Origin of the sequence: Neorhizobium sp. DAR64872/K0K18, assembly GCF_050500175.1 — a bacterium.
Taxonomy (GTDB): Bacteria; Pseudomonadota; Alphaproteobacteria; order Rhizobiales; family Rhizobiaceae; genus Neorhizobium; species Neorhizobium soli.
Genome location: NZ_CP191448.1, coordinates 57672 through 172007, shown reverse-complemented (window position 1 = coordinate 172007; position 114336 = coordinate 57672). Strand labels below are relative to the sequence as shown.

At 56.8% G+C, this 114336-nt stretch carries 110 protein-coding genes and 2 pseudogenes (2 of these 112 running past the window's edge); 53 read left to right on the top strand and 59 right to left on the bottom strand.

Annotation, left to right across the window (positions count from 1 at the left end; genetic code table 11):
- Positions 1-690, top strand: the 3' portion of a protein-coding gene (locus ACQY1P_RS23900; RefSeq protein ID WP_430256851.1) for an AAA family ATPase. It extends 315 nt beyond the left edge of the window; the window shows 690 of its 1005 coding nt (coding positions 316-1005); the start codon falls outside the window, past its left edge; it ends in the stop codon at positions 688-690.
- 143 nt (positions 691-833) lie between these two features.
- Complete coding sequence (locus tag ACQY1P_RS23895) at positions 834-3173, top strand: S8 family peptidase (RefSeq protein WP_430256849.1); 2340 nt, start codon at positions 834-836, stop codon at positions 3171-3173.
- A 72-nt stretch (positions 3174-3245) separates the two neighbouring features.
- Here the strand turns inward: ACQY1P_RS23895 and ACQY1P_RS23890 are convergent, their stop codons facing one another.
- Together ACQY1P_RS23890 and ACQY1P_RS23885 are read right to left on the bottom strand one after the other, a co-directional pair.
- Positions 3246-3446, bottom strand: coding sequence for a hypothetical protein (locus ACQY1P_RS23890; protein ID WP_430256848.1), 201 nt, complete (start codon positions 3444-3446; stop codon positions 3246-3248).
- Positions 3446-3601 (bottom strand): hypothetical protein, encoded by a 156-nt coding sequence (locus ACQY1P_RS23885; protein ID WP_430256846.1) that lies wholly within the window; start codon positions 3599-3601, stop codon positions 3446-3448. The genes ACQY1P_RS23890 and ACQY1P_RS23885 overlap by 1 nt, the downstream gene beginning before the upstream one ends.
- A gap of 51 nt (positions 3602-3652) precedes the next feature.
- Here ACQY1P_RS23885 and ACQY1P_RS23880 point away from each other — a divergent pair, with 51 nt between their 5' ends.
- Together ACQY1P_RS23880 and ACQY1P_RS23875 are read left to right on the top strand one after the other, a co-directional pair.
- Positions 3653-4453 carry a hypothetical protein gene (locus tag ACQY1P_RS23880; protein ID WP_430256845.1) on the top strand — a complete coding sequence of 267 codons (801 nt, stop codon included), beginning with the start codon at positions 3653-3655 and terminating at the stop codon, positions 4451-4453.
- Positions 4454-4525: 72 nt separating this feature from the next.
- Positions 4526-4804 (top strand): hypothetical protein, encoded by a 279-nt coding sequence (locus ACQY1P_RS23875; protein WP_430256844.1) that lies wholly within the window; start codon positions 4526-4528, stop codon positions 4802-4804.
- Positions 4805-5048: 244 nt separating this feature from the next.
- On the opposite strand, the gene ACQY1P_RS23870 is transcribed toward ACQY1P_RS23875, so the two are convergent.
- From ACQY1P_RS23870 to ACQY1P_RS23855, 4 genes and pseudogenes are all read right to left on the bottom strand, one after another.
- Positions 5049-5570, bottom strand: coding sequence for a hypothetical protein (locus ACQY1P_RS23870; RefSeq protein ID WP_430256842.1), 522 nt, complete (start codon positions 5568-5570; stop codon positions 5049-5051).
- Between the two features lie 125 nt (positions 5571-5695).
- Positions 5696-6628, bottom strand: coding sequence for a DUF4238 domain-containing protein (locus tag ACQY1P_RS23865; RefSeq protein ID WP_430256841.1), 933 nt, complete (start codon positions 6626-6628; stop codon positions 5696-5698).
- A gap of 559 nt (positions 6629-7187) precedes the next feature.
- Entirely contained in the window at positions 7188-7847 is a 660-nt protein-coding gene (locus ACQY1P_RS23860) for a DUF4145 domain-containing protein (protein ID WP_430256840.1), read from the bottom strand.
- Positions 7848-8112: 265 nt separating this feature from the next.
- Positions 8113-8346: pseudogene (locus tag ACQY1P_RS23855) on the bottom strand (RHE_PE00001 family protein); the annotation flags it as partial.
- A gap of 178 nt (positions 8347-8524) precedes the next feature.
- Between ACQY1P_RS23855 and ACQY1P_RS23850 the strand changes: the two are divergent.
- The 4 genes from ACQY1P_RS23850 to ACQY1P_RS23835 all read left to right on the top strand — a co-directional run bounded on the left by ACQY1P_RS23850 (position 8525) and on the right by ACQY1P_RS23835 (position 11095).
- Positions 8525-8764 carry a type II toxin-antitoxin system Phd/YefM family antitoxin gene (locus ACQY1P_RS23850; protein ID WP_430256839.1) on the top strand — a complete coding sequence of 80 codons (240 nt, stop codon included), beginning with the start codon at positions 8525-8527 and terminating at the stop codon, positions 8762-8764.
- The gene (locus ACQY1P_RS23845) at positions 8764-9180 is read left to right on the top strand and encodes a type II toxin-antitoxin system VapC family toxin (RefSeq protein WP_430256837.1); all 417 of its coding nucleotides are present in this window, start codon (positions 8764-8766) and stop codon (positions 9178-9180) included. Before ACQY1P_RS23850 ends, ACQY1P_RS23845 begins: the two co-directional genes overlap by 1 nt.
- Entirely contained in the window at positions 9170-10318 is a 1149-nt protein-coding gene (locus ACQY1P_RS23840; protein WP_430256836.1) for a tyrosine-type recombinase/integrase, read from the top strand. The genes ACQY1P_RS23845 and ACQY1P_RS23840 overlap by 11 nt, the downstream gene beginning before the upstream one ends.
- Before the next feature lie 444 nt (positions 10319-10762).
- On the top strand, positions 10763-11095 hold the full coding sequence (locus tag ACQY1P_RS23835) for a hypothetical protein (protein ID WP_430256835.1): 333 nt from the start codon (positions 10763-10765) through the stop codon (positions 11093-11095).
- 603 nt (positions 11096-11698) lie between these two features.
- Here ACQY1P_RS23835 and ACQY1P_RS23830 read toward each other — a convergent pair.
- Together ACQY1P_RS23830 and ACQY1P_RS23825 are read right to left on the bottom strand one after the other, a co-directional pair.
- Positions 11699-12508 (bottom strand): AraC family transcriptional regulator, encoded by an 810-nt coding sequence (locus ACQY1P_RS23830; RefSeq protein WP_430256833.1) that lies wholly within the window; start codon positions 12506-12508, stop codon positions 11699-11701.
- Positions 12509-12712: 204 nt separating this feature from the next.
- Positions 12713-13612 (bottom strand): SDR family NAD(P)-dependent oxidoreductase, encoded by a 900-nt coding sequence (locus ACQY1P_RS23825; RefSeq protein WP_430256832.1) that lies wholly within the window; start codon positions 13610-13612, stop codon positions 12713-12715.
- Between the two features lie 98 nt (positions 13613-13710).
- Between ACQY1P_RS23825 and ACQY1P_RS23820 the strand changes: the two genes are divergently transcribed.
- Both ACQY1P_RS23820 and ACQY1P_RS23815 read left to right on the top strand, forming a co-directional pair.
- Entirely contained in the window at positions 13711-14385 is a 675-nt protein-coding gene (locus tag ACQY1P_RS23820) for a TetR/AcrR family transcriptional regulator (protein WP_430256831.1), read from the top strand.
- 387 nt (positions 14386-14772) lie between these two features.
- Positions 14773-15495: a response regulator transcription factor gene (locus tag ACQY1P_RS23815; RefSeq protein WP_430256830.1), complete on the top strand. Its 723-nt coding sequence runs from the start codon at positions 14773-14775 to the stop codon at positions 15493-15495.
- A 293-nt stretch (positions 15496-15788) separates the two neighbouring features.
- Here ACQY1P_RS23815 and ACQY1P_RS23810 read toward each other — a convergent pair whose 3' ends face one another.
- Together ACQY1P_RS23810 and ACQY1P_RS23805 are read right to left on the bottom strand one after the other, a co-directional pair.
- The gene (locus ACQY1P_RS23810; RefSeq protein WP_430256829.1) at positions 15789-16532 is read right to left on the bottom strand and encodes an alpha/beta fold hydrolase; all 744 of its coding nucleotides are present in this window, start codon (positions 16530-16532) and stop codon (positions 15789-15791) included.
- Positions 16533-16592: 60 nt separating this feature from the next.
- Entirely contained in the window at positions 16593-17336 is a 744-nt protein-coding gene (locus tag ACQY1P_RS23805; protein WP_430257001.1) for an SDR family NAD(P)-dependent oxidoreductase, read from the bottom strand.
- 81 nt (positions 17337-17417) lie between these two features.
- Here ACQY1P_RS23805 and ACQY1P_RS23800 point away from each other — a divergent pair, with 81 nt between their 5' ends.
- The gene (locus ACQY1P_RS23800; protein WP_430256827.1) at positions 17418-17969 is read left to right on the top strand and encodes a TetR/AcrR family transcriptional regulator; all 552 of its coding nucleotides are present in this window, start codon (positions 17418-17420) and stop codon (positions 17967-17969) included.
- Between the two features lie 18 nt (positions 17970-17987).
- Here the strand turns inward: ACQY1P_RS23800 and ACQY1P_RS23795 are convergent, their stop codons facing one another.
- Both ACQY1P_RS23795 and ACQY1P_RS23790 read right to left on the bottom strand, forming a co-directional pair.
- Positions 17988-18800: a phosphatase PAP2 family protein gene (locus tag ACQY1P_RS23795; protein ID WP_430256826.1), complete on the bottom strand. Its 813-nt coding sequence runs from the start codon at positions 18798-18800 to the stop codon at positions 17988-17990.
- A gap of 820 nt (positions 18801-19620) precedes the next feature.
- Positions 19621-20562 carry an alpha/beta hydrolase family protein gene (locus tag ACQY1P_RS23790; protein ID WP_430256825.1) on the bottom strand — a complete coding sequence of 314 codons (942 nt, stop codon included), beginning with the start codon at positions 20560-20562 and terminating at the stop codon, positions 19621-19623.
- A gap of 99 nt (positions 20563-20661) precedes the next feature.
- On the opposite strand from ACQY1P_RS23790, the gene ACQY1P_RS23785 reads away from it, so the two are divergent.
- Positions 20662-21027, top strand: coding sequence for a winged helix-turn-helix transcriptional regulator (locus ACQY1P_RS23785; RefSeq protein WP_430256824.1), 366 nt, complete (start codon positions 20662-20664; stop codon positions 21025-21027).
- A gap of 52 nt (positions 21028-21079) precedes the next feature.
- On the opposite strand, the gene ACQY1P_RS23780 is transcribed toward ACQY1P_RS23785, so the two are convergent.
- Positions 21080-22399, bottom strand: a complete 1320-nt coding sequence (locus ACQY1P_RS23780; RefSeq protein WP_430256823.1) for an ATP-binding protein — start codon at positions 22397-22399, stop codon at positions 21080-21082.
- Between the two features lie 292 nt (positions 22400-22691).
- Here ACQY1P_RS23780 and ACQY1P_RS23775 point away from each other — a divergent pair, with 292 nt between their 5' ends.
- Positions 22692-23501 (top strand): MipA/OmpV family protein, encoded by an 810-nt coding sequence (locus tag ACQY1P_RS23775; RefSeq protein WP_430256821.1) that lies wholly within the window; start codon positions 22692-22694, stop codon positions 23499-23501.
- Between the two features lie 205 nt (positions 23502-23706).
- Positions 23707-24360 (top strand): DUF2306 domain-containing protein, encoded by a 654-nt coding sequence (locus ACQY1P_RS23770; protein WP_430256820.1) that lies wholly within the window; start codon positions 23707-23709, stop codon positions 24358-24360.
- Here ACQY1P_RS23770 and ACQY1P_RS23765 read toward each other — a convergent pair.
- Together ACQY1P_RS23765 and ACQY1P_RS23760 are read right to left on the bottom strand one after the other, a co-directional pair.
- Positions 24357-25553: an FAD-dependent oxidoreductase gene (locus ACQY1P_RS23765; protein WP_430256819.1), complete on the bottom strand. Its 1197-nt coding sequence runs from the start codon at positions 25551-25553 to the stop codon at positions 24357-24359. The two genes, ACQY1P_RS23770 and ACQY1P_RS23765, sit on opposite strands and share 4 nt — an antisense overlap.
- A gap of 291 nt (positions 25554-25844) precedes the next feature.
- The gene (locus tag ACQY1P_RS23760; RefSeq protein WP_430256818.1) at positions 25845-26294 is read right to left on the bottom strand and encodes an Rrf2 family transcriptional regulator; all 450 of its coding nucleotides are present in this window, start codon (positions 26292-26294) and stop codon (positions 25845-25847) included.
- Positions 26295-26470: 176 nt separating this feature from the next.
- Between ACQY1P_RS23760 and ACQY1P_RS23755 the strand changes: the two genes are divergently transcribed.
- Positions 26471-27136 carry a class I SAM-dependent methyltransferase gene (locus tag ACQY1P_RS23755; RefSeq protein ID WP_430256816.1) on the top strand — a complete coding sequence of 222 codons (666 nt, stop codon included), beginning with the start codon at positions 26471-26473 and terminating at the stop codon, positions 27134-27136.
- Positions 27137-27843: 707 nt separating this feature from the next.
- Here ACQY1P_RS23755 and ACQY1P_RS23750 read toward each other — a convergent pair.
- Genes ACQY1P_RS23750 through ACQY1P_RS23730 form a run of 5 tightly spaced genes read right to left on the bottom strand, consistent with a single transcriptional unit; the run spans position 27844 to position 30671 of the window.
- Complete coding sequence (locus ACQY1P_RS23750; RefSeq protein ID WP_430256814.1) at positions 27844-28422, bottom strand: hypothetical protein; 579 nt, start codon at positions 28420-28422, stop codon at positions 27844-27846.
- A 22-nt stretch (positions 28423-28444) separates the two neighbouring features.
- Positions 28445-28825 (bottom strand): hypothetical protein, encoded by a 381-nt coding sequence (locus tag ACQY1P_RS23745; RefSeq protein ID WP_012653028.1) that lies wholly within the window; start codon positions 28823-28825, stop codon positions 28445-28447.
- Positions 28826-29530, bottom strand: coding sequence for a thermonuclease family protein (locus tag ACQY1P_RS23740; protein WP_430256812.1), 705 nt, complete (start codon positions 29528-29530; stop codon positions 28826-28828).
- Positions 29527-30066: a thermonuclease family protein gene (locus ACQY1P_RS23735; protein WP_071207519.1), complete on the bottom strand. Its 540-nt coding sequence runs from the start codon at positions 30064-30066 to the stop codon at positions 29527-29529. The genes ACQY1P_RS23740 and ACQY1P_RS23735 overlap by 4 nt, the downstream gene beginning before the upstream one ends.
- Positions 30063-30671: a hypothetical protein gene (locus tag ACQY1P_RS23730; RefSeq protein ID WP_430256811.1), complete on the bottom strand. Its 609-nt coding sequence runs from the start codon at positions 30669-30671 to the stop codon at positions 30063-30065. The genes ACQY1P_RS23735 and ACQY1P_RS23730 overlap by 4 nt, the downstream gene beginning before the upstream one ends.
- A 381-nt stretch (positions 30672-31052) precedes the next feature.
- Between ACQY1P_RS23730 and ACQY1P_RS23725 the strand changes: the two genes are divergently transcribed.
- Genes ACQY1P_RS23725 through ACQY1P_RS23665 form a run of 13 tightly spaced genes read left to right on the top strand, consistent with a single transcriptional unit; the run spans position 31053 to position 43832 of the window.
- Entirely contained in the window at positions 31053-31796 is a 744-nt protein-coding gene (locus tag ACQY1P_RS23725) for a lytic transglycosylase domain-containing protein (protein WP_430256810.1), read from the top strand.
- 12 nt (positions 31797-31808) lie between these two features.
- Positions 31809-32159 (top strand): TrbC/VirB2 family protein, encoded by a 351-nt coding sequence (locus tag ACQY1P_RS23720; RefSeq protein ID WP_153516901.1) that lies wholly within the window; start codon positions 31809-31811, stop codon positions 32157-32159.
- A 1-nt stretch (position 32160) separates the two neighbouring features.
- Positions 32161-32460, top strand: coding sequence for a type IV secretion system protein VirB3 (locus ACQY1P_RS23715; protein ID WP_080517092.1), 300 nt, complete (start codon positions 32161-32163; stop codon positions 32458-32460).
- 2 nt (positions 32461-32462) lie between these two features.
- Positions 32463-34922: a VirB4 family type IV secretion/conjugal transfer ATPase gene (locus ACQY1P_RS23710; protein ID WP_430256809.1), complete on the top strand. Its 2460-nt coding sequence runs from the start codon at positions 32463-32465 to the stop codon at positions 34920-34922.
- Positions 34919-36007, top strand: a complete 1089-nt coding sequence (locus ACQY1P_RS23705) for a lytic transglycosylase domain-containing protein (RefSeq protein WP_430256808.1) — start codon at positions 34919-34921, stop codon at positions 36005-36007. The genes ACQY1P_RS23710 and ACQY1P_RS23705 overlap by 4 nt, the downstream gene beginning before the upstream one ends.
- Before the next feature lie 12 nt (positions 36008-36019).
- Positions 36020-36718 carry a type IV secretion system protein gene (locus ACQY1P_RS23700; protein ID WP_012653020.1) on the top strand — a complete coding sequence of 233 codons (699 nt, stop codon included), beginning with the start codon at positions 36020-36022 and terminating at the stop codon, positions 36716-36718.
- Positions 36711-36938 (top strand): hypothetical protein, encoded by a 228-nt coding sequence (locus ACQY1P_RS23695; RefSeq protein ID WP_012653019.1) that lies wholly within the window; start codon positions 36711-36713, stop codon positions 36936-36938. Before ACQY1P_RS23700 ends, ACQY1P_RS23695 begins: the two co-directional genes overlap by 8 nt.
- A gap of 12 nt (positions 36939-36950) precedes the next feature.
- A complete protein-coding gene (locus tag ACQY1P_RS23690) occupies positions 36951-37979 on the top strand; it encodes a type IV secretion system protein (RefSeq protein WP_045232527.1) in 1029 nt (342 codons plus the stop codon).
- Between the two features lie 35 nt (positions 37980-38014).
- A complete protein-coding gene (locus ACQY1P_RS23685; RefSeq protein ID WP_012653017.1) occupies positions 38015-38707 on the top strand; it encodes a virB8 family protein in 693 nt (230 codons plus the stop codon).
- Positions 38704-39513: a TrbG/VirB9 family P-type conjugative transfer protein gene (locus ACQY1P_RS23680; protein ID WP_430256807.1), complete on the top strand. Its 810-nt coding sequence runs from the start codon at positions 38704-38706 to the stop codon at positions 39511-39513. Before ACQY1P_RS23685 ends, ACQY1P_RS23680 begins: the two co-directional genes overlap by 4 nt.
- The gene (gene virB10, locus ACQY1P_RS23675) at positions 39513-40730 is read left to right on the top strand and encodes a type IV secretion system protein VirB10 (protein WP_430256806.1); all 1218 of its coding nucleotides are present in this window, start codon (positions 39513-39515) and stop codon (positions 40728-40730) included. Before ACQY1P_RS23680 ends, virB10 begins: the two co-directional genes overlap by 1 nt.
- Complete coding sequence (gene virB11 / locus ACQY1P_RS23670) at positions 40711-41733, top strand: P-type DNA transfer ATPase VirB11 (protein ID WP_430256805.1); 1023 nt, start codon at positions 40711-40713, stop codon at positions 41731-41733. Before virB10 ends, virB11 begins: the two co-directional genes overlap by 20 nt.
- A complete protein-coding gene (locus tag ACQY1P_RS23665) occupies positions 41730-43832 on the top strand; it encodes a type IV secretory system conjugative DNA transfer family protein (protein WP_430256804.1) in 2103 nt (700 codons plus the stop codon). Before virB11 ends, ACQY1P_RS23665 begins: the two co-directional genes overlap by 4 nt.
- Before the next feature lie 272 nt (positions 43833-44104).
- Here the strand turns inward: ACQY1P_RS23665 and ACQY1P_RS23660 are convergent, their stop codons facing one another.
- Together ACQY1P_RS23660 and ACQY1P_RS23655 are read right to left on the bottom strand one after the other, a co-directional pair.
- On the bottom strand, positions 44105-46627 hold the full coding sequence (locus tag ACQY1P_RS23660) for a conjugal transfer protein TraA (protein ID WP_430256803.1): 2523 nt from the start codon (positions 46625-46627) through the stop codon (positions 44105-44107).
- Entirely contained in the window at positions 46628-47029 is a 402-nt protein-coding gene (locus tag ACQY1P_RS23655) for a plasmid mobilization protein (RefSeq protein WP_233741792.1), read from the bottom strand.
- Positions 47030-47730: 701 nt separating this feature from the next.
- On the opposite strand from ACQY1P_RS23655, the gene ACQY1P_RS23650 reads away from it, so the two are divergent.
- The 3 genes from ACQY1P_RS23650 (at position 47731) to ACQY1P_RS23640 (ending at position 49997) form a co-directional block, all read left to right on the top strand.
- Entirely contained in the window at positions 47731-48432 is a 702-nt protein-coding gene (locus ACQY1P_RS23650) for a ParA family protein (RefSeq protein ID WP_233741793.1), read from the top strand.
- Positions 48433-48436: 4 nt separating this feature from the next.
- On the top strand, positions 48437-48901 hold the full coding sequence (locus ACQY1P_RS23645) for a hypothetical protein (RefSeq protein ID WP_430256802.1): 465 nt from the start codon (positions 48437-48439) through the stop codon (positions 48899-48901).
- A gap of 613 nt (positions 48902-49514) precedes the next feature.
- Positions 49515-49997, top strand: a complete 483-nt coding sequence (locus ACQY1P_RS23640; protein WP_430256801.1) for a helix-turn-helix transcriptional regulator — start codon at positions 49515-49517, stop codon at positions 49995-49997.
- Between the two features lie 127 nt (positions 49998-50124).
- On the opposite strand, the gene repC (ACQY1P_RS23635) is transcribed toward ACQY1P_RS23640, so the two are convergent.
- The 9 genes from repC (ACQY1P_RS23635) to repC (ACQY1P_RS23595) all read right to left on the bottom strand — a co-directional run bounded on the left by repC (ACQY1P_RS23635) (position 50125) and on the right by repC (ACQY1P_RS23595) (position 59118).
- A complete protein-coding gene (gene repC / locus ACQY1P_RS23635; RefSeq protein WP_430256800.1) occupies positions 50125-51339 on the bottom strand; it encodes a plasmid replication protein RepC in 1215 nt (404 codons plus the stop codon).
- 197 nt (positions 51340-51536) lie between these two features.
- Complete coding sequence (gene repB / locus ACQY1P_RS23630; protein WP_430256799.1) at positions 51537-52538, bottom strand: plasmid partitioning protein RepB; 1002 nt, start codon at positions 52536-52538, stop codon at positions 51537-51539.
- Positions 52535-53752, bottom strand: a complete 1218-nt coding sequence (repA, locus tag ACQY1P_RS23625) for a plasmid partitioning protein RepA (RefSeq protein WP_430256798.1) — start codon at positions 53750-53752, stop codon at positions 52535-52537. Before repA ends, repB begins: the two co-directional genes overlap by 4 nt.
- Positions 53753-54032: 280 nt before the next feature.
- Positions 54033-54911: an ArdC family protein gene (locus tag ACQY1P_RS23620; RefSeq protein ID WP_430256796.1), complete on the bottom strand. Its 879-nt coding sequence runs from the start codon at positions 54909-54911 to the stop codon at positions 54033-54035.
- Positions 54912-55139: 228 nt separating this feature from the next.
- A complete protein-coding gene (locus ACQY1P_RS23615) occupies positions 55140-56204 on the bottom strand; it encodes a Fic/DOC family protein (RefSeq protein WP_430256795.1) in 1065 nt (354 codons plus the stop codon).
- Positions 56205-56273: 69 nt separating this feature from the next.
- Positions 56274-56480 carry a hypothetical protein gene (locus tag ACQY1P_RS23610; RefSeq protein ID WP_430256793.1) on the bottom strand — a complete coding sequence of 69 codons (207 nt, stop codon included), beginning with the start codon at positions 56478-56480 and terminating at the stop codon, positions 56274-56276.
- A gap of 119 nt (positions 56481-56599) precedes the next feature.
- Complete coding sequence (locus tag ACQY1P_RS23605) at positions 56600-56935, bottom strand: DUF736 family protein (RefSeq protein WP_012653081.1); 336 nt, start codon at positions 56933-56935, stop codon at positions 56600-56602.
- Between the two features lie 423 nt (positions 56936-57358).
- Entirely contained in the window at positions 57359-57841 is a 483-nt protein-coding gene (locus ACQY1P_RS23600) for a thermonuclease family protein (protein ID WP_430256792.1), read from the bottom strand.
- Positions 57838-59118, bottom strand: coding sequence for a plasmid replication protein RepC (gene repC / locus ACQY1P_RS23595; RefSeq protein ID WP_430256790.1), 1281 nt, complete (start codon positions 59116-59118; stop codon positions 57838-57840). The genes ACQY1P_RS23600 and repC (ACQY1P_RS23595) overlap by 4 nt, the downstream gene beginning before the upstream one ends.
- A gap of 519 nt (positions 59119-59637) precedes the next feature.
- Here repC (ACQY1P_RS23595) and ACQY1P_RS23590 point away from each other — a divergent pair.
- A complete protein-coding gene (locus tag ACQY1P_RS23590) occupies positions 59638-60024 on the top strand; it encodes a hypothetical protein (protein ID WP_430256788.1) in 387 nt (128 codons plus the stop codon).
- Here the strand turns inward: ACQY1P_RS23590 and ACQY1P_RS23585 are convergent.
- From ACQY1P_RS23585 to ACQY1P_RS23565, 5 genes are all read right to left on the bottom strand, one after another.
- Complete coding sequence (locus ACQY1P_RS23585; RefSeq protein ID WP_430256786.1) at positions 59986-61923, bottom strand: ParB/RepB/Spo0J family partition protein; 1938 nt, start codon at positions 61921-61923, stop codon at positions 59986-59988. The two genes, ACQY1P_RS23590 and ACQY1P_RS23585, sit on opposite strands and share 39 nt — an antisense overlap.
- 668 nt (positions 61924-62591) lie before the next feature.
- The gene (locus tag ACQY1P_RS23580; protein WP_430256785.1) at positions 62592-62801 is read right to left on the bottom strand and encodes a hypothetical protein; all 210 of its coding nucleotides are present in this window, start codon (positions 62799-62801) and stop codon (positions 62592-62594) included.
- A 450-nt stretch (positions 62802-63251) separates the two neighbouring features.
- Positions 63252-63449: a hypothetical protein gene (locus ACQY1P_RS23575; RefSeq protein WP_045232508.1), complete on the bottom strand. Its 198-nt coding sequence runs from the start codon at positions 63447-63449 to the stop codon at positions 63252-63254.
- A gap of 482 nt (positions 63450-63931) precedes the next feature.
- A complete protein-coding gene (locus ACQY1P_RS23570; RefSeq protein WP_430256991.1) occupies positions 63932-64933 on the bottom strand; it encodes an alpha/beta fold hydrolase in 1002 nt (333 codons plus the stop codon).
- Positions 64923-66512, bottom strand: a complete 1590-nt coding sequence (locus ACQY1P_RS23565; protein ID WP_430256989.1) for an RcgA family putative transporter — start codon at positions 66510-66512, stop codon at positions 64923-64925. Before ACQY1P_RS23565 ends, ACQY1P_RS23570 begins: the two co-directional genes overlap by 11 nt.
- 123 nt (positions 66513-66635) lie before the next feature.
- Here ACQY1P_RS23565 and ACQY1P_RS23560 point away from each other — a divergent pair, with 123 nt between their 5' ends.
- The gene (locus ACQY1P_RS23560) at positions 66636-66956 is read left to right on the top strand and encodes a hypothetical protein (RefSeq protein WP_430256988.1); all 321 of its coding nucleotides are present in this window, start codon (positions 66636-66638) and stop codon (positions 66954-66956) included.
- A gap of 24 nt (positions 66957-66980) precedes the next feature.
- Here ACQY1P_RS23560 and ACQY1P_RS23555 read toward each other — a convergent pair whose 3' ends face one another.
- The 8 genes from ACQY1P_RS23555 to ACQY1P_RS23520 all read right to left on the bottom strand — a co-directional run bounded on the left by ACQY1P_RS23555 (position 66981) and on the right by ACQY1P_RS23520 (position 75470).
- Complete coding sequence (locus ACQY1P_RS23555) at positions 66981-67280, bottom strand: hypothetical protein (RefSeq protein ID WP_430256987.1); 300 nt, start codon at positions 67278-67280, stop codon at positions 66981-66983.
- Between the two features lie 27 nt (positions 67281-67307).
- A complete protein-coding gene (locus ACQY1P_RS23550; protein WP_430256986.1) occupies positions 67308-67742 on the bottom strand; it encodes a type II toxin-antitoxin system VapC family toxin in 435 nt (144 codons plus the stop codon).
- Positions 67742-67981, bottom strand: a complete 240-nt coding sequence (locus tag ACQY1P_RS23545) for a type II toxin-antitoxin system VapB family antitoxin (protein ID WP_012653071.1) — start codon at positions 67979-67981, stop codon at positions 67742-67744. Before ACQY1P_RS23545 ends, ACQY1P_RS23550 begins: the two co-directional genes overlap by 1 nt.
- A gap of 1635 nt (positions 67982-69616) precedes the next feature.
- Entirely contained in the window at positions 69617-70321 is a 705-nt protein-coding gene (locus tag ACQY1P_RS23540) for an SOS response-associated peptidase (RefSeq protein ID WP_430256985.1), read from the bottom strand.
- Positions 70322-70490: 169 nt separating this feature from the next.
- Positions 70491-72977 carry an HWE histidine kinase domain-containing protein gene (locus ACQY1P_RS23535; protein ID WP_430256984.1) on the bottom strand — a complete coding sequence of 829 codons (2487 nt, stop codon included), beginning with the start codon at positions 72975-72977 and terminating at the stop codon, positions 70491-70493.
- Between the two features lie 439 nt (positions 72978-73416).
- Positions 73417-73740 (bottom strand): hypothetical protein, encoded by a 324-nt coding sequence (locus ACQY1P_RS23530; protein ID WP_430256983.1) that lies wholly within the window; start codon positions 73738-73740, stop codon positions 73417-73419.
- 1 nt (position 73741) lies between these two features.
- Positions 73742-74554, bottom strand: coding sequence for a Ku protein (locus ACQY1P_RS23525; RefSeq protein WP_430256982.1), 813 nt, complete (start codon positions 74552-74554; stop codon positions 73742-73744).
- A 10-nt stretch (positions 74555-74564) separates the two neighbouring features.
- Positions 74565-75470 (bottom strand): Ku protein, encoded by a 906-nt coding sequence (locus ACQY1P_RS23520; RefSeq protein WP_430256981.1) that lies wholly within the window; start codon positions 75468-75470, stop codon positions 74565-74567.
- 580 nt (positions 75471-76050) lie between these two features.
- On the opposite strand from ACQY1P_RS23520, the gene ACQY1P_RS23515 reads away from it, so the two are divergent.
- From ACQY1P_RS23515 to ACQY1P_RS23495, 5 genes are all read left to right on the top strand, one after another.
- The gene (locus ACQY1P_RS23515; RefSeq protein ID WP_430256980.1) at positions 76051-76254 is read left to right on the top strand and encodes a DUF3606 domain-containing protein; all 204 of its coding nucleotides are present in this window, start codon (positions 76051-76053) and stop codon (positions 76252-76254) included.
- Positions 76241-76753, top strand: coding sequence for a ferritin-like domain-containing protein (locus tag ACQY1P_RS23510; RefSeq protein ID WP_430256979.1), 513 nt, complete (start codon positions 76241-76243; stop codon positions 76751-76753). Before ACQY1P_RS23515 ends, ACQY1P_RS23510 begins: the two co-directional genes overlap by 14 nt.
- A gap of 680 nt (positions 76754-77433) precedes the next feature.
- On the top strand, positions 77434-77670 hold the full coding sequence (locus tag ACQY1P_RS23505) for a DUF6894 family protein (RefSeq protein WP_430256977.1): 237 nt from the start codon (positions 77434-77436) through the stop codon (positions 77668-77670).
- A 1194-nt stretch (positions 77671-78864) separates the two neighbouring features.
- Positions 78865-79722 carry a manganese catalase family protein gene (locus ACQY1P_RS23500; protein ID WP_430256976.1) on the top strand — a complete coding sequence of 286 codons (858 nt, stop codon included), beginning with the start codon at positions 78865-78867 and terminating at the stop codon, positions 79720-79722.
- A 655-nt stretch (positions 79723-80377) separates the two neighbouring features.
- On the top strand, positions 80378-80638 hold the full coding sequence (locus ACQY1P_RS23495) for a DUF982 domain-containing protein (RefSeq protein ID WP_430257000.1): 261 nt from the start codon (positions 80378-80380) through the stop codon (positions 80636-80638).
- A gap of 95 nt (positions 80639-80733) precedes the next feature.
- Here ACQY1P_RS23495 and rpsU read toward each other — a convergent pair whose 3' ends face one another.
- Together rpsU and ACQY1P_RS23485 are read right to left on the bottom strand one after the other, a co-directional pair.
- Entirely contained in the window at positions 80734-80991 is a 258-nt protein-coding gene (gene rpsU / locus ACQY1P_RS23490) for a 30S ribosomal protein S21 (RefSeq protein ID WP_430256999.1), read from the bottom strand.
- Positions 80992-81144: 153 nt separating this feature from the next.
- Positions 81145-81834: a Crp/Fnr family transcriptional regulator gene (locus tag ACQY1P_RS23485; protein WP_430256975.1), complete on the bottom strand. Its 690-nt coding sequence runs from the start codon at positions 81832-81834 to the stop codon at positions 81145-81147.
- Positions 81835-81996: 162 nt separating this feature from the next.
- Here ACQY1P_RS23485 and ACQY1P_RS23480 point away from each other — a divergent pair, with 162 nt between their 5' ends.
- Complete coding sequence (locus ACQY1P_RS23480; RefSeq protein ID WP_430256973.1) at positions 81997-82107, top strand: DUF6894 family protein; 111 nt, start codon at positions 81997-81999, stop codon at positions 82105-82107.
- 158 nt (positions 82108-82265) lie between these two features.
- Here the strand turns inward: ACQY1P_RS23480 and ACQY1P_RS23475 are convergent, their stop codons facing one another.
- Complete coding sequence (locus tag ACQY1P_RS23475; protein WP_430256972.1) at positions 82266-82763, bottom strand: bifunctional diaminohydroxyphosphoribosylaminopyrimidine deaminase/5-amino-6-(5-phosphoribosylamino)uracil reductase RibD; 498 nt, start codon at positions 82761-82763, stop codon at positions 82266-82268.
- A gap of 428 nt (positions 82764-83191) precedes the next feature.
- Here ACQY1P_RS23475 and ACQY1P_RS23470 point away from each other — a divergent pair, with 428 nt between their 5' ends.
- Positions 83192-84466: a diguanylate cyclase domain-containing protein gene (locus ACQY1P_RS23470; protein WP_430256971.1), complete on the top strand. Its 1275-nt coding sequence runs from the start codon at positions 83192-83194 to the stop codon at positions 84464-84466.
- Positions 84467-85871: 1405 nt separating this feature from the next.
- On the opposite strand, the gene ACQY1P_RS23465 is transcribed toward ACQY1P_RS23470, so the two are convergent.
- From ACQY1P_RS23465 to ACQY1P_RS23455, 3 genes are all read right to left on the bottom strand, one after another.
- The gene (locus ACQY1P_RS23465; protein ID WP_430256970.1) at positions 85872-86705 is read right to left on the bottom strand and encodes a PhzF family phenazine biosynthesis protein; all 834 of its coding nucleotides are present in this window, start codon (positions 86703-86705) and stop codon (positions 85872-85874) included.
- 497 nt (positions 86706-87202) lie between these two features.
- Positions 87203-87499: a hypothetical protein gene (locus tag ACQY1P_RS23460; RefSeq protein ID WP_430256969.1), complete on the bottom strand. Its 297-nt coding sequence runs from the start codon at positions 87497-87499 to the stop codon at positions 87203-87205.
- Positions 87500-87807: 308 nt separating this feature from the next.
- Positions 87808-88305: a ferritin-like domain-containing protein gene (locus tag ACQY1P_RS23455; protein WP_430256967.1), complete on the bottom strand. Its 498-nt coding sequence runs from the start codon at positions 88303-88305 to the stop codon at positions 87808-87810.
- 399 nt (positions 88306-88704) lie between these two features.
- Between ACQY1P_RS23455 and ACQY1P_RS23450 the strand changes: the two are divergent.
- From ACQY1P_RS23450 to ACQY1P_RS23410, 9 genes and pseudogenes are all read left to right on the top strand, one after another.
- Positions 88705-88830: pseudogene (locus tag ACQY1P_RS23450) on the top strand (NADP-dependent oxidoreductase); the annotation flags it as partial.
- 1149 nt (positions 88831-89979) lie between these two features.
- Positions 89980-92382, top strand: a complete 2403-nt coding sequence (locus tag ACQY1P_RS23445) for an FdhF/YdeP family oxidoreductase (RefSeq protein WP_430256966.1) — start codon at positions 89980-89982, stop codon at positions 92380-92382.
- Positions 92383-92409: 27 nt separating this feature from the next.
- Positions 92410-93003 carry a c-type cytochrome gene (locus ACQY1P_RS23440; protein ID WP_430256965.1) on the top strand — a complete coding sequence of 198 codons (594 nt, stop codon included), beginning with the start codon at positions 92410-92412 and terminating at the stop codon, positions 93001-93003.
- Positions 93004-93008: 5 nt separating this feature from the next.
- The gene (gene coxB / locus ACQY1P_RS23435; protein WP_430256997.1) at positions 93009-93989 is read left to right on the top strand and encodes a cytochrome c oxidase subunit II; all 981 of its coding nucleotides are present in this window, start codon (positions 93009-93011) and stop codon (positions 93987-93989) included.
- On the top strand, positions 93986-95899 hold the full coding sequence (gene ctaD, locus ACQY1P_RS23430; RefSeq protein WP_430256963.1) for a cytochrome c oxidase subunit I: 1914 nt from the start codon (positions 93986-93988) through the stop codon (positions 95897-95899). The genes coxB and ctaD overlap by 4 nt, the downstream gene beginning before the upstream one ends.
- Positions 95896-96498, top strand: coding sequence for a cytochrome c oxidase subunit 3 (locus ACQY1P_RS23425; RefSeq protein ID WP_430256962.1), 603 nt, complete (start codon positions 95896-95898; stop codon positions 96496-96498). Before ctaD ends, ACQY1P_RS23425 begins: the two co-directional genes overlap by 4 nt.
- A complete protein-coding gene (locus ACQY1P_RS23420; RefSeq protein ID WP_430256960.1) occupies positions 96495-96806 on the top strand; it encodes a hypothetical protein in 312 nt (103 codons plus the stop codon). The genes ACQY1P_RS23425 and ACQY1P_RS23420 overlap by 4 nt, the downstream gene beginning before the upstream one ends.
- Positions 96794-97672, top strand: coding sequence for a cytochrome c oxidase assembly protein (locus ACQY1P_RS23415; RefSeq protein WP_430256958.1), 879 nt, complete (start codon positions 96794-96796; stop codon positions 97670-97672). Before ACQY1P_RS23420 ends, ACQY1P_RS23415 begins: the two co-directional genes overlap by 13 nt.
- Entirely contained in the window at positions 97662-98072 is a 411-nt protein-coding gene (locus tag ACQY1P_RS23410; protein ID WP_430256956.1) for a c-type cytochrome, read from the top strand. Before ACQY1P_RS23415 ends, ACQY1P_RS23410 begins: the two co-directional genes overlap by 11 nt.
- Here the strand turns inward: ACQY1P_RS23410 and ACQY1P_RS23405 are convergent, their stop codons facing one another.
- From ACQY1P_RS23405 to ACQY1P_RS23365, 9 genes are all read right to left on the bottom strand, one after another.
- Positions 98073-98936, bottom strand: a complete 864-nt coding sequence (locus tag ACQY1P_RS23405; protein WP_430256996.1) for a c-type cytochrome — start codon at positions 98934-98936, stop codon at positions 98073-98075.
- 1108 nt (positions 98937-100044) lie between these two features.
- On the bottom strand, positions 100045-100290 hold the full coding sequence (locus tag ACQY1P_RS23400; RefSeq protein ID WP_430256955.1) for a hypothetical protein: 246 nt from the start codon (positions 100288-100290) through the stop codon (positions 100045-100047).
- A gap of 341 nt (positions 100291-100631) precedes the next feature.
- Entirely contained in the window at positions 100632-101615 is a 984-nt protein-coding gene (locus ACQY1P_RS23395; protein WP_430256954.1) for a TIGR03885 family FMN-dependent LLM class oxidoreductase, read from the bottom strand.
- The gene (locus tag ACQY1P_RS23390) at positions 101612-102514 is read right to left on the bottom strand and encodes an SMP-30/gluconolactonase/LRE family protein (RefSeq protein ID WP_430256953.1); all 903 of its coding nucleotides are present in this window, start codon (positions 102512-102514) and stop codon (positions 101612-101614) included. Before ACQY1P_RS23390 ends, ACQY1P_RS23395 begins: the two co-directional genes overlap by 4 nt.
- Positions 102515-103181: 667 nt before the next feature.
- Positions 103182-105251 (bottom strand): response regulator, encoded by a 2070-nt coding sequence (locus ACQY1P_RS23385; protein ID WP_430256952.1) that lies wholly within the window; start codon positions 105249-105251, stop codon positions 103182-103184.
- Between the two features lie 131 nt (positions 105252-105382).
- On the bottom strand, positions 105383-106537 hold the full coding sequence (locus ACQY1P_RS23380; RefSeq protein ID WP_430256951.1) for a hybrid sensor histidine kinase/response regulator: 1155 nt from the start codon (positions 106535-106537) through the stop codon (positions 105383-105385).
- A complete protein-coding gene (locus ACQY1P_RS23375; RefSeq protein WP_430256950.1) occupies positions 106537-107106 on the bottom strand; it encodes a chemotaxis protein CheB in 570 nt (189 codons plus the stop codon). Before ACQY1P_RS23375 ends, ACQY1P_RS23380 begins: the two co-directional genes overlap by 1 nt.
- Positions 107103-107936 carry a CheR family methyltransferase gene (locus tag ACQY1P_RS23370; protein ID WP_430256949.1) on the bottom strand — a complete coding sequence of 278 codons (834 nt, stop codon included), beginning with the start codon at positions 107934-107936 and terminating at the stop codon, positions 107103-107105. Before ACQY1P_RS23370 ends, ACQY1P_RS23375 begins: the two co-directional genes overlap by 4 nt.
- The gene (locus ACQY1P_RS23365; protein WP_430256947.1) at positions 107933-111370 is read right to left on the bottom strand and encodes a response regulator; all 3438 of its coding nucleotides are present in this window, start codon (positions 111368-111370) and stop codon (positions 107933-107935) included. The genes ACQY1P_RS23370 and ACQY1P_RS23365 overlap by 4 nt, the downstream gene beginning before the upstream one ends.
- A 280-nt stretch (positions 111371-111650) precedes the next feature.
- Between ACQY1P_RS23365 and ACQY1P_RS23360 the strand changes: the two genes are divergently transcribed.
- The 4 genes from ACQY1P_RS23360 to ACQY1P_RS23345 form a co-directional block, all read left to right on the top strand.
- Positions 111651-112025 (top strand): YsnF/AvaK domain-containing protein, encoded by a 375-nt coding sequence (locus tag ACQY1P_RS23360; RefSeq protein ID WP_430256946.1) that lies wholly within the window; start codon positions 111651-111653, stop codon positions 112023-112025.
- A 16-nt stretch (positions 112026-112041) separates the two neighbouring features.
- Entirely contained in the window at positions 112042-112911 is an 870-nt protein-coding gene (locus ACQY1P_RS23355) for a YsnF/AvaK domain-containing protein (protein ID WP_430256945.1), read from the top strand.
- Between the two features lie 71 nt (positions 112912-112982).
- Entirely contained in the window at positions 112983-113477 is a 495-nt protein-coding gene (locus ACQY1P_RS23350) for a ferritin-like domain-containing protein (protein WP_430256944.1), read from the top strand.
- 390 nt (positions 113478-113867) lie between these two features.
- Positions 113868-114336: the 5' portion of a PhnA-like protein gene (locus tag ACQY1P_RS23345; RefSeq protein ID WP_430256943.1), read on the top strand. Its footprint extends 437 nt past the window's final position; the window shows 469 of its 906 coding nt (coding positions 1-469); the start codon lies at positions 113868-113870; its stop codon lies beyond the right edge, outside the window.

The following is a 114336-nucleotide window of genomic DNA, read 5'->3' as shown; positions in this document are numbered from 1 at the left end:
CAGCGGAAGCGCGACTGGCTGCGGGAACACGGTCGCACGCCCAATCGTAGGGTCCTTTTTGTGGGACCGCCCGGGTCGGGCAAGACGATGTCTGCCGAAGCGATCGCCGGCGAACTCAAGCTTCCCTTCTATGTGATCCGGCTGGAAGGCTTGATCACTCGCTATATGGGCGAAACGGCTGCGAAACTTAGACTGGTTTTCGATGAGACGGCGCGGCGTCGCGGGGTTTATCTATTCGACGAATTCGATGCCGTCGGCGCCAATAGAACCTCGACAAACGATGTCGCCGAGATGCGACGCGTCCTCAACTCCTTTCTGCAGTTCATGGAAGAAGGCAACTCGACCGACAGCCTTATCGTCTGCTCGACCAACCATCCGTCGCTTCTCGACCGAGCACTGCTGCGACGCTACGACTTGGTCCTTGAATTCGAGGCGCCGACCGCTGATCAGATCAAACGGATCATTGTCAACAACCTCAAACCGATGTCGTCGGCCCGGCTGGGCTGGTCGAAGATCATCAAGGCGGCCGAAGGGCTCAGCCAGTCCGAAATCGTGCGAGCGACCGATGATGCGGTCAAGACGGCGATCCTCGACGAACGAATGGCGGTCACCACAGATGATGTCCTGCAGCGATTGAATCAGCGGCGCGGCATGCGCGAGGCATTCCTCGACAAAAGGCGCGCTGATTAAACATGGCTGGCCGATTCACTCTTCCTCATATCGACGTTTCGGCCCTTCAATCGTCAAGTCCCTACAGTGGTACCGGCAGCGGCGGGTCCAGCATCCCGCGGATCCGAGCCGAGCACGGCAGGAAGCTCTCCAACGAGTTGAACGTGGCGCTTGCCGCTATCACCCAACTGCGAGGAGCCGACCCACGGCTGGAGCCTGCCGAAGGCGGCTTTATTGAGGTCGAGCTTAGACGCGGCGCGAGCGCTGACACCGTCGAATGGAAGAAAAGGGGCATACGGCCTGGTGCGACCAAAGACCAGGATGATGTCCGCACGGTGGCCCTCTATGTGCCGGACAGCTCGCAGGAGGCATTGCGGCAGATTCTCGACGACTACCTGAACGGTCCACTGTCGGAGAAGGGAAATCCACCGCATTCGGGGCGGATCGAAAAGATCGAGGAAATCAGAAGAGCCCGGCTTGAGGTCTTCTGGACGGACGATCCGGCGGCTCTGCCTGGTGATCCGCAGCATCTCATGTGGTGGGCGATATGGGCGCATCGCGAGCACGAACCGGCTGTTGAAACCGTATGCGAACGGCTTGGCCTTCGAGCAGCTTCCAGCGATCGCCGCCTTTATTTTCCGGAAGCAGTCGTCATTCCAGTTCTCGCCCGTCGTGCTGCGATCGAGCTTATGACATTCGCGACTGGGGTCGTCAGCGAACTCCGGCGCGCAAGCGATACGCCTGTCTTTTTTCTGGAGGATGTCCAGGACAGCCAGAACGAGTGGATCGACGATCTAGCCGAGCGAATCGTCTGGCCTGGCAACGAGGTACCCGCCGTCTGCATCCTTGACACCGGTGTCAACCGCGGCCACGCGCTGATCGAACCTGCTCTTGGGGCAACCGACCAGCACGCGATCGACCCGGACTGGGGCGTCGACGATCACCACAGCCACGGTAGCGCAATGGCAGGGCTTGCCCTGCATGGTGATCTGACCGCGGCGCTGTCGGACCGGTCCGTACGCCAGCTCGGACATCGCCTGGAATCGGTGAAACTCCTGCCGCCCGCCGGCGCCGACCCGAATGACCCGCAGTCCTACGGTATCATCACCCAGACGGGCGTGTCGCTGGTGGAAATAGCAGCGCCCGAGCGAAGTCGCGTCTTCTGCATGGCCGTGACCAACGAAAACGTTTCAGGCGCGCATCCCTCGACCTGGAGCGCTGCGATCGATCAGGCGGCAGCCGGCGCCATGAATGCGGATGACGAGACCGCGCCCAAGCGGATGTTCGTCATTTCGGCAGGAAATGTGCCCTCCGAGATCGAATTCGCAAGGCTCCCTCAAACCGACGATTTTCCCGCGGAGGATCCGTGCCAGGCCTGGAACGCTCTGACCGTTGGTGGTTACACCGACCTCACCGCGATTGCCGATAAGGGTTATGAAACCTGGTCGAGCTTCGCTGCAGCCGGCGAACTCAGCCCCCATAGCCGCACAAGCGTGAACTGGGGACATTCCCGTGCGCCAATCAAGCCGGAAGTGGTCTTCGAAGCAGGCAATCGGGCGGTCAGCCCGGCAAAGCGTGAGGTGCTGACACTCGATTCCCTGTCGTTGTTGACGACGTCTTCCACGCTCGGCGTTGACGCCTTGACCGCCTTCCAGGCAACGAGTGCAGCAACGGCACAAGCGGCACGGATGGTCGCTCGCCTGACCGCCGACAATCCGGGCTATTGGCCGGAAACGGTCAGAGCTCTTGTCGTGCATAGCGCCGAATGGACGGGCCCGATGCTGGCGCAGTTGAACAGTCCGGTCGGAAAGAAGGATCGGTATCCTCTGGTCCGCCGCTTCGGTTACGGTGTACCCGATTTCGATCGGGCATCGGCCTCGGCCAGGGACCATCTGGCGCTGATTGCCCAGGCCGACATGCAGCCCTTCAGGCTGAAGGGTAAACGGGAATTCAACGAGTGCCACTATTACCGGCTTCCTCTTCCGGCCGCGGTCCTCGAGCAGTTGCAGAACACCATCGTCGAGTTGAAGGTCACGCTGTCCTATTTCATCGAGCCCAATCCGGGCTTCTCGGCGAATGTCGATCCCCAGCGCTATCAGTCCTTCGGCCTGCGTTTCGACCTGCAGCGACGCGGCGAGCTGCCGGCATTGTTCAAGCGGCGCGTGAATGCGGCGGAACGGGAAGACGGAGTAAGGCCCCCGCCGCATCCGGACGACGCTAGATGGATTTTCGGGCCGGGAAGCATCTCATCAGGCTCTCTACATTGCGACGTCTGGACAGGTCCTGCGGTCGAACTGCTCAGTCGAGATTTGCTCTGCGTGAAGCCCGTCGTCGGCTGGTGGCGCAACCGTGCGTCGAAAGAGATCGTCAACCGCAAGACCCGCTACGCGCTGGTCTTGTCCTTGAAGGCGCCGGGCGTCGATGTTGACCTCTATAGCGGTGTCGTGGCCACGAAGACACGCATTGAAAACGAGATCTCTGCCGAAAACGAAATCGAGATTTGACATCTCTCCAGGACGCCGCGAAGCGGGGCGATTTTGGTAAGGCGGACCGCTTATCAGACAGTGCGGCATCGCTTACCCAGTAAGATGCCGCGTTGACCTGCGGCCCCACCAAGCTTCGGCAAACAGCGTGCCCTCTTTTACGGCTCCCGAAAACACGGGCTCACGCTTCTTAAGCGCATCAAACAAATCGGTGCTCATGGCGCGAGCGGGAGGATAAGCCAACGCGACCTTCACCTCAGCATCAGAGCCGCCATCCCCATAGATGGTGTGCATTACGCTCGCCAATTCTCGATAAGATCGGAAAGAACGGCTGCTAGACGCCCAACGGCGTTTTCTTCAGCGGCGGCGATCTCATTACTCACATCACCACGATGGCTCAAACCTGAGAACTTGGCAATCAGCCTGTGCTTACGATTGACGCGGAACATTCACTCCGACAACTATCTGGTGAATCACTAGTCTGAACCGGTGCCTTCTCCATGTTTCGTTTTCTCAAGCGGCTGGCCATTAAATACGCCATGCGCAAACCTGCCCCTGACCGGATACCGCTATCCGACATGGAGCGAGTACGTCAGCGTGACTACTTCGTGGTTACGTTTGGCCCGGAAGGCGACCGCCAAAGGTTCCTAGTGCGACAGGTCTTACCCGAGGGCTTCAGCGGCCTTTGGTTTCTGGGGGAAACCTCGAACAGCGAAGAGCGCACCATTCCGAACTCGGACCTGGACAACTATGAGGTTCTGATAACGCATTACTTCGGCGAACTCGAAATCCGATACTCGCGCGCGTCGGAATTCATCCTTAAGCATTTCTTTCGGTACGAGTACCTACCCTACGCAAGGGAGCGGCTGGGTCGCTACTTCTTCAACCGGCGCACCCTTGACGAAAAGCGACGCATCCATGTCTTGCGGATGATGCTCGACAGCCACTTGAGCGATAACCCTCTCCGCTCAGTGATGGACATTATGTCGGAGCTGTACGGCCCGCGATGGAGCCACCATCCTCAGCAGCTTCAACTCTATCGCTACTACGAGCTGATGGTGAACTCCTTCATTGAGGCTGCCGAGCTTACGCGCACCCAACAGAACGGCATCGAGATTGCGCCTCAAGCCATCAATACCTTGGACGCCTACAATGAAGAGGAGCGCCGTCATGGCGGGACAATGTCTATTCAGCGCTGGATGCTCATCGTGACTGCGATGGTTGGGATAGCGACAGCGATACAAGCCTACGGCGTGCTGTTCCCGCCGGCCCCGGAAGCCGTGATTTCTCCACTGGATTAAGAGATCCCGCCTCTCGAACATCAAGCGGCGTTCCTATATTGTTCAGGGGTTGATTCAAGATCGGGAGCCAGCATGACCGAGCGCCTCTATGTCGTTACCGCTGAATTCGTGAACGTCGAACAAGACGGGCAAGACCCGCAAGACGGCAGCCCACTGCAAAAGGCCTACACGACCCGCGAAACGTGGGCATTTCCCGCCTCCACTCCTATCGGGGAAATCATGGATGCGGTGAACGAAGTCAGCTACGCCAGCATCTCAGTTGCCATTACGGAGGACCGAGTTTCCGCGAAAAAGATCCGGGAAAAAAAGAGCGCCGCGTCCCGCGCCAAGAATCCTGAATCCGACCACTAGTGCTCCGCCTTCGCGCGCATCAAGTCCCTTCCGCCCGCAATCGGTTCCCCGCAAAGGGGCTTGACACTTACCACCCGCTGTCGCCAAGAGGCAGGGTTGCATGGGGTAACCTCTGTCCTATTTCAGAAGGGGTCTTGGCCTGCCTTCACCTTGGCGATGATCTGGCCGCCGCATTCATGTCCCTATTCCTCCGCGACCGCACACGCCATCGCGGCGATGCGTTCAAAGTGGGCTTTTGAGGACTTCACCCCCAGATCTTGACGCGTCTCCCGGAGGCGTCAACACGCTTCCGCGTCCATGGATAGACCGGCACAGGCTTCGGCTTCTCCAGCTTCGCTAGCGTCAGCCACCTCCAGCGCGGCAGCACCTTCGAGTAGTCCTTTAGCCCTTGGTTGAGGTTATCGAGACCTCGTACAAAGACATACAGCGAGCCGCCCAACTGTGCGAGCGTGCTGATGAGATCCTGATGCGCGCCCGACTTAGGCAACTGAACGAAAATGGTGAAGTAGATGAAAATCAGCGCGAAGATCAGCTCAAGCCCGCCGTAGAACGCGCGTGCGACTTCCCGCAGAAACCAGAACACGAACCCCGCAAGGATCGTGGTGAGGAAGAAGCTGAAGGCGAACGCTTCTCGCCCGTGAAAGGACCAGCCCAATTTCTCCTCCCCAATACGGATGATGGTCGATACCGCCAACATCAACACTGGAACCGAGAGCAAGGTGTTAAACCACCGGCGTTGCCCCTTGCTCAAATCGCTTCTCTTCATGCCCTGCCCCTAACGCAATACCCGAGGCACGCATAACGTGAGCCGGTGTAAAATGCCTTAGTTTTGCAGGTCAATTCTTCCGCATATTGCATTGAACGGACAGGCATTCGCGCTTTTCGGGCAATCTACCCCCGGATCTTGAGGGGTACCAGTTGGCCGTCGATAACCAGCATGTTGCGCGAGAGGGGCGACATATAGTCCCGCCTTCCCATCCGCCGCTTCACGGTGCGGGTCTCCTCCTCATCGAACGCATAAACCGAACGCCTCCCCTGCCCGATGACGGCATCATTGATGTCACGCATCAGTCGGCTCAGCGGAATCCTCTGGAGGCCATGTCCGATATTGTGGTTCATGAACGCCACGAATACGAGGCTAGGGCTGATCGGCAACGCAAAGTGACCGTTCGGCCTACCCAGCCCGTTGGACATGATGAGCGGGTGGTCAGAGGTGAGCATCTTGCGCGGCTTGCTGGACGTATCGAGCAACCACCAGTCGGCGCCCCTCATCGTCCGCAAGACGTTTTGGTTCTGGATGAGCTTCGTGATCATGATGACCGCCTGCCGTTCTGGCAGGGTCGGGCTCAGTTCAAGCATATATTCTTCGAGGGTAGCTGGCCAATTGTGTTTGCGCAGCTCGTCGTACTTGCTCTGAAACTCCGGGTCAGGCGCAAGGAAATCAGATCGCACCTTCCGCTTGAATGCCTGAACAGATTCCGGCGTCCGTATGATGAGCGACAGCAAGAACCGCGCCCATCCGTGGCGGATCTCCGGGTCCACGGGGATGTTCCCGGCAAGCAGCATGTCCCGTGCGGTCGCAGCATGCTTGTCCACCGCTCCCATGAAGATGCGCTCGACGTTCTGCTGGGTTTCCTTTGTGGCGCCTGGCACGCGGTAAAGGTTCTCAACGAACCCGGTTTCCATCTTGCCCCGCCGTTTGATCTCCAGCCGGCGGAATTGCTCGTGAGGATATTTCAGCCGCCTGAACTCCGTCAGCTTGTTATCGGTTTCCCGGTTGACCCATGGCTCAAGGTAAAACTGTGGAATGTAGTGGTGTTTCAAGGGCGCCTCCCGACGCCACCTTTGTACCACCTGTTCCAGTTCACGCCCTTCCCCCGGTCGCGCGGATCGAACCATTCTCCACCAAATTCTGCGACAAATGCCTCAGCATGCGGCTTCGTGGCGAAGCAATGCACGTCATAGTGCTGGTCTTCGTGAAATACGCTGTGGCCGCGAGGGCAGTGTAGGAGCTTCTGCGCAAATGTCCGCAGCGCCTCAGCTTGCTTGCCCACGTAAAGATCCCCACGAATAGCCACCTGATGAGGCCATTCCGCGTCTATCTGAGTTGCTGTGAGTTCGCCTCTTCGTCGTGACATGGTGATCATGTTCACTTTCTGTTCGGCGGAGTCAAGCAGCCTCCGTAGCGGAAGGTCGCCTGCGGAAGTTGTCAGAAGTCTTCAACATTCGTGGGCTGGCTAATGGATAGGATGAGGGCTGCGACTGCTGCAATAAACTTGGAAATCATCACCTTAAACCCTCGCCCCCTTTAGGAACGTGAGATGCATCGTCAATACTTTGACGAGTTGAACTAAGGCGATATTGCCGCCGTAACAGATCTGTTTTATCGCCCGACCCAGTTGGACAAGTCAACTGTCGCCGGTTTTCCTCTACGGGCGACTATCTCCTTTGCTTTTGCCGCTAGCCGCTCTCGCCGTGCATCCACAAGTTCGATCATGGCATCCTCCAACAGCTCAAAGCAGTCTAGGATGTCTTCAAAGGTGCCGGCTCCCTCGTGGCTTCCGAGGTTTCCGACGTGCCGAAGTGCCGTCAGCGCATCCTCATGTCCTGGCCATGCTGTTGCCAGGAGGTTGATACGGTCAGAAAGATCAAGGCGGGCATTCTTCCGACGCCCCTTTTCGCCCGTACGAGCAATCCCTAGCTGGTCTAGCAGGTGTTCGACCACAATTCTCAGCCCGTTCGCGCACGACCCGTAATCGACCCAGAACAGCTCGTACGCTTTGATAAGGTGCCTTGCGCTTTGGTCGTTAAGCTTGTCCGGAGTGCTGATCATGTGGGGGGCGGGCCTCACCGACCGCAGGTGGTATGAATAATTCTCGAAGCTCTCTGGCTCACCACCATCCGGCCACTCGACATGCTCGTGCATCGAATAGGTGCCGGCGACGGTGACAATTTCCCCACAGAACCGAAAGTCACACTTCAGGAGGCATACGAAGCGCCCTTCCGAGAATTCCCCCTGAAGGCCCTGTTCCTCCATATCCATTGCGACGTGCGTAGGCTCCTCGCGGAGAATGTCACCCTTACGCCTTAGCTTGCCCTTTTCACAACGGGGCAGGTGAATTGATACATGGAGCCGTATGACTTCCGTCAGATTTTGCGTTCCACCGCCCCTCCGAATCAACGAACTGTCTTAGCCCATCAAAGTATTCACGCGCTGCTTTCCGCAATAGGTCGTCGTCGCCGGAATAATCAGCGATCAGGCGCGCTTCGTTTTCCGGGTCTACCACCATATCGCCCTTCCTGAAGCGCTTGGTATCGCGCAAGGCGTCGTGGAGGATGAGGTCTTCGAGATGGACGAGTTCGCCGCCGACCCAAAGGGGGAAACACGCTTCGGCCAAGTTTTGGCGATCGAGGAAGCCGGAGCAAACCGGCGATCGAGCAATGCGCTCGTCGAGACGGGTGAGCGCGACACCGGCGTCGAAAGCCGGCAGCATCAGGGCTGATATGCTGATTTTCGCGAGATCGTAAGCCATTGAAATCATGGTAAACGCTTTCCTAAACGAAACTCATCTCAATATTACGGTTCGTCACATAGTATGATTTTCGATTGATGTGATAACCATCGATAAGTACCTCTTATCGAGGGTTAGCAGACCAGCCGGTTGACCAACTTTGACGGGGCGCCTATTATGCTTGCATAAGCAACATATCGAGACCGCGATGACGACGACCGTGAAAATATCCGAAGCAAAGACGCATCTCTCTGACTTGCTCGCCCGCGTCGAGGCCGGCGAGGATTTTGTCATCGCTCGCGGCAACGATCCCATCGCGCACGTCACCCGTATGCGCAAGGAAAACGATCTGCAGTTGCTACTCACCGAAGTCCGCGCCGCGCGGCTGAAGGCAGCAGCATCGACGCATGACGAGATCCTTTCCTGGCGCGACGAAGGCCGACGCTGATGGCGTTCGTTCTCGATGCGTCGATGGCGGCCGCATGGCTGCTTCCGGAAGAGTATTCTGAAGCGGCAGAAGCCGTGCTCTCTAAGATCGATGCGCCCTGCCCTGTCCCGTCGCTGTTCTTCTTCGAGATCCGCAACATTCTTGCCATGTCCGAACGTCGCGGTCGGATCGGTGCTGGCGGGGCCTTGATCAACATGGAGCGCGTGCGCCGGTTGCCGCTTGACGATGCCGGTATTGGCGGAGATGGTTATGTGCTGCTTCTGTCTGCAAACCATACTCTGAGCGCATATGACGCAGCCTATCTTGCGCTCGCCATCAATCGCAACATTTCTCTTGCCACGCTCGATCGCAAGTTGGCCTCTGCCGCTCGCAAGGAGGGCGTGACTGTTCTCGGTCCATTTGCCCATGGCGACTAGTCGCCCTCACGGCGACGCCGTTGATCGCCGCGCCCACGAACTCGATACGATCGCCGCCGTGCTGCCTCTGGAGCGGCGCGATGAACTTGCCGAGCTGCTCACCGATCATGATGTTGCAACGCTACGCCATCTGGTCAACGAGGGCATGGGCGAAAATACCCTTCGAGCCCTTACGTCTGATCTTGCCTATCTGCAGGCCTGGTCGCTGGCAGCGATTTGCAAATCTCTGCCCTGGCCGGCGCCCGAAGCCCTGCTCCTGAAATTCGTCGCTCATCATCTGTGGGACCCGCAGAAGCGCGAAACCGATCCGGATCACGGGATGCCGGCAGAGGTGGAGCAAAACCTCCGGAGCCAAGGCTTTCTAAAGTCGGCAGGCCCGCATGCACCTGATACCGTGCGCCGGCGCCTCGCCACGTGGTCGACGCTCACGAAGTGGCGCGGGCTAACCGGCGTCTTCGCCTCCCCTGCCCTCAAGTCCGCGATACGGCTCGCTGTGCGGGCGACGCCCCGACAACGTCGTCGAAAGAGCAACAAGGCTGTCACCGGCGATATCGTTGGCAAGATGCTGGCAACCTGTAGCACCGAGAGCTTGCGCGACATCCGTGATCGGGCAATCTTGATGGTCGCTTTCGCCTCAGGCGGTCGGCGCCGAAGCGAGATTGCCGCCATGCGCGTCGAACAGTTGACCATCGAGCCATCGATCGACGTTACCGATGGCTCTCCCCTCCCCTCGCTTTCGATCCATCTCGGCCGCACGAAGACATCTGGCGCCGATCATGATGAGGTCGTTTATCTCACCGGCCGACCCGTCAATGCGCTGAATGCCTGGCTTGCTGCAGCCAGGATCGACAAGGGCAGCATATTCCGAAAGGTCGATCGCTGGGGCAATCTCTCCAAACGGCCGCTCGAGCCCAGCGCGGTCAATGCGATCGTCAAGCAGCGGGCGGAAATGGCCGGGCTCGAGCCTGCGGAGTTTTCCGCCCACGGCCTAAGGTCGGGATATCTGACCGAGGCCGCCAATCGCGGCATTCCGCTGCCTGAAGCGATGGAGCAGTCGCAACATCGATCTGTCCAGCAGGCATCCAGTTATTACAATAATGCCACACGGCGAAGTGGCCGGGCAGCAAGGTTGTTGTGAGCCTCAGAAAATAGTGACGCCCGCACCAGTCCGTCACTTATACGCTCGTATTTGTTACAGTCATTGATGCCGCGAGGAAAAACCAATAGCGCGTCAAATAACCCGTGTTATTTTCTACGTAATGTAAACCTACCGCCATTTAGATTTAATGACAATGTAGCTCACTGAGAAGGGAGAAAGGCGCGCTGCCCTCTCTCCCCCACAAGCACTAAACCGGTCTCCCCATGCTTCAGCCTGCGGCTTGCAGCACCGGTCCGATTTTATACAAAAATCCGACGCCGCCCTTCGGGTGGGTGATCCCCCTCCGGTTTAGCGCTTGTCCCCCTCTCTCCAGCTGTTCCGCACGAGCTCGGGAGCAGGACCAGGTCCTGCCCTCCCTTCGATTTGGGAGGTCAAACGGCATCGGCCAGTTTTGTGGATAGGGGTGAGATGATGAAGCAGGGAATGGAAGACGGTTCGCTCTTCGAGAAGATGGAGCGCCACATCGAGGCTCAGAGGGCGACGGCGAAGACGGTAAGAGAGTGGGACGAGAAGCGAGCAGTCGAGCGCGTAAGCCCTGTGATTTATGCCGGGGCCTTGGCTGCTGCATCGAAGGAAGACGAGGCAGCACGACTATCGCTCGTCATGCACAGGCCAGCCGACCGAAACGAATCCGACCGCAAACTCGAATATCTAGCTGCCTATGTCCTGACAACGCGGGCAGCATTGGATCTGAAAGAGATGCGAATTATCGAAGCCATAGCGGACGATCTTGAGAGGGCCGAAATAGCATCCTAGGCTAGTATGTAGTAAGACAGTCCAATAAATGATCTGTCGGGCTGTCCTCGTGCCTTGGTAATCTCCCAAGAGCAGACCTACGTGAAAGCTTGCGCCAAGGCAGGTCCATGTTGCCGAGATTGGAAAGTATCCTCTTGGTCAGTGTGGCTACAGATTGGTTCGCGTTGTTGGGCTCGACGTTGCGCAGTAGAAGCGTCGATTAACAAGGTCCTCATTGCGTCCGGCGAAATTCCATCGGCGCCCATCATTAGCCGAATCAAAGGATCGGCAAGAACTTCTCTGATGGTCATTTCCGTGCAGCACATTAGTTTTTCCTGTTGGTCCGGATGGCGCTCGGCTGGCTTTCGCAGGCCAGTCTAGTTGCTGATTGCAGAGGCTCGCACCCCACTAGACCCGCGTATAGGAGAGCCCAAAGTCTAGGGTCTAAGATCTCAGTTGGCTTCTGCACTACACTGATACAGGTCCGAGAGAGAGATGGCTGCTACCTCTAATATGCCTTTAGAGGTGCATCACCGGGATGTCGTTGCATTGCGATGTATTACGGATGGTTCAGGCGTACGTCACCGCCGCTCGTTGGTGAAGGCAATATGCTGGCCCGGATGGTCAATGCTGTCGAAAACGCTCAAGCATGTAGCGCCCAGGGGGAGCACCGAGCGCCTTGCGAAACATAGTGACGAAGCTCGGCACATTTTCGTAACCAAGATCCATCGAAACCTGCTGGATCGAGGCGCCGGCGGCGAGCCATTTTACAGCCAGGACAACAGCCAACTGCTGTCGCCATTTCCCGAAGCTCATACCCGTCTCGCGGCGGATGACACGCTCCACTGTCCTTGTGCTCATAGCGGACCTATCGGCCCATTCGGTCAATGTGCCTCGTTTGGAAGGTGAAGCCATCATGGAAGCGATCATTCGTCGTAGGCGTTCATCCGATGGCATCGGCAGATGAAGATCCTCCGCCCTCGCAGTCGCCAACTCGTCAAGTAGGACCGCCACAAGTCGTGAGGTCGCACCGTGCTCCTCATAGAGAAGGGGAAAGTTCGCTGCACGGATCAAAAGCTCACGCAAAAGGGGGGTGACTGATATCACCGCACAGCGAGAAGGAAATTCCGCGCCGCCTTCGGCCGAGAAGAACGCGCCGTATCCTTCAAGTGCCCCGGTCACGGTTATGCTGTGAAGCGTGCCGCCAGGTATCCAGATCGCACTACGTGGGGGAACGATCCAAAGCCCCCCGTTCATTTCACAGCTCAGGGCTCCGCGTTGGACGAAGAGTAGCTGACTTTTCTGGTGGGAATGGTCTGCAACCTCGAAGTCGCCAAAGGTCTCGCTCGCAATCCCGTAGATCACCAAGGGACGAGGCACGTTGTCTGGCTCTACCCAGTCTGAGGCTTCTGACTCATCGTTCAGGATAGGCAAATTATGCGCTCCAGAGGTCGGCGAATTTGCGCAAGATACGTTCAATCATGCGCAATGACGACAGGTCCCTCTTACGTGTTTCAAGCCGACCAGTCGAGTTCTGGGTTCTGTTGGGCAAGAAGTGGATGACTCTCTTCGTGGAGGGGCTTCGATTGCGAACCTAGGCCTGCCTAAGTCGCCGATAAAGCAGGCATGTGACCCAGCCTAGACAGAGAATGTCACGCCGGTAAGTTCTTCTGAAATCGCCCAGAGGCGTTTCTGGGTCACTAGGTCATGAGAATCGCGGCTTGAGCTGACAAGCTTCGGAAAACCCCGAATCTCACCCAAGCCGCCCGGGCCGTAATACTGGCCTCCGGCAACCGACGGGTCCGTGGCGGCTCGCAAAGTGGGCAGCGCGCCCATTTCCGCTTTCTGTGTCAGCAAGGGCGCGAGCCATTTGACCGGATGTCTGAGTGCTGCAGGCAGATTGCGAACCAGCTCCGTATTTGAGACGCCCGGATGGGCGGCGACCGCAACCGTTGTTCCAGACGCGGCAAGACGCCGCTGAAGTTCGTAGGTGAACATAAGATTGGCAAGCTTCGACTGCCCATAAGCGGCCATTCGGCTGTACGACCGTTCAAACTGTAAATCATCGAAGTGGATGGCCGCCTGAATGCGGTGACCGGTGCTGCTCACGGTAACCACGCGGGAGCCTGGAACCGGCAGGAGGCATTCTAGAAGCAGCCCTGTAAATGCAAAATGACCTAGGTGATTAGTGCCGAACTGGAGTTCGAAGCCATCCGCGGTTGTTTGCTTCGGCGTGTACATCACGCCAGCATTGTTGACCAGAAGGTCAATGCGCGGATGTGCGGAACGCAGATCCGCGGCGGCTGCTCGTATCGAGACCAGCGAGGAAAGGTCAAGGGCTTGTACGTGCAAGTTGCCGGTCATACGCCGAGCTGCTTGTCTGCCCTTTTCAACATCTCGCACGGCTAGGATGACCGTCGCCCCACGTGCAGCAAGTACTCTTGCAGTCTCGAAACCGAGACCAGCGTTTCCCCCGGTCACCACCGCTATTCGGCCTTGTTGCTCAGGAACGTCCTGTTCATTCCAATTGCCAACCATCTCGCTCTCCTTTATAAACCACCGGTCTGTTATTTGCTGTAAATAACGAACCACCGGTCTGATGTCAACAGACCGCCGGTCTTTAATGGAGGTTGACATTGGCATTTCAGCGGGCTCGTAGCGAAGAACAACGGGAAGTCCGGCGCAGAGCGATCCTGGACACGGCTTCGACCATGCTCGAAGAGATGCCAGTATTGGAGGTCGGGCTCAATGAGCTCAGCAGGCGAGTAGGGTTGGCAAAATCAAACGTCCTCAGGTATTTTGAGTCGCGCGAAGCCGTTTTTCTTGAACTTTTAGACAAGTTTCTAGGACACTGGCTTTCCGAGCTTCGTGAAGCGTTGGCTATCGGCGTGAGTTTGGACGCGTCGACTGACACACGGGCCAATCAGTTATCAGAAGTCCTGAGCCAGTCGCTGGCTGAGCGAGTGGTGCTTTGTGACCTCTTCGGCGCCCAGGGCAGTGTCCTTGAGCACAACGTCTCGCTAGAAGTCGTCAAACGGCACAAGCGAGCTGCGTTAGTCAGGCTCGAAGAGATGACTGCGCTTATGCGTTACCACCTGCCTGAGCTCGAACAAAAAGAGGCGCAATTGTTCTGCCTGATGAGCCTCGTCTCGGCCGGAGCACTTTCGTCCTATAGTCGTCCGCCCCCCAGCCTTCTAGCGGCATACGAAGATGAGCCGGCGCTGGGTGCGCTTCGGCTTGCACCACAAGAAGCCCTGCGTCTTTCCTTCGTTTCGACCCTCTTGGGAGTGCTGCCTCGAAAACGGGAATAGCTCAGGTTCAAATAGAGAGCTTGATGCTATCACAAGCTGTGGCGATGGTTCTCCCTAACACGAAGGCGTTTGATCGCGTACGAAGTCTGCCTGCGGATGAACCTAAAAGTGGCACTCCGGAGACTTAAGATTTTCGCGCTGGACAAGCCCTCAACTGGGAACACTGATCAGACGTGATGTGCTCAATGTTGCTGCCGAAACAACCACGTCGATGTTTCGCAACAAACCGCAACATTTCTTAATAACGCACCAAATGCGGGCGTGAGATAGCTCGTTGATAAGTTTAAGGAAATCGGACTATCTTCAATAAGTAGCAAGCGGCATTGGGCAGTTTTTTGAAATGTAACCCAGCTGCTCAAGCACGCCTAACCTACGGGGATCCATAAGATGCAGCCAATCACCGAAAGCCCAAAGATCTTGATCGTCGAAGACGATCCAGAAATCGGGAAGCTGCTCGCTCAGGCCATCCAGGACAACGGCATGGTTGTTACTGTTGCGGAAGATGGCAAGGTTATGCAGTCGTTGTTGCGCACCAATACATACGACCTCATCGTGCTCGACATCATGTTGCCGGGCGAGGACGGGCTGAGTATCTGCAGACGGATACGCTCCGAAAAAACCATACCCATCATCCTGATAACAGCTCTTGGTGAGGAGGTTGACCGCATTGTCGGGCTTGAGGTGGGAGCCGACGATTATATCACCAAGCCCTTCAGTCCAAGAGAGGTCATTGCCCGCATACGAAGCCTGCTCAGGCGGGCATCCTACGGAATGGTGACGAACTCCAGTCAGCGAAAACTACGTTTCGACGGCTGGCAGATAGATCCCGTGCGTCGTCAGCTTCATGACCCACGCAATGTTCGGGTCGCGCTCACAACAACCGAGTTCGACCTTCTCCTGGCGTTTTGTCGTAACACAGGACGGATCATCACGCGCGAGGAGCTATTATCTCTAACCCATTCAGGGCTTGCCGGCCCAATTGAACGCAGTGTCGACGTTCATATTAGCAGGCTGCGACAGAAAATTGAGGCGGATCCAAAGGAGCCTGCCTTACTGCAGACAGTTAGGCTTGGTGGTTACACGTTCACGGCGCAGGTGGAAGAAGTCTAACCCGAGATCGTGAAAAGAGGGACAAAATCCATAGTAATTAATGTTTCGTTGTGCCGTCACCAAATGCGTCAGGCCGCGTCGAAAGCGATGGCTGCCTTTGACGGAACAATGCGCGAAGAAACGCCACCGTGTCGCGCAAAACAGTCGGTGGTTTAACGAATGAACAAACTAAACCGGACATCTGACGCTGGCCGCCAAGTGGGCCAGTATCAGTGAACCGGAACCTCATTCCAGAGGTTCAGAGCCGGCTCACAGTCGCGGAAACATTCTAGACACGATCGTCTCGCCTTGCGTCAATTCGCCGAACTGACAGCCTGAAGAATGACATCGGCAGTCTCCTGCGGGTGCGACATGTAGACCATGTGACTTGCCTCGATTTCGGTGATCTTTGTTCCTGAGCGCTGGTACATCCACCGCAGAAACTCGGGTGTGAGGACCCTGTCTCCAGTCGTTACAATGCCGTACGACTGCTTGGCATGCCAGGCAGCATTCTGAAATTTAATCTGGAACGTATCAACCCGCATTGGCTTGGCCGACGCAGCCATGAAGTCGGTGACGTCGCGCGGAAGGTCTCCTCCAAGAATTTCATGATAGGTCGCCGGGTTCGGCACAAACCTCTTGTCGCCAACCATCTTCATGTCGATGCCCATGGGAAAACGGCTGCTGATCTCAGCTAGGCTTTCTCCTTTATCGGGCTGGAGGGCAGCGACGTATACCAACGCTTTGACGTTGGTTTCCATGCCCGCTTCGGTGATGACAGCACCACCGTAGCTGTGGCCGACCAGAACAGTTGGGCCGCCCTGTACAGAAACAGCCAGTTTCGTGGCAGCGATGTCATCTTCAAGGCTGGTATGGGGCAATTCCACGACGGTGACCGCTAACCCTTTAGCCCGTAGAATGTCATGGACACCTTTCCACCCAGAGCCGTCCGTGGTTCCGCCATGCACTAGGACGACATTGGTAGGCCCATCGGCACTGGCAGGTCCGCAGATTGCCAGGGCCAACAGGGCGCTGGCGAGAAGTCTGGTGATCGTCATTCTATTACCTTTCAACTATCTCTGATGCGCGTCGGGGGACGCTCGATTTTCTGTTCAAGGTCAGACGGCCGCGACACCGCCATCCACAAACAGCTCATGGCCCGCCACGAAGCTGCTTTCATCCGACGCCAGGAAAAGCACGGCACGCGCGACCTCTTCGAGGCGCCCTAAGCGACCAAGCGGAACCCCCTTGATCACCTCTTCTTCAGTACCCGGTGAATTGTCGAAGAAACTCCGCATCAGGCGTGTCTCGGTGCCGCCGGGCGAGACGACGTTCACACGGATGCCTCGTTCTTTCAGATCGTTGGTCCAGCTTCGGGCGAAGGAGCGGACGGCTGCCTTGCTGGCATTGTAGAGCGATTGGTGCGGATATGCCTTGGAACCTGCAATCGAGCCATTGAGGACGATCACGCCCCCGTCCGACATCAGCGGCAGTGCTTTTTGCACGGTGAAGAGCAAGCCTTTGACGTTAAGGCCGAACGTAGAATCGAAATGGGCCTCTTCGATAGCTTCCAGCGGAACGGGCTCATGCATGCCGGCATTGGCGAACACGACGTCGACCCTTCCGTGGTCGGTCTTGACGCGCTCGTAGAGCCGCGAAAGGTCAGAAAGGTTCGTCACATCGCCCTGCACCCCGATCGCGCCGTGACCGATTTGGCTGACGGCTTCATCAAGCAACGCCTGCCGCCTTCCCGTGATGTACACGAGGGCTCCTTCCTCAGCGAAGTGGGCTGCGGACGCCAATCCTATGCCGTCACTACCGCCCGTAATCAACACGACCTTGTTTTCAAATCGTCTTGCCATCATATTGCCTTTCAACAAGTGGAGGATTCCACCACTTATCATATGGAGGCATCCTCCACTTGGCAATATGGAGATGATAAAATGAGTGAGCCTGGCCTACGCGTCGATGCGGAACTCAACCGCCAACGCATTCTCATAGCAGCCGAGGAACTGTTCCTCGAACAAGGTGCAGGCGTGGCGCTGGAGGAAGTGGCCAAGCGAGCAAAGGTAGGGATTGGCACACTCTATCGCCGTTTCCCGACGCGAGAGGCGCTTTTAGCGGCGACTAGTAACGAGCGGTTCACTTCCGTCGCGGAGACAAGCCGCGCACGCGATGCCGACCACGATCCCGGAGACGCGATTCGCCGGTTTCTTGAGGACCTCGCGATGAACACGAGCGTCTATCAAAGCCTTGCTGCTTCACTGGGGACTGTCATCCAGCACGGGACACCCGGCTGCACTGCGATTACCGAGGAGGGGCAACGACTGCTTCGGCGCACGCAGGAAAACGGTATCATTCGTAGAGACGCGAGCTTCGACGACATCATCTGTGTGGTGAGTGCGATAGCTATAGCGGTTGAGAAGGACGACGCGCCGATGTCCCGTATTGTTCATCTGGTCGACCTACTCCTCAATGGCATGCGTCTGCGCTGACCGTCTGTCATTCGCATTTTAGGATCGTAGAAAGGATGGATATGCACGGAGCTTTCTACGGCCGCGCACCGTCCCATCGTTGGACGCATGCTGCCAGGAAAGCCGGTTCGGAGCGATGACTTGTGCAGTTTCTGCAACGCGATCGAGCAAAAGCTTCGACAGCAACATGATTGAGACGACAATCAGCGCCGACAAGACAATGTCGGAAAGGAAGTGCGCGCCAAAGGCGACACGGTTTAGCGATATTGCTGCAGCCAGAATGCTGATGGATACCCCCACGACGACGCGAATTGCTTGCGTCGTTTTCGGCAGAATGAACATGACAGATAACATCGCGGCAGCACCTGCAGCCTCCCCAGACGTGAACGAGCAATTGGACGCGCAGGCTTCGGACATCTCCCACACCTTTGTGAAGACTGACGTACCGCCAAACTCCTCGATACTGCGTGGTCGTGCTCTCCCGAATGTTTCTTTTAGCGTCGCATTTACAACAGCCCAGGTGCCGATCCCGTAGGTAAGGATCGGGACCAGCGCATCTGACTTGCTGACCCGCAGACGCCTTCTAAGCTTTTCGACCGACAGCAGAACCAGCGACATGAGCAGGATAATACCGCCTATCCAGTCGTTCAGGGCCCGTAAAAGCTGAAGGCTGGAAAAGTGGGCCATCGGGAAACTCCTGCCATGATAGAACAGCCTGGAGAACTTTACGTCAATTTCGGGCATCGCGAGGAAAAGCACACTGCTTAAGCCCAGAGCGGTAACGGTCCCCGCCAGAAGGTAGCCGTTGAATTTCGACGCTTTAGCGTTGCTTCTGCTGGTGAGATAGACCATCGGTGACTGCTCCAATTTTAGAGCAGCCTAGATCCTTGCCGAACCTCGGTGTTTTTCGTCGTGTTGCAAAAGATTATAGTCGATGTCTCGCCGTTAACACGTTGCTCCACAGCGCTTATCGTAAGCAGGGCGAGCCACGGCACCTGAGTTCCCAGTGCGCCCGCGCAATCTCGACGCCGCAACAAATCGACATAAAATCCAACAAACAAGGAGGCGTTTGTTGGTTAACCTCGCCGTGAATGAAAACGAGGTACGGTGTGGAACAGATCTCTCAGCCAAACATCCTGATTTTCCTGCCCCAATCCGCGACGCAATGGATCACGAGCGTGTTGGATAAGAGCGGATACCGTTCTGCCGGGGTGTCATCGATACTCGAGCTTCACGAGGCGCTTCTTACGGATCAGTTCAATCTCGTCGTGACGACCCGCCCTGAATTGATCTGGTCCGTAGAATTAAAGCTCTACCCGTGGTCAACCTCGAGATTTTTTTTCATGCCACTGAACGTGGGCAAGCTTCGAAAGCCAAGCAGTTCGATACACAGGCATTCCAACGGCGGATAAAGGCACTCACCGAAAGCAGACATATCGAGCGCCGCTCGACTAACCAGTATGGGCAACCTCCGATGCAACGAGAAGGTTGGTATGGCTGCCTCAAAAGGCTGGCTTTCGTGCGGTTGCGGAAGCCCGCGTCGTCTTGATGACCTCCCCCAGTTGCATGCTAGAGCTGCTAAAGAGCCGGCCGCGCCGCGCAACCTGCTACTTCAAACAACGGCCAACACAGATGTAAGCCCCGAATTGCAACTCACTGACGAGGGGGCAAACTACTTATCGTTTTTGTTCTCGATTTTGCCGAGGGCCTCTTCATCATTGCTGAGTTCCAGGCACGCCGAATGCCAAATCTTCTCGTCCCCTAGCAGCTCGCGCTTTAGATAGGCAGTCGTCATTTTCTGCACTAGCGAAACTCGTGCAGGGTTCTCGTCCGTGGTCTCTGCCGCACCATATCCGGAGATCCCTCCCAACATGTGCTCGCCACCACAGAGCGTCAGCAGAGACTTCTGACCCGGACTGAGGTCGTAGGGATCACGAAACCAGCCTGGCCCGCGGTTTGTAAGGGGGGATTTGTCCTCATCTCCGACAACCACAAGGGCTGGTTTGGTCATGTGGTCAAAGCCCGAGTTAAGGTAAGGCGTTATCTTCTGACCAAGATCACTGAGGTCTGCCCCACCTTTTCCTCCTGAGGCAAGCAGAACACCCGCTTTGATCCGATCGTCAGCGAGATCAAGACCTGGCCCTCCATCGGCGATCATTCGGGCTCCTAGTAACATGCTGGTGGTTTGCCCCCCAAAAGAATGGCCAGCAGCTGCCACATTAGACTGATCGACACGCCCTTTGAGCCCTGGGACCAATTCCACCACCGTCTGTAAGCTGTCGAGCGTAACCCGAAGATCTTCAACGCGAATGCGCCAAATTGATTTGTACCGCGGGTCGTCCTCGCGTAGCGCTACACGTCTGGAATCGAGGAAGGTTGGCTGTATGACAACGAAGCCGTTCGCGGCCCAGTGTTCTGCAAGGGGCGCGTAAGCGTCCATAGACGAACCAAATCCGTGTGAAAAAACTATGCAGGGCAGATCAGTCCCCTGAAGGGGTGATGTTACGCGGAGTTGCAATTCCTCGCCTCGACCGGGCGCTGAAAGCCTTACGGACCGGACCGATTGCACCATAACAGCGCTGTCCATATTGGCATCTCGATAGTTCTCCGTCATGGTTTTCTCCCGACGTAGTTAGTCTGTGAATTCAGCTCAACGCACGATCTATGCGCGCTGGCAATTTGACAAGAAGGCACTTTTTAGGAGCTTAGTCATATGGATCTGACCGAATTTTCCGATTGTGGCGGTGTGGGCGAGGTTTTAGGTCAGATTGGAGACAGATGGACAGTGATGATCGTCGTCGCTCTCATCGACCATCCGCGCAGGTTCAACGAATTGAAGCGAAGCGTTCTCGGGATCTCACAGCAGATGTTAGCGCGCACGCTTAGGGCCCTGGAGCGCGATGGGCTCATCGTGAGGACCGTCGCGAATTCCTCGCCCCCGCAAGTGGAGTATGCCCTTTCCTCAACCGGAAGGTCACTATCGACGGTTGTAGGAGGTTTAGCGGAGTGGGCCATCGTCCATCGGACTGCGATAGCCACCAGTCGCCAGTCCTACGATCGCACCGACATTCCAAAATAGCTAGATGTGACAATTCTCGCGTCGGTCGTGGCTTTCGCTGTCGGCTCATGCGTCAGATGGCCAGAATCAATTTCGCCAACAATCCGTTTGGGTGACGGGCGTGCAACTCGAACCGCCCGCCGTGAGCTTGCACAATTTCCTGGACGATTGATAGGCCAAGCCCAAAACCATGGTCGGCCCCACCGCGCGCGGTATCCAGCTTGTAAAACGGCTCCATCACCCGTTGACGGTCCCCCTCAGGTATTCCAGGCCCGTCATCCGCGACCTCGATGACTGCTGATCCATCCTGAAGCGACAAAGAGATTATGACGTGTGTGCCGAATTTGGTGGCATTCTCGCAAAGGTTTGTGACAGCCCGTGTTATGGCGAGCGGCCTGAACGTCAGCACCAGGTGGTCAGGCCCCTCATAGCTTACCATGTGACCCGTGTCCTCGAAGTCATCACAGATCGTCTTAACGACCGATGCTAGATCGACACGCTCAGCCTCTTCAGTCTGATGACTGTCCCTCAGGTAGCTTAAGCTCACTTTCAGTAGCTTGTCGATGCGTTCAATATCAACCAGAAGAGCCTGCCGGACTTCCGTCTCTGCGACGCGATCGGCCCGAAGCCGAAGACGGGTCAAAGGCGTACGAAGATCATGGCTGATACCACGAAGCATAGCTGTGCGTGCGTTGACCATGCTTGAGATACGCGTCTGCATCGCGTTCAACGCCCGTCCAAGCGCCATGATCTCGATACTGCCCTGCTCAGGAAATACCATTGGACCGGACGAGATGTCCGCATTCATTGCAGCTGCTGCAATCCGCCGCAATGGTCTCGTGATTGTCCAGATCGCAAATCCGGTCATAATGACAATCAGCGTCACCAGCGCCACCAGGTAGTTCGAACCAAACGTGATCGCGTCACTTCTCGTCGCCGAAACAGGAAGCTCCTTGATGACAATAAATTCGCTGTTTCCGATCCTCGCGGATACAACCCGGTTGCCGTCAAGAAAGGTCTTCCACCCTCCAAACGGAACCGTGCTGCCGTCGGGTGGGAAGAGCCAGTCTGCCAGTCGCTCGATGTACGGCTCGTCCGGTGACGACCTCGTAAAGCTCTCAGCCAACGCAATCGGTTGACGGGAGAGAGCCCCGTCTGTCCGGTTTGCGATTGCGACAATCGTCTCCTGCTCAGCGGGCGACGCTGCGGATAGCAGTGAAGCGATCGCAGAGATCCTTTCGGAAACCTCCTCCAAATCCACCGACGCCTGGTCAGTTCGAACCCATTGTTCGAGTTTGGCGCTACCGACGACACCGATCATCAGGCAGAGCACGATGATCAAGGTGATCTGCCAGTGGATCATGAACAGAAACTGCGGCAATCGTATCTTCATCGGGTCCTCGGCTTACCGTCTTTTGAAAGAGCTGTAACAGCTTTGGCTTTTTCTACTGATGTATTGAGCAACAGGGCGAATATTATTTTTTGTTACGATGCAGCAGCGCCAGCGAGTCCGCGCAGCTTTCGAGCAGGATCACCGTCTTAACAAACCGCAACAAAAGGTAACACCGCAACGGTTCCAAGGATGACATTCTTGAGCCACGGGGAATGGACGCGGTGCTCCCGAACCTAGCGCCGCAATGGTTGGAGTTTTTATGTCTCGTTATAAGTTGATGGATCGTCGTCTAATGACGAGCATATTTGGCGCTGCTCTCTCGGTTGCCTGTACAGTTTCGATCGCAGCAGCTGCAGACGCCGTCGAGCAGGCTCCCGAACCTCAGTTTGACGCCACTCGGTTCGACGCACAGCCCAAAGAACGCAGTTGGACCTTGATCCTGGGGGCCGGCGGAATTTACGAACCAACCTACGAAGGTGGCGATGATTTCGAGGTTACCCCAGTGCCGTTCGTTGTCTTCACCTATGGTGACTGGCTCGCAATCGACCCTCGCGGCGTCACGGTCACCCCATTCGAAAAGAACGGGTTCTCGGTCTCGGGCAAAGTTGGTTACGAAACGGGACGCGACGAGGACGACGACGATCGTCTTCAGGGTCTGGGTGACATCGACTTCGCTGCGACGGTTGGCGCAAAGGTCGCCTACGAGTGGCAGGGCCTCGAAGTTTATGCCGCCGTCGATCAGACCATTGACGGAAGCGAGAGCCTGCTTGGAACCTTTGGTGTCGAATACACAGCACCTGTCACCGAACGCTTTTTCGTTGGGGCTGAGGCGAAAGCCACCGTCGCAAACGACAAGCATATGAAAGCCTATTTCGGCGTCAATTCGCAGCAGGCGGCCGCATCAGGGCTCTCCGAGTACAAGGCTGAGGCCGGCTTGAAGAGGGTCGATGTCTCCGTCAATGCAACCTATGCGCTGACGCAAAACTGGTTGGTTCGAGGCGAAGCAGGCGTTGGCTTTCTGACCGGGGACGCAGCAGACAGCCCTATCGTCAAGGAAAAGACGCAGCCCTCTGCTTCGCTCTTCGTTGGTTACAAGTTCTGATTATCGCAGAACAAAGCCGCGAAGCGTCCATGGGGGCGCGGTTCCAGTCCCCGTCTCCATGGCGCAATCGCACGCTACGAAGTGGCCGAGCTTTTCCAGCATAATTCTGCTTGTTCGCTTCATACGGCTTCCAGCTTGAGAGCAGGTTGGAAGAAGCCGTAGCTGGCAGGCGATCACTTTGAATTCCAACACAAGGACTTCGGCGATGTTGATCCGGAATTTTGGCAGACCTATCCTGATGTGGGTCTTCTGCCCGCTTGTGGCCCTCGTGTCGTTTCGGTTCCTGTTCGGCGGCGTTGCCGAAACAATGCCGGATTTTCTCTATCACGCGGAGCTGCGGCCACTTGCCTTCTATTCCCACATCGTCGTCGCCTCGATAGCACTGCTGCTCGTGCCGTTTCAGCTATGGCCCGGCATGAGAAGCCGACGTATAAAGCTTCACCGTGTACTCGGTCGGGTCTACGGCTTTTCCATCCTTGTTGGCGGAATTAGCGGATTCTGGCTTGCCGTAACGACCACGTCGGGCATTGCTGCCTCTTGGGGGTTTGGCCTTCTCGCCATCGTCTGGATGGGCGCAACGGCTGTTGGAATCGGGTCTGCGATAAGGGGAAATATTGGCGCTCACCAGCGCTGGATGATCCGGTCAGCAGCGTTGACCATGGCGGCAGTCACTTTGAGGATCTATCTCGTTATCGGCATGGTAACCGGCTTCCCCTACGAATATATCGTCGGTCTGCTGGCCTGGATATGCTGGGTGCCGAACCTGATCATCGCTGAACTCATCATCCGTAAGCCGGCGTTCGCCACACGCATCCCGCTGACCGCCAACCAGATGCGCCGGGAGCCGCACGTTCTTTAAAAGTGGTAGTCTTTTAGGGCGAACGGTACAATCAGTTGATCAAAGTCGGGAAAATCAACGAGAATCGAACTGTCAGTTTTGGAGGAATGCTCACTTTCATTGCTTTCCATGTCGTCGTTGGACATCTCGAATGCGAGGTCGAGGTTGCGGTTGACGTAAGCCCTCACCTCATTCTCATAGCTCCGGATGCCGTCAACTAGTGATAACCGGTGCGCTGCCAGCTCTCCTGCAAGCACATGCGCGCAGACCATTGCGATACTCGTTCCTTGACCTGATGCAGGCGTGACACTGTAGCCGGCATCTCCTACCAGCACGACACGCTCGAGAGACCAACTTTCCATGCGGACCTGGCTTGCACTGTAGAAGTAGAAGTCCTCCGCATCCTTCATGTGATGAACTAAGCGTGGAAACTCCCAACCCGCACCTTCATAATGCTTCTCGATCAGTTGTTTTTGGGACCCGACGTCACGGATTTCATCATCGATCGCTGTCTTCGAGCTGAAACCTAGATATGCTCGCGCGGGGTCGGTTTTATCCATTCCAAGGACCAAGCCATTAAAGGGACCGTCTTGGCAGAGTACCTGCCAGTGATCCAGCCCAAGGAAATTGGGCACCGAAAACACGCCGATATGCGTTCCCATGTAACGCAAGAAATGTTGATCTGGGCCGAAAGCTATCCTACGAACGCTCGAACGAAGGCCGTCTGCACCAATGACGACGTCGAAACGTTCTGGTACAGAGCTCGCGAATATGACCTCGACGCCATTTTCTGTTGTAAGGATTGACATGAGGTGATCGCCATAGCGCATCGTGACGCGGCGGCCGAGAGCCGCTAGTAGGATCCCGCAAAGATCATCGCGTAATACCTCCAGGTCCGAGCTGTCCAGCCTTCCCCCCGTCAAGGTGCGCTCAGTGCTGTTGTACAACTCTTCGCCCTGGCCGTTGACGACAGAAACACCATTTAGTCTCGTCTTGCGTGCATTGAGCGCTTCGAGGATGCCCATCCGCTCTGCTACTTCCAACGCGGGACCGCGAATATCGAGCGCTTGCCCGCCAAGGCGTGGTTTGTTTGCACGCTCGACGACAGTAACATTGAATCCGTACCGATCGAGCCAGTAAGCTGTTGTGAGGCCAGCGATACCAGCGCCAACGACAAGAATATTACCGAACGTTCCGGGTGTCGACTGCGTCATTGTCGTGTCCTGTTGACTCCAGACGGCAGGATATCGAGCGCCCGCAGAAGAACATTACGCAACCCGGACATTTCGTTTCGACAATTGGCCAATCTATAGTCTTGAGCTGCCGGTTATCGCAGTCCTAGGGTTCCAACTAATTAGCTGAGGCAATCCATCCCGTTAATGGGAATACCGCCTAAGCAACCCGACCCTATCGGACCGCCCACGGGTATAAGGACTTGCTGCTCCACTCCATTGACACGATCCACGAGACGATCTCAGCGGTATATTTAGCTCCTCTTACAACAGTTACGTGCTGCATCGTCGATCGCCTTCTTGCTCGCTGATTTCGGGAAAACCGCTGGGAATATCAGCGAGCGTCACACCTGCAAACCTTTTGTGCAACAGCTCCTCTGCTTCATTGAAGGCGTCCGTCAGCGTCCCGTTGACGGCTTGCTCGATCAGACAACCTGGCATGTCATTTGCGGGTCCAACCGCAAAAATGGACGGTTCTCCGACCGCCCGATAGATATCGAGAAGCGTCAGTTTCTCGAGAGGACGCGCCAGCGTCCAGCCGCCACCATGTCCTTTTACTGAGCTGACATAACCTTCGTCGCGCAGTCCCGCCATGGTGCGCCGGATGACGACAGGATTGGCGTCGAGCATCTGAGCGATCATCTCGGATGTCATCGCTCCTTCATGTCGCCCTATATGGATCAACACATGCAGCATGCGCGATAGCCGACTGTCCTGCCTCATCCCCTGCTCCCTCTCGTGCTTTCCCCACTGACACTTTCATGATCGTCATTCACGATACAATCGAAGTGCCATGAGTCGCGACCCATCTTATCACGACACTTATGGTGTTGCGAGATGTAGGAGAATGTTCATGAGCGACACGAACTACGGCGTCATCATCATCGGAATTATCCATCATGAATAAGTTTGAAGGACGTCAGATAGGCTACATTGCAGGGGCTAGGCGTAACGTTCCAGGGCTCGACGGGCTTCACCGCATGACGGGTCTGCTTTTGTCGGAACACGTGCCCTCGGACGGGCGGGTGCTGGTGGTCGGCGCGGGCGGCGGTCTTGAGCTGAAGGCACTGGCGGAACAGCAGGCTGGCTGGAGCTTTGATGGTGTCGATCCATCACCAGACATGCTCGCATTGGCACGCGAAACGATTGGAAGCCTTGGGGAGCGTATTACCCTGCACACCGGCGACATCTCTGTGGCGCCTGACGGGCCGTTCGATGGTGCCGTTTGTCTGCTTGTATTCCACCATATCTCACCGGAGGATAGGAAGGTTATGCTTCGTGGCATCCGCCAGCGCCTGAGACTCGGATCGCCGCTCGTTCTGGCTCATGTCAGCTTTCCACTCAACGAACCCGCTTATTCATCCTGGATCGACAGGCACATCGAATACGGCGCACCTGGGCAGATGAATGCGGACAGACGTGATGCAGCCAAGACCGGCATGAGAGAAAACACCTTCATCAGGTCTCCGGAAGAAGAGCTAGGATATTTACAAGAAGCCGGCTTTAGGGGCACCGCGCAATTTTATCATGCAATCAGTTTCCGGGGATGGGTGGCCTATGCGTGAGTCATCGCACTTCTCTGAGAGTTCCACCCTCTTCGGGCAAAGCTCGGACCACCCTGCGAGAGAACCTGATGTTGCTCTAATCGTACTGCCCCCAGTTCGGACAGTCTGCCACCGGCCTATCCGGGAATTCCGACGGCATGAGTGACTTCTGCCTCGGGGAGCTGCACAGCCTTGACCTCGAACTATTTGGCAAAGGTCTTAGCGGTTCCTGCTGTCTGCGCTTTCCCACGGCGTCCAGATAGTCTGTGGCGACCATCTCGGCGCTCCATTTCTAATACCCAGTCGCAATCCAATCGCCTGATGTGGATTTCGAATATCCAATAACGCGATCGAGAGGTTGGGCGGACGGGGTAAACTTAATGGACGTAAGACAAGACACTCCCGGCCCGGCTGGATTCTGGTCGCACTCGCCAAGTCGTATTGAGATACGGTCCTCAGATCCGCGAGTTCGCATCGGATTGGAGGAGTAGGCTCGGCGGTATGCCGCCAAGGCCTCTTCTTCGCTCGGGGTCTCCAAGGCCGGGGCTACAAACTCGCGCGGCAGAAGAGACGGATCAGCTTCTATGGCTGCTACAATTTCTTCATGCGTGGGTGCGCGAACTTGCGGATCTGGCTGCGGCATCAAAACGTAAGTTGCGCCGGAGCCGGCAGCAATGCCAACTCCGGTAGCGATTACGAGTAGAATGTTCTGGTTCATGGCGCTGGCCTCATAGATTGAGGTTGAACCAATGACGTTCCTTCACGCCTTTGTCGTTCGGGATATCGAAGTAATAGGGGTCAGCCCTCATCGGCCTTGGCTGCGTGATGACAACTTGGCAGCTGTTGCCAAAGCCGTTGTCATTGTTTGAATTAAGTTCGCGGATTGTGATGCCGGCCTGCTGGTTCACGCGTTCGTTCCCGTAGAGCGTCCGGAAAGCGCCGCGGTTGCTGCACTGGTTGACCGTCTTTGTGCATACATTCGCCTCGCCACCGCCAAAGAGGGAGTCGTTGTCGCGGCCAGACGATGCCCGCCCGGCCTGAAAACCGGCAGGGCAATCTTCAAAAGGTTCATGGCCGGGTTTCCCGGCTTTAGCTTCTTCGCAGATCGGCCACGAAAAGCCGGGCTTCTTCATAGCCGAAATCAATTTCTGCATCGGCGGCACGCAGTACCCAACCCCCTGCCAGGAGGGGTTTTTGGACGCTGCGCAAAGGAGGATCTGGCACCCCCAAGACGCATCTTGCGCCCTTGCGGCAGGTGTCATGGCAAAAGCCGCAACACCTGCGGCGACAAAATATAGAGCTTTCATTAGCTTTCCCTCTCTCATTCGTTCACTGCGGAATTGGCCGGTGTGAGATCTTGGCTTCTATCGCGTGGGGGTCTGTTCGGTCGGAGGCCGCATAAATGACGGCGGTGATCAACGAGAATGCTGCAAACCAGAGGATACCGACGCGGTAGAGGAGGGGGCGGTTTGGGATATCCCGGCAAACCGCCGCAAATGCAAAAAAGCCGACAAGATAGCTGTCGAAAGCGAGATGACGCTCGGCCTGGAATAAGGCTGAGGCCACGAGGAGGACCAAAGCGCAGGGGGCGTGGATCCACCACAAACGTTCGCAGGGCACGATCAGGGCGAGCGAAAGGGGAATGGCAACCAATAGCGCCGCCATCGGATCGATAGCGAACGATGTCGCGATATGTGCGATATCCGGCAACTATCGATCTGTCCTCTTAGGTTTGTTGCGTGCGTCAGCAAACGGCGGCGAGATTTCGCTTTTTCGGTCTGCCAAAAGGTTGAAATCCGCCAGAGGTCGCCGCTCAAGGGTCTTATCAACCGCTTTGCGCCGCCATTCGTTCATGTCGAGCACGTAGGTGCCCCACATTCCATAACGGGCGGCCATGGCATCGTGCTGATAGGAAAGGTACTGTTGGTTGGCGTAGGGGGAATCCACTCGCGCCCAACCTACGCGCAGCATTTCCGTCGCCACGTCTCGGCCTTTGACCGTGCATTGAGCGAGAGGAATGCCATCATTCCCATACCCAAGCGTCGTGCAGACCGTCACCTTGTTGCCAATGGTTCGCTTCAACCAAGCTTTTGCAAGCGGGCCACAGGGAACCGGCATAGGCGCTTGGTCCTTGGTCCGGTCTACCCACTTGGGGTGGAGAGCCCATTGCGGGAGCTCGCATGCATCGATACTCGCGAGGCGGACCTTATAGCCACGTCCGAGAGAGCCATACCAAAGAGTGCGGCCGTCCAGAACGGTTACAACGCCTTTGAAGACCGGCAACCTGACGGGCGCGGAATCGACGGGTGGTGCAACGCGCCCCGAGTAGCGCGGGGTATAGTATTGTAGGTCGGCGGCCATTGAAGGTGTGGCAATCGCAGCGATAATGACGCCGAACAGGGGAATACGTTTCATTGCTCCGCCTTCCTGGCGCGCTGATTGGCTTCTCGGCTGAGGGTGATCGACGGGTGCTGGACGTCTTTGAACTGCCAGAGACCCGCCTTTTTCTGCTGGGCCATCTGCTCGGCCACAGAGTAGGGGACATGATATGGAAGTCCGTCGCTCTTCAATGCAGCAAACGCGTACCCACTGCTGACGAGAACCTGCCCTAGATCCAGCCGCTGGCTCCCAACGGTCGCGTAACAAATGACATACGAAATGTCGTTTGCCTTAGCGACTGGTGCGCAAATCGGCTGCGTGTCCTTGATATACGCGGCAAGAACAGCGAGGGACGCCTCGCCGCAATCGCGAGTGTTACCGTGCGCATCGGTATAATTGGTACCGCGCAAACATGACTGTATTCCATAGAGACGGAACCGCTCTCCATTGGATACCCATGTGTCCCCGGTCTCGAGCGTTATTCCGTCCGGCCTTAAATCGAAATAGCCCTCCGGGGCTGCGAGAGCCCAGGTAGGCATCAGTGCCGCCATGAGAAGGGCTATCCGCTTCATTGCGACTTTACCCGCGGATCGGCCCACATGCCGAAGTCGCCCTTTTTGCCGAGATTCTCGGCTTCCTGAAGATCAGGCCGCTCCACTGATCCATCAGGTTTTTTGGCGAGACGAAGAGCGCCTAGAGAAAGAAGCTGTTCCTCAAAATTATCGACCGAGTCCATGGCACCAGGGTAATTGTAGTACCCGTAGCACGTCGCATTCTGCATCGGCGCCCCCTGCTCGCTGACGAAGGCGCGGCAGAAAACGACTTGTGGGCTCTGCAACATGACCTGAAGCTGTTTAAGCGCATAGTCATCGCAGGTTCCGGCATAGTCTTCCGTCCGGTTGACCAAATCGCCCTTACACGGCTGGAGACCGTACAGATGTACTGTCGTCTTATCGTCAATCTTGAAGTCGGTTCCGGAGACTGCCTTGAACCCTGAGGCTGTTGCATAGCCCTTCCGGTCAACGACCTTCCCATTGCCGTCATAATACTCGATCACCAAAGCCGTTTTACCAGGGGCGGCGAGCGACTTGACGTAATCCTTGTTGATCGCCGGCGCGGCAAAAGTTTGTGTTGCCATTGCGCAACTTGCGAGTGCGGTAATGATGGTCCGTATCATTTTCTAGCCCTAACCATCTTGGTACAACGGATTCCCTTGAGAAAGGGGGTTTAACACTGGCGCAAAAACTTGTAAGTCTGAGCCAAATCGGTATCATACAAGCATCAACTTAATCGGTTTTCTTCCTAATCACAACACCGTTTGGCAGGCGGAGACGATGGAAAAAAGGGCTCGCATGGCAGGCTTTTCAGGCACCACCGTCCTTTTTGGGACAGCTCTTGTTACGCTGTGGTCGGCCAACTGCGCATATGCCCAAGACGCTGTAAGAAATACCAGATAGCCAGTGCGTACAACGAAACCGAAGCGTCTGAAACGCCGTCACTCGCGACTAATTTCGCGGAAAGATGGGCCGGTGAGCCTGTTGCAGCTAAAGAATTTGTCTTGGGCGCTGATGGTGTAGTGAAGGGCGCGAACCAGCAGAAAAACACGACCGAAGCGGCGGCTTTGCCGAATACCAAAATTGGCGCAGGAAACTCCCCATATGTGGATGCATCGGAATCAACGGTAGACTCTCCGACTGCTTCTCGCGCGACCGGTTCACTTAGCCATATTGGCGCAGGAAACGTGTTAGCTTCGCCCGTAATGGGGGCAAAAGAGTGTGGCGCATCTCCGATGACGCCGGACGAGATCAAAGCTTTGGTTGTAGAGACCGCGCGCCGCCATCAGGTTGATGAGGGGTTTGCTGTGGCAATCACTTGGGCCGAAAGCAGGTTTGACGTGGTTCGCAACTCTCCCAAAGGAGCTCGTGGCCCCATGCAGCTTATCCCCGATACCGCAACGAGGTTCGGCGTCGTTGATATCTGCGATCCACGACAGAACATCGAGGGTGGCATCAAGTATCTCCGGTTTCTGCTCGATGAGTTTCAAAATCCTCTGCTCGTAGCCGCTGCATACAACAGCGGCGAGAACCGGATCTACGAATATGGCGGCGTTCCGCCCTTTCAGGAGACGGTCGGGTACGTAGCAAAAGTCCTCAATTTTCAGCTTGGTCTTCCGATGCCTGCGGGCAAGCGGAAGGCCGGAAATGTCGTCCGTGAGGCAGCGGCGACGAATACGGCCAACGGTAGCGGGGTAATTGCCGTTGAGAGAACCGGCAAGTTTGTCGGTGGCGTGATGCACTTCTAAGGAGAGAGTCAGATGAAAAAGGTGAAGTTGGGTCAATCCCAAGCGGTTAAGGTGATCGCGCTTCTTGGCGTGGTCGCGGCGGTGCAGATCGTCGGCGCGGAGTTAGCGTTTGCCCAAGGGGCAGGCGGCGGAGGCAGTGGTGCTTTCGGCCCTATCCAGACCGCCGTGCAGATGATCGTGGATTTCATCACTGGCCCATTTGGCCGGTTGTTGGCGATCATTGCCGTTATCGCCCTGGGCTTCATGGCATTTGCCGGTCGTTTGTCTTGGTTTACAGCCGGCGCGGTCGTTATTGGTATCGGCCTCGTCTTCGGCGCTCCGGCCATTGTTGATCAGATGATTTCTTCGGTGGGCGGGCAGTAAGTTGAGCGAGTTCTCGGATGAGAAGCCGGCGCTCACGCCTTTGGTGATCGGTCTGACCCGATCACCAACCCTATGGGGCGTGCCATACATGGCAGTGGTGCTGATCATCGGCCTCACCATCATCGGATGGCTTGCGTCGAACCATCTCGCGGCACTTCTGCTCGCGCCTGTGGGCTATCTCGTCCTTTTCTCGCTTTGCACATGGGACGCGAAAATTCTCGACGTGCTTCAGGTTTCGTCACGCAAGACTCCCCGCACTCCCAATAAGCGCTTTTGGGGCACCAACTCGTACGGACCATAATCATGCTGAAAGTCGTCAAAGAAGAGCTAGGATTTGGGAAGGTCGCCGGAAACGAGCGGCCTATGTCCGTTCATATTCCCTACATGCGGCATGTCTCGGACACGGTGATAGGTCTCGAGAATGGATCACTCGCCAGTGTCATCAAGCTCGACGGCTTGTTTTTCCAGACCGAAGACCAGGCCGAATTGAATATGCGATCAGTCGTCCAGAACACGATGATACGCGCGCTCGGCTCAAGCCGGTTTTCCCTATGGTCAACCGTGATCCGTCGCGAGGTCGAGACCGAGATCGGCGGAACGTTTGATCAATCATTCTGCGACATCCTGAATACGCGATACATGGGTCAGCTTCGCAAGAAGCGCATGTTCACCAACGAGATCTACTTGACGATTGTCCGTTCGGGCATGCGCGGCGCGCTTGGTGTTGGCGACTCTCTCAAGCGGATTTTTACGCAGTCCAACAAGGACGCCAAAACACAAGCCACGCGCGAAGAGGTAACGGACCTAGAGGAACTGATCGGGAATATCGTCCGTGAACTGAGTAAATATGGAGCCCGCTCGCTCGGCATAACCTATCGGAAGAAGTCCGATGATATTGCAAAGATCGAGGGGCAGGAGGAAGAGACCAAGGGCGAACCGTATTCCGAGCCCTGCGAATTCTTCAATTCTATCCTCACGGGGAGTGTGTCTCGAAAGATGCGACTGCCGCGCATGGGCATTCGCAACTTCATTGGAACATCTCGTCTCCACTTCGCCAAGCGCGCCTTTCACGCGCAAGCCGCCGTGGACGAAGATTCGCGGTATGGCGCACTGCTGTCCATCAAGGAATACCCTCCTTTCACTGGACCAGGCATGTTGGACGGACTGTTACAGGTGAACCATGAGTTCATCCTGACGCAGTCGTTTACCCTTGCAGACAAGCCAATTGCGCAGGAGCGCATAACGCGCCTTCAGAGGCAAATCCGTGCCTCGGATGAAGCTGGGACGTCTGTAGAATCTGACATCAATTTTGCTCTCGACAGTATGCTGAATCAGGAAGCCGTGTTTGGCTTCCACCATTTTTCGCTACTTTGCATTTCCCGGGACCTCGAAGGCTTGAGCCGCTGCGTTTCGGAACTTGGTGCATGCCTCACGGACATGAATATCAACTGGCTGCGTGAAGATCTCAATCTTGAGGCAGCGTTTTGGTCGCAGTTGCCCGGTAACCATTCCTATATTGCTAGAAAGGCGATGCTCTCCAGCTCGAACTTCTCGGGCCTGTCATCAATGCACAATTTCGCCAGTGGTCAGGCGGAACGTACGCATTGGGGCCTTCCCATCACGATCCTTGAGACGACATCGCAGACGCCCTACTGGTTCAATTTCCACCGCCGCGATATCGGGCATTTTACCGTCACAGGACCGACCGGCTCGGGTAAAACTGTCGGTTTGAGTTTCCTGCTCGCGCAGGCCATGCGAGTTTCCCCAACACCCCGCGCCGTCTTTTTTGATAAGGACCGCGGAGCCGAAATCTTCGTTCGAGCCATCGGCGGATCTTACGAGATCCTTTCCCCGGGTACACCAACTGGATTCAATCCGCTCCAGTTGGAGAACACGGGACCAAACAGAGAATTTCTTCAGCGCCTTCTCAAGGCGATGCTCGGTGGACGTGATCGCCGCGACTTCACCCAGGAAGATGAAGATATCATAGAGCGCGCTGTGGTCCGCCTCATGGAAGAACCGGCACAACAGCGAAACCTCACCAACCTTGGCAACCTGCTTATGGGCCGTGCCCGTGCTGATGCCAATGACCTCTATTCTCGACTTCGTCCTTGGACCGAGGGCGAAAAGGCTTGGCTCTTTAACGCTCCACACGATGTGCTGTCCTTCTCTGGCCGGACGGTGTTCGGCTTTGACATGACCAGTATTCTTGGGAACGAAGAACTGCGGACGCCCGCCCTCATGTATCTCTACCATCGGCTTGATGAACTGCTGGATGGCAATCCGGTCATGTTCTTCATGGACGAAGGCTGGCAGCTGCTCCTCGATGAAACTTTCAGCGCGTTCATTGTCGACAAAATGAAGACCATTCGTAAGCTCAACGGCATCGTGGGCTTTGGCACTCAATCGGCCGCCGACATTGCAAAGTCGAAGGTCTCTCACACGCTCATTGAGCAGTCTTCCACGAACATTCATTTCCCGAACCCGCGTGCAGACGAAGAGAGCTACATCAAGCGCTTCGGTCTCACGGTGAAGGAATACAACTTCATCAAGAACACCCCGCCCGAAAAGCGAACCTTCCTGATCAAGCACGGCAATGACTCAGTCATCGCCCGGCTCGACCTTTCGAGCATGCCCGATCTCGTCAAGGTCCTGTCGGGGCGCAAGGAGACGATCGAGGAGTGCGCCGCACTCCGCGAACAATATGGAGACGAGCCGGAAAACTGGTTGGCTGAATTTTGCGGATGGGAGAATGCTGAATGAGGAAAAGTCCCACTCTGGTGCTGCTTGCTACAGCCATGTCGATTGGCGCTCCAAGCGCAGCCTTTACGCAGGTTCCAATCACCGACGCCGCACTAACGGCGGACGACACGGTGAGGGAGAAAACAACCGACGACATCAAGGAAACAGACAAGAAACGCCATACTGTCAGCACCAGCGTCACTTGCTCGATGTACAAAAAAGGCAAGGGAGGCGACGCGCCGTCTGCCGCGCAAGCTAATCCGGAGATCGTCGGCCTCGTAAAGCGCGTTGCCCAGGAAGAGGGCGTAGACGAAACGCTGTTCATGTCTCTTGTCTATCAAGAGAGCCGCTTCAACCCCTGCGCAAAATCACCGGTAGGCGCGACGGGTCTATCGCAGCTTATGCCAGGAACCGCAAAGGACCTCGGCGTTGACCCAAACAACATTGAAGACAACCTTCGGGGCGGCGCGCGGTATCTCAAGCAACAGCTGAAGCGTTTCAACGGGAATACCAACCTCGCTCTGGCCGCTTACAATGCTGGCCCTGGCAACGTGCAGAAGTATGGCGGCATCCCACCATTCAAAGAAACCCAAGGCTATGTCGCGAGCATCACAAAACAATGGATGCCGCAGTTTGGCGGGTCGGATACCTCAAACATTCCGATGAACTATGGAGGAGGCAGCACAGCCTTCTCGGGTGCTCGTGACAGCTCGATGAACGCTATGGCGACGAGCCAGTCCATCACGGAAAGCAGTGGCAATGTCAGTTCGTGGTTGCAGCAGCTCGGGCAGATGCAGACGGGCACGATACAAGACAGCTGGGACCAGAACTCAGGGGCGCGAAACGCGAATCTCGAAATGATGAATCAGGTCATTCGTCTTGGAGCGACAATGGCTGAACTCATGAACTCGAAGAACGCGCTGGATCTCGGTGAAAGATCCGGCTCGTCTCGCACGAGCTCGGTGAAGAAAAACGACGATAAAGACCCCGAAACGGTGAAGCTCTGTGACCCGGCGCTGAACGTGGAGTGGAACGAGAAGGAACAAGCTTGCGTCCAGAAGAGAGAACGGGCGTCCGAAATGAAACTGATGTTGAGTACACCGTAAAGGAGAACTGCCATGAAAAAGACGATCGCAACGGCGTTTTCGCTGGCTCTAGCTTCGACAGCGTACGCTCAAGTCCCCACAATCGACAATGCTAACCTGAAGGTTGCTCAGGAAACATCGAAAACAACGACCGACATCCTCGATACCAACAAAGAGGTTCTTAAGACGGTCGAAGAAACACTTAAAGCCGTAACGGGTGACCGTGGAAGCGTGCAAAGCCCTATGCAGAACCTTGCTATCGGCAATGGCTTCAGTGTCTCCCAGATGCCGTCCTTCGACAGCTTGATGAGCGGTGGCGTACCGAATTTCGGGAACATGGGGGGCGATATCGGCAAAATCGCCTCCACGTTTATCAACGGGCTGCAGTTGGTGAAAAACCTGTCGGGAAAGGCCGATAGCACATTCTCAGGCGACAAGTCCTATGAGGAGGTGATGAACACGGTTCTCGGCGTTGCGGCTTTGGTGACCGGTTCAAACCAAGCGGTACAACAGCGTACCCAATCCTTCCAGCAAGCAGGTCAGCAGATTGGCAAGGCTGAGGATATCAAGGGCTCGATCGATCAGAATACGCAGCTTCAGGTCCAATCCGGGCTGGTGCTAAACGAAATGATCGGCGTCATGAATGGCACAGTCCAGTCGCTCAATGCTCAAAACCAGCAACGTCTTGTCGATATGTCGAACTCGAAGAAGGCGATGACCTACGGTGATTAAGGCATTCGAGATAGCGGGAACGGTGCTTCTAGTCGCGACCTTTACAGCCGGGCTTGCCGGCTGTGGGACGGCCGCGAAAGAGAAAACGGCACCATGCAAACGGCCCGCCAATATGACGTCTTATGCTGAGGATCCACGTCACGACTGTGGTCCAATGACAAGCGTCAATGGCGAACCATCCGCCGCTCTGGCGGCCATCGGCACAATAGCAACTGAATAAGGATGTTGGGCGATGGAGGATTTCCTCGGTGGGCTTTTGGATCGGATCGAACAGACGGGCGCTAGCTTTACGCAAAGCGCCTATGGGGTTGTTGCGAGCGAAGTAACGCCGCTTCTAACCGTGCTTCTGATTGCCTACGTCGCCTACTACGGTCTTCAACTGATCATGGGCACTGCGCGTGTCAGCGTTGGGGAGGTGATCAGCCGCGTAGTCAGAATGACGCTGATCGTTGCTTTCATAAACTCATGGGGTAACTTCAACACGTTCTTCTACGCCTGGCTGAGCGATACACCGGAAGACGTGGGACGGGCAATTCTCGCGGTCAGCAATACAGGTATCACAGAGCCGACAAACGGCCTTTCGATGATCTGGGAAACGGCCAACAAGGCGGCGGGGGCCTTTGCTGAACAGGCCGGCTATTTTTCTGTTCTTCCGGCTATGGTCGGTTTTCTGATCATGTTTGGCGTCGGCGTGTTTATCGCCGTCGCTCTTGCGATCCTTTTGCTTGCGAAGGTCATGATGTGGGTGCTGCTAGGAACAGCCCCCATTTTCATCGCATGTTTGTTGTTTCAATCTACGCGAAGCTACGGAATGGCATGGTTCCAAAGTGTGCTGATGTACGCGATTATTCCGTTGTTCGTTTACGTGGTGGCTGCGTTCTTGATCTCCGCAATGGATCCAGAGTTGACGAAAGTCGCTGCAGCGGCCGACCAACGCAGGCTTCAACTCGATGATGTTGCAGCTTTCCTCCTTTTGTGTGCCGCCGGCGCCTTTGTGCTCTTCAACATACAGACACTTGCTCAGGGGATTACGGGGGGTGTCGCAGCCGGGATCGGCCAAGTGGCGCGAACCGTCGGTGGCCTGACTGGCTTCAGCGCCCCCGCTGCTGCACTCACAGGAGCGCGCAGTGTTTCCGGCGCGGCCGGTCGGATCGGGATGGCTGCCAGGGAACGTACCCATGCGGGAATGCGGGAAAATATTCGAAATGCAAGCGCGGACGCGATGCAGAAAAGCATCAGCAGTAACAGCGTGCCACGTTAAGCGCAGGCTGTTCAGAGGGGTTTAAGGGCTAGACCATGGCAGATTCAAATGAAGCTCTCCGGAGCTATTTTCAAGACGGCGACAAGTGGGAACAGGAGATTGTAAAAAAGGCAAATCGCTCAAGGACATTCGCTTGGTTTATCGCCCTGATAATGAGCGCCATCACCCTTATGTCGCTCGGGACACTGGTGATGTTGGTTCCGCTCAAGACGTTCGAGCCCTACATCGTCGAGGTCGATAAAAATACAGGTTACATCGAGGTCAAGACCGGGCTCACGCGCTCGGCAAACCTCACTGACCAGCAGGCTGTCACTCAGGCCAATGTTGTCCGGTACATCCGCTCACGCGAGGGCTATGACCCGTTTGCCATCCAGCAAAACTTTGGAATTGCGGCGCTTCTTTCTACGGCCGATGCGGCCAAGGAGCTCCAAGACGAATGGAGCGCCGCTAATCCGAACAACCCGGGCAGGCGTTTGGGCAGAAACAAGAAAATCACCGTTGACGTAAAGTCGGTCACGTTCTCGAACGCAAGCACCGCGCTAGTTCGCTTCTCGACAACAGAAAGTTCTGAGAGTGACAATATCACCCGGCACTACATCTCTGTTGTCAGATTCCGTTACACGGACACACCAGAGCGAAATGATTGGAGGTTTGAGAACCCCCTTGGTTTCCAGGTGTACAACTACCGTCGCGATCAGGAAACGGTTACGCCGGGAGCAGCAGGATGAGAGTCAGACTACTTGTTTCAGCGGCCTTCATGGCCGCAACGATAACTCACGCCTTTGGCGCACAGCAGCCTCGTCCTGGCACTTTGGATTCACGCGTTACAAGCGTTGTTTACCAGCCAAACAACGTGGTGAAGGTCTCCGCGACCTACGGCATCTCAACGATGATCATCTTCGATGAAGATGAAAAGTTCGAGACAATCTCTCTTGGCGATACAGACAGTTGGCAGGTCGCGCCGTCTGAAAAAGGGAACATCCTCTTCGTAAAACCTATTGCGAAGGGTGTTTCTACGAACATGAATGTCGTGACATCTAAGCGGATCTATTTCCTCGAATTGAATGACTACGCGCCGACAGACGAACGTAAGGTCTTCGGGATCCGGTTTGTGTACCCCGAGAAGGACTTGAACGCATCTCTGCGGAAAGAGGCGGAGTTTCGAGCCGCGAATCCGAACGTAAGCAATATCGACAAGGCCAATGTAAATATCGACTACTCATTTTCGGGTGATGCCGCTTTGAAGCCGTCTATGGTCTTCGATGACGGGAAAAAGACGTTCTTTAAGTTCAAAGGGCGCGTACCAGCGATTTTTGCGGTTCAGTCCGACTTCTCTGAGACCCTTCGGAATTTCAGAAAAGAGGGCGAATACATCGTCGTTGATGGCACGGCGACGCAATACACGCTGCGAGACGGGAACCAATGGACGTGCATTTTCAATCTACGCAAGCCCGATTTTGCAGCTCCTGACCCTGACATCATGGCTCCAAAACCTGATCCGGACGCAAGCAAGCGCAGAAGGAGCGGCAACTAATGAAGCGCAGCCCCGAACTTGAAGCTATGGCGCAGGCTGACGAAACGGATGTCAGCAACAAGAACGCGAAACGGAATCAGACGGCCGGAATGGCTGCTCTGGTGATTTTCGGCGTTATCGCCGCATACATGGTCCTTGCGACCTCGAAAGATGAGCCGCGAGATAATTCCCAGTCAGATGAAGAGTTTCGCACCACGACGTTCCGGCCGCCTGGCTTCGTGCGCGATGGTGAGCCGCAACCTGCCCCGGAACAGCCGGTCGTCGTCTTACCGCCACCTCCACCGCCTCCGCCGCCACCCGAGCCGCCAGCCGACACGACAACGTTCAACGTGCCGCCACCGCCAGTGGCTCCGCCTCCGACCGTGGAAGTACCCAAAGTGGAGGAGTTTCCCGAGCGCTTCAAGTCAAAGCTCATCACTATGGATCAGAATTTGGGAGGCAACGGGAACGGTTCGCTGGACGGGTCGGCCAGCGGCCCGCCGTTGACGGTTGCCGGCGAGGACAAGAATAGCCAGTATCTCTCGTCCGCAAGCGCGATAGGAGATCGCAGCGCCAAGGCCAGACAACTGAAGCGCCTCGACGCCTTAGTGCCCGAAGGCACGCTTATTCCAGGCATTCTGGAAACAGCCATCGTGAGTGATCTTCCCGGGCAGATCCGCGCCATCACATCTCAGGATGTCTACTCGTTTGACGGCCGGCGCGTGATCATCCCGACAGGCACCCGCCTGATTGGCGAATACCAGTCGGAGGTTACGCGTGGACAGAAGCGTATCTTCGTCGTCTGGACACGCCTGATCCGTGACGATGGTGCCAGCGTGAGGCTAAACTCAATCGGAGCGGATAGCCTCGGTCGATCAGGATTGACAGGTCACGTTGATAACAAGTTCCGGGAGCGTTTCGGCGCTTCCATCCTTCTTTCGATCGTTGGTGGCGGCGCAAGCTATCTGACGGGATATGGAAGCGAACAGAGTTCAGGATCCAACAATGACGATGCGCAGCGTAGGGCGGATCTCGCTCGCGAGACGATCGCACAGACGTTTAGCGACATGGCAAACACCGTGCTTTCGGAAAATCTTCGCATCCCCCCGACGATCAGCGTCCCACAGGGCGAACGCATCTTCATCTTCGTGCGCCAAGACCTCGATTTCAGCGACATGTACGACGATCCGGTTACAGAAGCGATGAAGGAGATCAAACGTGAACGCTCCGGCAGGTAACCCACTGGTTCATGATCCCTACTATTTCCTGACCCGTTCGTTGGAGCCCATCAGGCCATTTCTTGATGATCCAAAGGTTGTCGAAATCGCGATCAACAAGCCGGGCCACGTTTACGTGGAACGGTTTGGCGCGGACCATATGGAGCATCATCTTATCGATGTTCTGACCGCGCAAGAGATAGAGAACATCGGAGAACGCGTCGCCGCCTCAACAAAGCAGTTCTTGAACCAGGCCAATCCAATCCTAAGCGCGGCGCTGCCCACTGGTGAGCGCATTCAGGTCGTTTTACCGCCCGCGGCTCCTGACGGAGGATCCATTACCATCCGAAAGCAGGTCGTCCAGAATTTCTCTCTGGAAGATTACAGGGACAACGGATCGCTGGATAAGGTGTCGGTTGCCGTGGGGGGATTGAGCGACGTCGATCGCGAGCTCATTCGATATCTGCGCGAAGAAAAGATCTACGACTTCATCCATACTGCAATCACGAAGCGGGTTTCGATCCTTATCAGCGGCGGCACGTCCTCGGGCAAAACGACATTCTTAAATGCCTGCCTCAATTCAGTTGACCTGAACGAGCGCATCTTGACGCTCGAAGACACGCGGGAACTTTTTCCGCCACAGAAAAACGCAGTCCACTTGGTTGCTTCCAAAGGAGGGCAAGGCACGTCCAATGTGACCATTCAAAACCTGCTCGAGTCGGCATTGCGCATGCGTCCTGACCGCCTTTTCGTGGGCGAGATCAGAGGCGCTGAAGCTTTCTCTTTCCTGCGCGCCATCAACACCGGTCATCCGGGTAGCATGTCCACAGTTCATGCGGACACCCCTATGGGGGCATATGAGCAACTTGCCATGATGATGCAGCAATCCGGCATGTCGGCGGGCTACTCGAAGCAGGACTTAATGTCCTACATTCAAATGGTGATCCCGATCGTCATCCAGCTCCGCCGCGAAGGAGGCAAGCGCGGCGTTTCGGAGATTTTCTTTGCAAGAGATGAAGCATGACGAAGGGCTTCAAAGCCGTCTATCTAGCGTTTTGCCTCGCGGTTGCCTTTGCGGCCTGGATGCTTGGATATGGCGCTGGCCTCCACCTGTTTTACGGCGACGGCAGAATCCTCGATACAACGATACGAAGCAATCCTTTCGCGCCAATCCAACAGTTCTGGGCTTACAGCGATAATCCTACCCTGCAGAAGGTCGCCCTGGGGTCGTTGGTGCCTGCGTTCGTGATCGCCGCAATTACTGCCTATCTCGGCCTTAGACCGGTCACGAGCCCGTTAGGGGACGCCGCTTTTCAGGACATCGCGGGTTTGCGGACGGGGAAATGGTTCGGCAAGAAGGGGCATATTTTCGGTCGTTTTGGAAGCAAGTTCCTCCGGGCGCAGGACGATCGCCATCACCTGATCATCGGGCCGACAAGGTCCGGTAAAGGTGCCGGTTACGTCATTCCGAATGCTCTCATGCATGAAGGCTCGATGATTGTTACCGACCTAAAGGGAGAGGTCTTCAAGGCGACGGCCGGCTATCGGAAGAAGAATGGCAGCCAGGTTTTCATTTTTGCACCGGGCTCCGAGCGCACGAACAGCTATAATCCGCTGGATTTTGTGCGACCGGAACGGGGCAATCGAACCACCGACATTCAGAACATTGCCAGCATTCTTGTTCCGGAGAACACGGAGTCTGAGAATTCGGTATGGCAGGCCACCGCGCAGCAGGTCCTCGCCGGCGCGATAAGCTACATTCTCGAAAGCCCCTTCTACCGGGACCGCCGCAATCTGGGCGAAATCAACTCGTTCTTCAACAGCGGCGTAGACCTCCAGGCCTTGATGAAGCATATCAAGGAGAAAGAGCCCTACCTCTCGAAATTTACCGTCGAGAGCTTCAACTCATATCTTTCCCTGTCTGATCGAGCCGCTGCATCAGCCCTTCTGGATATCCAGAAGGCTATGCGACCTTTCAAGAACGAACGGGTTGTTGCCGCAACAAACTTCACGGACATGGACCTTCGATCCATGAAGCGGCGGCCTATAACAATCTACCTCGCTCCGAACATCACTGACATCACGCTTCTCAGGCCCTTGCTGACCCTGTTTGTCCAACAGGTTATGGATATTCTCACGCTTGAGCACGATCCAAATTCCCTTCCTGTCTATTTCCTGCTCGATGAATTTCGCCAGCTGAAACGCATGGACGAGATCATGACGAAGCTGCCCTACGTGGCCGGTTACAAGATCAAGCTCGCATTCATTATTCAGGACCTGAAAAACCTAGATGAGATATATGGAGAGACCTCGCGGCACTCGCTCTTGGGGAATTGCGGCTACCAGTTGATCCTTGGTGCAAATGATCAAGCGACGGCCGACTATGCGTCACGAGCTCTCGGCAAGAGGACCATTCGCTACTCATCGGAGTCTCGCACAATCGAGATCATGGGACTTCCACGGCGGACGAAGGTCGAGCAAATTCGGGAGCGGGACCTCATGATGTCTCAGGAAGTCCGGCAAATGCCAGAAAACAGAATGATCCTGTTGGTAGAGGGCCAGCGTCCAATTTTTGCTGAAAAGCTTCGGTTCTTTAATACCCAGCCGTTCAAGGCAGCTGAGGCCTATGCCCAGGCTCACATCCCAAGTGTCCCGGATATCGAGTACCTTCTATCGAAGCCGGTCCCGGCGACGACTGCAGAATATGAGAATGCTGGAAACACAGCCCCGGTAGCTGAGCCTTCGGCTGCAGTCCAAACGAACATGCCGGAAGCCGGTCCCGCTCAAAAAGAGCCGGAAAAGCAGATTCCTGCAACGGAGTCGCTAAAACCCGCTGAAGTAACAGCGCCGGCCGCCATTCCAGCGAAGCGTATCGTCAATCCAGCAGCATTGACCTCGAAAGCCAACTCCAAACCCGCAGCCGGACCTAAAGCCCCACGGAAGCGCAGTAGCGCAGCGTCGGATGACATCGCACGGCGAGACGAGATTGAAGCACTGCATTCCCTTGCAACAAAGAGGCTTCGCGAGCAGGTCGAGAAAAATAGCGTCGGAAAGAATCCGACTAAGCGAAAGAATATCATGGACGTGTTCGCTGCGACCGTTCCAGATCCAGAGACAGCTTGAATATGAAACGGCGCTAAGAGTTTCGCGCTAGGGCCGGTAAGAATCTACTTGCTCGGGTAGAAGGCCTAAAATGGCCAAAAGCTAGCGAGATACTGGCCAATGTCTCCACGCCAGATCGCGGTCGCGTCATACCATCCGACGACTGTCTGATACGCAAAGCCGATAGCAGCAAGAGCAGCAACAAAGCCAAAGATCGCGACTATGCCTTTTCCTACGGCTTCGTCCGATTTTCTGTTCTCAGTCTGGATTACGTATCGGTTTGTCATGGCCTATCACCGCTCACGATCGTCTCGATCGCGGTCCCTCTGTTCGTTTTGCTCCCGCTCAAGTTCTTCAAGACGAGGCACGTGCTGCTGCGCAGGGTCAGTTCGCGTAGTTTCTCCTGCTTTCTGTCCAGCCTCACGCTCCTGTTTTACACGATCTTGTTGCCTGTTTGTAGCCTCGATTGTGTCGGCCAGCTCGTGCGTCTCGCGCTCGTTTGGCAATTGGCCCCGCTCCTCTTCCGCATCAAGCTGAAGGTCGCGCTGACGATCGTCAGGAACATCCGACGTGGATGCGGTTTTGTTGGTCGTGCTTTCGTCTGTCCGACCGTCTTCGCGGTCGATTTTCTCGACTTCGCTGCGAAGCTCGGGATCCTCAACAGCAACGTCGCGAAGGTAGGCATTTCCGTCGGCGGCGAGCTCGGCGGCACGCCGAAGCGCTGACCTGAGCCCGGTCTCGTACATTTCGAGGTCTTCTTCAGAAAACTCGCCCGACTGTACCAGCGCGATACCTTCTCTAAAATGTTCGACATCGATCATCGCATCATTGCCAGCCTCAACAACTGCTTCGCCATGCTTGGCAACAGCCTCATCCCACTTCTTGCTGACCTCGTCAGCCTCGTTGGCGAGGCGTACGGCGTCATCGCGAACAGCGTCAGCGGCGACGGCCCCACTACGTTCATCCGCTCCCACACGCTGCTCCATGGCGTCAGCAAGTGGTTCCCGATCGGCCTCGTCGCCAATCTGTCTGTCGCCAACGCGCTCGGTGAGCTCCAGCATTTCGCGGCGGAGATCCACAATTTCACGGGCCGTAGTGGCAACCTCATCGAAACCAGCCCTGTCGTCGGGTCCAGCACTTCGTTCAAGTCTGAACAGAGCCGTTTCGACAGTCTTTTCGTATGATTCAAACTCCTGGCGTGTCTGCTCGCGCATGTCCTCTGCCTCCAAAAGCATCTTCTGCAATGTTATCATATTTGTACGGAAATCGCCGCCGAAATCCGAGTGAACGACTGTTGAACTGTTTGCGGAATCGAGCTCTTTGAGTCCTGTCTCAATGACATCTCGATGTTCAGCTGCAAATGCTACAGTCCGCCTATCACCGGAAACCGCAGCTATTTTCTGCCAGGTCTCCTGAGCCTTGACCGTGTACTGCCGACTACGATCACTTGACGCCAAGGTGCGTCGACCGGATCGCTTTGCATCGTAGCGAGCCTGGGCAGGTTCACTTGTTCCAACATGCTCGGTCCTACCGTCGCGGTTTACAGCGCGAACCTGATTACGGGTGTAGGCAGGCGCTGAGGCGAACTCCCGTCGATCCGTCATTTCCATATTGATGCCGTGATCGCGCGCCTTCTCCGCCATCACTTCACGCCATTGGCGGAAGGTTGCCGGCGTTGTCTCGATGCGGTCCCCGGCTTCTGATCGCATCGTGACGATAGCATGAGCATGGACATGCGGACGCTTGCCCCCCTCCCCTGCTTCCTTGGTGTCGGTTTCTGGATCGTGCATCGCAAAGACGTGCCGATGTCCAGCAAACTGGTCAGCGAGGAAATCTCGAACAGCGCCTTCAAAGGCTCCCGCATCGGTTCCGGCACGGGCCGACATAATGACATGCATCAAATCACGGCTTTTGCGGCTATGAAGCTCTTCGCGCCATTCTTTTTGAACGAGGTCCCCGGCCGCCTTACCGTCTGCTATTAAGCGACCGCGATCGTCCCGAACCTCAGCACTGTCCTCAATCAGCTCACGAACCTTCGTGGTGCCGTATTCGACACCGTTTCCATAGCCGCCGAAGGAAAACCTTGCAGCGCCCTGACCTGCGACAGTGCTAGCGTCAAAACGTTGCTGTACGATCCCGGCGGCCTTGGCGTCGGCTGTAAGCCTCTCACCCTGCCCGCTGCGTAAAACGACAAGACCATCAATCGTCAATGAGCCATCACCGCGCTCTGCGACGGCATAAGCATACCGGCGGTCGCCAAAACCGCTCGACAGGATATCTCGCACCCGCCCGTGCAAATCCTCTCCATCCGCACTAGCCGCGACCTCAACCGAGAAGCTTCCGATATCACGGCTCTCGGTCCGGTTCTGAAAGAGATGGTTCCAGTCGCCCCGAATACGAGCAAGATCTTCACGGTCTTCAAGTTTCTCGCCGTTTTCATTCTCTACCTTCAACTCTCCGCCACGCGAGACGTAGTTGAGCATCGACCCCACGCGTGCGCCGCCGCCATAGGAGGCCATTTTCACAACAGCTGGCTGGCTACCCTTCGCGACGCTAGTAAGACGCGCCTCCATCGGGCGGCTTGAATCCGCCGCGATACCAGAAGGCATCGAGATCCGGGGAAACTGCATGCGAGGCATCCGGATAGGTTTCACCTTGGGTCCGCCTCCCCCGCGTTTAACCTCCTTGATCTGATGAACGTACTTGAAGAGATTTTCCTCGGATTGCTCCGCCTTTCCTCCAAGTGACATCTCATGCAAAAGCGCTGCGCGCTTCTGCTCCCATTCGCTCGTGAACGCTCCGAAAAAGAACTCCACCTACTCCTCCCCACGCCGCTGATAGCCAGCACGTCTTGAAAGCGATCGGAGTTCAAGCATGACAGCGGCCTGAATCGACTGAACGTTAGCAAGGTTGATATCCAGCTCGCTCGGATGAACAGCCTTCCCGCTGTTCAGGGCTCGCGCGACCTGGTTCAAGTTCACTCCGATCTTGCGCATATCTTCCAGCAATGCCGCCATAATAAGCCGGTCGTCACGCGTCAAAATCGGCCGCACACCTGCACCCTCCAGCAGCAGCGAACGGAAGAATGCCGAAACGCTCATATCAGCCGCTTTGGCCGCCTCTTCGATCTTTCCATGTTCGGCATCAGTAAGGCGCACGTTCACAAGCCGGGCTTTCCGGGACTTGGCCACAGACGTCACCAAACTGTTTTCACTCATTAGCCGAAGGCCTTTCCAGAGCAACGCGAAGGCATCGAGGGCCTGTCCCTCGATAGCAGCGATCAAAATGTAAAACATTTTTGCGTATCCTGCCACCTTCAAGTTTAAAAATTTATAACCCCCTCCTGACTACGTCCCACTGATACCGACGCTTGCGCATCGGCTTCAAAGCATTGAAACGCTCACCAGGGTTCACCGCCAAAACCGCTAAGAAGCCCTTGGTATGGCAGCCGTACTCACCCGCAAGGGAAGTCCGCTCTACGCCCTTGCGGCTTCCGTTCGCCTACCAAAGTCGGCCTTCACGCGGCTCCGGGGTTCACCACTCGAAGGTGTCACACGACAAAACCACACGATAAGTAGTGTGGTTTCTAAATGTGGATTGTCCGTTTTCTCCATCAACATGACCAGAAAGCACGTTCAAAACACTTCACACGACTACATCATGTGGTCGTGGCATTGCCCACATCGTAACAAGCGTATTGACTGAGCCTGTGAACAGACCATACGTTGGCATTGTGTGGGCGTGCCGCGACATGGTTTCAGGTCGCCACATCGTGTTTTGTATCGTTGTAAAGATCTTGACGACAACGAGGATGCTGAGTGCGGGCCTGCCGTTGGAACATCGGAACGATGACGCCACACGGATGCGCTTGACCCACCAAGAGGCCGGACAAAATTTTTGGGAGAGCAAAGGAGCAACTATGACAATTTGCATGTCCGCAGTAAGCGGGAAAGGTGGTGCAGGAAAAACGACTGCTGTCATTCTTCTAGCAGGAGAGTTTGCTCTCGAAGGCAAAAGCGTGCTGCTCATCGATGCGGATGGTCGGCAAAACCTCTCGACTTGGTTCCAACGCTCAATTGACAAAGACTGCCAGCCGGACGGCATAGCGCTTGTGACTGCAGCCCAAGGTGCTGGCATTAGGCAAGTCCTCGAACAGGACGCTGCAGATTATGACATTGTGATCATGGATTCTCCCGGCCAGGATACCGTTACAAGAGACACGATTATTGCAGGTTCCCAGCTGGTAGTAACGCCGATCCAACCAGCCCAGGACGAAATCGTGGCTGCTGGCCAAGCAGCGAGCGATGTTGCCGACATGAGTGATCAGTTAGGGCGGCAGATCCCACACCTCATATACCGGACGCGGATAAGCATGCCGAACCGCGCCCTTGAAGAGTATCGTTTAATTCGTCCGTTTGTCGCCAACCTTCAAGAGGGCGGCTATAATTCGCACCTGCTCGAAACCGAACTTGTTGAACGGAACCCGTATCGAGAGATCCGAACCGGCTATGGAACCCTCCAGATGCTTGAGCTAACCGATCCCGTGAAAAAGGCCCGTGCAGAAGCTCTAGCATTCAAGCACGAAGTTGAAAGCTACCTCCAGACGACCGCAAGGGGTTAATGCTATGGTTAAACGCGACACCAGCGTGACAGATTTTGCGGTTGCGCCTCGCAAACCGCGTCAGGAGCCACAAGTCGGCCAGTCTGTGTCCTCCAAGGCAGCTCCGGCCACTCCTGAAGTCGTGGTCCCCGACAAGGCAGCCAACATGCAGCCGACGGACATAGATGCGGGTGCGACCAATCCTCAAGCCGACGTCGGCCCGAACCAACAAAGCGGGAAGCTGATTTCGGCCGACGAGGATGTTCGGCGGGAGCGAACCACAACACGAGCTCTTCGCCAAGAAGCGTCGAGACTGCGCTTACAGGACCTGAAACAGACCAAGGCGAGAGAAAGCAAGCACTTCGTAAACTGCCCTCTCGACTTCGAGACCAAGCAACGGCTCGCTCGAGCCGCGGTTGAGAACGAAATTAAAATGACGGTCATCATCAAGACGGCCATAGACCAATACTTGCGGGACAACGGGTATTGATCCTAGACCCCAAATTCCTTCTTGGCGTTGCGTTAGGTGGAGTGCTCGGAGTTATCCTCGCGCCGCAGGCGGTATTGGTCGGTATAGACCTACCCGCGCTGAAACATTCCCTTCTGGCGCGAACAGTGAACAGGACGGATGTAACCGATAAGGGCGACTGGCCGACTGACCAAGCGGCCAAGGAGCAACTGTTTACCTTATCCAAATGGGATATAGAAAACTACGGCCCCCAGTCCTCAGTTCGCGTTAATCGCTGTATTGGTATAGCTCGAAACGCTCTCGCATGTGAGATGACTGCGAAACTGGGTTGGATCAAAGAAGATACCATGTTGGAAGGAGTCTTCGAGCGGAAAGATGACACTTTAGCTCTAGTTTCGATCAGAACCAAATAGGTGGATATTCTTAAACACGCGCTATATCGCTATGATCGACGCGATAAATACACCAACACTGAGTTCGCCAATTTGGCTAAGTTTACAACTTGCCGCCGATTGTACACCTTATCCCCAAATTGGTAGAAAGACCGTTTGGTGATTCATAGGAACAGACTGGTGCCAAGTTGGTTCAGCTTGGTACATAATACCGCTTGAAAAGCGGATTGAGGCTGAGGGTGATGTCGGAAAAGCGAGACCTAATCAAATACAAGAGTTCGAAGGGCCTCGTTGAGACCACTGATGACGAAGTAGACCGGCCGCTTTACCGCCGCCCAGGCTTCGAAGGTATCGTGAGTTTCAAGGAAATGGACGAGAAACTTGCCGCGTTTCTGCGCAAGGCTCGCGAAGACGAAAAGCTCACCAGAGAAGAATTTGCTTCGATGGTCGGGCTCTCGACAGCCGTGTACGGTCGCTATGAGCGCGCGTTTTCGAGGATGACAGTCACGCGGATGATCCATTTATGTGAACTTCTTGGCTTCCAGCCGATCGACATGCTTTTTGCAGCTGCACCTCATCTTTACGGACGTACGCCGGAAGAAGCGAAAGATCACCTTGAGCTCTCGCACCTTACACGGAGTCTACCGCACGAAGCCGTGAGAAATCTTATCGGAATTATCGCGCGCATGACACCTGAAGAGCGCCCGGAGAGAGACAAGAAGTAAGGCGGCTAGCGGGGTCTTCCTCGGTCGATAGCATCGGCCACCCAACGCCAGGCGCAGCCATACGTCTTGCAAGACAGCTTCCTCGCCGGCGTTGCGTGAGACGGAGACAGCGCCGAACATCACCATCTCATCCCGCCTGTCGATCATTCCCAGTATTGGCGCGCATCAAGGCCATCAGCATCGGACCTAGCGAAAACTCACCCTTCTCGGCCCGTTGCGTCAGATCACGCAGGTAACCGCCTGCAGAGTTGATCTGGCCCCCCCGCTCCAGAATGCAGGCCATGACAGCGGCCGCATTCTCGGGTCCGAGGGTTTCGCAGGCGGTCTGATAGGCGCTCGGGCTGACGCCGAGCATCGAACGAACGACAACAGCGGCTGACATCAGCTCTCGCCAAGTTGCGATCTGGCCGCCCGGCCCGTAATCGCTTATCTGCGGGCAAGCCCTCAACACCATACCAAGTGGGAACGCCTTTATCGGCTCCCTCTTCGGTCGACTGATTTCACTCGGCTTCGCGCCCTGCTCGTTTCCGGAGCTAGGTTCAAGTTCAATGATGGATTCGGGTTTTGAATTCTGTATGTGGCGCTCTGTCTGAGCACCATTGGTGCTTATATCTTCTGAATTGCTTATCAAATCCAGCCGGTTGATGACCTCGTCGTAAAGAAGCTGCATCTCGTCAAGGATTTTCGCTAGGTCGGAAGCTGACGGGGTGCGGGGAATCCGTCGGACGATGTCGACGTAGACAGCCTCTATCGCCTCCCAGTCGCCTTCAGCCCCCTCCTCAATCGCGGCGCTGATAACCTTTCGAACGTCCCGCCGGCACAGGGTAAGGCTCTCCTTGGCCTTGAGGAATTCGCGGCGATCGGTCGCCACCTGTTGAGCGGCCAACGCGAACTCCTCGGATCGAGCCAAAAGCGGAGAAAGATCAAATCCGAATGCGCGTTCGATCTCCCCTGCCCCATCTTTTCGAGCGTATCGTTTGCCATTGGGGCTATCCTTGCGGACAATCATCCCTGCATCGACAAGGATCGCTAGATGCCGCCGAAGGGTTGCTCCGGACATTCCATTGGCGCGTAGCATCAACTGCGCGTTGGAGGGAAATACCACCAGCTGCGCGTCCTGGCGCAATTCCTTTTCCGGATAGAACGTCAGCAACGCATCAAGGACCGCTATCGAATAAGGAGGCAGCTTAAAGAGCTCGCGCGCTTCTTTGACATCTCGAAAGATCATCCATTTATCAGCGCTCTTACCCGACTTGATCTCGGAGACAGCGATTTGCCGTTTCACCAGAGCAAGCGTCATCGGTCGCCGCCCAAAGGGCGTCGTTACACTTCCTGTTTGCATCTCTTCAGCCCTCACAAAGGCAAAAGAAATCCGCTCGCCAAAACAGCGCCAAAGACTCTTGACTGGGATTCGGGGAAATGCGATTCTCTAGTTGCGACACATATGAGAAGGGCTTCCACGACGGCGACGTTTGGGGGCCTTTTTCTTTTGCGGTTTTGCTCTCCTAGTTGCGATCGGATTGTCAGCTGACAATCGAACTAATGGTTTGTTTCAGAAGCGTTTTCTTTTTCGAACTGTTCAACGAGATCGCTCATACGAGCGTCTAGGAATTTCGAAAATTCTTCTGATGTAATTGTGATCTTGGCGCCTTTGGTGGTCCGCTCAATCGATGCAAGGACGATACCTTTGCGCGTGCGAATCTTGCCAGCGCTGTCCTTCTTCGGAACTTTTGCGCCCTGAGCCTGAGCCCACAGACGAGCGAACCGTTCATTTGTATCGATTGCCCTGAATTGACCCTCCGCAATAGATTCTGCTATCCGGGCCGCCGCCGCTTTGTCTTTCAACAAGTCGGCAAAGGCCAGCCAGCGTGGGCGACCGATCTTTGAAGCTGGCCCGACTGCCAAGACGATTTCCGTTGGAATGACGTCGGCCACTTGTAGGAGCCGCGAGATTTCAGGCTTATCAACAGACAAAGCCTGAGAGATCCGGTCACGATCAAAGCCGTGCGCATCAAGCCTTTTCGCAAACAGCGCACGCTCGATAAAACTGAGATCAACACGCGGTCCGTTTTCCTGGCCTTGAGCGACTATAAGTTCCTCGTCGGTAAGTTGGCGCACGATCGCTTTAACCGAGCGTTCCAGAACGATGGCCGCACGCAATCGGCGGTGTCCGTAGGCCGCTTGGTAATGGTTTTCCTTTGTCGGATGTGGCCGCACCAAGATTGGAACTTGCTGGCCGCTTTCGCGCATCGAGGAAATAAGTTCTGCGAGTGCTGCATCGTTGTCCGTCGGGATCCGATCCTGAATGAATGATGCGTCGATCTGGGTCGGGCTCAACTCGACGACCCTATCGCCCGCTGCAAGCGCAGAACGTAGCTCTTTGGCCGCAGCGGCTTCATCCCCGAGACGACCGAGGGATAAGTTCATGGCTCGCACCGCGCCAGCTGGCTTATGCTGTGGCTGAGATTGAGGGGCTGTCTTGGGTGGTCCTTCGCTACCCGCTGAACTGACCATATTCTTCAGAATGTCACGGCCCTTCATGCACGCCCCCATGAACTCTTGAGAAGTGCCTCAACTTCGAGGTTCACCCCATCCATTGATTCGACGGCACGATCATAAGTCTGCCGATTCATCGATTCGCGTGCTGCCTCGTAGATCGTTTGCTTTGACAGCCCGGCGTCAGAAATTGCCGTAGACTTCACCATCATCGAGGTCAGAACACGGTCTCCGAACAAGCTTCGTAGAAAAGCAACAATCTGCGCTTGTGGGCCGTCGTTTGGTTCGTACCGCGTGACCAGATAGCGCATCCAATCATACTCGAGATTGCCACCAGCGTCCTTGACCACCGAAAGGAGGTCTGACGTCATTGCCAAGAACTGGTTCATGGATGCCACGTCCAGCATCTGGGGATGGACAGTGATTAGCACTGCCGTCGCGGCGCATAGCGCCGAGAGCGTCAAGAAGCCCAAGGTTGGCGGGCAGTCGATCACGACGACGTCGTACCGATCAGAGAGTTCCGCCAGCGCGTTGCCAACGCGCATGAAAAACATGTCAGTTTCGGATCCGTTTCGCTCTGCGAGCGCTCGCGGCGTGTCGTGCTCGAATTCGTGGAGCTCAAGGTTACCCGGGATTATATCCAAACCGGGAAAATAGGTTTCGCGAACCACCTCCCCTACCGGGCGACGAAGATCATCGTATCGGATAGCCCCGAACAGTGTCTCATTTTCACCGACATCAAATTCCGGCTGATAGCCTAGCATTGCGGACATCGAAGCCTGCGGGTCGAGATCGACAGCGAGGACGCGATAGCCGCGCAGAGCCAGATACTGAGCGAGATGCGTGGAGGTCGTTGTCTTGCCCGATCCGCCTTTGAAATTGGTCACTGCGATAACCTGCAGATGTTCGCTTTCCCGGCGTCCGGACAGATAGGCTGGTTTTGTCTTACCCAGAATCTGGCGGATCGTGTTGATTTCGGACAAGGAGAAAGTCCGCCGGCCGCCCGACGTCTTCTCAGAGGTAACAGAATCTTCCTGAGCCGCCAGATGACGCACGTAGCTGTCCGTTACCCCGAGCAGTTTTGCGGCTTCCGTGCTACTAAAGCGGCGAAGTGCCTTTTGCGCATCAGGTGAAAACAGCCGAGCAGAAAGTTCTTGAAGATTGCTGCTGAGCTTCGCGGCATCATCGGCTATAGTCTTATCAATCGAGACGCGCTCGATTTTGTCGACTTTAGTGCTTTTTGCGCTCTTATTCGCCATTCACGGTAAACCTGACAATTCTCTTCGATTTGCGCAAGTGATCTCATAGACCGCATAACCGTCAAGCTGTTTTTGGTTAACGGAAATTAACCATTTGCGTCCTCGTATTTTCTTGGGACATTTCAGATAGTTACCTCAATTGTCAGCTGACAACGGATTGCCTGAAAATCGTCCTTAGCATCTGACGGTCTCCGAGTTGGAGAGAATTGGTATGAAACAGAGGCAACTTGCCTCCGTTTCGAACCTCGTCGCAACGACTGCCTTTGTGTTAGAGGGGACGCTAGGCGGCCTCGATATCTATTGCGCCTTGAAGGCCGTGAAGGTAATCAGCAACGGCCTGAGCCTTGGCCGCGGCTGTGACGATCGCCCGCTTATCCTGCTTCAAAACCGTCAGCCAGCTTTCCAGATAGGTCGCGGTGTTCTCGCGTGGATCGTGCTCAACGCCAAGGTCAGCGCATACGAAAGCCGCCGACAGTTCGGCAACGAGCTCTTCTACGGCATAGGTTTCGGTCCCAAACCGGCCGGAAAGATCGCGATCGAGACGGTGTTTCGAGTCGGTCCAGTGGCCGAGCTCGTGCAGAACGGTGCTGTAAAGATGGACTTCGCTTAGGAAGCGTTCACGCGCGGGCATCTCGATGTCGTCGGGACCTGGACGATAGCAGGCGTGCTTGCCGCCGTAGGTAATCTTCGCGCCGGTTCGACCGATAAAGTCTTCGACATGCCTGAGGAGCGGCATGGGGCCTTCCGGAATGTCTTCAACCGGGCTTTTGAACCGGTCGGGTAGGCCATCGATCTGCTCGACGTTGAAGACGGTGTAGCCCTTCAGGTACGGGATGCTCTTGTCGTCGGCTTCCTGCGCCTTCGGAGTGAAGGTCCCGTACTTGACGACCAGGGTTCCCTGTTCGCCCCTTCTGACCTGGCCCCCAAGATCCTGAGCCTGCCGGTAGGTCATCCAAGTGTTCTCGTCGTAGCCGGCGAGCTGGCTGGAAAGCCACAGCATGATGACGTTGATGCCGCGATAGGCTTCGCCGGTGGCGCGTTGCGGTACCGGCGAGCGGCGGACGGTCCCGCGCCAAGGGCGGATCCAGGGTTTCGTTCCTGCTTCAAGCTGCTCGATGATGGCATCCGTGATGCGTTGGTAGGTGTCCTTGCTCTGCATAGCCGTCTCCTTTTCGTTGGTTGACGGCAAAAAACGGAGATAGCCGAGACGAGCCCATGCACCCGGAGGGCCGCAACGGAGAGGAGGACCGCGAAGCGGTTGAATGGGGGAGGCGCTATCGTAGCTTGTCCGTCAATCACCCAACGAAACGGGAGACGGCAAACACAAGGGAGCAGGGGCCGCTAACGGCGCTGCGGATGCCGGTACTGCAACGGGTAGGAAGCCGGGCTAACGATCCCGGTCCTCCCGGTCGTTCTGCTGCTGACGGGTTGCCAGATGCTGCGCTTCGACGGCCTTGAGCTCTGCGTTGTGATTTGACGGCTGCGGCGCTTGTTCAGCCTTTTGCTCGACGCTCTGAGGCTGCGCTTGGGCCTCCTGCTCCGGCCGCCCCAAGGTTCTGAAGTCAGATCGGGCGGTGAACTTCACCTCTTCGTCGTCGGCCGGGATCCGCTCCGGAAGGTCGGCGCGATCGACAGCGATAATGCCGTTCTCGGTCACAAGGGTTGCAACGCGATTGTCATGACCGAACACCTGGCCCTCGATCTCTTCGCCCGGGCGGGCAGTCCGAACATAATGCTCGAATGGCTTCTCGCCGACCTGCTCCAGATCCGCAAAGGCACGACGCAGCGCCTCGCGGCGGTTGGGGTCTATCGCATCCTCGATGACGTGCTTCAGGGCAGGGCTGGCAGGGTCATTTGTCGTGGCAATGGACGCTTCAATCATACGGGTCTTGCTGATCACGCTCATATCGATGTCATGCCCGTAATGCCGGCCGAACTCTGTGATGAAGGTTTCCTGGGTTCTTCCGTTGCCTTCGCGAAATGGATGCACGAAGTTCAGTTCTGACAGCGTTTTTGCGGCCCGCTCAACGAATTCTTCCCTGCTGGCGGCTCGTAGGGCCTGCGGATCGCTGATCGGCTTCAGCGCCTCATTCAGACCCATATCTATACGCGCGCCATGTAGGAAAAACGTTCCGCCTTTTGAAAGGCCGCCAATCGGCTCGACACGAGCTCCGTCGACCACCGGGCTTTCGTTTCGGGTATGACCGGCCCACTCGTACACATCCTGGAATATGTGCCCGTGGATCGCCTTGAGATGAGCGGCATCAAAGTTCCCCTTGGGACCATCACCCTCAAGGATTTCCGAAATTCTGTCTTGCGTTGCACGGTACTCGACCGTGCGAAGCTCCGATTTGGATTCGATACCGAACTTATTACGAAGAACGTTCTGGCGATCCGGATCGTCTGACGTGTTGGGATAAGTGTAGGAACCCTTGGGGTGTTCTTCAGCCATGCGTAAACCAACAAAAAGCCGTCTGCGCGAGCAGACGGCCTTGAGCCTCTTGAGACTTGAATGAAATGATCAGCCCTTGGGCTGCGGCAAGATGCGGGCGCGATACTCTTCGCGGGTGAGATCGCCGGCGACGTAAGCAGCGGTTGCCGCTTCGAGTAGGCCGTCGTCGCCCTGATAGCCTTGGCGGATGTTCATGGCGCGAGCCTGATCGGTGCTCTTCTTTCGAGCCGCGACGGCTTCCGGGGAGCGGTCGGGACGGGTAGAATGAATGTTCATCGACAAATCTCCAATTACTGTTCAACCTAACACGAAAAGGGCCAAAAATCCAGCTATTTGGCGGTTTTCAGCCTTTTCGGGGTGAGATGCCCGGTCATGAACCGGGCTTCTCTGCGCAATCAATCGCGGGGTTCCCACTCGATGATTGCCTGAAGGGTCGGATCGTCCTGGCCGGGGAACCGGCCCAGATTGGCGTTAAAGCCCATGCGCTTGATCGAGATCGTGTAGTAGGGCTTGCCTTCGCCGTTCTCTTTTTTCCAGATGCCGCCCACGTCGAGGTTATGACCTGCGGGAGACGTTGCGTAGACGCGGTGCGTCGGGGCTCTTTCGTTGGTGGAAGAGAAAGGCGTTACCTTGATGGGGAGGTCTCGCTCGATGGTGGAGATGAGGCCGGTACCGTCTGCGGTTTCGATGTTGTCGCCGTTGAACTGGATGTAGTTGGTGATGCTTTTCATGGTGGTCACTCCTCTTTGGTGGTTGCGATGAGCGTTCACAAGGCACAGCGGAAAGCGGTGCGCACCGGAGGCCGAAGCGCAGCGGAGGAGGCTGGAAGGCTGCCAAATTTGCTTCGCGAGGAAGCCGAAGGCGGGGAAATTTGGAGGACAGCCAGCTTTGCGCAAACCGCGTCGCTGTGCGAACGGGCATCAAGAGCAACCGCCTTGGAGGCGTGTCTACTGAAAGCGTCTACCAAACATCACTGTACGACCAACAACAATAACCGCATATCCTGCGCCAATATTATTCAACTTTCGCAAGCATACAACCGTAAACAAACGGCTTTTTGCTCTACGAAATAGCCAATTTGGCGCTACCAAAAGAGGATTTCCACGGTTCCAGATCCAATTGTCAGCGGGTTACTGATGAGAATTGGAACGGCGTTAATTGCTCGGCGCGTCGATCTCGGCCGCCCACTGGCCCAAACGTCTGCCCCGGGCGCTGTCTTCGGCCTGGTGGTAAGCGTGAAGAGGCATTGAGTTCCCTCGCGGTAGATACTGCAACAGAAGTCGCGCCTGGCCGGCTTTCACCATTTCAAGGCCGATATCGGTTTGCTGGATGTAGCACTGTCCGACTAGGCGACGGTATTGGTCTTCGTCTATGATAGTGCATGTCACATGCTTCCCGTCGATAAGGCGAGAAAGATAGCTGCGAGCCTCGACACCACACGCCCATTCGGCTCCATTCTTCCAGCCTTTTTGCGAGCGCTCGCAGGCGTCAATCGCCACAATCCTGATCCGCTGCTGTCGAATGCTGAAGGTGTCGCCATCGATCACGCGGGCTTGCCCGGAATAGTCCGCCGCGCTGGCTGGTTGTGAAAACACAAGAGCGAACAAGAGAGCCGAAAAAACGGGTTTTTTTCTCAATTTAGAGCCTCCATGGAGTTGCGGGCGGCAAGCCCGAAGACGGAACGCGAAAGATGAAGCTCACCGGATGCCGCCCGGTCCGTCATGGCGCGCAAATACCCTCCGGGCGAGCTGACTTCTTGGCGGGAATATTTCTCGAACGTGACCGCGATGGCGATCGCGGCGGCCTGCTGGCCCATCTGATCGACGGCGCGAAGCCGCGCGTCCTCTGAGACACCCGCCAAGCGGCAAATCTGCGGGGCGATGCGGGCGAGATCAGTCCAGCTGCGTGGCGCGGTGGTGAAATAGTCTTTCAACGATGGCGCCGCCCTCCACACATCATCAAGAGCAACAATCCCTTGCTGCGGGCGAGATTGCCTATTGTCTGGGTCGGATCCTCTCGTCAGGCTTTCCTCAAAAGCCCTCTTGCTGGCGTAGCCAGCCTTAAGTGAATTGTGTTGTCCGGCTTTAGCCGGACGCCGTTCCTCTTTACTCAAGTCAAAGGGATGGGGGTTTGTAATCTGTTTGTGCATGTCGTTTTCGACATTCGTGCATGTCATATTATCATGATCAGACACGGTCTCAGGACGCCTTGATGCCTGAACGGAGCGTCCAACAAGCCACTCCAACAGGCGCGCTGCCCGTCTCGAAACAACCGCGGGCGCTCTGCTGGCGATACCAACGAAAGCAGCGATACGGTCGATACGAGATGCAAGGCTCGCGAGGGCGGTTTTCGTCATATCGGCGGCATTCATCAGCGCGTAACGGGCGCTCCTGAGTGCGTCCCTGAAGCGGCGCGCTGCGGCGTCATTGGTGCGTTTCTCCTCACGCTTCTGCCGCACAAGGGCGTCGAGCTCACGGTAGCGGGCAATCAGTACACGCAAATCGATGCCACAAGCGTCCGAAATTTCGCCTTCGCCGTCCCTAATCGGATAGCGCTTGAAATTCGCGCTATCCTGCATGGTAACGAGCCCGGCGTCGAACAACCTCGACAGGATACGGCTGACCCGCCCAGGTGAGCGGTTAATCTCGAACCCCAGCTGATTGTTGGACTTGAACACAATGGGTCGCCCGCCCTTGTCGAAGGCGTCGGCCCGGGCGGTGTTGATGATCACTGTCAGCAGATGGCTTTCGGTACTGGTAATTAGGCCAGTGCATGGAAGGCTCTGTGACAACACCGCCAACTGGCCGCGCGTCACCGTTCCGACTTCCGTTGACTGTGCCAGGCGCCGGAACTCGGCTCTCTCCTTTGTCATTCTGCGGCCAGTTAACCGCTTGTTCGTGAGGGTTTCCCTCATTTGTCCTGTCTCCTGTTCAAGGGACCAGACAAGGCTTCGCCGTTCACCGAGAAGGCGTTTTTCTTATTGACAGGGGAAGGGGGGTCTGCGAAAACAAATCTGCTTAATTATTTGGTTTTTTTGCAGACCGCTTCCGGGTTTTCTCGGGAGCGGTTTTCTCTTTTCTGGGCCTGCGTGTTCTCCAGACTTGGGTTAAAAGGGTACGAGCCGCAGCATCAGCTGATTCCGGCCGGACACAATACATAGCCCGATCACCCAACTTGGCGCAACGATTGAGGTTTCTCGCGATCGTAATTCGCACTCCAATGCGGTTTTTCCGCCTAGAACCCCTGCAAATCATGGGTTTAAGTTCGTATCGACGTGCGCAACCTCGTGCGGCGACGTTACCGAAATGGCTCAAACTCTCGGTTAACGACACCTTTAAAGGGCTTTTTGACCTCGGGTGGGACGGAGAGTTTGAGAGGAGGGGGCCTGGGCCTCCTCTCAACGGATGGGCGCGTTTCGCGACGATCCGACCCCATGAACCGGCTTTTCATCCCGTATTGCACTAAGTTTGCAAATGACAGAACGCCCGCCTCTGGTATCGGACCAAAGACGGGCGGCGCGGGTGACAACCGGGAATCAGGCGGGTTGAGCCTGTTCCTCGAAGAACGTGGGCGGAAGATTGAAAGCTTCCAGCGCCGTGTTAACGGCCGTTTGAACATCGCTCCAATCCACATGCTCGGGATCGGACAGATACGCCTGAATAAGTTGGCAGCAGCATTCGGCTGCTTTGGTGGGGTCGGGAACTTGATCGAATATGACTTGCCTCGCGTCGAAAGGGGAGCCGGTCACGCTGGAGGACGTGACCGGCTGACAGCAGCGCGGCTATTCCGCTGCCATCGGGAAAGTTTGCTCATCCTCTGAGCGGGCTTCCGTTTGTTCCTTCTCGCCCTTTGGATCAGGCGCGATCCGCACCAGCGAGGGCAGCCAGTTGGACCCCTTGACGGCGGTTTCGGCAAAAGCTGCCGCCTCGGCCTTTTTCATACCTGCAACACGCGAAGCGAAATCAGCGCCTTTCACTTCTGCTACCGCCGCTTGAATGCCTGCGCGGTTGAGGCTCGAAAAATAGCTTTCCGCTGTCGTCTCGAACCAGTCGGTCATATCAACCTTGAGGGTGCGCCCGATCTGGTCTGCGTGGGCGCACGCGTCCCTACGGAAGCTATGTTTCGTCTCGACCGCATTGAGGGTGTGCGCAGCGGCATAGGCCAGCAGTCCCAAAAGCTCCGACTGCGACTTATCAAGAAGATGGTCCCATAGGTCTTCCGGCTCGCCGGGGAGTTGATAACCGAAATTTTCGGCAATCCGATCCCATTCCTCGGTCGCCCGGCTCGCATCCGGTCTTTTCATCGAACCTTGCAGACGCTCATGCGTCACCGCGATCTGCAATGCGGTCATCCCTCGTGAACGGCCATAGGTGCCGGGATAAACAAGATCGAGCAGCATGGCGTGAACGACGCTGACCAGAGCGACATCGGGATTGTTGGCAAGTTCGACGCGGAGCGCGGCGGTCTTCTGCGCTGTCAGGTCTTCGACCAGCACAGCAGAGTGGACGATCTTCGGCGGGCCGACTTCCTCACCCTTCTCGGAAACCTCGGACCCCCTATCGTCATCCTCCGTTTCCGCTTGCTCGGTCTGTTCGTCGTCACCCGGCTTGCGGATGCCAACGGCAATATCCGCCCTTCCGTAGTAGTCCAAGGAAACGATCACCCCGCTTTTCGCCTTGTCCTCGTCGGAAAAGACTTCCTGCATCGAGTCCAGTTCATCTAGTCGTGCGTTAATGGCATCGATGCGCTCGGAATGGCTTTCCTCGCCCTCGTCACGGTCCATGAGCTCTACGAGTTCATCGTGCTCGGCGCACAGGCGCAAACGTTCCGATTGTTCATCAGGGGAAAGCTCGATCTGTTTCGGATAGACGCGAGGAACGCCGAAAATCCAGTCGGGTCGCTGCATGTGGGTTTCAACAAATCTCCAGCGCTGCGACAAAAACGGCTCGGCTACCGCTGCCAACTTCTCGTTGACCAGCATTTCAACCAATATTACGTCGAGCGCGAACCCGCCGCCCTGCGCGTCGAACAGGTCGCGGCGCACCACGCCTCCTGCCTGTTCGTAGACGTCGAGGCCGCCGATGAACTTGATACGCTTGTCGGTTCCGGCAATTTCGTCTGTCATCAGTGCCGACTTGATCCGCGACACATCGCGGCTCCATCGATCGAGAGACTCCCAGACCTGTTCCTGACGCTCATGATCATCGCAGACGGTGAAGGCGGTCAGCTGCTCAAACGTCATTTCGTCGTTGCGAAACAGGTCCAGCAAGACCGGCGAGACCTTCGCTAAGGCCAAACGGCGGCGAACGATGATGTCGGTGACACCGAACCGCGCAGCGATATCCGCGATGGCCTTGCCCTCGTTGACCATGGCCTGAAACGCCACATACTGGTCAGCAGGGTGCATTTCCTCACGCTGCACGTTCTCGGTCAGGCTAAGTTCTGTCGCCTCGTCGGCGGTCTTTACGATCGCGTTCACGGCATAATTGGCTACGATCTGGCCGCGCTCGACAAGGAGCAACAGGGCAGCGCGCCGACGACCGCCCGCCGTAACAAAGTAGCGGCCCTTGGGAGCCTTGCGCACGACGATGTTCTGAACAACACCATTGGCGAGAATGGAGGCTGCGAGGCTTTCGACGCCCTCGGCCTTGTAGGTTTTGCGGACATTTTTCGGGTCCGTATCAAGCTTGCTAAGCGGAATGCTGACGATCTCGGTCATAGGTCAATCTCCAAAGTTTTCCCGGTCCCTTGGGAGCAAGCCCCGCTAGTGGGCGAAGCCTCTGCCTACGTTCCGTAGGATGTGCCCCCACATCCGGCGGAACGAAGGGGGAGGGCGCAGCCCGCTCCCGTCAGGGGGTGGAGCGGGTCATGGGTCCGGAGGAGGGAAAAACGGAAGGTTCGCCGGCTCGGCGGTGAAAGCCGTCTTTCCAGACGAGGGACAGCGCTTGCGCGCTTGCCCATTGGCGCGATCCGCGACCTGTCGTAAGAGCGGATAGGTATAAAAAAATCGTGCGTCCGCTTCTCGGACGCTCATTCCAGAAGTGAACCGGCAAGCCGGTTCCCCGGATCGATCTGCCCGCTGCGCTCCGAGTGTTGGGCGCTCCGCTTCACGGGCAGATCTAGTTCAACGTGAATTAGCGCAATGAGAAAGTGCACCGTTTCGAGTGCCGCTCAGCGTGTCGATCGGCGCTTGCTCGTCGCGACGAGCCAAACGAACAATGAAGAGTATCGGAGCCTTCAGCATAGCGACGGCCGTTCTTCAGGCCGGGAAAGCGGGAATTCTCGACGCGCTTTTGCCGGGAAAAAGGAAGCCGCAGGAGGCTTAGCTTGCGCCGCGAAGCGGAAGCCGGGACCGACTTCCTCCGGAAAAAACGCACCGCCCGGCTCTCAACGGCCTGAAGCTGACGTTTCACTTTTCATGATGTAGTGCGCGATCTGAAAAACCTTCTCGATAGCCTCGGCCAGACCGAGAGAGGCTTGCTGTACATCTGGCGGTGTTGAAGGGTCCGCTGCCAACGCACGAAACCCCTGCCGTAGCTCTTCGCAGGGATCAGCGATGTCATGCACCTTCGCCAATAGTTGCTGTCTTGAAGTCATCGTTCATCCGTTTGGTCTTTTGCTTAGTGTGAGCATATTGTACGGGATATTAAGGGTCCCATGATGCAATACGGGGATGACCAAAGGCCCGCGCCCTTCAACGCAGCCGCCGTACTGAAGAGAATGCGCCGCTGCAAAGCGGGCGCGTGCGACGCCGCGACCCTAGCCAGCCGCAGTTGCTGTTCGATCCCATGCCCGTGCGGATCGCACCATGCCTTGCCAGTCTCGTCGCGCGCCCGCCAATCGGGCCGGAATGGTCATGGGATATCAAGTGGGACGGATACAGGATCGCGGTCCACCGCGAACCTGATCGGTTGCGCATTATTTCGCCGAGAGGCCATGACTGGACACACCGCTTTCCGGGTATCGAGGCGGCCGCGCTTGCTACCGGACCGGCGACGCTCATCGGGAGCACGATGGAAACCGCGCCCCGGAGGGCGCGGCTTTGCCTCATTGAGGCTTGTTGGCGTTTCCGGCCTTGCCATCGAGCTCGACCTGATAGGTGAACTCGACCTTGGCGAGGAGCGGAAGCATGATGGCGATGGAGAACTTAAGTTGGCCCTTATGGGCCAACTTCGCGATTTGCCGGTTGATGAACTGGCGAAGGCGACGGCCGGTTTTCTGGCAGAAGGTTACGAGCGTTTTCATGAGGTGATCCTCCTTGGTGGTTGTGCGTAATCGCGAAGCTCGAATACGGCTGGAGCCGCCGAGTGCATCGCGCAGCGATCGCAACGGAGCGAAGCGGAGAGGAGAACCCCTTGGGGTTGCACGCAAAGGCGGGGCCTGCCGTATCGTGCGCAGCATTAGATTACGTACAGCCACCAAGGAGAGACCGGTAAACGCGGCCTTCGTAGCCCCGGCCGTCGCCTTTGCCTTCAACCGGCAAATCGCGATCCGACCGCAAGGGCGGATCTCCATCGCCATCATGCTGCAGCGTGGTGGACACACATCAGGACGTCTCCGGCCGGAAACGCCAACAAGCCTCAATGAGCCGACCCGCTTGCGGGGCGTCCATCGTGCGGGGGAAGGGGAGTTTGAGGGGAGGGGCCGAAGGGGGCTCCCCTCATTGCACTCGCTGGCCGCTCAACGCGGTCAGCAAGTGCGCGCTTGACGCATAACGGTGGAACTGATCAGCGCGACAGGAACCTGCTCAAGCTCAGGCCAGCCAGCAGGATGTAGGGCGGAATACCAAGTGAATAATGCCCGCAGTTCAGTTCCAGGATGTGGGGCGAAGCGCCGACACTCTCGAGCCTCTGCATAAATCGGGCCGAGAGATCGGGCAAAACGACTGTGTCTCGTTTCGCGAGGACGATGTGAAGCCTCAAGTCCGGTCGCGCTAGGTTTTGCGCGTAGTTCTCCAGATTGAGCGGTCCCCACGCTTTTCTGAGATCGTTCAGCTCGATATGGGGCGCAAGGCTCTTGTGAATGGATCGTGTCGCGCGCCCTGTCCAAACCATATCCGCGAGGCTACCGGCTGTCAGAAACAGCGAGGCTTTCGACACGGCGGGCTCGTGCGCCGTGATCAATCCTGCGACCCAAGAGCCCAGGCTCATGCCGAGAACCGAAATCTCGCGATAGCCTTCCCTTTTCAGCCAGCCAATGACTTTCCTTCCGTCGAAAACGGCTTGCCTCATGGACTGAAGCGTTCGCCCGAGATTGGCGCTGAGGATGTAGTCGGCATGCAGCGAGCCGGGACGGCTGCGCTCGAAATGATAGGGCATCGCGATCTCGATCACGGTGATGCCCCGCTTTGAAAAAAGCGTCGCGATCTGGGCATTGCGGGCGTCGGCATTCCAGTGGTGGAAAATCACCAATGCCTTTTTGCTGGACGCGCTTTCCGTGATTTTTGTCCAGACGGTATTGTTCTCGTCAACGTCCGTCGCGATGTCGGACGGGAACTTGAGCCATCCGTCTGTTCGGTCAAAGCCGTCAACGCTCCCGCTCGGTCGCTCAAAGAAACTTGGATCGGAAGCGGCGCTGTCTGCAAGCAAACAAAATTCTTCCAGAGACGCGGTATTCTTCGCGCCGGGAAAGGCGCGATGGGCGTCGATCACGAAAGGCGTTGTCTTCTTGGCCTCGTCACCGCTCTGCGCGCGCCGCTCATCCCAACCATCGAGCCAGCTATGAAACACGTTGATCGCTTTCTATTTCGTCTGCGCGCGACCGCCCGAACTCCGGATCGAAGAGAGCGTATGTCGCAAGCAGGGTTGCGATACCAAGGAGGATCGAGAAGCCGTCAAAGGCATCGATCAGCATATAGGTTGCAAAGAGCAACGCGACGACGGCCGACATTCGCCAAAGCGGCATGTGGAAGCGCCTTGCAAACCGAACGGATCCGAACAGGAAGCCCACACAGGAGGAAATTGCCACCAGCAGACTGCTAAATTGCGTTGGCATTCTATAGTGGAAGCCATTGCGGCCATTGGCATACCCGTCAATGACAACAGAGCTATCGTTTACGAGCCACGTCACGATGTCCTTGCCGTTCGAGGCGAGGTAGGCGCTTTGCAGCTTCATGCAGATGGCGACCAGAATACCAACCGTGGTGCACCGGAATATTCCCTCCATCACCCTCAGGGCGATTGCGCCGGCATCCCGCTGAAACTCATCAGGCCGAAGCTGTGTGGCGCCTTCAATCGTCCAGAGGTCATGCAGGATCGTATGGAGCAGGATCAGCCCAGCGAACAGCAGATAGAAGCAGAGGCACATGTAGAGATAGGCGAGCCCTGTGAAGACGATCGACATTGGCACCGAGACTACCTCGGGGCGAATGAGCGCCAACGTGCCCCAACTTATCGCGTAATCGCCGCCGCCCTTCAGCAGCGGTATCAGATCCACTGCGATCCATTGGAAGATACCGGCGAAGGGAATGCAGATAACGAAAACGGCCCAATAGGAGTAGGAATAGGCCTTGAGGTGATGTTCCCAATCGCGGTTGCTCCTGATCCTGTCACCATGGCCCGCCAGAACCATCCGGCCATTGTTTTTCCAGTAAACCAGAAGCTCCGTGACCAGCACGAAAAATACGGGCAGTAGGACCATGAACAGAAAGGTCCAGTTGGGTGCCCAAAGGAACCCAACCTGCTTAACAATGCCATCGGCCCGGGTGTAGATCGCGCTGTGTATACCGAGGATATAGGCCAGGAACCCGAGAGCCGACGCGCCGGCGAAGACCGAAGCGGGCAGATTCAGGGGCGAGCCGCGCGTGAAGACCGCTTCCGACATTCGGCCGAGACTGAAGCGCGGCTTTTGGGTCTGCGCATCGCCTTGCGCCGCATAGACGATTTCGACGGCCTCGAGCTCGGCTAGAGGAACATCAGGAATGCGATTGAGACGGCTGTCCGCTTTTTTGGAATCCCGCCTCTTGGCGACCAATCGGGATTGAGCCGCGCTGAGCTCCATCTGCCATTCGCTCGTCGCTTGCTTATCAGCGCATCCGAAAACCCTCGCAAGCCAGCGAATGTTGGCGGCGCTCACGCCCTTGTCGTTCTCCTGAAACCAGAGCTGTACCGTTCGCAAATCGACGCCGACATGATTAGAATCTATCTGCGAAATCGCTTCGGCCAGAAGCTCCGGCGTCCACGGACCCGATGGAAAGCCGTCGCTGTCCAGCGGACGTCCAGCCCCCGCAGCGGCAAGGTCCTTGAACAGTTCCTTGAAATCACGCCCATCCTTGGGAGGCGCGATGAAAAACTTTCCGTTCTTCTCCAAAGGCTTACCGGCGTTGATTTCGTTTCGTTTCGTGGAACTTCGTAGTGTATCGTGCCTTCATCCGCAAGCAGTGGTCTACGCTTGGACGCTCATAGATCAGTGAGTTGTTCAGCCATGATAGATATGTCGTCATCCGATCCACGCTCATTCCGCCATCGCACGCACAAGGCCCTTGCGTGCAAGGAGACCCTTGAGACATGCCTTGAGGAGTTGATTGATCAGCACATCGCCACACTCCACGCGATGGCAGACGCCGCTCAGTCTGACGACGCTCTGATGAGGCAGGAAGCGGAAAGCCGAAAAGCAATCCTCCATTACAGGCCGCAGGGTGAGAGCGAGGTGAATGAGAAGCTGACCTATATCGCAGCTTACATTCTGAAAACCGGCAATGTTTTGACGCCCAAGGAAATGGATTTGCTCCTCGGAGCTCCACGCCGGATGTGAAAATCCCGCTCGTCGTGGCTGACCTTAATCGATCACGTCCAATACTTCGTGGTCGATGACAGCGGCCTCAAAGCCCGAGTTGAAAAGAAGCAGCAGATTTTCCCTGTTCATGGGGGCGAGGACAAGCTTCTCGATCTGGACAGGTGTCCACTCAGTTTCGCCCTGACGCACGATGTCTTCTCGTAGCTGTAGCGCGTCCTCCTTCGCAGCTTCATATGTGTCGAAGATATCAAAGCCTGCGTCGTCATCTTTCCAGCGTCGTTCGCCTTCGGCCCATCGGCATGGAGAACATGTGTAGAAAATTTGCGATACATCTTCAGACATGACCACCTCGCGCGTTTCTATTGACGGTCACCAACCTAGATCGGTTTCGGCAAAGTCGTTTCCCTTGTAGGCAATTTTAGTGCGGTAGGCTCTGGCGCAGGCATACGTGAAGCAATCGCCCATGTTAAGCTTCGCCGGGTGATTGACGATCTTCCCGAACTGCTGCGCGGCGTCCAGCGCCTTCGTGCCCACATCGCCGGAAATCATCGCCTCCTTGGCTTCAAGGTCGGCAAAAAATTGATCGACCATTCTTCGCGCTGTCGCGAGCATGTCAGGGGTCGCAGGCCGGTCGCGGCCGGTCGCTTCGGCCATGCGCCGCGTCAGCGAAAGCGAGGCTTCCATGCGAACCACGGCCGACACGTAAAACGGGCCGTCATGCTGCTCAAGCCGCTGCATCAGCTCGCTGGCATCGTCTTCGCCGGCAAGGATCGCAACGGCCACGGAAGCGTCAACGAATAGCATCAGTCTTCGCCCCACATTTCATCGGTTTCGCGTTTGTGATCCCCCGGCGCAAAGGGACCAGCGTCCCGCGCCATTGCGAGGGATTTGGCCAGGCGCTCGCGCATGGGCAAGCTGCCCTTGCGGCTGGCGATCTCGCGCCTAAGCGCTGTCTTCACGGCATCAACCTTGGATGTCTTGGTCAAGCGGATCAGCTCTTCGGTGAGCGTATCGACTTCCGGATCTTTGATGTAGAGCGGCATGATACATATCCTTTCGAGGATATTACAATATCCCGAATTACATATGCTCGCAACGGTTTCGAGATCTTTCCTGGGAAATCCTCGCGTTGCTCGTTACGTGGCCTTGCAGCGTCTCAGCGGCGCAACTTTGAGAACGTCTTGAACTACATCGTAATTAAGCACGGACTCCCGCACAAGCGGGGACGTGAGAGCGTCTGAAAGGTCCATGACATGATGTCACTCCCCGGCCGTCATTGGCATATCCGCTGGTACGGCGAGCGTCGTTCCTTTAGGCCGCCTGAAGCAGCCGCAAAGAACGCTGTAAAAGCTCGAGGTTTCCTTTCGGCTTCCATCGCAATTCTGGTCGTCATGCCGGCAGTCAGTCTTACTCTCTTCTACGCGGCACAGACCTGAAACCACAGGGCGGGAGGGGAGCCCGACGGAAGGGGCAAGAGCCTTCCTCGTTCGGGACCTAAGCCGCTCGATGCGGCAAGGGCCCTACCTGAACGGCCCCAAGTCGCTCGGCTACGGCGTCCAGTCTTTCTTGGCCAGGGCCCTGATCTCATGTGTCAGGCCCTGGACGTCATAGCCCTCCGCGCGAGCCGCAATGATGATTAAGTCAAGGCTCGTATACTTTTCAAGTAAGGCGCCAAGCCATAGCGACTGAGATCTTCATCACAACCCCCTTTTGGTTTCCCCAACCACACAGGCGAAAACGTCCGTTGATCCGTACCGGGCGTCATTGTGCAATCCTCCGTTGCTGACGTTCACCACGGAGGCTTGCCAGACGCCATTGTGCGTCAAAGGCAGCTACCTCGACATCTAACGCCTCACCTGACAGGGATTGCATAAGCGCGATCAGCCAGCGCGGTCTTCCGGCTCGTGGAACCGGAATCGCTCTAATGGCGTCGGGGACAGGGGCAAGGGCGTAACTGATGCTGCCGGCTGCCCAAAATCGGTCGCCTAAGATTGCCGCCTCCAGCGACGAACAATTGGACCCATCGCGCCCGACTTCAGCTCCCAGCTGGACGACCACTCCAAAGCCTCCAAAGCGACAAAATATGCGTTCGGAGGTAAAGTCAGGAGCGCCAAATACATCTTCGTACGGCATTGACACGAGATCGTGACGTTGACCTGCCTGCCGCCGACGTTCTATTCAGCCCTCGGAGTAGCACATGCCCGAATTGATACCAGACGAGATCGAAACGCTACGGATGCTTGCTGGTCAGCTTCCGCGTCGACTTGGGTCCAAGCATATGCTCTGCATAGAGGAACTTGCGTCTCTCGGCCTGTGCGCGTCGATTGAGCCTTACCGCCCGACGGATAACGGTATTTCTTGTCTTGAGGTGAACACCGGAACGATCGACCTTCGATCGCGCAGGGTCGCCTAACCGAGCGAAGGCTTAGCCAAGACTCGCTGCGGATGGACCACGCTTCAACCTTGCAGCGAACCTCAGTTTTCGCCACAGACTAGATGTTATTGCCTTGGTCGGTTTCCGGGTATTAAACCAGTCTACTGCCTACGGTAGGACGGGGGTAGTCTCGGAGAGACGATCGCGCGGCCGCGAAGGTCGGCTCCGCCGTCGCCACTCTTTCAACAGCGGCCAGATCGCCTCATCGTCCGTCGCACCCGTTTTTCCTCGTCGACGCGAGAGTTCAGCCGAACAAGTCTTTCGTCTGTGTCGGAACTCCGCCAAGGCCGCCGACTGCCGCGTAGCGAGGCAACACCATCATTCGATCAGCGGGCAGGGGGCGTTGAAGTGCCTTCGCCTCACTCCACGGGGAGGTCATCCAAATCTCGCACTCCTCCTTCGTCGTCAGGAGAACGGGCATGGCCTTCGGATGGATTGGCTTTACGATCTCGTTGGGGTCGGTCGTCAGGAACGCGTAGAGATCGTGCTCTCCCTCACGGGGTGCCCTGATCGGCCCACGTGCGCCTATCCATTTGGTATGAATACCGGCAAGCATGAACAGCGGCTGATCCTCGCCGACGACGAACCATCGAAGTGGCTTCTTTCCATTGGCAGGATCGGCGGTCTGCTCATACTCGCTGAATGCCGTCGCAGGTACGAGGCAGCGGTTCTCGACGCGGAGCCACTGCTGCCAATGGGGAATGAACGTCTTGCGTACGTTGGTCACGCCCCTGTCGGGCTTGCCGTCGAGATGCACTTCAGGCGTCGGCATGCCCCATGTCGACATCGTCAGTTCACGCTCGCCACCAGTGTCCACGCGGATGATCGGTCCCTCGCGATCCGGGTGGACGTTGATTGACGGTGGCAGGTTTCCTTCCCGAAACCGCGCGATGCTGATGAAGTCCCTGATGGCCTGCTGGTTGGTAGTGACATTGTAGAGGTTGCACATGCGCGTCTCTCCGTGTCGTCGGGTAGATAAGCGACAAAGCTAGAGTATCAACTGCACAAGACGTGCTGTCGGACGCTGCGGAGTGAGGGGCATGTCAAGACCCCGTCTGGCCGTAAGCACAGGCTGAGTTCGGTTCAAGCTTCGAGGGTTCCTCCCGACGTCTCCCGAGTTATCCTGCGGATGAGGCGGCACCCCCTTGTAGGGATTTGACCAGCGCCGACGACAGCGCCCCCGCGGCGACGGGTTTGCGCACGACAGGCACCCCCGAGTATCCCGCAGGAATGCTGATCCCGTCGCGATAGCCCGTCGCGAACACGTAGGGTATCGCAAGGCGCTCCAGCTCGGCGGCTACGTCCTCGGATGTCTGTTCACCGAGGTTAAGGTCGAGTACCGCGCATTCCGGACGCTTATGCTCGATAGACAACAGGGCAGCGTCAACCGTCGCGGCCACGGTCACTTCGATCGCGCCCAGTGCCCGAAGAAGTTCCTCCGTGTCCATGGCGATAAGCGACTGGTCTTCGACGAGAAGAACCCGCATGCCACCGATCGGATAAGATTCCTGCTTTATTGCCTCATCAGTCCGCGACTGCACCGCTGTCGTGACCTTGAAGAGATGTTGCGCAGGAAGTACGAAGGTCGCTATTAGGCCGGCTTTGGCAAACTGCAGGTCGACCGTTCCATCGAGGTCATGGGACACCGTCTTCTCGATAAGCTTGGACCCGAAACCCTTTCGGGTCGGCATGACGACTTCAGGACCCCCGCTTTCCACCCAGTCGAGACGGCAGTCTCCGTCTTCGGTCAGCGCCCAGGAGACTTCCAGCTTACCGGACGGTACGGAAAGGCTGCCGTACTTGGATGCATTCGTCATCATTTCGTGGAGGAGCAGGGCGAATACGCCGAACGCCCGCTCTGTCAGCCCGACAGGTTCACCTGAGATAACGATCCTGTCCGGCATCTGCGCGAAGCGGTGCATGTCCGCCTCGGCAGTAATCAGGCTACCGAGTTCCCCGCCGTCGGAACCAGCGAATGACTGGTCGTGCGCGTAGGACAGCGCCCTCAGGCGGCCCTCGAACGACTTTGCGTAGTCGTCAACCGACTCGGAGTTCGCTCCGGTCTGAGCGGCGATCGACTTCACGAGACTCAGGATGTTCTTGACCCTGTGATTGAGCTCAGCGTTCAGAAGCTTACGCTGATTTTCGGTCTTTTCGCGCTGCTCCTCAGTCGCGTCGTTATGGGAGAGCATTACGTCCCTGACATACCCGCGGATCGCATCCGCGATGACAAGGTCCGCATCCGACCATGGGACGGACTTGTGACGCACATCTTCCCGCCAGGTGTCGAAGCTGCCGCGAGGGGTGAGGCGCTTGCCGTGTTCCGTCTTGATCTCGGTCTTGGTCGGCTCTCCCGCCCATTCGATCTGGTGTGCCTCTTCGCTGCGGAAGAAGACGAGGAAATCGGGATTCGACACCGAGATCGGTATGGCCAGCATGCCGGCGACGCGCGTTCCGTAGATCTCCCTGTTTCCAGTGAAGGATGCAAGGTCCTGAGTGTCCCAGATGGCGCGTCCGGCCCGCCCGGCGACCAGTTCCATCAGCGCGGGTACCACGTTCTCGGGTGGAGACACCCCCTGGGACGCCCATTCCCCCTTCGACCACAGTCCAGCGCCACCGCTTGCGATCAGCGTCGCGAAGTCGTTCAGGCGGGATTTGAGAACGGTATCAACCGATTCCTCTGGTCTGACCTCTGCGATGATCGCGTCGAGGCGGCTGCGGGTAGATGCGGAAGCGGCCTTCTGCTCCCGATGTTCGATGGAGGCGACATGGAGCGAGAAGTACTGTGCGAAAAGCTCGATGGACACGCGAAGCGGAATGGACAGCCACTTGGGCGAGTTGTGGTGACACGAGATCAGTCCCCACAACTCGCCATCGACTACGATAGATACCGACATCGAGGCCGCGACACCCATGTTGCGCAGGTATTCGCAGTGTATCGGCGAGACGCTTCGCAAGTGAGCATGGGATAGGTCGACAGGCGCGTCGCCCTCCGAGATACGCGGCGACAACGGAACGGGGGCGAAGTTCGCGTCGCCGATCACACGCAGCCAGTTTTGAACGTAGAGCCTGCGGGCCTGAACCGGAATATCCGATACGGGAAAATGCTGGCCGAGGAAACTCTTGAGCGACGGGTCCTTGGCTTCGGCAACTACCCGTCCAGCACCGTTGTGGAGGAACCGGTAGACCATGACGCGGTCGTAGCCGAGCATGGCGCGAACAAGCCTGGCGGTCGTGCGGAAGAGGGCGTCAAACTCATTCTGGCCGTCGACCCTCTTCACGAGCGACTGGGTCAGATGGAGGGCGACCTCGGTATCTTCGGGCGAAGCTGGCTTTTCAAATTCGAGGAACGTGCGACCGCCGTGACGGTGGATCGTGATGTCGGCGAGATTGCCGCCGTCGCCGAGTTTCGCTTTCAGCACCAGTCCGGCAATCTGGCTCGAACCTGAACGCGCGACGGCGTTCGTAAGGTCATGCGCCACGGTGGACCCGACGACGTCCGCCATATCGGCGCCGATGTAGTCCCTGTTGGTACTTCCAAGAAACTGGTGCACGTTCTCGGAAACGAATGTCACGAGCCCGGTCTCGTCATCGAGGACGACCATGGCTCCGTGGGGCTGGATGCTGCCGGGAATGTGGATAGGCTCTCGATCGCAATTCGTGAGATCAACCAGGGACCTGTCGTAACTCAAAGGCGGTATCCTGCTCTAAATGGACCTGGGCGGCGGATGCAGTCGTGGCGATAACACCACGTCATGCGATGCTGAAGTTAAGATGCCGCGATAAATAGGGCAAGGCGTTCGGATATTCGAGACCCAGCCTCTTTTCACTGTGCAAAATCGAGTAGCAGCTGAAGTGGTTTCAACAGCTGGCTACGAACGATCAAGTCCGCTTCAAACGGCATCAAGAGCCTTGCACAGCGGCATCCTTGATAAGCCGGTACTCCAGACGACCCGCAATCGGTGGTTACCGCTACCGAATAGCGTGACCCGTTCGCTTCGTGTCCGCCGACCGCGGGGTTAGCGTAGGAGGGCCGTTACCGGCTCAGTACCCAGGCGGTCGCTGCAAGCGTTGCGGAACATGCCTTTGGGTGACCCTGGCAGAAAGTACATCGCTCTCGCTGATGAACACCTTGCCGGCGAGATCCTCCCCTCGAGATATTGCGGCTGCAGCGAGGTCGGTGAAGAACTCGGCGTATAGCGCCAGACGGCGCAACGACATCTCCGGCGGGTTGGCCGTCGCCCTGATCGCTTCACATGTCACAATCACAAGCCACACTTGCGAGCCGTCGGTCACCGCGATCTGTCCGTTTTCATGGTAGAGAAACGGTGCGGGCTTGCAAAGGGTGATTTCGGGATGGTCGACCATATCAGCTTGCCTTCCTGCTTTTAAGGTCGTCCGCGACCGATTTGCGCAACGCGTCCATGATGTTGACCACGTTCGATGCGGAAGCAGGCGCCTCCTTGGTCTTCGACGACTTCCTTGTGGGCTTCAGGGTCCTCTTCTTTTCCTCGATGAGCTTCAGCAAGCTCTCCTGGATAGGATCGCTCACCATCTCAGGCGACCATCTCGCGGACTTTTGCTTGATCAGCTTCTGCACGAGAGGGATCAGGCCGGGTTCGGCTTCGTCGTCTATGTCTTCGAAATACGCCTCTTCTGACCGTACCTCGTCCCCGAACCGTAGCGACCAGAGGACTATGCCATTGTCGCGCGGCTCCAGCACGACCGCCCGTTCGCGGCGGCCGATAACCAGCTTGGATACCCCGACGACGTTGTCGGCCTTCATCGCATCCCGGATGACGGCAAAAGCCTCATGGCCGACCGCATCGTCAGGCATCAGATAGTGCGGTTTTTCGAGGTAGATCCACTCTATGCTTTGCGACGGTACGAACTTCTGGATGTCGATTGTCTTCACCGTGTCGAGCTGGACGGCGTCGAGGTCATCGTCGCTCAGGATAACGTAGTCGTTCTCACCACGGGCATACCCCTTCGCTTCGTTCTGCTCCTTCACGGGTTTCCCGGTGACAGAGTCGATGTACTGCGAGACGACACGGTTGCCCGTCTCGCGGTTCAGCGTATGAAACCGCACCTTCTCGCTCTCGCTTGTCGCCGGGGTCATGGCGACCGGGCAGGTGACGAGCGAAAGCTTAAGGTAGCCTTTCCAGTAAGGACGGATCGCCATCGTCTCTCTCCTAGCTTGCCTTGCGCTGCGGGGCGGTCTTCGAAGCGGCGGACTTCCCGACCGCCCCACGCGCCGCACGTTTCCGACCCGTGCCAGCATTGGCATTTGCGGCCGTACGTTCAGGTCTGGTTTCGGAAGCCTCCAGCAGCCCGGCGCTCTCTCGAAGGGCGGCGAGCAGGTCGCTCGGCTGAGACACCTCTATCTTCTTGCGCTTGGGAAGTGCCTTGCCCTCGACCTTGGCCTTTACGAGTTCGGCGAGTGCTGCCTCATATCGGTCGTCGAAGGTTGCCGGATCGAATGTCCCCTTCTTCGTGCTTATGATGTGCTTGGCGAGTTCGAGCATCTCGCCTTCGATCTCCAGCTTCGGCATGTCCTCGAAAGCCTTCGAGCTGGACCGAACTTCGTAGTCGTAGTTGAGCGTCGTGGCGATCAGGCCCTTGCCGTGGGGACGGATGAGAACCGTGCGCATTCTCCGGAAAAGGACGGTTCTAGCGATGGCTGCGACCTTCGACTTCCTCATGCCGTCGCGCAGTGCTGCAAACGCATCGGAGCCCATGCGATCCGGGGTGAGGTAGTAGGGCTTGTCGAAGTAGACGTCGTCGACGTCGGAGCAGGGAATGAATGCTTCGATTTCGAGGGTCTTGTCGCTCTCCGGGATCGTGGCGGCCACCTCGTCCGGGTCGATGATGATGTACTGGCCGGTTTCGATTTCGAAGCCCTTGGTCTGGGCTTCCTTAGGCACCAGCTTTTCGGTCTCGCTGTCGATGAAGACGCGATTGACGCGGTTGCCTGTTGCCGAATTGATCGTGTTGAAAGTGATGCGGTCGGAGGTGGAGGCTGCCGTATAAAGCGCTACACCCGCTGTGACCTCTCCAAACTTGAGGAAGCCTTTCCACTGCGCTCGATGACCTGCCATACGCTTTACTCCGAATCACCCGGTTGGCGACTCCAATCGGATTCGAAGTGATTCGTTCCGAGTCAAAACGAATCATTTTTCAATGGCTTGAGCGGATATCTTGCGAGTTTGATTCAGCGTGGTTTCGTCATGCAGGCTTACCGTTTGATCTCAATCGGTTTCCAGATCACCTGGACGCTTCTGGGATCGGGATCGAACAGCTCGCAGTTGGTCTTCATGTCGGTCCTGCCGCACTCTAATTTTACCCGGGGTCGTAGCTGTGCTCTGGCGCAGCGGACTGTGTTCTCGGGTGCGCGCTTGACCTCTGTGCCGGGGCGAGATTCGGCCTATGGCAAGCGACACCGTCAGCCGAGAGGGTCCTTCGTCTGTGCCAGAAGTCCGCCAAGGCCACCTACCTCCGTGTAACGTGGCAGCACCTTCATCGTAACGGATGTCCTCGACCCGGCTATCGCTAGCTCCGACACATTGAAATAGACCAGGCGGCGCTCCAGTATTTTGTGAACCTCCTCTAAGGCGATCTGGAAATGGAACCGTTTGTAACCTGTGCTGGTTCTTGTGCAGATCAGAGAGAGGAGCCGTTATGTCAAATTCTGGAAAAGGACGCGAACAGGACCGCGCACGAGTTGCCGGCAGTCAGGAACATGAGGTCCGCTATGAGAGCGACAAAGAAGGTGTTTCCAGGGCCATGGTGAAGGACACGATCAAGGAAGTAGGCAATAGCCGCGAGAAGGTCGAACGTGAGCTCGGGAACAAAAATAGGGGAGCTAAGAATGGCGGACGATAAGACACGCGAGATCTTCGTAACAGGTCTTAAAAACGCTCATGCGATGGAGAACCAAGCGCTTTCGATAATGAAACCGCAGGTCAAGCGGATTGAAAACTATCCAGAAATAGCCGCTCAGCTGGAAAAACATATCGGCGAGACCGAGGGTCAGGTCGGTCGTCTAGAAGAAATCCTGACGAGCCTTGCAGAGGACCACTCCACACTCAAGGACATGGCCCTCTCTTTTACTGGTACCATGGCTGCTCTGAGTCACTCAGTCGCGGGCGATGAAATCCTGAAGAACAGCTTCGCAAACTTCGCTTTCGAAAATTTTGAGATCGCCGCGTACAACTCGCTAATCACTGTAGCTGAGCTTGGCGGGTATGCGGGCGTTGTGCACGCCTTGCAGCTCAGCCTCGACCAGGAAATTGCAATGGCGCGGTGGCTCGAGGATAATTTGCGACTAACTACGATCAAGTTTGCTGAACTGAAGAAGGCGGGCGAAACAGCTAAGGTCTGAGGGGCGGTCGAGGGCAAACCTCGGCCGGCTTCTCCTAATTTCTTTGCATGTCATTAATGAGAGCCTATTTGTCGACCGTTTGGTCTTCTCACCGTTCCGGCGTCCATTATTGCTAATTTCTTGCAAAGCGCGTTCGTTTCGGCGGTGTTTGTGAGCTTTGCTGAAGCTCGAGCGATGTTCTGTCTCCGTTCGATGTAGGAAGAAGTTTGGTCGCCCCGCACGGTCGGTAAAGGACTCAAAAAGTGAAGCGCTGTAGCAGGTCTGATCACAGGGGTTCTTTGTTGGTATTTGCAGGGTGCTTGGCAGCTGGCGCTGTAATAATGGTGCACCCGGTCAAGCCGAGCTGGTCTTGTGAGCCGACAGGCGAATGAAAAACCTTGAATTCAAAACAGACTCTCCTCAGTAGCCGGGCATTGACGCCAACCTCAACAGTCACAGTTTCAGTTTATGGAGACGTCTCGCTCATACGCGCTTTGCAATTTGGTGCGCCATGTAAGATAGGGCAACGCGGACATGCAAGAAAAAGAGATGCAAGCCCGCTTGAGCGGGACGGCGCTTGCCCAAGCAATGTCGTACGCTTAGAGGCGTTCCTAACAGGTGGCAATTGCCAACCAGGCACTTACGATTCCGGAACTGTCGCGGCCTTTTCAGGTTTTCCCTCAAAAATTGATGGAGGAAGCATGCCCAGGTACTATTTCAATTACCGCGTTGGCGGCATCTTGGAGCAGGATCCGGATGGAAGCGAATTGCCGGATGATGAAAGCGCGTTGGAAGAAGCCAAGTCCGCGGCGCGGGAACTGCTCGCAGCAAAGGTTCTTAAAGGCGACATTGTAGACGGTGACGTTTTTGAGATCACTACGAGCAGTGGTGAGGTCGTGCATACTTTGCCCCTTCGTGCCGTACTAAAGCTGGTATGAAACGTAAGCGCCCTATTTCGGGTATTCGCAATTATGGTCGCACACTTGTCGACACCACCATCTGGGTGGTGTCCCTCGTCGTTGTTATTCTTGTAGAGTGCTACATGTTATTGGAATGGTAGGCGCCAGCGCTACCGTGATACCTGATCGGTCATGAAGGACAGGTAGTCCCGTCGCTGGATAGAGACGGAAGCTTTAGCCGGCTCCGGACTTTCTGGCACATAAACGCGCGAAACCGGCTGGGGAGTACGCACGTTTATCGCTGCCATGGTTCCACCCATACACAGCAGCAGCAATACTACAATTAGGCCAAGTCCTGATGAGGATTCCGTTTTTGCGTTGTAACTCACGGCTTTGCTCCTTTCGTCAGGAATGAGCAAAAATCCTTTTAGTTGCATTAAAGCAGTCAGGGTCGAGGAGATAACTCTGAATAGGGAACGATCTCACCGCCTGCGGCCTTTTATTGCCGATGATCGAGACCCTATGGAAGACATGACGCTCACCGTTCCCGATATCGTAGCAAATGATTACCGTCGAAAACCGGAGGTTTTCAAGGGAGATCAATCCTAGATCGTGAACATTGGAGTAAACAGGCTTGTGAACGATCAACAGCTTAGGATATCTCAGCGCCATACACGCATGCGTAATTATACCGGTGTTTACGTCACGCCTGCCGACCTGAAGTTTTCTGCAGCGATCGTAATCGCATCGGCGAACGCGTGGTCTCGGACAATCGTCGTTTCCGCGTAAAGGCTCGGCGCAAGCGATTGGTAAGATACCCGTTACGCGGGCTTCCGCAGTGGCCGGAACAACGACTACGCAACTAACTGATCTTCGCACTTGTTCAGCTATGCCCTCGCACTGCGTGTGCTAATCCCTCATTTCGCGAACTATAACGTCCGGCGGATAACGCTACACTTAAGTCAGAAAAGCAACTGCCATTATTCCCATCGGCTAGGCCGTGGATGAGCGGGTTGTTTTCCGTTAACTTCCAGGTGGCAGAGGTCAATGAAAATACCCGCCGCCGCATCGTTTAAACGAGCCGCCTGAACACCAGGCGGTTAGTCGTATCCGGTCGGTCCGAATTCGTACGAAGCGAATTGGCGCGATTCAAAACAGGAACATCGTAGCCCGGCTGTGGTTCACAATCCGTTATTCAATCGGATTTCAGTCCCAACCTTTCAAGGAGAAATCATGTTCAGCTTTGACAAGCGTCTACAATATCCCGTGAAGGTCAATTCACCGGACCCCATCTTTGCCCGAATGCTGCAGCAGGCCATCGGCGGCGTCGAAGGCGAAATCCGAGTTTGCATGCAATACTTCTTCCAGGCCTGGGGCGCTCGCGGTCCAACTACGAAATACCGTGACATGCTGCTTCATACGGCAACCGAAGAAATCGGCCACATCGAGATGCTTGCGACAGCCGTTGCGCTCAACCTCGATAAGGCCCCGGCAAGCCTTGCGGAAGCTGGTGCGGCCGACGGTATTGTTGGTGCCGTGATGGGCGGCGAGAACCCGCGCCACGTGGTTGAGGGAATGCTCCATCGCCATATCCTGTCGACAGGCATGGCAGCCTTCCCAGGCAATTCCGAGGGCGTTCCTTTCGACATGTCCCACATCTACGCAAGCGGAAACCTCGCGGCCGACATGTATTGCAACGTGGCTGCCGAAAGCACGGGCCGCGTGCTTGCAACGCGGCTTTACAACGCTGCCCATGACGATGGCATGAAGGACATGCTGCATTTCATGATTGCACGCGACACGATGCATCAGCAGCAATGGCTCGCAGTCATTGAGGAACTTGGTGGCAACGAAGGTGCGCTTCCTATTCCCAACAGCTTCCCGCAGGAAAAGGAAGACCAGACGCACAACTACGATTTCTTCGCGACCGCGACGGATGGGTCCGTTCCTCCCCCGGCACGTTGGAATGAAGGTCCGTCGATGGACGGCAAGGGACAGTTCTCCGTCTTCCAGAACGTCCCGATGGGCGAAGAGCCCGTTCTTGGACCAGCGCGTCCAGGCAGCGGTGCGCAGAAAGAACAGATCGGATAGTTCAAGCAGGAGAGGGGCGGGGCGCTACTGCCTTGCCCCTAGTCTGCGGCCGTGAGCTTGGTAGCCCATGATACGTCGTGAAGCTCCAGCTCGCCCGGTTTTAAAGCCAGGCTGTTTCAGTCGGGGCGTCGACCAACTCCTGAAGACGCTCCCCGCCGCGAGGACAGCGTAACCTTTTCAGTTTGTAAAACCCGAAAACGTTGAGTAGGAGGCCCGAAGTTGGAACGTTATGCTTGGAAACTCCAATGCCCCGCCCGCCCTGATCTGGAGGGGATCTCAACCTTGGAAGAACTAACTACCATATTGGCTGAGGCCGATCTGCCGGGGGACGTTGCACCGAAAGAGATCGTCAGGCGGACGAAGATCATGCAACATGAGGGGCAGGGCGTCTGGAAGTCCAGAGCTCAGCCCGAGGAGCGTTGGACCCTCCTTTGGATAGAGCTTGGGTGGTCGTAGCGTTTCTCCCGGCCGCGTAAGAGACCGATATGCTCGATGAACTGGAATCACGCGCGCGAAGCCGGGTCAGGCAATCGAAAAGCCGGAAGCTCCGTCGTCGCGAAAATGGTGCGGCCGGTTCGTTCCGCGCGCAGGTCGGAGCCTTAGGAACTTACATCCTATACGAAGGTTTCTCGTGACGAAACGAACGGAGGTTTTTGTGGACAAGGTCATCGTCATCGATTTCCACGTCACCTGGCAATTGCCCGTCTTTGTCCGAATTGACAACGGCATGCGGGAACGGATTGACGGGCCGGAAGCAGCGTTGGCAGCTCTCCTCCACCGCTGGCCATCAAGCACCCACTCGGAATACGCGGTCGCCAAACGCCGCTGCGGAGACGCTGTCGCAAGGTACGGTAGCCCGTTGCTTGCCCGTAGCGCGTTTGTTGAAGCGGCAGTCGCTGCGAGGGTGCTCGCATGACAGGCTGGAGCGCCGCTCAGCCTGCGCTTCTAGACGTCATTGCCGTGGCTCATAACCGTCAAGACATCATCTACTGATGGTTGTTGTTACGCGACTTAATTAGAAGCGGGTTTGTCGCGAGGAGCAGGTCGTGGCTTCTTTGGAGCCGAGATCCCCAGTTCCCGATTTAGCTTCTTTTGAGCAAGTTTGCGGGCTCGCCGGATGCCCTCGGCCTTTTCCCGAGCACGTTTGACTGACGGCTTCTCGTAGCTCTCCCGAAGCCGCATTTCCCTGAATACGCCTTCCTGCTGGAGACGTTTCTTAAGAAGACGCAGCGCCTGATCGATGTTGTTGTCACGGACTAGGACTTGCAAAGGTTGGCTCCCGGGTAGCTCTGCTACAGATGACCAGTCCATACCTTTCACCTGCCATGCCTGACAAGGGGCTCTGTATCCCGTCGTTTTCAAACGAGTGCTTCGTTACGCCAGGATCAGTTGTAACATGTGCCTCCCGAACCGCGTTTAAGGCTAGGAGGCGAATAACCTCCGATATTCGGCTTCTGGAGTTCCGTAGGCCTCGCCAGCGATCTGTTCCAGAAGTGGGCGATCAAGGACAATCACCAAGCTTCGTTCAGAACGGATCGCACGTCTGCCTTCCAGTTTATGAAGTGCATCGGTTACACTGGGGCGCCTAACTCCCAGCATAAGGGCAAGGAAATCATGTGTCAGCGTTAACGTGTCGCCCAGACGGTCGTGAGACATAAGGACCCAACGCGCCAGACGTTTCTCAACGTCGAACCTTCCATCGGCAAGGGCCGTGGCTGCGATCTGGATCATGAACACGTGAGCGTACTTGAGTAAGACCGCCGACAAGGAGACGCTCTCTCCTATCAAGCGCCGAAGCGTTGCCGCTTCAATCCTGTGAGCCTCACCTGCACCCTGCATAAAGGATCGATGGGGAGAACTTTCGGACCCTAGAATGACGGGAATACCAGAACAACCCTCATGACCAATGCATCCAACTTCAATCCTGTGAGTTCCGGCGACCGCAATCTCTGACGACAAACCGCTTTCGAAGAAGTAGACGTGAGAAATTGGGGTATTCGGTTCGAAAAGTACGTCGCCCTGGTTCAGGTTGATTCGCTGGAGATGCGGTCTCAGCATCTCCAAGTCGTTCTCGGGCATATTTTGCAATAGCCCATTGGATGTCCAGGTCAAAGTTGCCTCCGTGGTACGCTTTTAGCGCCTGAAATAGAGACCTTGACGCGCATGTCCATATAGGGCGCGAAGGATGGAAACTTTTGCGATGTACTTCAGTTTGGAAGCCTCACGGGAGTAGAAACCTTGCCTAGGTATTTCTTCAATATACGATCTGGCGAAGTGCTGAATAAGGATCCAGAGGGCGAAGAGCACGAGACCCTGTCATCCGCGGAGAACGAAGCAATCCAGTCAGCCCGAGAAATCATGGGAGAGGCCGTCAAAAGCGGCTGAGCGACGCTGGGTTGTCTCCAACGATCGTATGAACTCTCTTAAAGTGAGCCGGCTCAGATCCCTCCGCCCAACAGAAAAAACTGCTGACTTATTACAGGCAATGGGGCCGCACGTTCTAATAGAAAGGGGCGACTGTGAGACCGTGAATCAGAGGATCATCAGTCTCTCGTGTAGTCTGGACAGCCGCATGATGGAAATCTGTTCGCAGGCAGGTCGAGATGCTGACCAATAAATTTACGGACTTCACTTTCGAGAATACCAATTGTGACGGCAACGCCGGCATCGCGTAGAATGGAAATTCCTTTTCCATTGTTTCGAGGGTCTGGGTCGAGCAGGCTCACGACAACGCGACGTACACCTCGTTCAACCAGCATCAGAGCGCAGGACCGCGTTCTGCCGCGAAAAGAGCAGGGTTCAAGTGTGACATAAGCAGTTACCCCGTCCAAACGACTGTCAATCTGGCTGACCGCGTGAGCTTCGGCATGAAACTGGCCAGGCGCGTGCGTGTAGCCTTCACTCAATACCGCTCCTTCACTTACCAGGACGCAGCCAACGGGTGGATTCGGAAGACAGGCCGGGAGAGCTTTCTGCGAAACCAGTAAGGCACGTTTCATGAAGCGGTTGTCGGTAATTTCGCTCTCAGCAACAAAATTCATCTTGGCTCCCCTTAGCCGAGGCTAGTCCAGAACTTAAGGCAGAAGGTCGATATGCGCATATTCCGAGATATATCGGATTGTGGTAACGAAATGTGGCGCAGCAGGGTAAAACTCGTTGGAGGCTAACTCGGTCGCTAGGTCTTTGCTCATGGCAAGGATTTAGAGAAGATCGCAGCCGGGCGGTAGCAGAACTGACTGCCGCCTGACGTAAAGGCACCACTTGCGTGAGGGTCATTTACCGTCCATTCGCCGATGATCTCCGCTAGTCCATTCACTAACAAAGACCTCAACGCCTTCTGGTCGATAATATTCTACGCGCTAAATTCCGTAAATTGATCTAGGTCGGCACCCGCCGGCAGACAGGGGCTGATCAGTAAAGTTCTAGCACAAAAGTCTGACCTGTCTGTCAGCCAGAGTAGGAGGCACGCATGCAGCCGAAAGATGGTCTTATCAACGACAGCGCCGAGGTTCGCCTCGCGCTTTTTGATTTTGCCTTCCACCATGCGCCGATTGGGGTCGCGGTCGTTGATGTCGACGGGCGTATCCTGCGTGGTAACAGTGCCTTTTCCAAACTCGTCGGAATTCCGCTTCCTGTATTGCAGGGAACCCCGTTCGCAGACTTCACGCACCCGGACGACCTCGAAGCGGATCTTGTTCTCTTCAGGGAAGTGCTTGTGGGTGTGCGAGACGGCTACACGATCGAGAAGCGCTACGTGCGACCCGATGGTCGGATCGTTGAAGTCGTCATTCATGTGGCGGCGATGCGCGATACTCATGGAAACGTCGTACGGTTCCTTTCGCAGATCGAGGACATAACTGTCCACAAGGAACACGAACGACAGCTCGCCGAAAAGGCTGCCCAGCTAGAACTAGCGATGGAGGCGTTGCGGGGCGGCTTCTGGCACATGGACGTAAACACGGAAACCTTCCAGACGTCGGATCGCCTTGCTGCATTCATTGGAGGGCCCGAGGCCGCAAGGCTTGATCTGCAGCGGTACCTTGGCAAGATGAACCCGGAGGATATTGCAGCCGCAGACCTGACACCGCTCCTATCAGGCACGGTCGATCAGTCCGTTGCTGAGTATCGTCTCGATACCGTGTCGGGGGAGAAGTGGATGCGTTGCGATCGTCGCCTGCTCAGGGATGCGGATGGCAGACCGCGCCGCGTCGTCGGTGTCGCGATAGATTTTACGGAGGAACACCAGCGTCTGGAGGCCTCTCAACGGAATTCTGAAAGGGATTCCCTTACCGGGTTGCTGAACAGGAGAGGACTGGCAAACCAATACCAGCAGATGAGCACCACCTCCGGCATAGGCGTTCTTGCAGTCGACCTCGATGGATTCAAGAAAGTGAACGACCGCTTCGGGCATCCGGCGGGAGACGCAGTTCTTCTGGAAGCCGCAGGTAGGCTCAGTGCCTGTATCCGCGGGGAAGACCTTGCCGCCAGGACCGGAGGGGACGAGTTTGTCGTGATCGTCGCTGGAGACCAGAAGGCTGCGGAGGGCGTCGCTGAACGGATAGTCGCGGAAATGCGCCGAGTGATCGGTTTGAAAGAAGGCGAAGTCCAGGTTAGAGCGACCGTAGGCGGAATCTGGGCGACGGCGAAATCCGATCTGGACGCGCTTGTTTCGCAGGCTGATACAATCCTCTACGCTGCAAAGGCTTGTGGCAAGGACAGATGGGCAGTCGAAGTCGCTGATTAGGATGGGCGCACGTCTATGCTTGTCTATGCGTCTCTCATTCGCTGGGCACGGTGCCCGGATCTTGCCCTTTGCAACCTTGTCGAGCCGCCTTGTTTCCTCGGATTCGTCGCCCTGACGGCGATGCTGCCGCAATATTAGCCGGATGTTAATGTCGCAATCCTAAGCTTGCTTTCGACGAGATCGACATGGTCGATCGCATGACGCGCATCGTCGCCCTTCACTTCAAGCTGTTGCTTCCAATTCCCTTCGGCTCACCTCTTGGGCTGTCTGGCTGTCGGCAGCTTCATGCGCGCTCTCATCCCAATCTCCAGTAGATTTCAAATGCTCAAGAACACCGCCATTAGATCAAGATACTCTCGGTCATTCTTCTCCTGCCATTCGTCGCGACCGCGGAAGTTTAGGGCATATCCTCCATCAAGGCTGGGGCGCGAAGAAGAGTGGCTGCCGTTCGGAGTTGCAAAGATCGACGCGATCCTCCCGGATGGCGGCCTGGCGCATGAAGCGCTCCTCGCATTTTTGCAGGCGGGTATCGGGCAATGTTGAAGGGGCAACGGCTGCGCTGTTCGCCGCAGGGGTCGCTGCACGGACAAAAGGCCTATTGTTTGAGCCCCGGCGGCATCATCTAACTGCAAGAGACCATCGTAGTCGGGGGAGCTCCATTGTCCGGTATCGTACGCAACAATTGCTAAGACTGCGCCGCCGCCTAAGTTTTTCGACATGAGCGGAAACACGGAAAAGAAGCCCTCCACTCGCGAGCTGAGGCGCGCGGCGGCTCAACAGACTTCAGAATTCGTCCGCCTTCACGCCGAGGCGGAGAAGAAAACGCGCGACGAGAAGACAGCCCGCCTTCGTGCACTCAGACTTGCCAGACATAATGATCATTAAGAAAGCGCGGTGACTTCGAGGAGGTGCTGAGCGCCAGTCCCGGACCTACTTGTGAGCCGTAGGTTCGATGCCGTTTTCATGGACATCGGAGAGATCTCGAATCTTGGCGGCGGCATCCTTTAATGCCGTTTCGGACTGGTCCTGCGAGGACTAATTCCTCCAGTGGCAGCTAAACCATCGGCAGCGTCGATGACGTGGCGGCCGGGCCAACGGTGAATATGATCGCGGATTCTGTCGATCGCCTGCTCCAGAAGCCTCTGCTTCTCCTGATCTACTATTCCGTTTCTACCGTCCGCTGCATGAAGTAGTTGTTCCACAAGTCGTCTGCTGAGTTCACGGTAGAACTCCGTACCGTCGTACCTCCGCGACCGGAAACCTTCGTGTCCCCGAGAGGTAAGCCTGGCGCGCCGCGCTGGCAGATTCTCCCGGGCGTGAATTTCAGTTTCCCATCGGCAGGGATCGTGGCTTGGAAACGCGAGGCATGTCACGAGCCGCTGTGCAGTCCAGGTAACCGGGATCGTCAGAGGATCGGCGACGTGGAACCGCGCACCTCTACCGGAGAGCCGGGCTCTCCAATGAAAGTTGCCTCAATACGGCATGGCTGCCCCATGTCCGCGCCCTGGATGATGACGATTGTGCCGCTTTGCACGATGCCCACGTCGCGCAGCACTCCAGCAAACGCAGCGGCTGCGGAACCAGTCGCAGGATCCTCAAGGACCCCGCCGATCGCGAAGGCGTTTCTAGCATGGAAAAGACCGTCATGCTCCCTGAACATAAAAGCCACCGTCCCAATGCCGTTCGTTGTCATGAACTCGCGTCCACGGTCGAGGTCGTAGTCCATACGAGAAAGAGCAGCCCGAGAGGTAAGGGAAATGAAGAGATGCTCAGTCCCCGCGTTGGCCGCGCGAGGCGGTAGCGCCGGATCGAGATCCGTTTTCGAGTAGCCGAACAGAGCCAGTGCCTCGGGCAGGATGGCTGGATCGGCGGCTGAGCTGCGCGTGGGAGGGGAACGCAGTACGCTGCACCAGCCGTCCTGGCCCTTGCCAGATTGAACTTCGATATCAGCGTTCGCAAGAGACAGCGCATATCGGCCCTCTCCATGCGTCTGTCCCAGCACCGTCCCGAGAGCAATCGTCGCATGGCCGCAGAACGGTACCTCGTTTTCCGGTGAAAAGAACCGTACGATCCAGGAGCCGTCATTCTTCGGCGCCGCAAACACCGTCTCGGAGTACCCGACGTCCGCCGCGACAGCCTGCATCTTCTCCGGAGAGGGCAGGGCGGTAGCGAGCACGACACCCGCGGGATTTCCTCCCGCACCAGCCATCGTGAAGGCAGCTACCCGGTGTACATGCATGTCGTGGTCTCCATCAGGACTGCTACTTCTGAATCAGAATCGCCAACGGGTCAATCGTGTGACAACGCCGCTGGTTATACGGCGTTTGGGATCGATCAGCATGATAGTTGCACCACTGACTTTGATCCGGCCAAAGCGATCCGACGGGCTTCGACACAGCGTCTGGATGGAAAAAACTACGAAGTCCTTGAAAAACAGGTTGGCGAACCTCACCTAGGGATCACCACCCACTTTGCCGACGGCCTGCAGCGACCATGAAGGTTGCGCGTTCGCCGTCGCGGGTGACGAGGGCGCTCCCCATGACGGGTCGAGCGCCCTCTGTTCGTTTCCGCTAGGCTGAAGTAACATGTCATCAGCGGGGCTGATCATCTTCTTCCACGGCATCGGCGCGTCCGGCCCACAACTCGCGCTCTTGTAATTAGAGAGAACGCCACGTAACTTTTCACGTCATCTCAACGGCAGTTCTGAGGCTAGCTCCAAGCCGGTGCTTCACGACCTCATAAGCGTGTCGCAGACAGCGCGCGGATGACGATCTCGTCTTGCCGAAAGCGGCGCTCGAGTTCCCTTCGGTAGACGAGCCACCACTCAGGATCCAGTTCGTCCGCCATCACCTCCGCGACTACAATGTCGTCTTCTTGCACGTCTCCACCATCTTCCCAGAGGCCCTGCGCCGGAGCGCTACGGTGGAAGGTGAGGCCACCAAACTTCTCAGTCAGCTCTTCGCGAACCTGATCGAGAAGCAGGGGGGCAGCTTTGCCGCCAGAGGTGGGCAGTAGTATCTGAATGAGATGCATCAGACGTCCGAAGTTTGCGAGTAGAACGAAACCCGGATTTGCATCAGGAGTTCCATGCACCCAGTTAGTCGGTTCACGCGCAGGAGAGGATGGTCCAGGAGTGCAGCGCGAGCATTATAAGAGGACGCAGCCTGTCGCAAATGCAACGCCTCGCTGGCAGGATCATCAGGAAGTTAGCCTAGATCTCCAGCAGAGCTACCTCAACCTGATCTTCTAATCGTCGCAAGGAGCGCCGATGTAGATACTTTTCAACCGACAAGCAAAGGCCGCCACGGGGGCGGCCTTTGCCAATGTGCGAAGTTTCAGGCTCACTTACCTTTGCCTTTGGGGTTCGCGGATGCTTTTGCAAGTTGCGTCAGCTTATCGTCTGTCGCCTTCTCTTCCTCCAGATTCGCTTCGAGAAGCGGTATGGCGTCGGTCAGGTCAAGCTGGTTTGCCCACTCGATCAGCGTACCGTAACGGGCGATCTCGTAATGCTCGACGGCCTGCGCCGAGGAGATGAGCCCGGCATCCAGAGCAGGTGAACCCTTGAATTCCTCCATGATCTCCTCGCCCTCTGCGATGATGCCCTGGATCGCTTCGCAGGTCTTGCCGCGTGCGGGTTTTCCGAGAAGCTCAAATACCTGCTCAAGGCGTTCGATCTGGCCCTGTGTCTCATCGCGGTGCTGCAGGAAGCCGGCCTTGCCTTCCTCGGACTGCGCTGCGCGCGCCATTTTGGGCAGCGCTTTCAATATCTGTTTTTCGGCGAAATAGATGTCTTTGAGGGTATCGAGAAAGAGGTCTTCTAGAGTTTTGGTCGTTGCCATTGTGGTCTCCTATTTTCGAACATCACGGATCCGTGACTCCCAAACGAACGTAGGTCGGGGGCTGAAGTTCCGTTAGAATCTCAGGGGTTCTCTTGATGCCCCTCTCGTCGGCTACCATGATCCAGATGTCTGGGCGAACACTCCGCAGGTTCTGTTTTCGTTAAAGCATGGGAACGCTGCAGGCAGATCTATATTCTGTGGTGCAAGCATGAGATGGGCACTGAGCTACGACGCTGCACAGGCGCGAGCACTTAAAGGCCGGCGTCACGTTTCCGCACCGAAAGTAACACCTCAAGCGACATGAACCGCATAAACCTGCTTGGTCACGCGACACGTTGTGAACATAGATCTGTTCGAAGCTCAGGGATTCCGTATCATGTCAAGCAACTCGCGTTTTTCCTTGGCATGACGGGCTACCCAGCCTATACGCGCCTGCGCAATATTGGCCGTCCGAAGCCCAGAGAGACTGTGGTCGTCGCCGCAGCAACCGGAGCGGTTGGCTCAGTCGTTTGTCAGCCAGCTCGTACCCGATGCCCGTCGATGCACCCGTGATAACGGCGAGCCCTCTTTGAGTTTCGATCGACATATGAGTTCTCCCTTTGGCTTGAGGATCGGTCTGCTGATGCGTCCCAGTTGCGCACGTACCGGCAATCTCACTTCCGAACGATAGCGCGAAGCCTTGCGTGAGTGAGCCTCAGATTACCGAGAAGATGGTTCCAAGCATCATGACGTAGGCCACTTGCAGTGGCAGAAATCGGACCATGCGAATGTTAGTACTTTCTTGACCGACACAAGCAAACCACCAGTTAGACCTCGATTTGCACTTTGTGACATTTTGTTCCGCTACTTTGTAGTCCCGTATCCGGCTGGCCTATTATGTTGATTTCCGGCTTTGCGGCGCTCTTGTTGGGGCGTCCGGGAGGTGTCAACGCTTTGCTTAAAGCGTTGATGGCCGTCATGCTCGATCAGCGACTTGTCGGCTTCTTCGGTGACGTCTTTCGGCTCTGTCATAGTTAGTCCTTTCGGCAGCCCCGAGGACGTGGATACCTACGCCAACGACAAAGCCGGCTGTCGCATATGGGTGACAGCCCTTCTGCGATCGTCGGGCAGAGAACCCTACGACTGCAAGGAATCAAGGATTATGAAACGTTATCGTTCCTCCTCAAACAGTCTAGTCCGGAACCGTACATTCGTGGCAGGAACCAGATCTCCGAGAACAAAACTCTGTCGTACACTGGCGGTCATGGTTGATGTGGGACATGCAGATATTTCCCATCACCTGCGGTACTGACAAAAGCGGAATGGGTGCAGACGCGACGACACGCACAGAAGGTCTACTCCGATGCAAGTCGAAGAATGTCCGGACGATGCAGGCTGCCCTTCTACTCATTCTAAGGTATTGAGGTGCTCGAGCATCGGGAAAGAGCGGTTGAACAGCCGCAGTGATCCATTAGTACGCGCAACGGCCGCAATCAGACCTAACGTGTCGCGCCGTGTTTGAGATACTCAGTGGACGCAGCTGGTCGGTCAGAGCGACGGCTTAAGATTGTGACGAAAGGTCCAATCGATTTTCCAGGCAGCAACAACTCACGACTGGGAACCTTCGCATATCACTGGTGTTTCAGGAATTCGTAGGCTTGCTTCGTATGCTGCTAGTGAACTTTTGGGGGGATGATGACCGCAAGACCTAAAAGGAAGTCCAAGATCGGCTTTGACAGCGGGCCTGCCGGCGGCTGGGGGTCGGCGCGCTCGGTCACTGAGATTGTCCTACGCGAGCATGTTCCCTTATCAGGCTCTGTCCTGCTGACGAAACAAAACAAAGCCGATGGCTACATGTGCGTGAGCTGCGCTTGGGCCAAACCGGCAAAGCCCCATCCGCTGGAATTTTGTGAGAATGGCGCCAAGGCAACCGCCTGGGAGATCACTACCCGCCGCGCCGACGAGGCCTTCTTTTTTGAGCATACGCTGACGGAACTAGAAGGGTGGCTTGACCACGATCTGGAAGAGCAGGGCCGCCTGACCCATCCCATGCGCTGGGATTCGATCACCGACAAATACGTGCCCATTTCTTGGGAAAGTGCTTTCGAGGAGATCGGCCGCGATCTCAAGCAGTTCGACCCCAAGAACGTCGAGATTTATACCTCTGGCCGCGCGTCGTTGGAAACCTCCTACATGTACCAGCTTTTCGCGCGCATCTACGGTAGCAACAACCTCCCCGATTCCTCCAACATGTGCCACGAGAGTTCGTCCGTCGGCCTGCCCCAGAGCATCGGTGCGTCCGTCGGCACAGCTGTTCTGTCGGATTTCCAGAACTGCGACTGTATCTTCTACATCGCGCAGAATGTCGGAACCTCATCGCCGAGGCTTCTCCATGACCTGCAGGACGCCGTGCATCGCGGTGTGAAGGTCGTTACCTTCAACCTTCTGCGCGAACCTGGTCTGGAGCGGTTCACCAATCCGCAGGCGCCTATGGAGATGTTGACGCTGAAGGAAACCCCGATCTCCAGCGACTACTACCAGCTAAAGAACGGCGGCGACATCGCCGCCCTGTTCGGCGTCAGCAAGGCGCTGATCGAGGCCGACGACTCTCTTCATGCTACCCATATTTCAAAAGTTGCCGGCTCCGATAAGGTACCCGCAGATCCGAACAGTCCTGCAAGCGTTGCCTTTGCCGCGTCCATGGCCGCTGCCGATAAGAAGCACGTGCTTGATCATGATTTCATTGCGGAACATACGGCAGGCTTTGCTGAGTTCGCCGCCGCCGCCCGTAGCTATTCCTGGGAAGAGCTGGAGCGCGTGTCGGGCCTGACGCGCGCGCAGATGACTGAAGCAGCACGCACATATGCCGCCTCTGACGCGGTCCTCATCTGTTATGGCATGGGTCTCACCCAGCACGTCATGGGCGTGGAGAACGTCCAGATGGTGGCCAATCTGGCGCTCCTGCGCGGCAATATAGGCAAGCCTGGGGCCAATATCTGCGCCGTGCGCGGCCATTCGAACGTGCAGGGCCAGCGCACCGTCGGCATTACCGAAAAACCGGATCTCGTTCCGCTCGACACATTGTCGGAGCTTTACCGTTTCGAACCGCCGCGCTGGGTCGGACACACCACGGTCGATACCTGCAACGCGATCCTCAAAGGTGAAACCCAGGCTTTCATCAGCCTTGGCGGCAATTTTATACGCGCCGTGCCAGAAACGGCGGCGATGGAAGAAGCCTGGCGTAAGATTCCCTTGACAGTGCAGATTGCCACCAAGCTCAACCGCAGCCACGTCATCCACGGTAAGGTCGCCTACCTGCTCCCCTGCCTTGGGCGCCTGGAAGTCGACCAGCAGGCAAGTGGGCCTCAGGAAGTGTCCATCGAAAGTTCGGTCGCCCAGTTCCACGGGTCGCGCGGTCGCTCCAAGCCGGCAAGCCTGCACCTGCTGTCCGAACCGGCCATCGTTGCCCGCATGGCAAAGGCAACGCTCACCAACGGGACGGTCCCGTGGGACAGCTGGGTGGCGAACTATGCCGAGATCCGCAACGCCATCGAGCGCACCTATCCCGAAACCTTCAAGGACTTCAACAAGCGTTTCATGCAGCCAGGCGGCTTCCACCGTCCTGTGCCGGCGCGCGAGCGTAAATGGGTGACTGCCAACAAGAAGGCGAACTTCATCACCCCGCCACGCCTGTTCCCCGAATTTGAGGACATGGCCGCTGGCGAAAACGTGCTGAATTTGGCAACGCTTCGCTCCAACGACCAGTTCAACACCACGATCTATGGTTACAACGACCGCTTCCGCGGCGTGAACGGGACCCGTCAGGTCGTGTTCGTCAACAAGCACGACATCATCCGCATGGGCTTTGCCCCCGGTGATATTGTCGACCTGACCACGGGGATCGACCCACAAACCGAACGCAAGGTGAAGGGTTTCCGCCTCGTCGCTTACGACATTCCCAAAGGATGTTGCGCAGCCTATTATCCCGAAACGAATCCGCTTTTCCCGCTCGCCCATCACGATCCGCAGGCAAAGACGCCATCGTACAAACTCTTGCCAATCTGCTTCACTCGGTCGCAGACTGAGCCCAATCAATAGGTAATGCGTAGTCAGTCGGCAGGAGCCATGGGCAACGAAACGTCGACAAGGATCTGGGTTGTGGGTGCTGCTGCCGGTCTTGCCGCATTGGCGGCGGCCGTCGGCTGGATGCGCGAGCCTCGGCAGTACCGCGCCTCGCCGCCGCTCACCGCGGCGCTCGACCAGTTCCGCCTCATGCCGAACGCCATCAGCGGAACGCCGCCCGAAGTTTACTTTGCCCTAGGCAAGCCCTATGAGACGACGGCCTTCGACCTCGGCCAGGGCAAGCGGCTTTATTCCTGGTTCGGCTGTTTCGCGTGCCATGGCGAAGGCACGGGCGGGAAAGGGCCGTCCTTTATCGACGGCTGGTGGCTTTACGGACCGTCCATGGTGTCGATCGTGGCGTCGATCCGCGACGGTCGCCCGCACGGCATGCCGGCCTTTAAAAATCGGATGACCAGTGATGAGATCTGGCAGCTTGCCGGCTACCTCAAGTCGCTGGGCGCCTATACCGCCAGCGTCACAGCCACCAGCCGCAATGACGAAAAGACGGGCCGCCCAGCGGAAAATCGTGCACCGGCCTCGCTTCTCTTCAACGAGGGCCCGGACCCCCTGCATCCGGACCAGGGGCCGAGACCGTGATCAGAATCCTGCTTGGCGTTTTCCTTCTTATTCTGCTTTTGGGATGCAGCGGCAACCAGTCGGCACTCGATACCCATGGTCATTCGGCGAATGCCTTGAAGGACCTGATTATCCTGATCGTCGCGGTGTGCACGGTCGTGTGGCTGCTTGTGGTCGGATTCCTTCTTTGGGCACTTGCCCGCAAGCGCGAAACGCCCCGACGCGATAACGATGCCGAGCGCAGAATGAGGCTTTCGGTTCGTGTCGCAGTCGCGGCCACGGCGCTGACCGTGGCGGGCCTGACGGTTGCCAGCTTCACCACCACCCGGGACTTGACCAGCGGCAACGACGCCTCCCTCGTCGTGCGCGTCAAGGCGCAGCAATGGTGGTGGCAGATCACCTACCAGGGCGCCGACCAGCGGCCAGCCTTCCTGATCGCCAACGAACTCCACATCCCGGTCAACCGAGATGTCCGGCTGGAACTCGAATCACTCGATGTCATCCACTCGTTGTGGATCCCGAGCCTTGCCGGAAAGCTCGACATGATCCCCGGTCGCAAGAACATCATCACCATTCGTGCTACACGCCCCGGTATCTATCGCGGCCAATGCGCCGAATTCTGCGGCCTGCAGCACAGCCACATGGCCTTCGTTGTGGTGGCCGAGGAAGAACCGGCTTACTGGCAATGGTACGCCGCCCAGGCCACACCCGCAACTGAGCCTAAGGTTGCGGAAGCCGCAGCCGGAAAAGCCGTGTTCATGAACAAGCCATGCGCCGCCTGTCACACCATCCGCGGCACCCTAGCCACGGGTACGTCCGGCCCCGATCTCACCCATATCGCCAGCCGCCGCACGATCGGTGCCGGTCTTCTAGAAACCACACGCGGTTCGCTCGCTGCTTGGATCGCCGATCCCCAAACGCTTAAGCCCGGAAACAACATGCCGCTCGTGCCACTGACCAGCGACGAGCTGCGGCAGATCTCGGCCTATATGGAAGAACTGAAATGACACGGGATCAGGGGGCGAGGGTACCGCTGGACGTCGACATCCCCGATGCCGAACTGGAACGCCGGCTCGACAAGACCTGGCGCGCTAAATCCGGTTTCTGGGGCTCCATATCCACGGTTGATCACAAGGTGGTTGCCGGCCGCTACATCGCCACCGCCTTCGTGTTTTTGTTTCTGGGCGGCTTGTTGAGCCTCGCCATGCGCCTGCAGCTGGCACGGCCGGAAGCCCGCTTCATCAACCCAGATCGTTACAACCAGATCTTCACCATGCATGGCACAACTATGATGTTCCTATTTGCCGTTCCGGTAATGGAAGCCATGGCCGCCTATTTAGTGCCCTTGATGGTTGGCACCCGCAACATTGCCTTTCCCCGGCTCAACGCCTTCTCCTATTGGGTCTTCCTGTTTGGCGGCATCCTGCTCTGGGTGGCGTTTGCGCTCGATACCGCGCCGGATGTAGGCTGGTTCGCTTATGTGCCGCTTGCCGGCCCACAATACAGCCTCGGCAAGCGCACCGATCTATGGGCGCAGATGATCACGTTCACGGAAGTGGCAGCACTCGCCGTTGCGGTGGAAATCGTCGTTACCGTGTTCAAGCAACGCGCGCCCGGCATGTCGCTAGACCGCATACCCGTGCTTGTCTGGGCTATGCTGGTTATGTCCTTCCTAGTCATCATGGCCATGCCTGCGATCATGTTTTGCAGCACCACGCTGATCCTCGACAGGCTGGTAGGCACTCACTTCTACAACCCAGCAGAAGGCGGGGATGCGCTACTTTGGCAGCACCTCTTCTGGTTCTTCGGCCATCCGGAGGTCTATATCATCTTCTTGCCGGCTGTCGGCATGGTCTCGACAATCCTGCCCGCCTTCGTAGGGCGCCCCCTGTTCGGCTACATGCTGCTGGTCATGGCGCTGATTTCTACCGGCGTGCTCTCATTCGGGCTTTGGGTGCACCACATGTTCACTGTTGGCCTGCCGCGTGTCGGGGAAAGCTTCTTCACCGCTTCCAGCATGTCGATTGCCATCCCCGCCGGCATCCAGATCTTCTGCTGGCTAGCGACCATATGGGCGGGCAAGCCTGTCTATAAGACCCCGTTTCTGTTCATCCTCGGCTTCATCGTAACCTTCGTGATGGGTGGCATGACCGGGGTGATGGTCGCCTCCGTCCCCTTCGACACCCAGGTCCACGACACCTATTTCGTGGTGGCGCACTTCCATTACGTGCTGATCGGCGGCGCCGTGTTTCCGCTGATCGCGGCCGTCTATTACTGGTTCCCCAAGATGACCGGGCGGATGATGAGTGAGCGGCTCGGCCGCTGGTCTTTCTGGCTAATCTTTTCGGGCTTCCACCTGACCTTTTTCCCCATGCACATCCTCGGCCTCTGGGGCATGCCGCGGCGCGTCTACACTTATCAGCCGGAACTTCCCTGGGCGTCGCTCAACCTGTTCGTCAGCATCAGCGCACTGATCCTCGCCGGCGGCTTCTTGGTTTTCCTCATTAACTTGATCCGCAGCCGAAGACACGGCCTCCCTGCCGGCTCCAATCCTTGGGGCGCTGCGACGCTCGAATGGGCTACATCCTCGCCACCGCCGCCCTACAACTTCCGCCGAATCCCGGTTGTCAGTAGTCTCGATCCGCTGACGCCCGAGGAAAACGAGCTGCCGGTCGTGGCGGGTTTGCGAACCGATCGGCGGGAACTGCTGGTCACGAGCGTGGTCGAAGCGCTGCCTCAGGCACGGGAATCGTCCACGACCGACTCGGTCTGGCCCTTCTGGGCCGCGGTCGCGACCTCGATCATGCTGATATGGTCGATCTTCACGCCCTGGGCCGTTGTATGGGGCTCGATCCCGGTAACAATCACGCTGATCGGCTGGTTCTGGCCGAAGGGTTCTGCGGAGGATGAGTCATGAAGGACCGCGTCGTTCTCGATGCCTCGACCCTGCCCATGCATGGCATGGGAGCCGCAAGTCCTACATGGTGGGCGACCGGCGCGTTCATGCTGATCGAAGGCAGCGGTTTTGCCATGGCGATCGCCGTCTACCTTTACCTGATGAGCCTCGCGCCCTCCTGGCCAATGGAAGCGCCGCCGCCGGATCTCTGGGCCGGCACATGGCTGACCCTCATCCTTATCGCGAGTGTCGTGCCGAATATGCTGGTCTCGCGATGGGCGCATCGCCGGGAACTGCGCAAGGTGCAGATCGGCCTAGCGGTGATGACGATCCTCGGCATCGTTCCACTTGTTTTCCGGGCCTTCGAGTTCACCACGCTCAACATCCGATGGGACGACAATGCCTATGGCTCCATCCTATGGGTGCTCCTAGGCCTCCACACCACCCATATCCTGACCGACGTGGTCGACACGATCGTCCTGACCTGCCTGATGTTCTCGCGCCACGCCGACAATACCCGCCGCTACGGAGATGTGCAGGACAATTCCATGTACTGGAACTTTGTCGTCATCACCTGGCTTCCCCTTTACGGCTGCATCTACGGATTGGCACGGCTATGACCTGGGCAATGGTGCGCTATGCAGGGCTGATCATCGCGCCAACTGCTTGGGCGGCAAGCACCCAGTTCGGCCAGATCCTGCCTTACGGCGACTGCAGTTCGGGTGCGGGCTTGACCGTTTTCGTGACATTCGCCGCGGCAGCACTTGCCGCAGGCGCGGGCTTCCTCTCCTGGCAGCAGAAGAACCATGTCATTTCACGCACACAGCGCGCCATGACCTATGTCGCCACTTTTTCAGGTCTCAGCTTCGCCTTTGCGACCATTCTGCAGGGAGCAGCCACGCTGCTGTTGAGCCCATGCTTGCATTGATCGCCGCCCTCCTTTTCCTTCTCCTTGGCGTCCAGGCCTCCGCCCATGGCGGCGAAAGCCATGGTTCCATGGGATGGACCTTCGACCCGTGGATCGTGTCTTTGCTGCTCCTTATGGCGGTGCTTTACGCCTCCGGCGTGACCCGCCTCCGGATGCGGCGCGGCCGGCCCGTTGAAGCGGTGCGGCGGGCAGGTTGGTTTTTCTGGAGCGGGCTTGCCGTTCTCGTTCTGGCGCTGGTGTCACCCATCCATGAACTGGGCGAGCACTTGTTCACCATCCACATGATCGAGCACGAGATGGTCATGGCGGTTGCAGCCCCACTTCTTGTTCTGGCGAAACCGGCCGCCATGATGCTTTGGGGCCTGCCGAAGTCGATCCGCCGCGTGACGGGCGCTGCGATGGGGAGCAGTGCTTCGCGCGCTTTGTGGCGAACGTTGACCGCACCGGCGATGGCGACCTCGCTGCACGGGCTTGCCATCTGGATCTGGCACTATCCGCCGCTGTTCGATGCGACCGTGACCGATGTGCTGATGCATCGGCTGCAGCACTTGAGCTTCTTCGGCACCGCAATCCTGTTCTGGTGGGCATTGATCTGGCGCGCAGGCCGTGGAGCCGCCGCGTGGCACCAGTTCCTCACAATGCTACACACCAGTATCCTCGGCGCCCTGATCGCCCTCGTACCCACGGTGCTGTATCAAGTCCAGACCCAGTACGCGCTTGAATGGGGCATGACGCCGCTCGAGGATCAGCAACTCGCCGGCATCATCATGTGGGTGCCGGGCGGCATTATCTATGCCGGAGCCGCTTTGTGGTTCCTCAACACCTGGATCAGGAACGCCAGCAAGGGAGGGGGCGATGCCGACTAAATCCGTTTGGCCTAAGCTTGTTGGTCCCGCGCTCCTTATCGGCCTCCCTCTTGTTGCTGGGATTGCCGTCACCACGGCCAAGGCGAGGCTGAAACAGGAGGCGGTGGCGCAAGCGCTGACCGGCGGCAATCCGGCGCTCGCACCACCGATCTTCCGCCGTTACGGCTGCGGCGGCTGTCACACTATTGCCGGCATCCCCGGCGCCGACGGTAAGGTTGGAGGCCCACTCGCCGGGCTGTCGGAACAGGTTTACATCGGCGGCGTTGTCAACAACAACTCCGACAATCTAGTGGTTTGGATCGTGTCGCCCCAGCGCTTCTCGGCCAATTCGGCCATGCCCGCAACCGGCGTCAAGGAAAGTGAAGCCCGTCATCTGGCAGCTTATCTGTATGCTCATTGATCAAGGTTGTGGCGTCGGCCGCGCAGGCAGCGATTTGATGTAGCGGGCAATGGCGTCGCGGTCGCTCTGAGGCAGCAGCGCCATGTTTGTGACCACATCAGTCATGGACGAGCCCACCCGCCCATGGTTCGGCGTTACGCCGGTCTTTAGCATCCGCGCAATATCTGCTTCTGCCCAGCTGCCGATCCGGAACGGGGTGATGTTGGGAACGAAACCCGTGCCTTCTGGGTCGGGCCCACCGGCAAAGCGGGAGGAAGGTTTGATGGCGCCAAGCACATTGCGGCTCGAATGACATTCGGCACAGTGACCAAGCGTTTCGACGAGATAAGCCCCACGATCATGCACCGGATCGCCAGATAGCATTGCTTCCGACTGGCCTTGCTTGAAAAACAGCAGCTTCCAGACGCCGATCCCCCTGCGGACTCGGAAAAGCGGTGGCAGGTCATGGGGCGGAGCCCGTCCGGCAACCGGTTCGAGCGTTTGCAGGTACGCGAAGAGGTTACGAACATCGGTAAGCGTCATGCCCGTATAGTGCGAGTATGGCAGCGCGGGATAATAATGCTGGCCCGTCGGCGAAACGCCTGAAATTAGCGCATTTGCCAAATCGGCAACCGACCATGATCCAATACCGTCCGTTCGATGGGGCGAAACATTTGGCGCACGAAAGGTGCCGAAAGGCGACGCAAGCGCCAGTCCTCCGCCGAGTTTTAGTCGATCCGGCTGTCCAGGGCTGGCATGACAGGAGGAACATTGGCCTGCGGCGAAAGCCTGTGCACCGAGCTCTGGATCGCCGACCTCAAGTTGTGGGTCGCCCGACTTGAAACGTGGAACTGCTTCAGTCGCTTCCCACGCCAACCAAGTCATGAGCGCGGCCATCACTGCGCCGAGTAGGAGGATCCAGCTCCAAATTTTAGCAAAAGAGTTCGCGGAAGGTAGCGATTCAGGTGCCGACTTCATGCAAAGGCTCCAACCGCCCGTAAGGTGGCTCCGTTCTGTTGAGACTTAGGGCGGGGAGGTTCATCAAGCAAGATCATCCCCTAAACTTACAAACGCAGCGCGAGCAGGTTTGCAGATTTGGCGTCTAGCTAACAGCGCCGTTACGCAAAACGCTCGGTCGGTGTCTCTTACGAAATGACAGGCTTGCCGTTAGGCCCCGCTAACCGTCCCATGCCGGCGATTCCAAAACTAATAGACTCGGCGCTAACTGCAGGATTTTGGGGACCCAACGCCGAGCCTCTGCCACGATAGCTATCAAGTCCTACCATGACAAACCAATGCTACTCACGCAGAGACTGATTGGCCAGCTGAACCGTCTCGGACTGCAACATCGATAGTTCCAGTTGAGGCCTCCGGACAGTTCAGACGATTAATCGCCAAGCGGTGGGGCTCTCCGAGAGTGCAAAGACCAGGTGACGCAAGCTCGTAAATGTAAATGACATGCTTCGATCCAAGCCGCCGCGGCAGTTGCCCTGCAGCCGCAGACAACTCCATCCAAGTCGCAGCCGCGCGATGGCCGACCAGATGCGCGCCATGGTGCCGCCCGCGACGTTATTATGGATTTGAGACAGCACGTCGATCGCGTCGACGGGGACGGATCGGCCAACCGTAAAAGGCGCAAGTTGATGCCGGGAACGACTCATACGTTGCATTGTTCATGGTCGAAAATGGAGGAACACTATGAACGTTTTGCCGCCGAAACATCCGAAAACACACCTCGATTACGGTATCAGTTGCGAGAAAGCTCTAGATCTACCGGTGCAGGATTTGATCGACCGTGCGGTGCAGGCTGGGTGGGATACACGAACCGTCGTCGTGGCATTGCAGAGCGTGGCGTGGAACCGAGCGTCCGCATACGAGGAGGATCCTGATCCCGAGGATGACGAGACCGAGATCGGGCAGCGCCGGCTTAGATCGAATACACGCGTTGTTTAGCTGGCCGTTTGCGGACCGGTTGAGGGCTGCTCCCTGCGGACTAGTGCACCTCCGGTGGTGGAAAGCTCCTACCGATGGAAACGAGATACTCGATAATTTCCCCGAGAAGGTGATCACGTTTGCCGTAGGCGTCCGTAATTGCCTTTAGCTTTGGCATGACCTCCTCAAACTGGTCATAAGGAAGATCGGCGTCGCCGATCAGGTAACCAACGCCGGCAATCCCTGTGATGTTGCAGCCGGTGGCCGCCACTTCCGCAACGAACGCCGGGATGTCTTCGCTTTTCATTCTATGCATCGTGATCTCCCTTACACACCGTCGTTATAGCGATTGATCGGAACATGATCGACTCGCAGTTCTGCTAGTCAGCGTGGGGCTAGTGGATTTCGCACGCAAGGCCCTTTGCCTTCTCAAGGCAGGGCCAAGAGGGGGTGGGCGCACTGATCTCCGGTATGGTCAATAACTTCGAAAGGCTTCGCTGAAGGTTATCGGACGTCTTGTGGCCGATCACGCGATGCCTCATGTGACGGGCGACCTGACGAAGGTAATCGGGCCCGAATAACCACAGTTCAGGATGCTTGTGTTATCCGGATGGCCACTGATCTACGACGATTTACAGGAGCGAGCAGTTAAAGCCCGACGTCACGTTTCCGCACAGAAGGTAACACCTCACGCGACATGAACCGCATAAATCCTGCTTGGTCGCGCGACACGTTGTGAACATAGATCTCTTCGAAGCCCAGGGATTGCGCATCTGCGATCATGTCAAGCAACTCGAGCCCTTTGGTGACGAGTGGGATGACGCCCTCGATCTCACCAGGTTCAAAATCGCTCGTGAGCTTATCGAAGTCCCCGGGAGTGCGGAGATCGGCCAAAAGGTGGGGCGGGGCAGCGGCGTTACGCCATTGTTGCCAAGCCGCTATCCGGGCCTCATCCCTGGTCTCGCTCCAGGACACCTGAAGCTGGAGCGCCATCGGTTTTCCGAATCCGCCATTGCCGGCAAAGCTCTCCACAACCATCCGGAGTTCCGCTCTCGGCTTTCGAACGGTGATCAGTCCATCGGCCCACGGACCTAGCCATGCGGCTGTCTCGGGCGTAAGCGCCGCCCCGTACAATCGGGGCGGCGTCGCTGGAAGAGACCAGAGCTTCGCGTCGTCGACGTCGAACCACGGATGGTGCGCGGTAACCGTGTCGCCTCTGAACAAAGCCCGCAAGATGTCCGCCGACGCTCGAAGTCGCGCGTTGCGCTCGTCCTTCGAGGGCCAGCCCGATCCCACAACGCTCTCGTTCAACGCTTCGCCACTACCAAGCGCGATCCATGGCAGACGGCTGGGAAACATCTCCGCCAGCGTTGCCACGAGATGCGCAAGCACCGCAGGATGATAGCGCCAACCTCCGGGGATCGCGAGGCTGCCAAACGGGAATGCCGTCCCGCTCAAGGCCGCGCCGAGCCATGCCCAGTTGTTGCCCGAGTTCCCTTGGCGTTCGCTCCAGGGCGCAATATGATCCGATGTCATGGCTGCGTGGAATCCTGCCTGTTCCGCTGCCTTTACAAGCGCAAGCAACTCACTCGGCGGAAACTGTTCGTGGGAAGCATGGTAACCGATGATCATTGCGCGGCACCCGGTACTCTGTCAATCACGGGGATCACTGGAAGAGGACAAGGTACTCCTGGAATATCCCTCCTGACCGCGAATACGTGACCGGAGAGAGGTGCAGTCTCGAGAGCAGAACTGTCCATGCCGTCGTAAGCTGTGGTGATGAACAGGGTTTGCAGATTGTCGCCGCCGAAAGCGCAACTCGTCACGTTCGGTACCGGAAGCGGGATCCGCTCCACCTCGTCGCCGCGCGGTGAGTAAACCGCGACGCAGGAGCCGCCGTAGATCGCAGCATAGACGTTGCCTTCGACGTCAACCGCAAGCCCGTCGGGGTTCTCGCCTTCGAGCTGTACGAACACTCTCCTGTTTGCAATAGCGCCGCTCTCGGCGTCGTAGTCGTACCGCCAAACAATACCGCGCGCAGTGTCTGCATGGTACATGACCGTGCCGTCAGGACTCCAGCCTTTGCCATTGGCACTGGCATAACCATCCTCGACGTCGAGCAAGCCCTCGCTCGTCAATCGATAGAGTGCTGCAGTTCCGGACGGATCTTCAGATGTGTCTATCGTTCCGACCCAAAGACGTCCTAGCGGTCCGCATTTGCCGTCGTTCAAGCGATGGTTCGCAGGGAGATCAAGCCCCGCGATCAGTTCCTCTCTGCCGCTATGGAGATCAAGCTGGTAGATTCCGTCGGCAAGGCCTGCGATGATCCTATGTTCTGACGGTGCCGAGAATGCAAAGCTTACGGGCAGGCGGGTATCGACATGCGACAACTCTTTTGTTCCCAGATGATAGATATAGATTTTCTGTCCGAGGATGTCTGTCCACAACAGACGACCGCTGACGTCCCAGAACGCAGCTTCGCCGAGGCGGCAACGTGGTAGCTCAAGATCGATGGGTGTCGGGATCGCCATTATGTCTTGCCCTATAATCAGTTTCGCAAACAACTCAGCGAAAACCCGTCGGTTCCCTGCACAGGCGGATACCACAAGGTGCGGAAACTTCATGATCCGGTCCGTCGATTGTAGGATCGCGTTGCTCGTAAACTCGCCCTGCCTGGTGCTCCTTTAACTCGCTGATGAACGGTTTATCAGCGAAACCGAGCGAGCTTCTTCCTCTAGTTATCTCAATGCGCCAGAGCTGACCTGGAGACAGGTACTTCTACAGCGCACGTGACGGCCCGCGCAGCGATCACGAACAGGGGAGGTAAGCACTCCTGGACGGAAGACACTAGGAAACTTAGCCGGCTAACGAAATCACATAATCCACATTATGGAACTCGTGGTAGCCTAGTGCAACGGCACTCGGAAATTTGATTGCATCACATCTCAGCCGTCAAGGAGATGCCCGTAAGCGCCACCTGTGTGCGCCCTCGGTTTTCGTGCCAGTCGCCCGCGCTGAACTTTCATCAGCGGGTAATTTTGCGACACGCACCGGTTACGGGAGCTACTCCAGCTACGAGCGACGAGCTACTAAGCCGTAGGTTCTGATCGGTCTTCATGCGTTCCAGCTAAACATCGTGCATCACGTCGCACGGTATTTCGACATGAGATCACCGACACGCGCGAACTCGATCTAGCCTCAGGGATTCATTGAAACCTCAAGCCTTACCACGTTCGTCAGATCGGGAGCCGACGATTTAGCCGTTGCCAGAGCATCCAGGAGCTCGTCTGCCTTGAACGGTTTTGTGAGAACAGGACGGGATATCGTCCTGCCCGCTTCGAGCTTGTCGCTGTACCCAGTCATCAGGACCACTGGGAGACCTGGACGACTTCGAGAAAGCTCTTCTCCCAGTTCGATGCCTGAAATACCAGGCATCATAATATCACTGACAACAGCTTCAATCCCGGGATCCTGTTTAATGATCTCCAGCGCTTCAGCCCCATTCCGTGCGGTCAGGATCGAAGGAACCAGGCCCTCCAATGCCAGGCGCGCAGACTCCAGCGAGGGAGGCGTGTCATCTACAAGAAGGATCTTACCTGGAAGCTCACGCCGCCCGCCTTCGCTGATTTCTAATGTTCTGGGTGCGGTCGATTTCGGAAGAAGCAGCGTGAATGCGCTTCCGCGTCCGGGTAGGCTCGCTGCCTTTATCGCACCCCGACTGGTCGTCGCAAATCCGTGAACCTGCGTCAGTCCCAGCCCCGCCCTTCCGGTAGCGCTCTTGGAAAAGAATGGTTCGAATATCCGGTCTAGATCTCTAGCGGCAATGCCCGCACCATTGTCGGAGACGGTCAGCGCCACCATCGGTCCCTGAACCCGGCTATCCTCCAACGCACCTTCGGTAATATTGCGCCCCTCGACAGTGACCTCGCCTCCTCCGCTCATCGCTTCCCTTGAGTTCGTGAGCAAGTTGATCAGCGCAATCTCAAGGCCGACCGGGTCGGCCTTGATCGCCCAGAGGTCGTCCGGAAGCCGAACGTCGAGCGATATCGTGTCGTTGAGGGCCTGCTTAAGCAGGGGTGCAATCTCCTCGAGTTTTGGATTCAGCTCGATATGTTCCGCGCCCTGGTTGGAGCGTCTCGCGAATGACAGCAACCGCCTGGTGATACCCTTGCCTCGCGCGATGCCTTCCCTCATGTGGCCAAGCATGCGTGTCACACGTTCCTCGTCGTTCCGCCGCCGTTCGATACCTTCGACGCCGGATTGGAAGACCATCAGCAGGTTATTGAAGTCGTGGGCGGCCTGTCCGGTGAGCTTGCCCAGGGCGTCCATTCGCTGCCAGTTCGCAAGACTTTCACGATCGGCGCTCCGTGTCCGAAGCTCATGGTACAGAAGTATGGCTGCCGTCGCACACAAAACGACGATCACAATGCTTGCGGCAAGTAGGAGCATTGTTGCCTGTCTCGCAGGTAGATCATAGTCGGCCGCTGGAACACCGACGCTGACGCGCCACGGTGTTCCAACGAGCGACGCCTCTGATATGTGGAGTCTTGTGCCGTCATGCAGTTCGACACGGGAGACCCCGGTCGGTCTGTTATAGTCCGACGCTGGGCGGGCCTCGAAGCCGGGTGCTGCGGTGGTAGCGACGAGCCTATCCTGGTTGTCTACGACCCAAGAGGCCCAATCGTTCGGAAGCCCGCTTCGCTGAAGTATTTCCGTGATCATTTCCGGACGAATGACCGCTGACAACACGGCTTTGGCACGCCCACTACGACTTATGGGAACACGGACAGCGAAGGCTGGTCTGCCGCCCGACCCGACAACAACGTTCCCAATGGTGCCCAATGCAGATTTGAGCACACGGTCATGGCTCTCCTGGTCGATCACTTTCCTTGGAGCGGACGCAGCAAGAGGCGGGAACGACAGCACGACCTCTCCGTCCCCGTTTGAAACCCTTACCTGCTCCCACGCTGGGACCTGATCTCTGAGACGGCGTGCCGTCTCGGCAAAGCTAGACCTCGACACCGGGAGGTCGAGACGCGGGGATTCCGCTACCAGGGAGAGAAGCTGGATCTGCGTGGCAAGTTCTCGCTGGAGCGAGCTTGCCAAAAGGGAGGCACGTTCGCTGACGTCCGCATCTATCTCGGCTTGACGCTCGCGGATGATAAACCATCCCATAAGTGTCGCAAGCACGAGCACGGGAATGATTGCCGCGCTCAAAAGGAGAAATGCGGGCCGCGCTTTGATCAACTTGAAACCTCGGTTTGTCACGAAACAATCTAGTTCCTTATTTATGCCGGGCAAGACTTTGCCCGCCGTCCGTCGTGCCTCCGAGAAGTGACACCCTTGAAATCTGCATGATCGCCGTGACAGCGGGCAACCGCTTACGGCCCAATGTTTCTTTAGAAGCCAAGCTCGTTGCCACCGTTCAATGCCTTCGGTAGGTTGAGAACGAACGCACTCCCGCGGCCTGGACCGTCGCTTTGCACGGTGATGCTACCTCCGTGGAGCTCTATGAGCTGCTTCACAAGCGCAAGACCGATACCGAGCCCACCATGTGAATGTTCCCGGTGACTATCGACCTGAGCGAACATTGCAAAGATGGCCTCTGAAGCTTCCTGCGTCAGTCCAAGCCCATTGTCGAGAACCGTCACCTGGAAGTAAACGTCCCCGTTCAGGAGCTCGACTTTAATCTGCCCGCCCTCCTGCGTATATTTGGCCGAATTATTGAGCAAATTTGCGATGCACTGCGTGATACGGACCTGGTCGGCGAAAGTGGTGCAGGGGTGCCCTGGCAGTTCGACAACTACTTTATGGCTTTTTGCGTCGATTGCGGGCCGGGTCATGTCGACAGCGGACTGAACAGCGTCCCTTAGGTCGAACATGTTTTGCCGGAGGGCAATCTTGCCTTGGGTAATGCGCGATACATCGAGGAGGTCATCGACAAGATGGCTGAGATGAGAGATCTGGTCCTGCATCAGCTTCCCTATTTGTGCAGCCTGCTCCTCTGTCTTACCTTTCCTGAGAAGCGAAATTCCACCCTGCAGCGCAGCCAAGGGGTTGCGGAGTTCATGAGCGAGTACGGCAAGGAACTGATCCTTGCGCTTGTCAGCAAGCTGTAGAGCCTGAGCTTGGGATTGCAGCAGATCCCGCTGCTCGGCGAGCGTCTGGCGCTGGCGGTAGACTTCCAGAAAAACATCCGCCTTGCTGCGAAGGATATGGGCTTCGATCGGCTTCTGTATGAAGTCGACGGCGCCGACCTCGTAGCCTTGAAAGCGCCGCTCGGAGCTGTGCGCCCCGGCTGTAACGAAGATGATGGGTATGCGTTTGGTCCGCTCATTGCCACGCATCAGTTCGGCAAGCTCGAAACCATTCAGGCCCGGCATCTGAACGTCGATAAGCGCCAGTGCAAAATCATGGTGCAGCAGGAGTTCAAGGGCCTCGTCGCCCGACCTTGCCTTGACGAGTTCGAGATCAGGACGCCGGAGGACCGCCTCAAGAGACAGAAGGTTTTGCGGAAGATCGTCGACGAGCAGGAATTTGGCCGGCGTGTTCATCAGGCAATACTCAGCAGATATGATGAAATATTTTGAAGCGAGAGGACACGGGCCTGCGGGCAAGCCGAAATTGCAGCTTCCGGCATGGCGCTCGCGTAGGCGTTCTGTGGTTGCTGGACAATGAGGCTACCGCCAGCCTTGGCTACTGCAGACAGGCCCTTTGCCCCATCGCTATTGGCACCCGTCAGAACAATGGCGAGTAGATCTCGCCCCCATGCGTCGGCTGCGCTTTCGAACGCTACGTCGATCGATGGACGGGAAAACATCACTTCCTCGTCAGACGACAACGCGATGGTCGCCCTGTTTTCGATCAACATGTGGTAATTTGGAGGGGCGAAGTAGATAACTCCCGGTTCGACCGGTTCCTTGTCCTCGACCTCCACCGCACGCAACCGGCACTTTGCATTGAAGATTTCGGCAAGCACGCTGCGTTTGTGAGGCGGCACGTGGACGACCACGAAAACCGGATATGGATACCCGGCCGGAAGCGAGGGAAGGATCACCGACAGCGCTTCAAGCGCGCCAGCGGAGGCACCGATAATCACAGCGCCTTGAGAAGTGTCGGTCATGCGCCGGTCCTCCTGTAGATCTTCTCCTCGCGCACGAAGTCCTGGAAAGCGTCCTCATGGCGAGAAAACCGCAAGGTTTCCTTGGAGCCCAGCCCGAGGAAACCGTTGCGTGGGAGGGCGTCCCTGAACAGCGAAACGGCGCGATCCTGGAAATCACGATCGAAATAAATCATGACGTTGCGGCAGGAGACATATTGCATCTCGCCGAACACCTGGTCGGTGACGAGACTATGGTCAGAGAAAACCACATTGCGTCTCAGGCTCTTGTCAAAGACGCAGCGATTGTAACCAGATTGATAGTAGTCCGACAGGGATGTCTTCCCTCCTGCCTGCTGATGGTTCTCAGTAAACAGGCGTAGCCGATCCAGTTCGTAAACGCCGGCCTCCGCCTGCGCCAGGGCTTCCGGGTTGATGTCTGTCGCGTAAAACAGGGTTCGCTCCTCCAACCCCTCTTCGCGGAACAGGATAACGAAAGAGTACAGTTCCTCGCCGGTGCTGCATCCGGCGATCCAGATCTTCAAAGACGGATAGGTGCGCAGATGCGGTACTACCTTTTCGCGAATTGCCCGGAAATAGCTCGGATCCCGAAACATCTCGCTGACTTGGACCGTGAGGTAGCGCAGCATTCGCGGCAACATGTCCGGATCGTGCAGAACGCGCTCCTGCATCGCGGAAATTGTTGCAAAACCCAGTTGCTCGCGCGCCTGACGCAGCCTTCGGCGGATCGATGACATGGCGTAATTGCGGAAATCATAGTGGTAGCGGTGATGGAGCGCCTCCAGCAAAAGCCTGATCTCGATGTCTTCTATCTTCTCGTAAGTCTCCGTCATTGAGGCATCCAGACACGGACGAGTGACAGGAGTTTCTCAACGTCCAGCGGCTTGGCCATATAGTCGTTGGCGCCGGCCTCGATACACCGCTTCTGGTCGTCGGGCATAGCTTTCGCCGTCAGCGTGATCACCGGAAGCTTCTTCCAGTTCGGATTGTTGCGGATGTGGCGGGTGGCGGTCAGTCCGTCCATCACCGGCATCATCACATCCATCAAAACCAGATCGATCCGGCCATCGGTGCTGGAAAGCGACCGGTCGAGCTTCTGCAACGCTTCCTCACCGTTACGGGCGATTTCGATAACGGCACCACGCGGCTCAAGAATGTTCGTCAGCGCGTAGATATTGCGCACGTCGTCCTCAACGATCAGGATCCGGCGTCCCTCGAGCAAGGCGTCGCGATTCCTGGCCTTTCGGATCATTTTCTGCTGTTCGTCGGGAAGCTCGGACACGACTTGGTGGAGGAAAAGCGTCACCTCGTCCAAAAGCCGCTCCGGTGACTTGGCTCCCTTGATAATGATCGACTTGGAAAAGCGTCGTAGGCTCTGCTCTTCCTCTGCAGAAAGGACCCGTCCCGTGTAGACGATCACAGGCGGGAAAGAATGGGCAGTGTCCTGACTGATCGTTTCGAGAAGCGCAAATCCCGAGGCGTCCGGCAGCGACAGATCGAGCACCATGCAATCGAAGGTCTGTTCCTTCAGGAGCGCCAAGCATTCCGCCGCGGTGCCGGCACCAACGGTCTCCACATCTTGCGATCCGATGAGCTTGGAGACTGCCTCGCGCTGGATCTGGTTGTCCTCGACAATCAAAACGCGGCGCACGTTCTGCGAGATTTTTGCCTCCAGCGATTTCAAGACATCTACGAGTTCATCGCGCTGGACCGGCTTCATCGCATAGCCAATGGCGCCTAACGACAGCGCGCGTTCGGTATAATCTTCCGCAGAGATGATATGAATCGGGATATGGCGCGTCCGAACGTCACGCTTGAGGCGATCGAGGACCGAGAGCCCGGACTGGTCCGGCAGACCGACGTCCAGGACGATCGCGCTTGGCGCGTGCTGGCGGGCTAGTTCAAGTGCTTCTTGTGCCGTCCCAGCGACCAGCACCTGAAAGCTCAGCTCTCGCGCCAGATCACGCAGAATCATCGCGAAGGACTGGTCGTCCTCCACCACGAGAAGTTTGCGGGTAGGGCCACCGTTCAGATGACGATCGTCGTCGACGATGCCAGGTGAACGCGACGAACGTTCTGTTGCAATGGGACCGCTGACGAGGGCAGGTGCTGTGAGGCCCGTAATGATAGCAGGTTCGGGCGCGCGAACGGCACTAGCCGAAAAGACCCTCGGGATGATGACGGTGAACGTACTTCCCGCACCTGGACGACTTTGCAAATGCATCGTGCCGCCGAGCAGACGGACCAATTCTCGCGAGATCGAAAGCCCGAGGCCCGTTCCGCCGAATTTGCGACTGATCGTGCTGTCTGCTTGATGGAACGCCTCGAAGATGTTGCGCTGCTGGTCCTCGGCAATTCCAATTCCGGTATCAACCACGGAGATCGCAATCTGCGCATCACCGGCAGGGCGTACCAGAAGCGATACCTGCCCCTCTGCGGTGAACTTGACGGCATTTGCCAGAAGGTTCTTCAGGACCTGCTCGAGGCGTTGCGGATCCGTCTCGATCACCGACGGGACGTCCGGGGCGACTTCGATCGAGAGGTTCAGTCCTTTTTGGGCAGCGAGCGGATCAAACAACTGTCGAAGGCCATCGACAGTCCGCTTGATGGCAACTGGCTCCGGATTGACCTCCACATGGCCGGCCTCGATCTTCGAAAGATCAAGGATATCGTTGATGAGGTTCAGCAGGTCGTTCCCCGAAGACTGTATCGTCTGTGCGAACTTGACCTGCTCCGCTGTCAAATTCTCGTCCGCGTTGTCCGCCAAGAGCTTGGCAAGGATCAGCGACGAATTCAGCGGGGTACGCAGTTCGTGTGACATGTTGGCCAGAAAATCTGATTTGTAGCGGCTGGCACGCTCCACTTCTTGCGCCTGCAATCTGACGGCTTCGTTCGCTTTCTCGAGGTCGTCCTTCTGTTGCTCAAGCTCCTGCGCCTGCTCCTCGAGCTGGGAATTCGTCTGCTCCAGTTCCACCTGCTGCTGTTCCAGACGGGCCTGGGATTCCTTTAGCGCCCTGCTCTGCTCTTCCAGTTCCTCGTTGGATACTCGCAGTTCTTCGCCCTGGACCTGAAGCTCTTCCGTCTGCCGCTGCGTCTCGTGGAGCAGTGTTCGTAACTGTGTGCGGAATTCGGCTGAGCGAATGGCTGCCGCGATCGTGTTCGACGACCGCTCCAGGAGGGCGAGAACGTGATCGCCAACCGGGTGAAGAAAGCCCAGTTCGAATACCGCCTTGACCTCGCCGTCCACCATCGCCGGCGCTAGTGTCAGGTAGCGAGGTTTCTGCTGGCCGAGGCTGGAGCCAAAGCTGATATAGCCGTCAGGAAGCTCCCCTACCGTAACAGGACGATGATCTTGAAGAACATGACCGAACAAACTGTCACTTTCTTCAAAACGCTCTGGAATGGCTGTCCCTGATGGTACACCGTGAACGGCTGTAAGAGCATATCTCGCTCCGTCCCTAACGTAGATCGAGCCTGCAACGGCACCCAGGTAGCTGGTGAGAAAGCGCAAGATATTCTGTCCAAGCTCCTGCGTAGACTGTTCGCCCATAACGACCGATCCAAGTCCGACCTGCGCTTCCTGCTGCCATTGTTCGTTCTTGCGGGCCAAGGTGGCACGGCGCATGAGACCACCGATGACCAGCGTCAGGACGATGCCAAGAAGTCCGGACAACAGGCTCGTGACGAATGCAACGACGTAGGCCCTATTCATCTCCGAAACGCGCTGGGTACGCACGTCGGTTTCTGCATTGCGGATTTCTGACACGAGTGTGCGGATCGCGTCCATGTCGAACTTACCGCGGTCCGTATTAACGAGCGTGAGGGCCGCGGCAGGTCCGGCGGTCCGATAGGTGCGGATCGTTTCGTCGAGCTCGGATAATTTTGAGGAAACGGAGTTCCGGAGATCTTCTAATCGATAGCTTTGCGCGGTGTCCGTTGTGAGCAGGCTCTCGACCCGCGCAAGCCGCGACTGTATCTGCGCAACGGCACGCTGATACGGCTGCAGATACTGTTCGTTGCCCGTCAGCAGATACCCACGCTGACCTGTCTCCGCATCTTGAACATCTGAAAGGAGGAGGTCGATCGAGACGATGACCTGGTGGGTCTTGACTACGCTTTCGTTGCTCGTCCTCAACGTTTGCGTCGTGTAAACCGCAACGGCCGCACTGATGACGAAAAAAACCACAGCAGCTAACAGACCAAAAGCAAGAGACTTTTCCAGCCCAAGACCGCCTAGCTTGTTTAAGGCAGCGCTTTTTCTATGCATCTTTTCTCACATAATTTTCGAAGCGGTAGTCGTATGCGCATGAGCCATGACGATGAGAATGTTGCAAGCGTCGAATCTGACTTCTCTGCTGGTTCGCCGCAGACATTACTCAATTCAACAGAGATTCATGAGGGCCGCCCGGCAGCTACGGCGAAGTCGTACCGCAACATAAAATGGAGTTTCAACTGGATCGCCGTTTGCCCCGTGTTGCGACCAAAAATTGCCGACACGGAACATATTGCAATCCGCCGGGTTTGCTTCCGGACCACTAGGCGTGACCATGACAGACCAAGACGAAATTACAGTTCAGATCGTCGAAGAGAGTGTCAGCGTCGGCAAGGAACGCGTCGCGACGGGACGTGTCCGTGTCTCCACTTCCAGCTCGGAAGTAGAAGAGCTAGCGCAGGCCACGTTGTCTGGCACGCGCGTCGAGGTCACGCGGGAGCGCATGGATCGTGAGATCGACGCGATCCCCGAAACCAGGGTCGAAGGCGATACCACGATCATTCCCGTCGTCGAGGAGATCGTCGTTATAGAGAAGCGTCTTATCCTCGTAGAAGAAATCCGCATCCGCCAAATCGTAACTTCGGAAGACGTCTCCGTCCCGGTAACAGTTCGCAAGCAGACCGCCACCGTCGAGCGTATCGACGAATAGCACAGGAGGAAACACCATGGCCTACACTGACCAGAACACCGTGCCATCCCACTCCAATACGATCACCGCCTTCTTCGACGACCGTTCTGAAGCAGACCGCGCGATCGAAAGACTAAGCGAAGCGGGCATCCCGCGCTCCGCAATTAAGATGATCGCCGACGGCGGTGAGACAACCACGACGACGCACGAGAGCAAAGGCTTCTGGGCTGAGCTTGGTGAGTTTTTCCTCGCTGACGATGACCGCAACACCTACGCCGAAGGCATTCGACGCGGCGGCTTTCTGGTGACCGTTTCCGGATATCCATTCGACCTCCACGACCGCGCCCTGGATATTCTTGATTACGAAGGAAGCGTTGACATCGACGAGCGTTCCAAGGCGTGGGAATCCGAAGGCTGGTCGCGCTCGGGCTCGACTGAAGCGTATGCGGCGTCGTCCTACGACCGCACCAGCGGCACTGCCACCTCGACAGCGATCGACGCCGACAACGAGGAAGTCATCCCTGTCATCGAAGAAGAACTGCGCGTTGGCAAACGCGACGTTAACAACGGTCGCGTCCGCGTCCGCTCCTACGTCACCGAGACCCCGGTCAGCGAGAACGTTTCCCTCCGCGATGAAAACGTCGAGATTACCAGGCGTACGGTGGACCGTCCGCTGAATGGTAATGAAGACGCTTTCGTCGATCGTACGATCGAAGCCGAGGAGCACCGCGAGGAAGCCGTCATTTCCAAGGAAGCGCGCGTCGTTGAAGAAATTTCTCTGAAGAAGACGGCGCAACAGCGTCAGGAGACAGTATCTGACTCCGTGCGTAAAACCGAGGTCGAGGTCGAGGACGACCGGACAGGCGGCGTGAGCAACGTAGGTTCGGGCAGTATCCGCCGCGACTAGGTGTAAACTAAACAAGCCGCCGGAATTTCCCGGCGGCTTTTCTTTTCGCTCACAGAGAATGGAATAGACCCATGGCCGATACCAAAAATCTCGCAGAACTTTTCCACGACACGCTCAAAGACGTGTACTTCGCCGAAAAGAAGATCGTCGATACCCTTCCGGTGATGAACGAAGCCGCCAAGAACGGTAGCCTCAAAGACGCTTTCACGCAGCACCTTGCCGAAACGAAGGTTCACATTGAGCGGCTGGAAGAGGTGTTCAAGATCATCGGCAAGGAGCCGGAGCCTAAGACCTGTGACGCTATCCTCGGCATTACCGACGAAGGCGACGAGATCATGAATGAATATGCAGGTTCCCCGGCGTTGGACGCGGGGCTCCTGGCCGCGGCACAGGCTGTCGAGCATTACGAGATGTCGCGCTACGGCACTCTTCGCACGTGGGCGCTTGAACTTGGTCTAAATGACGCAGCCAGCCTTCTTCAGGCAACGCTGGACGAAGAACAGGCCACCGATCTTATTCTGACTTCTATTGCGACATCTGTCGTAAATCAGAACGCCGAAGGCTGATATCGGCTCGCAGACGGAGTAGGGTAGCATTTGGCTGCCCTACTCCGTCATTGATGGTCACCCGCTTGCGACCCCGCATAACCTTCGCGGCCTTGCCGTCAACGTCTTATTGAAGTTCCCCTATTGTCAGCAGTGCGTGGATTCTGGCGGCCGTGGGATGGAGAGCTCGCGTTGTCGAGCCAGCGAGCCTTTTCCCTACCAACACAGCCGGTAAATCGAAACGCGTCGTCGTTCTTCTCCGAAAACCAATCTCAGCCACCGCCACCGCGCGTTCTTCTCAATGCAACGACTGCCACGCGCAAGTCCAAGGTGTCACTATATCGGAACTTGTAGTCGACTCCGGCGTTAAGCGGGCACTCACGAACCCGTGAATATTGGCTGGAGGTAATAATGTCCGTACCCGTATCAACGCATCTTTCACACGACGTCCTGCATGACAGCACGTCAACCACTTCAGCCTACAACAAGGTAAGTTGGGGCGCAGTATTCGCAGGCGTTGCCATCGCGCTCGCCGCCCAATTTCTCCTGAACCTTCTGGGCGTCGGTATCGGAGCAGCAGTTCTCGACCCCACGACATCAGACAATCCCGCCGCGAGCTCATTTTCGATTGGCGGCGGTATCTGGTTCGTAATCGCGGGTATTATCGCAGCGTTCCTCGGCGGATATGTTTCCAGCCGTCTCTCCGGCCGTCCGAGCAACTCGACGGGCGGGTATCACGGCCTGACGACCTGGGCCGTTACCACTCTCGTCGTCCTTTACCTTTTGACCACCTCGGTGGGCGCGCTTATTGGCGGCGCGTTCAGCGGGCTGACCAGCATTGTCGGCGGCGTCGGTCAGACAGCAGCCACCGTTGCCGCGA

Coding starts and splice junctions, on each gene's coding strand:
- repC (WP_430256800.1), bottom strand. CDS start 51,339: ATGCAAACAGGAAGTGTAACGACGCCCTTTGGGCGGCGACCGATGACG.
- ACQY1P_RS23835 (WP_430256835.1), top strand. CDS start 10,763: ATGGAAGACGGTTCGCTCTTCGAGAAGATGGAGCGCCACATCGAGGCT.
- ACQY1P_RS23655 (WP_233741792.1), bottom strand. CDS start 47,029: ATGAGTGAAAACAGTTTGGTGACGTCTGTGGCCAAGTCCCGGAAAGCC.
- ACQY1P_RS23805 (WP_430257001.1), bottom strand. CDS start 17,336: ATGGCAAGACGATTTGAAAACAAGGTCGTGTTGATTACGGGCGGTAGT.
- ACQY1P_RS23890 (WP_430256848.1), bottom strand. CDS start 3,446: ATGCACACCATCTATGGGGATGGCGGCTCTGATGCTGAGGTGAAGGTC.
- ACQY1P_RS23585 (WP_430256786.1), bottom strand. CDS start 61,923: ATGACCGAGATCGTCAGCATTCCGCTTAGCAAGCTTGATACGGACCCG.
- ACQY1P_RS23800 (WP_430256827.1), top strand. CDS start 17,418: ATGAGTGAGCCTGGCCTACGCGTCGATGCGGAACTCAACCGCCAACGC.
- ACQY1P_RS23850 (WP_430256839.1), top strand. CDS start 8,525: ATGACGACGACCGTGAAAATATCCGAAGCAAAGACGCATCTCTCTGAC.
- ACQY1P_RS23380 (WP_430256951.1), bottom strand. CDS start 106,537: ATGAACACGCCGGCCAAATTCCTGCTCGTCGACGATCTTCCGCAAAAC.
- ACQY1P_RS23615 (WP_430256795.1), bottom strand. CDS start 56,204: ATGGCTGAAGAACACCCCAAGGGTTCCTACACTTATCCCAACACGTCA.
- ACQY1P_RS23575 (WP_045232508.1), bottom strand. CDS start 63,449: ATGAAAACGCTCGTAACCTTCTGCCAGAAAACCGGCCGTCGCCTTCGC.
- ACQY1P_RS23550 (WP_430256986.1), bottom strand. CDS start 67,742: ATGCTATTCGTTGACGCTTCCGTGGCCGTTGCGATCCTTGCCGGCGAA.
- ACQY1P_RS23390 (WP_430256953.1), bottom strand. CDS start 102,514: ATGGCGATCCCGACACCCATCGATCTTGAGCTACCACGTTGCCGCCTC.
- ACQY1P_RS23590 (WP_430256788.1), top strand. CDS start 59,638: ATGAACCGGCTTTTCATCCCGTATTGCACTAAGTTTGCAAATGACAGA.
- ACQY1P_RS23755 (WP_430256816.1), top strand. CDS start 26,471: ATGAATAAGTTTGAAGGACGTCAGATAGGCTACATTGCAGGGGCTAGG.
- virB10 (WP_430256806.1), top strand. CDS start 39,513: ATGAAGCGCAGCCCCGAACTTGAAGCTATGGCGCAGGCTGACGAAACG.
- ACQY1P_RS23375 (WP_430256950.1), bottom strand. CDS start 107,106: ATGACCGACACTTCTCAAGGCGCTGTGATTATCGGTGCCTCCGCTGGC.
- ACQY1P_RS23620 (WP_430256796.1), bottom strand. CDS start 54,911: ATGCAGAGCAAGGACACCTACCAACGCATCACGGATGCCATCATCGAG.
- ACQY1P_RS23510 (WP_430256979.1), top strand. CDS start 76,241: ATGGCGGACGATAAGACACGCGAGATCTTCGTAACAGGTCTTAAAAAC.
- ACQY1P_RS23405 (WP_430256996.1), bottom strand. CDS start 98,936: ATGACTTGGTTGGCGTGGGAAGCGACTGAAGCAGTTCCACGTTTCAAG.
- ACQY1P_RS23885 (WP_430256846.1), bottom strand. CDS start 3,601: ATGTTCCGCGTCAATCGTAAGCACAGGCTGATTGCCAAGTTCTCAGGT.
- ACQY1P_RS23415 (WP_430256958.1), top strand. CDS start 96,794: ATGCTTGCATTGATCGCCGCCCTCCTTTTCCTTCTCCTTGGCGTCCAG.
- ACQY1P_RS23860 (WP_430256840.1), bottom strand. CDS start 7,847: ATGGATATGGAGGAACAGGGCCTTCAGGGGGAATTCTCGGAAGGGCGC.
- ACQY1P_RS23760 (WP_430256818.1), bottom strand. CDS start 26,294: ATGAGGCAGGACAGTCGGCTATCGCGCATGCTGCATGTGTTGATCCAT.
- ctaD (WP_430256963.1), top strand. CDS start 93,986: ATGACACGGGATCAGGGGGCGAGGGTACCGCTGGACGTCGACATCCCC.
- ACQY1P_RS23775 (WP_430256821.1), top strand. CDS start 22,692: ATGACGAGCATATTTGGCGCTGCTCTCTCGGTTGCCTGTACAGTTTCG.
- ACQY1P_RS23530 (WP_430256983.1), bottom strand. CDS start 73,740: ATGGTCGACCATCCCGAAATCACCCTTTGCAAGCCCGCACCGTTTCTC.
- ACQY1P_RS23455 (WP_430256967.1), bottom strand. CDS start 88,305: ATGGCAACGACCAAAACTCTAGAAGACCTCTTTCTCGATACCCTCAAA.
- ACQY1P_RS23785 (WP_430256824.1), top strand. CDS start 20,662: ATGGATCTGACCGAATTTTCCGATTGTGGCGGTGTGGGCGAGGTTTTA.
- repC (WP_430256790.1), bottom strand. CDS start 59,118: ATGAGGGAAACCCTCACGAACAAGCGGTTAACTGGCCGCAGAATGACA.
- ACQY1P_RS23355 (WP_430256945.1), top strand. CDS start 112,042: ATGGCCTACACTGACCAGAACACCGTGCCATCCCACTCCAATACGATC.
- ACQY1P_RS23395 (WP_430256954.1), bottom strand. CDS start 101,615: ATGATCATCGGTTACCATGCTTCCCACGAACAGTTTCCGCCGAGTGAG.
- ACQY1P_RS23545 (WP_012653071.1), bottom strand. CDS start 67,981: ATGCCGCTCTACATCAAAGATCCGGAAGTCGATACGCTCACCGAAGAG.
- ACQY1P_RS23555 (WP_430256987.1), bottom strand. CDS start 67,280: ATGTCTGAAGATGTATCGCAAATTTTCTACACATGTTCTCCATGCCGA.
- ACQY1P_RS23520 (WP_430256981.1), bottom strand. CDS start 75,470: ATGGCAGGTCATCGAGCGCAGTGGAAAGGCTTCCTCAAGTTTGGAGAG.
- ACQY1P_RS23370 (WP_430256949.1), bottom strand. CDS start 107,936: ATGACGGAGACTTACGAGAAGATAGAAGACATCGAGATCAGGCTTTTG.
- ACQY1P_RS23535 (WP_430256984.1), bottom strand. CDS start 72,977: ATGGTCGTCCTCGATGACGAGACCGGGCTCGTGACATTCGTTTCCGAG.
- ACQY1P_RS23640 (WP_430256801.1), top strand. CDS start 49,515: ATGTCGGAAAAGCGAGACCTAATCAAATACAAGAGTTCGAAGGGCCTC.
- ACQY1P_RS23685 (WP_012653017.1), top strand. CDS start 38,015: ATGGCAGATTCAAATGAAGCTCTCCGGAGCTATTTTCAAGACGGCGAC.
- ACQY1P_RS23770 (WP_430256820.1), top strand. CDS start 23,707: ATGTTGATCCGGAATTTTGGCAGACCTATCCTGATGTGGGTCTTCTGC.
- ACQY1P_RS23560 (WP_430256988.1), top strand. CDS start 66,636: ATGTCGTCATCCGATCCACGCTCATTCCGCCATCGCACGCACAAGGCC.
- ACQY1P_RS23610 (WP_430256793.1), bottom strand. CDS start 56,480: ATGAACATTCATTCTACCCGTCCCGACCGCTCCCCGGAAGCCGTCGCG.
- ACQY1P_RS23870 (WP_430256842.1), bottom strand. CDS start 5,570: ATGAAGAGAAGCGATTTGAGCAAGGGGCAACGCCGGTGGTTTAACACC.
- ACQY1P_RS23500 (WP_430256976.1), top strand. CDS start 78,865: ATGTTCAGCTTTGACAAGCGTCTACAATATCCCGTGAAGGTCAATTCA.
- ACQY1P_RS23580 (WP_430256785.1), bottom strand. CDS start 62,801: ATGACTTCAAGACAGCAACTATTGGCGAAGGTGCATGACATCGCTGAT.
- ACQY1P_RS23525 (WP_430256982.1), bottom strand. CDS start 74,554: ATGGCGATCCGTCCTTACTGGAAAGGCTACCTTAAGCTTTCGCTCGTC.
- ACQY1P_RS23425 (WP_430256962.1), top strand. CDS start 95,896: ATGAAGGACCGCGTCGTTCTCGATGCCTCGACCCTGCCCATGCATGGC.
- ACQY1P_RS23875 (WP_430256844.1), top strand. CDS start 4,526: ATGACCGAGCGCCTCTATGTCGTTACCGCTGAATTCGTGAACGTCGAA.
- ACQY1P_RS23705 (WP_430256808.1), top strand. CDS start 34,919: ATGAGGAAAAGTCCCACTCTGGTGCTGCTTGCTACAGCCATGTCGATT.
- ACQY1P_RS23765 (WP_430256819.1), bottom strand. CDS start 25,553: ATGACGCAGTCGACACCCGGAACGTTCGGTAATATTCTTGTCGTTGGC.
- ACQY1P_RS23400 (WP_430256955.1), bottom strand. CDS start 100,290: ATGAAAAGCGAAGACATCCCGGCGTTCGTTGCGGAAGTGGCGGCCACC.
- ACQY1P_RS23795 (WP_430256826.1), bottom strand. CDS start 18,800: ATGGTCTATCTCACCAGCAGAAGCAACGCTAAAGCGTCGAAATTCAAC.
- ACQY1P_RS23735 (WP_071207519.1), bottom strand. CDS start 30,066: ATGAAGCGGATAGCCCTTCTCATGGCGGCACTGATGCCTACCTGGGCT.
- ACQY1P_RS23475 (WP_430256972.1), bottom strand. CDS start 82,763: ATGAATTTTGTTGCTGAGAGCGAAATTACCGACAACCGCTTCATGAAA.
- ACQY1P_RS23690 (WP_045232527.1), top strand. CDS start 36,951: ATGGAGGATTTCCTCGGTGGGCTTTTGGATCGGATCGAACAGACGGGC.
- ACQY1P_RS23465 (WP_430256970.1), bottom strand. CDS start 86,705: ATGCATGTACACCGGGTAGCTGCCTTCACGATGGCTGGTGCGGGAGGA.
- ACQY1P_RS23730 (WP_430256811.1), bottom strand. CDS start 30,671: ATGATACGGACCATCATTACCGCACTCGCAAGTTGCGCAATGGCAACA.
- ACQY1P_RS23680 (WP_430256807.1), top strand. CDS start 38,704: ATGAGAGTCAGACTACTTGTTTCAGCGGCCTTCATGGCCGCAACGATA.
- ACQY1P_RS23540 (WP_430256985.1), bottom strand. CDS start 70,321: ATGTGCAACCTCTACAATGTCACTACCAACCAGCAGGCCATCAGGGAC.
- ACQY1P_RS23880 (WP_430256845.1), top strand. CDS start 3,653: ATGTTTCGTTTTCTCAAGCGGCTGGCCATTAAATACGCCATGCGCAAA.
- ACQY1P_RS23790 (WP_430256825.1), bottom strand. CDS start 20,562: ATGACGGAGAACTATCGAGATGCCAATATGGACAGCGCTGTTATGGTG.
- repA (WP_430256798.1), bottom strand. CDS start 53,752: ATGGCGAATAAGAGCGCAAAAAGCACTAAAGTCGACAAAATCGAGCGC.
- ACQY1P_RS23605 (WP_012653081.1), bottom strand. CDS start 56,935: ATGAAAAGCATCACCAACTACATCCAGTTCAACGGCGACAACATCGAA.
- ACQY1P_RS23440 (WP_430256965.1), top strand. CDS start 92,410: ATGGGCAACGAAACGTCGACAAGGATCTGGGTTGTGGGTGCTGCTGCC.
- ACQY1P_RS23365 (WP_430256947.1), bottom strand. CDS start 111,370: ATGCATAGAAAAAGCGCTGCCTTAAACAAGCTAGGCGGTCTTGGGCTG.
- ACQY1P_RS23780 (WP_430256823.1), bottom strand. CDS start 22,399: ATGAAGATACGATTGCCGCAGTTTCTGTTCATGATCCACTGGCAGATC.
- ACQY1P_RS23810 (WP_430256829.1), bottom strand. CDS start 16,532: ATGACGATCACCAGACTTCTCGCCAGCGCCCTGTTGGCCCTGGCAATC.
- ACQY1P_RS23645 (WP_430256802.1), top strand. CDS start 48,437: ATGGTTAAACGCGACACCAGCGTGACAGATTTTGCGGTTGCGCCTCGC.
- ACQY1P_RS23470 (WP_430256971.1), top strand. CDS start 83,192: ATGCAGCCGAAAGATGGTCTTATCAACGACAGCGCCGAGGTTCGCCTC.
- ACQY1P_RS23840 (WP_430256836.1), top strand. CDS start 9,170: ATGGCGACTAGTCGCCCTCACGGCGACGCCGTTGATCGCCGCGCCCAC.
- ACQY1P_RS23360 (WP_430256946.1), top strand. CDS start 111,651: ATGACAGACCAAGACGAAATTACAGTTCAGATCGTCGAAGAGAGTGTC.
- ACQY1P_RS23720 (WP_153516901.1), top strand. CDS start 31,809: ATGAAAAAGGTGAAGTTGGGTCAATCCCAAGCGGTTAAGGTGATCGCG.
- ACQY1P_RS23410 (WP_430256956.1), top strand. CDS start 97,662: ATGCCGACTAAATCCGTTTGGCCTAAGCTTGTTGGTCCCGCGCTCCTT.
- repB (WP_430256799.1), bottom strand. CDS start 52,538: ATGAAGGGCCGTGACATTCTGAAGAATATGGTCAGTTCAGCGGGTAGC.
- ACQY1P_RS23750 (WP_430256814.1), bottom strand. CDS start 28,422: ATGAAAGCTCTATATTTTGTCGCCGCAGGTGTTGCGGCTTTTGCCATG.
- ACQY1P_RS23700 (WP_012653020.1), top strand. CDS start 36,020: ATGAAAAAGACGATCGCAACGGCGTTTTCGCTGGCTCTAGCTTCGACA.
- ACQY1P_RS23815 (WP_430256830.1), top strand. CDS start 14,773: ATGCAGCCAATCACCGAAAGCCCAAAGATCTTGATCGTCGAAGACGAT.
- ACQY1P_RS23740 (WP_430256812.1), bottom strand. CDS start 29,530: ATGAAACGTATTCCCCTGTTCGGCGTCATTATCGCTGCGATTGCCACA.
- ACQY1P_RS23665 (WP_430256804.1), top strand. CDS start 41,730: ATGACGAAGGGCTTCAAAGCCGTCTATCTAGCGTTTTGCCTCGCGGTT.
- ACQY1P_RS23515 (WP_430256980.1), top strand. CDS start 76,051: ATGTCAAATTCTGGAAAAGGACGCGAACAGGACCGCGCACGAGTTGCC.
- ACQY1P_RS23710 (WP_430256809.1), top strand. CDS start 32,463: ATGCTGAAAGTCGTCAAAGAAGAGCTAGGATTTGGGAAGGTCGCCGGA.
- ACQY1P_RS23420 (WP_430256960.1), top strand. CDS start 96,495: ATGACCTGGGCAATGGTGCGCTATGCAGGGCTGATCATCGCGCCAACT.
- ACQY1P_RS23505 (WP_430256977.1), top strand. CDS start 77,434: ATGCCCAGGTACTATTTCAATTACCGCGTTGGCGGCATCTTGGAGCAG.
- ACQY1P_RS23460 (WP_430256969.1), bottom strand. CDS start 87,499: ATGCATCTCATTCAGATACTACTGCCCACCTCTGGCGGCAAAGCTGCC.
- ACQY1P_RS23445 (WP_430256966.1), top strand. CDS start 89,980: ATGACCGCAAGACCTAAAAGGAAGTCCAAGATCGGCTTTGACAGCGGG.
- ACQY1P_RS23350 (WP_430256944.1), top strand. CDS start 112,983: ATGGCCGATACCAAAAATCTCGCAGAACTTTTCCACGACACGCTCAAA.
- ACQY1P_RS23650 (WP_233741793.1), top strand. CDS start 47,731: ATGACAATTTGCATGTCCGCAGTAAGCGGGAAAGGTGGTGCAGGAAAA.
- ACQY1P_RS23845 (WP_430256837.1), top strand. CDS start 8,764: ATGGCGTTCGTTCTCGATGCGTCGATGGCGGCCGCATGGCTGCTTCCG.
- ACQY1P_RS23825 (WP_430256832.1), bottom strand. CDS start 13,612: ATGGTTGGCAATTGGAATGAACAGGACGTTCCTGAGCAACAAGGCCGA.